Origin of the sequence: Allobrachymonas sp., assembly GCF_041912815.1 — a bacterium.
In the GTDB taxonomy this organism is placed as follows: domain Bacteria; phylum Pseudomonadota; class Gammaproteobacteria; order Burkholderiales; family Burkholderiaceae_C; genus Brachymonas.
Genome location: NZ_JAYRLV010000001.1, coordinates 341,225 through 453,991, shown reverse-complemented (window position 1 = coordinate 453,991; position 112,767 = coordinate 341,225). Strand labels below are relative to the sequence as shown.

Annotated in this window: 101 protein-coding genes, 10 tRNA genes, 1 pseudogene and 1 riboswitch (1 of these 113 running past the window's edge); of the genes and pseudogenes, 72 read left to right on the top strand and 40 right to left on the bottom strand. The window is 62.4% G+C overall.

Annotation, left to right across the window (positions count from 1 at the left end):
• Positions 1-113: 113 nt before the first annotated feature.
• From petA to ACE3P9_RS02030, 16 genes are all read left to right on the top strand, one after another.
• Positions 114-710 (top strand): ubiquinol-cytochrome c reductase iron-sulfur subunit, encoded by a 597-nt coding sequence (gene petA, locus ACE3P9_RS02105; protein WP_374491458.1) that lies wholly within the window; start codon positions 114-116, stop codon positions 708-710.
• A gap of 11 nt (positions 711-721) precedes the next feature.
• The gene (locus tag ACE3P9_RS02100; protein WP_374491455.1) at positions 722-2,137 is read left to right on the top strand and encodes a cytochrome bc complex cytochrome b subunit; all 1,416 of its coding nucleotides are present in this window, start codon (positions 722-724) and stop codon (positions 2,135-2,137) included.
• A gap of 32 nt (positions 2,138-2,169) precedes the next feature.
• Positions 2,170-2,937: a cytochrome c1 gene (locus tag ACE3P9_RS02095; protein ID WP_374491657.1), complete on the top strand. Its 768-nt coding sequence runs from the start codon at positions 2,170-2,172 to the stop codon at positions 2,935-2,937.
• A gap of 130 nt (positions 2,938-3,067) precedes the next feature.
• On the top strand, positions 3,068-3,679 hold the full coding sequence (locus ACE3P9_RS02090; RefSeq protein WP_374491453.1) for a glutathione S-transferase N-terminal domain-containing protein: 612 nt from the start codon (positions 3,068-3,070) through the stop codon (positions 3,677-3,679).
• Positions 3,680-3,720: 41 nt separating this feature from the next.
• The gene (locus ACE3P9_RS02085; RefSeq protein ID WP_374491451.1) at positions 3,721-4,224 is read left to right on the top strand and encodes a ClpXP protease specificity-enhancing factor; all 504 of its coding nucleotides are present in this window, start codon (positions 3,721-3,723) and stop codon (positions 4,222-4,224) included.
• Between the two features lie 88 nt (positions 4,225-4,312).
• Positions 4,313-4,388: transfer RNA gene (locus ACE3P9_RS02080), tRNA-Thr, on the top strand.
• A 168-nt stretch (positions 4,389-4,556) separates the two neighbouring features.
• Positions 4,557-5,144 carry a hypothetical protein gene (locus ACE3P9_RS02075; RefSeq protein ID WP_374491449.1) on the top strand — a complete coding sequence of 196 codons (588 nt, stop codon included), beginning with the start codon at positions 4,557-4,559 and terminating at the stop codon, positions 5,142-5,144.
• 90 nt (positions 5,145-5,234) lie between these two features.
• Positions 5,235-6,623: a phosphomannomutase/phosphoglucomutase gene (locus tag ACE3P9_RS02070; RefSeq protein WP_374491447.1), complete on the top strand. Its 1,389-nt coding sequence runs from the start codon at positions 5,235-5,237 to the stop codon at positions 6,621-6,623.
• 147 nt (positions 6,624-6,770) lie between these two features.
• Positions 6,771-8,153, top strand: a complete 1,383-nt coding sequence (locus ACE3P9_RS02065; protein ID WP_374491444.1) for a 3-deoxy-D-manno-octulosonic acid transferase — start codon at positions 6,771-6,773, stop codon at positions 8,151-8,153.
• A 243-nt stretch (positions 8,154-8,396) separates the two neighbouring features.
• Positions 8,397-11,483, top strand: coding sequence for a formate dehydrogenase-N subunit alpha (fdnG, locus tag ACE3P9_RS02060; protein WP_374491442.1), 3,087 nt, complete (start codon positions 8,397-8,399; stop codon positions 11,481-11,483).
• A 19-nt stretch (positions 11,484-11,502) separates the two neighbouring features.
• On the top strand, positions 11,503-12,453 hold the full coding sequence (fdxH, locus tag ACE3P9_RS02055) for a formate dehydrogenase subunit beta (RefSeq protein ID WP_374491440.1): 951 nt from the start codon (positions 11,503-11,505) through the stop codon (positions 12,451-12,453).
• Positions 12,450-13,088 carry a formate dehydrogenase subunit gamma gene (locus ACE3P9_RS02050; protein WP_374491438.1) on the top strand — a complete coding sequence of 213 codons (639 nt, stop codon included), beginning with the start codon at positions 12,450-12,452 and terminating at the stop codon, positions 13,086-13,088. Before fdxH ends, ACE3P9_RS02050 begins: the two co-directional genes overlap by 4 nt.
• A gap of 315 nt (positions 13,089-13,403) precedes the next feature.
• On the top strand, positions 13,404-14,510 hold the full coding sequence (gene fdhE / locus ACE3P9_RS02045) for a formate dehydrogenase accessory protein FdhE (protein WP_374491436.1): 1,107 nt from the start codon (positions 13,404-13,406) through the stop codon (positions 14,508-14,510).
• Positions 14,507-15,958, top strand: a complete 1,452-nt coding sequence (selA, locus tag ACE3P9_RS02040) for an L-seryl-tRNA(Sec) selenium transferase (protein ID WP_374491435.1) — start codon at positions 14,507-14,509, stop codon at positions 15,956-15,958. The genes fdhE and selA overlap by 4 nt, the downstream gene beginning before the upstream one ends.
• Entirely contained in the window at positions 15,955-17,907 is a 1,953-nt protein-coding gene (gene selB / locus ACE3P9_RS02035) for a selenocysteine-specific translation elongation factor (protein WP_374491433.1), read from the top strand. Before selA ends, selB begins: the two co-directional genes overlap by 4 nt.
• A gap of 39 nt (positions 17,908-17,946) precedes the next feature.
• A tRNA-Sec gene (locus ACE3P9_RS02030) sits at positions 17,947-18,042 on the top strand.
• A gap of 30 nt (positions 18,043-18,072) precedes the next feature.
• Here the strand turns inward: ACE3P9_RS02030 and ACE3P9_RS02025 are convergent.
• Positions 18,073-18,876, bottom strand: a complete 804-nt coding sequence (locus tag ACE3P9_RS02025; RefSeq protein WP_374491431.1) for a TerC family protein — start codon at positions 18,874-18,876, stop codon at positions 18,073-18,075.
• Between the two features lie 185 nt (positions 18,877-19,061).
• Here ACE3P9_RS02025 and ACE3P9_RS02020 point away from each other — a divergent pair, with 185 nt between their 5' ends.
• The 3 genes from ACE3P9_RS02020 (at position 19,062) to ACE3P9_RS02010 (ending at position 20,974) form a co-directional block, all read left to right on the top strand.
• The gene (locus tag ACE3P9_RS02020) at positions 19,062-19,973 is read left to right on the top strand and encodes a LysR family transcriptional regulator (RefSeq protein ID WP_374491429.1); all 912 of its coding nucleotides are present in this window, start codon (positions 19,062-19,064) and stop codon (positions 19,971-19,973) included.
• Positions 19,974-20,125: 152 nt separating this feature from the next.
• Positions 20,126-20,560, top strand: a complete 435-nt coding sequence (locus ACE3P9_RS02015; RefSeq protein ID WP_374491427.1) for a glycine cleavage system protein H — start codon at positions 20,126-20,128, stop codon at positions 20,558-20,560.
• Positions 20,561-20,572: 12 nt separating this feature from the next.
• Positions 20,573-20,974, top strand: a complete 402-nt coding sequence (locus tag ACE3P9_RS02010; RefSeq protein ID WP_374491425.1) for a DsrE family protein — start codon at positions 20,573-20,575, stop codon at positions 20,972-20,974.
• 146 nt (positions 20,975-21,120) lie between these two features.
• Here the strand turns inward: ACE3P9_RS02010 and glyA are convergent, their stop codons facing one another.
• The 4 genes from glyA to ACE3P9_RS01990 all read right to left on the bottom strand — a co-directional run bounded on the left by glyA (position 21,121) and on the right by ACE3P9_RS01990 (position 28,424).
• Positions 21,121-22,365, bottom strand: a complete 1,245-nt coding sequence (gene glyA / locus ACE3P9_RS02005; RefSeq protein ID WP_374491423.1) for a serine hydroxymethyltransferase — start codon at positions 22,363-22,365, stop codon at positions 21,121-21,123.
• Positions 22,366-22,403: 38 nt separating this feature from the next.
• Positions 22,404-22,578: riboswitch (ZMP/ZTP riboswitch) on the bottom strand.
• 130 nt (positions 22,579-22,708) lie between these two features.
• The gene (locus ACE3P9_RS02000; protein WP_374491421.1) at positions 22,709-23,821 is read right to left on the bottom strand and encodes a transglycosylase SLT domain-containing protein; all 1,113 of its coding nucleotides are present in this window, start codon (positions 23,819-23,821) and stop codon (positions 22,709-22,711) included.
• A gap of 955 nt (positions 23,822-24,776) precedes the next feature.
• Positions 24,777-25,943: an alpha/beta fold hydrolase gene (locus ACE3P9_RS01995; protein ID WP_374491419.1), complete on the bottom strand. Its 1,167-nt coding sequence runs from the start codon at positions 25,941-25,943 to the stop codon at positions 24,777-24,779.
• A gap of 78 nt (positions 25,944-26,021) precedes the next feature.
• Positions 26,022-28,424, bottom strand: a complete 2,403-nt coding sequence (locus ACE3P9_RS01990; RefSeq protein ID WP_374491417.1) for a plasma-membrane proton-efflux P-type ATPase — start codon at positions 28,422-28,424, stop codon at positions 26,022-26,024.
• Positions 28,425-28,848: 424 nt separating this feature from the next.
• On the opposite strand from ACE3P9_RS01990, the gene ACE3P9_RS01985 reads away from it, so the two are divergent.
• The 6 genes from ACE3P9_RS01985 (at position 28,849) to ACE3P9_RS01960 (ending at position 36,318) form a co-directional block, all read left to right on the top strand.
• Entirely contained in the window at positions 28,849-31,929 is a 3,081-nt protein-coding gene (locus tag ACE3P9_RS01985) for a DUF349 domain-containing protein (RefSeq protein ID WP_374491415.1), read from the top strand.
• Positions 31,930-32,288: 359 nt separating this feature from the next.
• Positions 32,289-32,699 carry a DUF1924 domain-containing protein gene (locus tag ACE3P9_RS01980; protein WP_374491412.1) on the top strand — a complete coding sequence of 137 codons (411 nt, stop codon included), beginning with the start codon at positions 32,289-32,291 and terminating at the stop codon, positions 32,697-32,699.
• 47 nt (positions 32,700-32,746) lie between these two features.
• The gene (locus ACE3P9_RS01975; RefSeq protein ID WP_374491410.1) at positions 32,747-33,349 is read left to right on the top strand and encodes a diheme cytochrome c; all 603 of its coding nucleotides are present in this window, start codon (positions 32,747-32,749) and stop codon (positions 33,347-33,349) included.
• A 51-nt stretch (positions 33,350-33,400) separates the two neighbouring features.
• A complete protein-coding gene (locus ACE3P9_RS01970; RefSeq protein ID WP_374491408.1) occupies positions 33,401-34,135 on the top strand; it encodes a cytochrome b/b6 domain-containing protein in 735 nt (244 codons plus the stop codon).
• 45 nt (positions 34,136-34,180) lie between these two features.
• Entirely contained in the window at positions 34,181-34,846 is a 666-nt protein-coding gene (locus tag ACE3P9_RS01965) for a response regulator (RefSeq protein ID WP_374491406.1), read from the top strand.
• Positions 34,843-36,318, top strand: a complete 1,476-nt coding sequence (locus ACE3P9_RS01960; protein WP_374491404.1) for an ATP-binding protein — start codon at positions 34,843-34,845, stop codon at positions 36,316-36,318. The genes ACE3P9_RS01965 and ACE3P9_RS01960 overlap by 4 nt, the downstream gene beginning before the upstream one ends.
• Before the next feature lie 125 nt (positions 36,319-36,443).
• Here ACE3P9_RS01960 and ACE3P9_RS01955 read toward each other — a convergent pair.
• Both ACE3P9_RS01955 and ACE3P9_RS01950 read right to left on the bottom strand, forming a co-directional pair.
• A tRNA-Leu gene (locus ACE3P9_RS01955) sits at positions 36,444-36,528 on the bottom strand.
• A gap of 138 nt (positions 36,529-36,666) precedes the next feature.
• Positions 36,667-36,751 (bottom strand) — tRNA-Leu (locus tag ACE3P9_RS01950).
• A gap of 51 nt (positions 36,752-36,802) precedes the next feature.
• On the opposite strand from ACE3P9_RS01950, the gene rnr reads away from it, so the two are divergent.
• Positions 36,803-39,199, top strand: coding sequence for a ribonuclease R (rnr, locus tag ACE3P9_RS01945; protein WP_374491402.1), 2,397 nt, complete (start codon positions 36,803-36,805; stop codon positions 39,197-39,199).
• Between the two features lie 14 nt (positions 39,200-39,213).
• Here the strand turns inward: rnr and ACE3P9_RS01940 are convergent, their stop codons facing one another.
• On the bottom strand, positions 39,214-40,920 hold the full coding sequence (locus ACE3P9_RS01940; RefSeq protein WP_374491400.1) for an NAD(P)H-hydrate epimerase: 1,707 nt from the start codon (positions 40,918-40,920) through the stop codon (positions 39,214-39,216).
• Positions 40,921-41,101: 181 nt separating this feature from the next.
• On the opposite strand from ACE3P9_RS01940, the gene rpsB reads away from it, so the two are divergent.
• The 23 genes from rpsB to ACE3P9_RS01825 all read left to right on the top strand — a co-directional run bounded on the left by rpsB (position 41,102) and on the right by ACE3P9_RS01825 (position 64,373).
• On the top strand, positions 41,102-41,851 hold the full coding sequence (gene rpsB / locus ACE3P9_RS01935; RefSeq protein ID WP_374491398.1) for a 30S ribosomal protein S2: 750 nt from the start codon (positions 41,102-41,104) through the stop codon (positions 41,849-41,851).
• A gap of 97 nt (positions 41,852-41,948) precedes the next feature.
• A complete protein-coding gene (gene tsf, locus ACE3P9_RS01930; protein ID WP_374491396.1) occupies positions 41,949-42,839 on the top strand; it encodes a translation elongation factor Ts in 891 nt (296 codons plus the stop codon).
• 106 nt (positions 42,840-42,945) lie between these two features.
• Entirely contained in the window at positions 42,946-43,668 is a 723-nt protein-coding gene (gene pyrH, locus ACE3P9_RS01925; protein WP_374491393.1) for a UMP kinase, read from the top strand.
• Positions 43,669-43,713: 45 nt separating this feature from the next.
• Entirely contained in the window at positions 43,714-44,274 is a 561-nt protein-coding gene (gene frr, locus ACE3P9_RS01920; protein WP_374491391.1) for a ribosome recycling factor, read from the top strand.
• An 88-nt stretch (positions 44,275-44,362) separates the two neighbouring features.
• The gene (uppS, locus tag ACE3P9_RS01915; RefSeq protein ID WP_374491389.1) at positions 44,363-45,094 is read left to right on the top strand and encodes a polyprenyl diphosphate synthase; all 732 of its coding nucleotides are present in this window, start codon (positions 44,363-44,365) and stop codon (positions 45,092-45,094) included.
• Positions 45,094-45,936 (top strand): phosphatidate cytidylyltransferase, encoded by an 843-nt coding sequence (locus ACE3P9_RS01910; protein WP_374491387.1) that lies wholly within the window; start codon positions 45,094-45,096, stop codon positions 45,934-45,936. Before uppS ends, ACE3P9_RS01910 begins: the two co-directional genes overlap by 1 nt.
• Positions 45,937-45,954: 18 nt before the next feature.
• Entirely contained in the window at positions 45,955-47,169 is a 1,215-nt protein-coding gene (gene ispC, locus ACE3P9_RS01905) for a 1-deoxy-D-xylulose-5-phosphate reductoisomerase (protein ID WP_374491385.1), read from the top strand.
• Positions 47,160-48,524: an RIP metalloprotease RseP gene (gene rseP / locus ACE3P9_RS01900; RefSeq protein WP_374491383.1), complete on the top strand. Its 1,365-nt coding sequence runs from the start codon at positions 47,160-47,162 to the stop codon at positions 48,522-48,524. Before ispC ends, rseP begins: the two co-directional genes overlap by 10 nt.
• A 39-nt stretch (positions 48,525-48,563) precedes the next feature.
• Positions 48,564-50,906, top strand: coding sequence for an outer membrane protein assembly factor BamA (gene bamA, locus ACE3P9_RS01895; RefSeq protein WP_374491381.1), 2,343 nt, complete (start codon positions 48,564-48,566; stop codon positions 50,904-50,906).
• Complete coding sequence (locus ACE3P9_RS01890; RefSeq protein ID WP_374491379.1) at positions 50,906-51,463, top strand: OmpH family outer membrane protein; 558 nt, start codon at positions 50,906-50,908, stop codon at positions 51,461-51,463. Before bamA ends, ACE3P9_RS01890 begins: the two co-directional genes overlap by 1 nt.
• A 208-nt stretch (positions 51,464-51,671) precedes the next feature.
• Complete coding sequence (lpxD, locus tag ACE3P9_RS01885; protein ID WP_374491377.1) at positions 51,672-52,673, top strand: UDP-3-O-(3-hydroxymyristoyl)glucosamine N-acyltransferase; 1,002 nt, start codon at positions 51,672-51,674, stop codon at positions 52,671-52,673.
• Positions 52,670-53,125, top strand: coding sequence for a 3-hydroxyacyl-ACP dehydratase FabZ (gene fabZ / locus ACE3P9_RS01880; protein WP_374491375.1), 456 nt, complete (start codon positions 52,670-52,672; stop codon positions 53,123-53,125). The genes lpxD and fabZ overlap by 4 nt, the downstream gene beginning before the upstream one ends.
• Before the next feature lie 16 nt (positions 53,126-53,141).
• Positions 53,142-53,930 (top strand): acyl-ACP--UDP-N-acetylglucosamine O-acyltransferase, encoded by a 789-nt coding sequence (lpxA, locus tag ACE3P9_RS01875; RefSeq protein ID WP_374491373.1) that lies wholly within the window; start codon positions 53,142-53,144, stop codon positions 53,928-53,930.
• Positions 53,931-53,941: 11 nt separating this feature from the next.
• Entirely contained in the window at positions 53,942-54,775 is an 834-nt protein-coding gene (locus ACE3P9_RS01870) for a glycosyltransferase family 2 protein (protein WP_374491371.1), read from the top strand.
• Positions 54,772-55,932, top strand: a complete 1,161-nt coding sequence (lpxB, locus tag ACE3P9_RS01865; RefSeq protein WP_374491369.1) for a lipid-A-disaccharide synthase — start codon at positions 54,772-54,774, stop codon at positions 55,930-55,932. The genes ACE3P9_RS01870 and lpxB overlap by 4 nt, the downstream gene beginning before the upstream one ends.
• Positions 55,904-56,554: a ribonuclease HII gene (gene rnhB, locus ACE3P9_RS01860; RefSeq protein ID WP_374491367.1), complete on the top strand. Its 651-nt coding sequence runs from the start codon at positions 55,904-55,906 to the stop codon at positions 56,552-56,554. The genes lpxB and rnhB overlap by 29 nt, the downstream gene beginning before the upstream one ends.
• On the top strand, positions 56,551-57,339 hold the full coding sequence (locus ACE3P9_RS01855) for a TrmH family RNA methyltransferase (protein ID WP_374491365.1): 789 nt from the start codon (positions 56,551-56,553) through the stop codon (positions 57,337-57,339). The genes rnhB and ACE3P9_RS01855 overlap by 4 nt, the downstream gene beginning before the upstream one ends.
• 202 nt (positions 57,340-57,541) lie before the next feature.
• Positions 57,542-58,720: a glutamine-hydrolyzing carbamoyl-phosphate synthase small subunit gene (gene carA / locus ACE3P9_RS01850; RefSeq protein WP_374491363.1), complete on the top strand. Its 1,179-nt coding sequence runs from the start codon at positions 57,542-57,544 to the stop codon at positions 58,718-58,720.
• A gap of 10 nt (positions 58,721-58,730) precedes the next feature.
• Entirely contained in the window at positions 58,731-59,108 is a 378-nt protein-coding gene (locus ACE3P9_RS01845) for a hypothetical protein (protein ID WP_374491361.1), read from the top strand.
• A 22-nt stretch (positions 59,109-59,130) separates the two neighbouring features.
• The gene (carB, locus tag ACE3P9_RS01840; RefSeq protein ID WP_374491359.1) at positions 59,131-62,388 is read left to right on the top strand and encodes a carbamoyl-phosphate synthase large subunit; all 3,258 of its coding nucleotides are present in this window, start codon (positions 59,131-59,133) and stop codon (positions 62,386-62,388) included.
• 163 nt (positions 62,389-62,551) lie between these two features.
• Positions 62,552-63,031: a transcription elongation factor GreA gene (gene greA, locus ACE3P9_RS01835; protein ID WP_374491357.1), complete on the top strand. Its 480-nt coding sequence runs from the start codon at positions 62,552-62,554 to the stop codon at positions 63,029-63,031.
• Positions 63,032-63,033: 2 nt separating this feature from the next.
• Entirely contained in the window at positions 63,034-63,462 is a 429-nt protein-coding gene (locus ACE3P9_RS01830) for a DUF4149 domain-containing protein (protein WP_374491355.1), read from the top strand.
• A 5-nt stretch (positions 63,463-63,467) separates the two neighbouring features.
• On the top strand, positions 63,468-64,373 hold the full coding sequence (locus ACE3P9_RS01825) for a Kdo hydroxylase family protein (protein WP_374491353.1): 906 nt from the start codon (positions 63,468-63,470) through the stop codon (positions 64,371-64,373).
• An 89-nt stretch (positions 64,374-64,462) separates the two neighbouring features.
• Here the strand turns inward: ACE3P9_RS01825 and ACE3P9_RS01820 are convergent, their stop codons facing one another.
• Both ACE3P9_RS01820 and ACE3P9_RS01815 read right to left on the bottom strand, forming a co-directional pair.
• Positions 64,463-65,218, bottom strand: coding sequence for a glycosyltransferase (locus ACE3P9_RS01820; protein ID WP_374491352.1), 756 nt, complete (start codon positions 65,216-65,218; stop codon positions 64,463-64,465).
• A gap of 2 nt (positions 65,219-65,220) precedes the next feature.
• Positions 65,221-65,694, bottom strand: a complete 474-nt coding sequence (locus ACE3P9_RS01815; protein WP_374491350.1) for a YhbY family RNA-binding protein — start codon at positions 65,692-65,694, stop codon at positions 65,221-65,223.
• Positions 65,695-65,745: 51 nt separating this feature from the next.
• Here ACE3P9_RS01815 and ACE3P9_RS01810 point away from each other — a divergent pair, with 51 nt between their 5' ends.
• The 4 genes from ACE3P9_RS01810 (at position 65,746) to glmM (ending at position 71,127) form a co-directional block, all read left to right on the top strand.
• Positions 65,746-66,402 carry an RlmE family RNA methyltransferase gene (locus ACE3P9_RS01810; RefSeq protein WP_374491348.1) on the top strand — a complete coding sequence of 219 codons (657 nt, stop codon included), beginning with the start codon at positions 65,746-65,748 and terminating at the stop codon, positions 66,400-66,402.
• Between the two features lie 181 nt (positions 66,403-66,583).
• A complete protein-coding gene (gene ftsH / locus ACE3P9_RS01805; protein ID WP_374491346.1) occupies positions 66,584-68,545 on the top strand; it encodes an ATP-dependent zinc metalloprotease FtsH in 1,962 nt (653 codons plus the stop codon).
• Between the two features lie 201 nt (positions 68,546-68,746).
• The gene (gene folP, locus ACE3P9_RS01800; protein ID WP_374491344.1) at positions 68,747-69,670 is read left to right on the top strand and encodes a dihydropteroate synthase; all 924 of its coding nucleotides are present in this window, start codon (positions 68,747-68,749) and stop codon (positions 69,668-69,670) included.
• A gap of 98 nt (positions 69,671-69,768) precedes the next feature.
• Positions 69,769-71,127 (top strand): phosphoglucosamine mutase, encoded by a 1,359-nt coding sequence (gene glmM / locus ACE3P9_RS01795; protein WP_374491342.1) that lies wholly within the window; start codon positions 69,769-69,771, stop codon positions 71,125-71,127.
• Positions 71,128-71,139: 12 nt separating this feature from the next.
• Here the strand turns inward: glmM and ACE3P9_RS01790 are convergent, their stop codons facing one another.
• Together ACE3P9_RS01790 and ACE3P9_RS01785 are read right to left on the bottom strand one after the other, a co-directional pair.
• Positions 71,140-71,721, bottom strand: coding sequence for an NUDIX hydrolase (locus ACE3P9_RS01790; protein WP_374491340.1), 582 nt, complete (start codon positions 71,719-71,721; stop codon positions 71,140-71,142).
• Positions 71,722-71,723: 2 nt separating this feature from the next.
• Positions 71,724-72,431 (bottom strand): fumarylacetoacetate hydrolase family protein, encoded by a 708-nt coding sequence (locus ACE3P9_RS01785; protein ID WP_374491338.1) that lies wholly within the window; start codon positions 72,429-72,431, stop codon positions 71,724-71,726.
• Positions 72,432-72,534: 103 nt separating this feature from the next.
• On the opposite strand from ACE3P9_RS01785, the gene ACE3P9_RS01780 reads away from it, so the two are divergent.
• The 8 genes from ACE3P9_RS01780 (at position 72,535) to thiD (ending at position 79,370) form a co-directional block, all read left to right on the top strand.
• Positions 72,535-73,374: a polyphenol oxidase family protein gene (locus tag ACE3P9_RS01780; protein WP_374491336.1), complete on the top strand. Its 840-nt coding sequence runs from the start codon at positions 72,535-72,537 to the stop codon at positions 73,372-73,374.
• A gap of 391 nt (positions 73,375-73,765) precedes the next feature.
• On the top strand, positions 73,766-75,478 hold the full coding sequence (gene phaC / locus ACE3P9_RS01775) for a class I poly(R)-hydroxyalkanoic acid synthase (protein ID WP_374491656.1): 1,713 nt from the start codon (positions 73,766-73,768) through the stop codon (positions 75,476-75,478).
• Positions 75,479-75,644: 166 nt separating this feature from the next.
• Entirely contained in the window at positions 75,645-76,382 is a 738-nt protein-coding gene (phbB, locus tag ACE3P9_RS01770) for an acetoacetyl-CoA reductase (protein ID WP_374491334.1), read from the top strand.
• A 137-nt stretch (positions 76,383-76,519) separates the two neighbouring features.
• The gene (locus tag ACE3P9_RS01765) at positions 76,520-76,705 is read left to right on the top strand and encodes a hypothetical protein (protein ID WP_374491332.1); all 186 of its coding nucleotides are present in this window, start codon (positions 76,520-76,522) and stop codon (positions 76,703-76,705) included.
• 16 nt (positions 76,706-76,721) lie between these two features.
• The gene (locus ACE3P9_RS01760) at positions 76,722-78,062 is read left to right on the top strand and encodes a dicarboxylate/amino acid:cation symporter (RefSeq protein WP_374491329.1); all 1,341 of its coding nucleotides are present in this window, start codon (positions 76,722-76,724) and stop codon (positions 78,060-78,062) included.
• 123 nt (positions 78,063-78,185) lie between these two features.
• Positions 78,186-78,261, top strand: a tRNA-Asn gene (locus ACE3P9_RS01755).
• Between the two features lie 75 nt (positions 78,262-78,336).
• A tRNA-Asn gene (locus ACE3P9_RS01750) sits at positions 78,337-78,412 on the top strand.
• A gap of 112 nt (positions 78,413-78,524) precedes the next feature.
• Entirely contained in the window at positions 78,525-79,370 is an 846-nt protein-coding gene (thiD, locus tag ACE3P9_RS01745) for a bifunctional hydroxymethylpyrimidine kinase/phosphomethylpyrimidine kinase (protein ID WP_374491327.1), read from the top strand.
• An 89-nt stretch (positions 79,371-79,459) separates the two neighbouring features.
• Here the strand turns inward: thiD and ACE3P9_RS01740 are convergent, their stop codons facing one another.
• The 8 genes from ACE3P9_RS01740 to pilB form a co-directional block, all read right to left on the bottom strand.
• Positions 79,460-80,095 (bottom strand): LysE family translocator, encoded by a 636-nt coding sequence (locus ACE3P9_RS01740; RefSeq protein ID WP_374491326.1) that lies wholly within the window; start codon positions 80,093-80,095, stop codon positions 79,460-79,462.
• A 136-nt stretch (positions 80,096-80,231) separates the two neighbouring features.
• Entirely contained in the window at positions 80,232-81,929 is a 1,698-nt protein-coding gene (gene nadB, locus ACE3P9_RS01735; protein WP_374491324.1) for an L-aspartate oxidase, read from the bottom strand.
• A 108-nt stretch (positions 81,930-82,037) separates the two neighbouring features.
• Positions 82,038-82,265 carry a DNA gyrase inhibitor YacG gene (locus tag ACE3P9_RS01730; protein ID WP_374491322.1) on the bottom strand — a complete coding sequence of 76 codons (228 nt, stop codon included), beginning with the start codon at positions 82,263-82,265 and terminating at the stop codon, positions 82,038-82,040.
• A 27-nt stretch (positions 82,266-82,292) separates the two neighbouring features.
• The gene (gene zapD, locus ACE3P9_RS01725; protein ID WP_374491320.1) at positions 82,293-83,048 is read right to left on the bottom strand and encodes a cell division protein ZapD; all 756 of its coding nucleotides are present in this window, start codon (positions 83,046-83,048) and stop codon (positions 82,293-82,295) included.
• A gap of 19 nt (positions 83,049-83,067) precedes the next feature.
• Entirely contained in the window at positions 83,068-83,733 is a 666-nt protein-coding gene (coaE, locus tag ACE3P9_RS01720; RefSeq protein WP_374491318.1) for a dephospho-CoA kinase, read from the bottom strand.
• Positions 83,734-83,767: 34 nt separating this feature from the next.
• Positions 83,768-84,637, bottom strand: coding sequence for an A24 family peptidase (locus ACE3P9_RS01715; RefSeq protein ID WP_374491316.1), 870 nt, complete (start codon positions 84,635-84,637; stop codon positions 83,768-83,770).
• Positions 84,638-84,639: 2 nt separating this feature from the next.
• Entirely contained in the window at positions 84,640-85,920 is a 1,281-nt protein-coding gene (locus tag ACE3P9_RS01710; protein ID WP_374491314.1) for a type II secretion system F family protein, read from the bottom strand.
• Positions 85,921-85,968: 48 nt separating this feature from the next.
• A complete protein-coding gene (gene pilB / locus ACE3P9_RS01705; protein WP_374491312.1) occupies positions 85,969-87,714 on the bottom strand; it encodes a type IV-A pilus assembly ATPase PilB in 1,746 nt (581 codons plus the stop codon).
• A 170-nt stretch (positions 87,715-87,884) separates the two neighbouring features.
• Here pilB and ACE3P9_RS01700 point away from each other — a divergent pair, with 170 nt between their 5' ends.
• Entirely contained in the window at positions 87,885-88,631 is a 747-nt protein-coding gene (locus tag ACE3P9_RS01700) for a histidine phosphatase family protein (protein ID WP_374491310.1), read from the top strand.
• 129 nt (positions 88,632-88,760) lie between these two features.
• On the top strand, positions 88,761-89,030 hold the full coding sequence (locus ACE3P9_RS01695) for a YfhL family 4Fe-4S dicluster ferredoxin (protein WP_374491655.1): 270 nt from the start codon (positions 88,761-88,763) through the stop codon (positions 89,028-89,030).
• Between the two features lie 54 nt (positions 89,031-89,084).
• Here the strand turns inward: ACE3P9_RS01695 and pth are convergent, their stop codons facing one another.
• The 7 genes from pth to ACE3P9_RS01660 all read right to left on the bottom strand — a co-directional run bounded on the left by pth (position 89,085) and on the right by ACE3P9_RS01660 (position 95,063).
• The gene (gene pth, locus ACE3P9_RS01690) at positions 89,085-89,657 is read right to left on the bottom strand and encodes an aminoacyl-tRNA hydrolase (protein ID WP_374491308.1); all 573 of its coding nucleotides are present in this window, start codon (positions 89,655-89,657) and stop codon (positions 89,085-89,087) included.
• Positions 89,658-89,780: 123 nt separating this feature from the next.
• Positions 89,781-90,413 (bottom strand): 50S ribosomal protein L25/general stress protein Ctc, encoded by a 633-nt coding sequence (locus tag ACE3P9_RS01685; protein WP_374491306.1) that lies wholly within the window; start codon positions 90,411-90,413, stop codon positions 89,781-89,783.
• Positions 90,414-90,501: 88 nt separating this feature from the next.
• Entirely contained in the window at positions 90,502-91,476 is a 975-nt protein-coding gene (locus ACE3P9_RS01680; protein ID WP_374491304.1) for a ribose-phosphate pyrophosphokinase, read from the bottom strand.
• Positions 91,477-91,569: 93 nt separating this feature from the next.
• Positions 91,570-91,646: transfer RNA gene (locus tag ACE3P9_RS01675), tRNA-Gln, on the bottom strand.
• Between the two features lie 43 nt (positions 91,647-91,689).
• The gene (ispE, locus tag ACE3P9_RS01670) at positions 91,690-92,559 is read right to left on the bottom strand and encodes a 4-(cytidine 5'-diphospho)-2-C-methyl-D-erythritol kinase (protein ID WP_374491301.1); all 870 of its coding nucleotides are present in this window, start codon (positions 92,557-92,559) and stop codon (positions 91,690-91,692) included.
• Positions 92,556-93,107 carry a lipoprotein insertase outer membrane protein LolB gene (locus ACE3P9_RS01665; RefSeq protein WP_374491299.1) on the bottom strand — a complete coding sequence of 184 codons (552 nt, stop codon included), beginning with the start codon at positions 93,105-93,107 and terminating at the stop codon, positions 92,556-92,558. The genes ispE and ACE3P9_RS01665 overlap by 4 nt, the downstream gene beginning before the upstream one ends.
• A 45-nt stretch (positions 93,108-93,152) precedes the next feature.
• The gene (locus ACE3P9_RS01660; RefSeq protein WP_374491297.1) at positions 93,153-95,063 is read right to left on the bottom strand and encodes a tetratricopeptide repeat protein; all 1,911 of its coding nucleotides are present in this window, start codon (positions 95,061-95,063) and stop codon (positions 93,153-93,155) included.
• 293 nt (positions 95,064-95,356) lie between these two features.
• On the opposite strand from ACE3P9_RS01660, the gene mutM reads away from it, so the two are divergent.
• From mutM to mutY, 3 genes are all read left to right on the top strand, one after another.
• Complete coding sequence (gene mutM, locus ACE3P9_RS01655) at positions 95,357-96,181, top strand: bifunctional DNA-formamidopyrimidine glycosylase/DNA-(apurinic or apyrimidinic site) lyase (protein ID WP_374491295.1); 825 nt, start codon at positions 95,357-95,359, stop codon at positions 96,179-96,181.
• Between the two features lie 65 nt (positions 96,182-96,246).
• Positions 96,247-98,172, top strand: a complete 1,926-nt coding sequence (locus tag ACE3P9_RS01650; protein WP_374491293.1) for a dynamin family protein — start codon at positions 96,247-96,249, stop codon at positions 98,170-98,172.
• A 13-nt stretch (positions 98,173-98,185) separates the two neighbouring features.
• A complete protein-coding gene (gene mutY, locus ACE3P9_RS01645) occupies positions 98,186-99,319 on the top strand; it encodes an A/G-specific adenine glycosylase (protein WP_374491291.1) in 1,134 nt (377 codons plus the stop codon).
• Here mutY and rapZ read toward each other — a convergent pair whose 3' ends face one another.
• The 3 genes from rapZ to ACE3P9_RS01630 form a co-directional block, all read right to left on the bottom strand.
• Entirely contained in the window at positions 99,320-100,174 is an 855-nt protein-coding gene (gene rapZ, locus ACE3P9_RS01640; protein WP_374491654.1) for an RNase adapter RapZ, read from the bottom strand. It lies immediately after the preceding gene.
• A 76-nt stretch (positions 100,175-100,250) separates the two neighbouring features.
• Positions 100,251-101,987: a DNA repair protein RecN gene (recN, locus tag ACE3P9_RS01635; protein WP_374491289.1), complete on the bottom strand. Its 1,737-nt coding sequence runs from the start codon at positions 101,985-101,987 to the stop codon at positions 100,251-100,253.
• A gap of 2 nt (positions 101,988-101,989) precedes the next feature.
• Positions 101,990-102,901, bottom strand: coding sequence for an NAD kinase (locus tag ACE3P9_RS01630; RefSeq protein ID WP_374491287.1), 912 nt, complete (start codon positions 102,899-102,901; stop codon positions 101,990-101,992).
• Positions 102,902-102,931: 30 nt separating this feature from the next.
• On the opposite strand from ACE3P9_RS01630, the gene hrcA reads away from it, so the two are divergent.
• On the top strand, positions 102,932-103,948 hold the full coding sequence (gene hrcA, locus ACE3P9_RS01625; RefSeq protein WP_374491284.1) for a heat-inducible transcriptional repressor HrcA: 1,017 nt from the start codon (positions 102,932-102,934) through the stop codon (positions 103,946-103,948).
• A 112-nt stretch (positions 103,949-104,060) separates the two neighbouring features.
• Here hrcA and ACE3P9_RS01620 read toward each other — a convergent pair.
• Together ACE3P9_RS01620 and ACE3P9_RS01615 are read right to left on the bottom strand one after the other, a co-directional pair.
• Positions 104,061-104,138: transfer RNA gene (locus ACE3P9_RS01620), tRNA-Arg, on the bottom strand.
• A gap of 124 nt (positions 104,139-104,262) precedes the next feature.
• A tRNA-Arg gene (locus ACE3P9_RS01615) sits at positions 104,263-104,340 on the bottom strand.
• Between the two features lie 260 nt (positions 104,341-104,600).
• On the opposite strand from ACE3P9_RS01615, the gene ACE3P9_RS01610 reads away from it, so the two are divergent.
• Positions 104,601-105,341 (top strand): sulfite exporter TauE/SafE family protein, encoded by a 741-nt coding sequence (locus tag ACE3P9_RS01610; RefSeq protein WP_374491652.1) that lies wholly within the window; start codon positions 104,601-104,603, stop codon positions 105,339-105,341.
• A 67-nt stretch (positions 105,342-105,408) separates the two neighbouring features.
• On the opposite strand, the gene ACE3P9_RS01605 is transcribed toward ACE3P9_RS01610, so the two are convergent.
• The 3 genes from ACE3P9_RS01605 to ACE3P9_RS01595 form a co-directional block, all read right to left on the bottom strand.
• A complete protein-coding gene (locus tag ACE3P9_RS01605; RefSeq protein ID WP_374491282.1) occupies positions 105,409-106,446 on the bottom strand; it encodes a P1 family peptidase in 1,038 nt (345 codons plus the stop codon).
• Positions 106,427-107,068, bottom strand: coding sequence for an energy-coupling factor ABC transporter permease (locus tag ACE3P9_RS01600; protein ID WP_374491280.1), 642 nt, complete (start codon positions 107,066-107,068; stop codon positions 106,427-106,429). Before ACE3P9_RS01600 ends, ACE3P9_RS01605 begins: the two co-directional genes overlap by 20 nt.
• An 82-nt stretch (positions 107,069-107,150) precedes the next feature.
• On the bottom strand, positions 107,151-107,663 hold the full coding sequence (locus ACE3P9_RS01595) for a hemerythrin domain-containing protein (RefSeq protein ID WP_374491278.1): 513 nt from the start codon (positions 107,661-107,663) through the stop codon (positions 107,151-107,153).
• Between the two features lie 336 nt (positions 107,664-107,999).
• On the opposite strand from ACE3P9_RS01595, the gene ACE3P9_RS01590 reads away from it, so the two are divergent.
• Together ACE3P9_RS01590 and ACE3P9_RS01585 are read left to right on the top strand one after the other, a co-directional pair.
• A complete protein-coding gene (locus ACE3P9_RS01590) occupies positions 108,000-108,473 on the top strand; it encodes a universal stress protein (RefSeq protein WP_374491276.1) in 474 nt (157 codons plus the stop codon).
• A gap of 78 nt (positions 108,474-108,551) precedes the next feature.
• Positions 108,552-108,627 (top strand) — tRNA-Gly (locus tag ACE3P9_RS01585).
• Between the two features lie 299 nt (positions 108,628-108,926).
• Here ACE3P9_RS01585 and ACE3P9_RS01580 read toward each other — a convergent pair.
• Together ACE3P9_RS01580 and ACE3P9_RS01575 are read right to left on the bottom strand one after the other, a co-directional pair.
• Entirely contained in the window at positions 108,927-109,247 is a 321-nt protein-coding gene (locus ACE3P9_RS01580; RefSeq protein ID WP_374491661.1) for a hypothetical protein, read from the bottom strand.
• A 178-nt stretch (positions 109,248-109,425) separates the two neighbouring features.
• A pseudogene (locus ACE3P9_RS01575) lies at positions 109,426-109,470 on the bottom strand (hypothetical protein); the annotation flags it as partial.
• Positions 109,471-109,484: 14 nt separating this feature from the next.
• On the opposite strand from ACE3P9_RS01575, the gene ACE3P9_RS01570 reads away from it, so the two are divergent.
• Positions 109,485-109,955 carry a hypothetical protein gene (locus ACE3P9_RS01570; protein ID WP_374491274.1) on the top strand — a complete coding sequence of 157 codons (471 nt, stop codon included), beginning with the start codon at positions 109,485-109,487 and terminating at the stop codon, positions 109,953-109,955.
• A 107-nt stretch (positions 109,956-110,062) separates the two neighbouring features.
• On the opposite strand, the gene queC is transcribed toward ACE3P9_RS01570, so the two are convergent.
• Together queC and ACE3P9_RS01560 are read right to left on the bottom strand one after the other, a co-directional pair.
• The gene (queC, locus tag ACE3P9_RS01565) at positions 110,063-110,815 is read right to left on the bottom strand and encodes a 7-cyano-7-deazaguanine synthase QueC (RefSeq protein ID WP_374491272.1); all 753 of its coding nucleotides are present in this window, start codon (positions 110,813-110,815) and stop codon (positions 110,063-110,065) included.
• A 9-nt stretch (positions 110,816-110,824) separates the two neighbouring features.
• Positions 110,825-111,742: a 5'-nucleotidase gene (locus ACE3P9_RS01560; RefSeq protein WP_374491270.1), complete on the bottom strand. Its 918-nt coding sequence runs from the start codon at positions 111,740-111,742 to the stop codon at positions 110,825-110,827.
• Positions 111,743-112,099: 357 nt separating this feature from the next.
• On the opposite strand from ACE3P9_RS01560, the gene ACE3P9_RS01555 reads away from it, so the two are divergent.
• Entirely contained in the window at positions 112,100-112,663 is a 564-nt protein-coding gene (locus ACE3P9_RS01555) for a hypothetical protein (protein ID WP_374491268.1), read from the top strand.
• A 42-nt stretch (positions 112,664-112,705) separates the two neighbouring features.
• On the opposite strand, the gene ACE3P9_RS01550 is transcribed toward ACE3P9_RS01555, so the two are convergent.
• A protein-coding gene (locus ACE3P9_RS01550; protein WP_374491266.1) for a histidine phosphatase family protein crosses the window boundary here: on the bottom strand, positions 112,706-112,767 show its final stretch. Its footprint extends 616 nt past the window's final position; 62 of the gene's 678 nt are visible here — the last part of the coding sequence; its start codon lies beyond the right edge, outside the window; its stop codon occupies positions 112,706-112,708.

The window sequence follows — 112,767 nt, the reverse complement described above, 5'->3', positions numbered from 1 at the left end:
GGAGGTTGGGCCCTCCTTCCCGGGCTACATTGAATTACAGACTGTCACTGAGCTACAATAACAAGGTTAACCCTGCTGTGAACATGCGTAACAGTACATCTTGAGGATTCCCTATGAGTGATACACCAGTGGACGCCAGTAAACGCACCTGGCTGATTGCATCGGGCTGTGCCGGTGCAGTAGGAGCGGCCGGCGTTGCCGTGCCCCTGATCAGCAGCTTTGAGCCGTCGGAGCTGGCAAAGGCTGCTGGTGCGCCCGTGGAGGCCGACATCTCCGACATCAAGCCCGGCGAAATGAAGACCGTGGAATGGCGCGGCAAGCCCGTGTGGATCCTGCGTCGCACGCCCGAGATGCTGGCATCGCTCAAGAAAGACGAAGCCCAGCTGGTCGATCCCCAGTCCGATCGCACCAACATTCCCACGCCCGAATACGCCAAGAACCAGTGGCGTTCGCGCAATCCCGAATTCATGGTGATGATCGGGATCTGCACGCATCTGGGCTGCTCCCCGAATTCCAAGTTCGCGCCAGGTGCGCAGCCGTCGCTGCCCACCGACTGGCCGGGTGGCTTCCTTTGCCCCTGCCACGGCTCCACGTTCGACCTCGCAGGTCGCGTGTTCAAGAACAAGCCCGCACCGGACAACCTGGAGGTTCCTCCCTACATGTTCCTGTCCGAGACCAAACTGCTCATCGGCGAAGACAAGAAGGCTTGAGGTGACACAACATGGCTGAATTCAAAGAAATTTCTCCCAATGCACCGGCCGGCGCCAAGCTGACGAACTGGTTCGAGAACCGTTTCCCGACCATGTTCTCTGCCTATCGCGTGCACATGTCCGAGTACTATGCGCCGAAGAACTTCAACTTCTGGTACATCTTCGGCTCCCTGGCACTGCTGGTTCTGGTGATCCAGATCGTGACGGGGATCTTCCTCGTCATGCACTACAAGCCCGACGCACGCCTGGCGTTCGCCTCGGTCGAGTACATCATGCGCGACGTGCCCGCAGGCTGGTGGATCCGCTATACCCATTCCACGGGGGCTTCGGCCTTCTTCGTGGTGGTGTATCTCCACATGTTCCGCGGTCTTCTGTACGGCAGCTACCGCAAGCCCCGCGAGCTGGTGTGGCTGTTCGGCTGCGGCATCTTCTTGGCGCTGATGGCCGAAGCCTTCATGGGCTATCTGCTTCCCTGGGGGCAGATGTCCTACTGGGGTGCACAGGTGATCGTGAACCTGTTCTCCGCCATTCCGTTCATTGGTCCGGATCTCTCCCTGCTCATTCGCGGTGACTATGTGGTGAGCGACGCCACGCTGAACCGCTTCTTCAGCTTCCACGTCATTGCCGTTCCGCTGGTGCTGCTGGGCCTGGTGGTGGCTCACTTGCTGGCCCTGCACGATGTGGGTTCCAACAACCCCGACGGGGTCGAGATCAAGCAGGGTCCCAAGGGCAACCGCTGGTCCGCCACTGCGCCTGCAGATGGCATTCCCTTCCATCCCTACTACACCGTCCATGACATCCTGGGCGTGGCCGTGTTCCTGTTCGTGTTCTGCGCGGTGGTGTTCTTCGCTCCCGAAATGGGCGGTTACTTCCTCGAGTACAACAACTTCATCCCGGCTGATCCCATGACCACCCCGCTGCATATTGCGCCGGTCTGGTATTTCACCCCGTTCTATTCCATGCTGCGTGCCATGACGACCCAGATGGTGTATGTGGTGATGGGCATTACCGTGGTGGCAGCCCTGTTTGCGGTCACCAAGTGCAAGCTCTCCGCCATTGCCAAGATGGTGACGGTGGGCGGCGCTGCGGTGCTGTGTGTGCTGTTCCTTGCCATCGACGCCAAGTTCTGGGGTGTGGTGGCCATGGGTGGTGCCGTGATCATCCTCTTCTTCCTGCCGTGGCTCGACAACAGCCCCGTCAAGTCGATCCGCTACCGTCCGGACTGGCACAAGGTGGTCTATGGCGTGTTCGTCGTCGACTTCATCGCGCTGGCCTACCTGGGTGTTCAGCCGCCCTCTCCGGTCTACCAGTTCATCTCCCAGGTCGGTACCCTGATCTACTTTGGTTTCTTCCTGCTCATGCCCTGGTGGAGCCAGCTGGGTGATCCCAAGCCCGTTCCGGCTCGTGTCACCTTCAAGCCCCACTGAGAATGAGCACAGGAGAAAGCATCATGAAACAAATCAAGAATGTGATCGCTGGCCTGCTGTGCGCAGCCGGCATGCTGGGCAGTGTGGCGTATGCCAACGAAGGGGGCGACATCAAGTGGGACAAGGCTCCGGTCGACAGTTCCAACCTGCCCTCGCTGCAGAACGGTGTCAAGCTGTTCGTCAACTACTGCCTGAACTGCCACTCCGCGAACTTCATGCGTTACAACCGTCTGAAGGACATCGGTCTGAGCGACCAGCAGATCAAGGACAACCTGATCTTTACCGACCAGAAGGTGGGTGAGACCATGTCCGTGGCCATGACGCCCAAGCAGGGCAAGGCATGGTTCGGTACCACTCCTCCCGATCTGACCGTGATTGCCCGTTCCCGTGCAGGGGCTGGCCGTACCGGTGCGGATTACCTCTACACCTATCTGCGCAGCTTCTACCGCGATCCCAACAGCCAGACCGGCTGGAACAACACGGTGTTCCACAACGTGGCCATGCCCAACGTGCTGTGGGAACTGCAGGGCGAGCGCAAGCCGGTATTCCACACCGTCAAGGAAGGTTCCGGTCCGGCAACCGAGGTGTTCACCGGCAAGTGGGAACAGGTCAGCCCGGGAACCATGGATCCTGCCGTGTTCGATCAGAACGTCGGTGACCTGGTGAACTACATGCAGTGGATGGCCGAGCCGGCTCAGAAGACCCGCAAGACCATCGGGATTTTCGTGTTGGCTTACCTTGCGATCTTCGGGCTCATCGCCTGGAAGCTCAATCGTGCCTACTGGAAGGACGTGAAGTAAGCACGTGAGGTCAATCCCTCGCAGTCTGCGGGGGACAGGAGAGTGGGCGCACCGGCACTGACGGTGCCCACTCTTTTTTGGTTTATAGGCTGTCATGCCCCATGGCAGCGCAGAAAGGGACTTTCCCATCATGATGGTTCTGTATTCCGGCACTACCTGCCCCTTCTCTCACCGTTGCCGATTCGTGCTGTTCGAGAAGGGCATGGACTTCGAGATCCGCGATGTCGATCTGTACAACAAGCCCGAGGACATCAATGTGATGAACCCCTACGGGCAGGTGCCGATTCTCGTCGAGCGTGATCTGATCCTGTATGAATCGAACATCATCAATGAATACATCGACGAGCGTTTTCCGCATCCCCAGCTCATGCCTGGAGATCCGGTGGACCGCGCGCGCGTGCGTCTGTTTCTGCTGAACTTCGAGAAGGAACTCTTTACGCACGTCTCGGTGCTGGAGGATCGCAGCATCAAGGGCAACGATAAGGCACTCGACAAGGCACGCAACCAGATCCGCGATCGCCTGACGCAGCTGGCGCCTGTGTTCCTCAAGAACAAGTACATGCTGGGAGACAATTTTTCCATGCTGGATGTAGCCATTGCACCGCTGCTGTGGCGCCTCGACTACTATGGCATCGAGCTCAGCAAGAATGCCTCTCCGCTGCTGAAGTATGCGGAGCGGATTTTCTCGCGTCCTGCCTACATCGAAGCGCTCACGCCTTCCGAAAAGGTCATGCGCCGCTGATTTTTCGTGGCTTTCCACTTCCCTGACTGAAGGATCCTCCCATGTCCCAACCTGCCTTGACATCCACGCGTCCCTACATGATTCGGGCATGGCACGAGTGGTGTTCGGACAATGGGCTGACTCCCTATCTGCTCGTGAAGGTGGACCATACGGTCTCGGTCCCCCGTGAGTTCGTGCATGATGGCGAGATCGTGCTCAATGTCGGCATGGATGCGACTGGAGGCTTGAGCCTCGGCAACGAGGAGGTGCGTTTCAAGGCACGCTTCTCTGGCAAGGTGCGCGAAATCATCGTTCCTGTGGAGCGGGTGCAGGCCATCTATGCCCGGGAAACCGGGCAGGGCATGGGTTTCGAGGTGGAGGATGCGCCGGATGACGGTCAGTCCTCCTCTGAGCAGCCCTCGCAGCCATCCACGCTGGAAGTGCATGGGCATGATCCGATGGGGGGTGATGAGCCGCAGGCTGACGCTTCGTCTCCTGCCGCTGGAGAGGGGGGTACGCAATCGACGCCTGCCCGCAAGGTCAGCTCCCTGCGTGTGGTGAAGTGAGCACCTGCATCATTTCTTCGAATGAAGTGCCATCTGGCATCAGGCAGGGTGCAGGACGTTGTCCTTTCTTCCCTATAATGCACGCGTTGCCGGTTTAGCTCAGTTGGTAGAGCACCCGCCTTGTAAGCGGTAGGTCGTCAGTTCGAATCCGACAACCGGCACCAGCGATTGCCTCGATCAAGCCCTGCAGACCTCGGTCTTCGCGGGGCTTTTTCATGTCTGGTTCCGAAGTGTGGGAGTCACTGTCTTGACCAGCGAGGAAATTCCATCTTCCCTGTGAGGCTCTGGTATGTCTATGATGCCTGTCACGGACATTTCAGGATGGAGACACCATGAAGCGTTTTCTGGCTTTGGGAATGATGTGGATGGGGCTGTTGCCGGGGGTGCAGCCGGGATATGCACAACCCATCTATCGTTGCGGAAACTCCTATTCGACCGAGCCGCGGTGTGCAGCGCCCAAGGCGATGGATGCGGCGCCGGTTTCCACCTACAGCAACGAGCCTCCTGCCGGGACCGTGTTTCTGTATCGCTGCAGTGCCTACAGCGGAGGGGGCCTGTTCTGGTCGTTGCGCCGATGTGCCGATCAGGCGGGGCTGACGACCGACATCTTCAGCGTTCCTGCGGCAATGTCCTTCCAGGATCAGGTAGGCTATGCACAGCAGCAGTGGCAGGCGCGACAGCCGGCTCCCGAACCTGTCACCGCGGTTGCAAGAGGATCTTCTGCATCGCAGACAGGCCGGGGCGCGGTGGTGGTGCAGGGAGCACAGGCTTCCTGGCATGACCGGCAATGCCGTGCACTGGACGCGCAGATCCGCAATCTGGACGCCATGGCGCGTCAGGGCGGAGGGCCGCAGAAAATGGATCACATCGCACGCCAGCGCAGGGAGGTGCGTGACCGCATGTTCCGTTTGCACTGCTGAGAAATGGGGAGGGGAATGTGTGCCTGTGGGTGCAGAAACAGGATTTTTGGCTGATTACAATGGAGAAGTTATTCCTTCCGTAATCGAATCATGCAAATACCTGCTTCCATCTTCAAGGCGTATGACATTCGTGGTGTGGTGCCTTCCACACTGGATTCCGACATGGCCCGCGCTCTGGGACGGGCTTTCGGGACCCGGGCCATGGCATTGGGCAGCCGCAGCGTGGCCGTGGGCCGCGATGGACGGCTGAGTGGCCCGATGCTGGTGGAGGCGCTCAAGCAGGGGCTGCAGGAGACGGGTGTCGAGGTGATCGACATCGGCATGGTGACGACTCCCATGCTGTATTTCGCAGCCCATACCGAGTGCGACAGCGGCATTCAGGTGACAGGCAGTCACAATCCCAAGGACCACAACGGCTTCAAGATGGTGCTGCAGGGACGTGCCATTCATGGAGAGGAAATTCAGCAGCTGCGCACCCTCATCGAGGAGGAAAGCTGGAACCTCCAGCCCGGAGGCAGTGTGCGGACGGTGGATGTGTTTCCGGCTTATCGCGACCGCATCGTGAAGACCATCTCGCTGGCGCGTCCCATGAAGATCGTGGTGGATTGCGGCAATGGTGTGGCAGGTGCCTCGGCACCGGAGATTTTCCGTGGGCTGGGCTGCGAGGTGCAGGAGCTCTACAGCGAAGTGGACGGGAATTTCCCCAACCACCATCCCGATCCCAGCAAGCTGGAGAATCTGGAGGATGTCAAGCGGGCGCTGCGCAACTCGGACGCTGAACTGGGGCTGGCCTTCGATGGCGATGGGGATCGTCTGGGCATCGTCACCAAGGACGGACACGTCATCTATCCGGATCGTCAGCTCATGCTGTTTGCACGCGATGTGCTGTCGCGCGTTCCAGGGGGCACCATCGTGTTCGATGTGAAATGCACGCAGCAGCTTGCGCCTGCCATCGAAGCAGCAGGTGGGCGTCCACTCATGTACAAGACAGGGCATTCGCTGGTGAAGGCCAAGATGAAGGAGCTCGATGCCCCGCTGGGTGGCGAAATGAGTGGCCACATCTTCTTCAAGGAGCGTTGGTACGGCTTTGACGATGGCACCTATGCCGGGGCGCGCCTGCTCGAAATCCTGAGCCGTTCTGATGATCCTTCGGCGGTGCTCAATGCGCTGCCCACCAGCTGCTCCACCCCGGAAATCAATGTGTCCTGCGCCGAGGGTGAGCCCCACCGTGTGGCCGCCGAGCTGCTCCCGCTGGCCGAGGAAGCATTTGCAGGGCAGGCGACCATCACGGGAGTGGATGGTGTGCGCGTGGACTGGGAGGATGGTTTTGGGCTGATTCGGGCCTCCAACACCACACCGGTGCTGGTTCTGCGGTTCGAGGGGCAGACGCCCGAAGCACTGGCACGGATCGAAGCAGCCATGATGGCGCTGCTGCGCCGGGTCAAACCCGATGCGCAGCCGGGAGCTGCAGCGCACTGAGCGCGGCAGACGATGCATGTCCCCGCATGATGAGAGCACCGCAGCCACAGCGACGCCAGGGGCGTGCTCCGCATGGGAGCCCCTGCCCCTGACTCTGTCAGGCGGGTGGAGAGCCGAGTCCTTTCCTCGGCTGAGGAGTGAGCAGGCATGCTGATGTCCATCTACCGGGGGCTGACCACACTGGCCACGCCCCTGCTGCTGCGCAAATTGCACAGGCGGGGACGCAGCGAGCCGCTGTACCTGCATGCCATTCCCCAGCGCTTCGGGCGCTACACCGTCGAGGAACAGCAGCTTGCACGGGCGCATGCGGGGCAGTGGGTGTGGATCCACGCCGTGTCGCTGGGCGAGACGCGTGCGGCCGGGCTGCTGCTCGCGGCGATCCGGGCAGCGCAGCCGGACGTGCATGTCCTGCTGACGCACGGCACGGCTACGGGCAGGCAGGAGGGAATGCGTCTGCTGCAGCCGGGCGACATGCAGGTGTGGTTGCCTTGGGATGCTCCGGGGCCGGTGCGGCGCTTTCTGGAGCTGTTTCGGCCTCGGGTGGGATTGCTCATGGAAACCGAGATGTGGCCCGAGCTTCTCGCGCAGAGTCGTCGCCACGGGGTTCCCATGGCACTGGTCAATGCCAGAGTGAACGATCGAACCTTCCGCAGATCCTTGCGCCTGCGCGGACTGGCCTTTGCAGGATATGGGGGCTTGGCGGTGGCCTATGCCCAGACCGCGCAGGATGCCCGGCGTCTGCGTGCGCTGCATGCACCCGAAGTGCAGGTCACAGGCAATCTGAAGTTCGATGTGCGGCCGGACGAGGCACTGTCCGCTGCCGGCCATGCCTGGCGTGAGCAGCTCGAAATGCAAGGGCCGGTATGCATGCTGGCGAGCAGCAGGGAAGGAGAGGAAAAGCTTTTTCTGGATGCGCTTGCAGCCCTGCCGTCGGATGCGCAGCACGGCGTGCACTGGATGCTGGTGCCGCGTCACCCGCAGCGGTTTGATGCGGTGGCGGCCGAGGCACGGGCAGCTGGCTGGGAGGTGCGGCGACGCAGCCAGTGGGGGCAGGTGGTGCATTCTGTGCCCTCGGAGGCGCCCCGGCCGGTGCTGTGGCTGGGGGACAGCATGGGCGAGATGCAGATGTATTACGCCATGGCCGATCTGGTGCTCATGGGGGGCAGTTTTGCGCCGCTGGGAGGACAGAACCTGATCGAGGCCTGTGCCTGTGGCTGCGCCGTGCTGGTGGGGCCCCACACCTTCAATTTTGCGGAGGCCAGCGAACAGGCTGTGGCGGCGGGAGCGGCGCGGCGCTGTGCGGACATGTCCGTCGCGGTGCATGGCGCAATGAAATTGCTGCAGCCGGGCGGATCGGCCCCTCTTGCCCCGGAGCTGCTGGCCATGCGGGAAGCGGCTCGGGTGTTCGGAGCGGAGCATGGCGGGGCGGGTCAGGCTGTGGTGGCAGATATGCTGCACAGGGGATGGCTGGTGTCAGGGGGAGATGCGCCGCGCGGTGCTTCAGGGAATGTTCAGTCGGAATTGGTCTGAAAACCTGACCAATTTACCAGAGAACCTGGATGTGGATATGCATGTTTCGGAGCGCTGCATATCATCGCGCCTGCAACGTCGAGAAAGCGCGTCCGATGTGGCGCGCACTGCATGCAGCCGGGTAGGGAACAGGTCTTGTCCAGACTCACCGGGAAAACCCGGCAGAAAGAAAGACACGTTCGCCTTAGGATGCGGCTGTATGCAGGTTCGGACATCACTCTGACAGACAAGGAGAAAATCCCCATGGACATGGACCGGAGGCAGTTCTTCCGGGTCAGCGCGGCGGGGCTGGTGGGATCGAGTCTGGCGGCTCTGGGCTTTTCGCCCACGGCTGCCATGGCTGAGACCCGCGGCTTCAAGCTGGCCCGTTCGACCGAGACCCGCAATACCTGCACGTACTGTTCCGTGGGGTGCGGGCTCATCATGTACACGCAGGGTGATGGCGCCAGAAATGTGCGCGGCAGCATCATCCACATCGAGGGAGATCCCGATCATCCGGTGAGCAGGGGATCGCTGTGCCCCAAGGGAGCGGGGTTGCTGGACTTTGTGCACAGTCCCAGCCGCCTGGAGTATCCCGCCGTGCGGGAGCCGGGCAGCACCGAATGGAAGCGCATTGGATGGGATGAGGCGCTCGACCGCATTGCCCGCCTGATGAAGGAAGACCGGGATGCGCACTTCCAGGCCACCAACGAAGCAGGGCAGACGGTGAACCGCTGGCTCTCCACGGGGTTCCTGGCAGCCTCTGCTTCCTCGAACGAGGCCGGCTATCTCACCCACAAGGTGATGCGCAGTCTGGGACTGCTGGTATTCGACAACCAGGCACGTGTCTGACACGGCCCGACGGTAGCCAGTCTGGCTCCGACGTTTGGCCGCGGCGCGATGACCAACCACTGGGAGGACATCAAGAACGCCGATATCGTGCTGGTCATGGGAGGCAACGCCGCCGAGGCGCATCCCGTGGGATTCAAGTGGGTGATCGAAGCCAAGCAGCGCAACAAGGCGAAGCTGGTGGTGGTCGATCCGCGCTTTACGCGCTCGGCTGCGATGGCCGATTACTACGCCCCTATCCGGGCGGGCAGCGACATTGCCTTTCTGGGCGGCGTGATCAACTATCTGCTCACGCACGACAGGATCCAGAAGGAATACGTGCGCAACTACACCAACGCCGCGTTCATCGTGGGCGAGGGGTATGGCTTCGAGGACGGTATCTTCTCGGGATACGATGCGGCCACGCGCAAGTACGACAACAGCAGCTGGACCTACGAGAAGGATGGCGAGTACGCCAAGGTCGATCCGACCCTGCAGCATCCGCGTTGCGTGCTCCAGCTCATGAAGCGCCACTATGCGCGCTATACGCCCGAAAAGGTCGAGCAGATCACTGGCACGCCCAAGGACAAGTTCCTGCATGTGTGCGAGACGATCGCCAGCACCAGCACCACCGATCGGGTGATGACCATCCTGTACGCCCTGGGCTGGACACAGCACAGCATGGGCACGCAGATCATCCGCACGGCGGCGATGATGCAGTTGCTTCTGGGCAATATCGGCCTGCTGGGTGGAGGCGTCAATGCCCTGCGTGGGCACAGCAATATCCAGGGTCTGACCGACCTGGGCCTGCTGTCGACGAACCTGCCTGGCTACATGACGATTGCCAAGGAAGCCGAGCAGGATTTGCAGGGCTATCTGGCGGCGCGCGCGCTCAAGCCCCTGCGGCCCAACCAGATGAGTTACTGGCAGAACTATCCCAAGTTCTTCGTGAGTCTGCAGAAGGCGTGGTACGGCGATGCGGCACGGGCCGACAACGACTGGGCTTTCCAGTATCTGCCGAAGTCCAACGAGCTCTACGACGTGCTCAAGGCCTTCGAGATGATGAACCAGGGGCGGCTGACGGGCTACTTCTGTCAGGGCTTCAACCCGGTGGCTTCCTTCCCGAACAAGAAGAAGATCATCGCCGGGCTCTCGAAGCTCAAGTTCCTGGTCACGATGGATCCGCTCAACACCGAAACGGCGGAGTTCTGGAAGAACTACGGCGAGCACAACGACGTCAGGAGCGAGAGCATCCAGACGACCGTCTTCCGGCTGCCGACCACCTGCTTTGCCGAGGAGGAGGGTTCCATCACCAATTCCAGCCGCTGGCTGCAGTGGCACTGGGCCGGAGCACGTCCGCCGGGTGAGGCGCGTCCCGACATCGAGATCATTGCCGAGCTCTTTGTGCGCCTGCGTGCGGCCTACCAGAAGTCGGGAGGGGCTTTCCCTGACCCGATTCTCAATCTGGACTGGAAATACCGGTTGCCGAAGTCACCCAGTCCGTCCGAGCTGGCCATGGAGTACAACGGCAGGGCTTTGACCGATCTGGTGGCGCCAGCCGATCCCAAGCAGCCCGGTGCACAGCCGCAGCTGCTGGCCAAGGCGGGGGAACAGCTCGGGAGCTTTGCGTGGCTGCGCGATGACGGCAGCACGGCAGCGGGGTGCTGGGTCTACACAGGGGCCTGGACCCAGGCCGGCAACCAGATGGCACGCCGCGACAACAGCGATCCCTGGAACAACGGTCAGACGCCGAACTGGGCCTGGGCCTGGCCGGTGAATCGCCGCATCCTGTACAACGCGGCATCCGCTGCGCCCGACGGCAAGCCCTGGGATGCACGGCGCAAGCTGGTGTTCTGGAACGGGACCAAGTGGGCCGGCTCCGATGTGCCGGACTTCAAGGTGGATGCCGATCCGGCAGAGGCCGAACGCATGATGCCGTTCATCATGACGGCCGAGGGTGTGGGGCGGCTCTTCGCGCCGACCGGCCTTGTGGACGGACCACTGCCCGAGCACTACGAACCGTTCGAGACGCCGCTGGAACGCAACCCCATGCACCCTCAAAATGCCCGTGCCAAGTCGAATCCGGCTGCGCGGGTGTTCAAGGGCGACATGGAGGCCTTCGGCAAGCCGTCCGAATTCCCCTACGTGGCCACGAGCTACCGGCTCACCGAGCATTTCCACTACTGGACCAAGCATGCACGCATCAACGCGGTGCTGCAGCCGCAGCAGTTTGTGGAGATTGGCGAGGAGCTGGCTCGCGAAAAGGGCATTGCCCACGGCGACATGGTGAAGGTGTCGAGCAATCGGGGCTACATCAAGGCCGTGGCCGTGGTGACCAAGCGCATTCCGCAACTCTCGTGTGACGGCAGGAAGGTGCATACCGTGGGGCTTCCCAACCATTGGGGCTTCCTCGGACAGACCAAGCCCGGCTATCTGGTCAACACGCTGACGCCCTTCGTGGGGGATGCGAACACCCAGACGCCCGAGTACAAGAGCTTCACCGTCAACATCGAGAAGGCCTGAGCGGCAGGAGAGTTGTGACATGTCATCTTTGCAATCCCTCGACATTGCCAAGCGCTCGGCCACGACCACGCCGACGCCGCAGGTGCGCAATGCCATCCCTGAAGTCGCCAAGCTCATCGACGTCTCCAGCTGCATCGGCTGCAAGGCCTGCCAGTCGGCGTGCATGGAGTGGAACGACCTGCGTCCGCCCGTGGGGGTGAACGTGGGGGTGTACGACAATCCGGCCGATCTGGGGCCGGAGGCCTGGACCGTGATGCGCTTCTCCGAAGTGGAAGTGGAGAAGGGCCGGCTCGAATGGCTGATCCGCAAGGACGGCTGCATGCACTGCGAGGACCCGGGCTGCCTGAAGGCCTGCCCTTCGCCCGGGGCCATCGTGAAGTACAGCAACGGCATCGTGGACTTCATCAGCGAGAACTGCATCGGTTGCGGCTACTGCATCAAGGGATGCCCCTTCGATGTGCCCCGCATCAGCGAGAAGGACCACCGCGCCTACAAGTGTTCGCTGTGCGCAGACCGCGTGACCGTGGGGCTGGAGCCTGCGTGCGTGAAGACCTGTCCGACCGGGGCCATCCGCTTCGGTGCCAAGACCGACATGCTGGCCTTCGGCGAGACGCGTGTGCAGGATCTGAAGGAGCGCGGCTTTGGCCAGGCCGGGGTCTACAACCCCGAAGGCGTGGGCGGCACCCACGTCATGTACGTGCTGCAGCATGCGGATCAGCCAGAGCTGTACAGCGGCCTTCCCAGTGAGCCGCGCATCAGCCCGCTGGTGGCGCTGTGGAAGGGGCTGGCCAAGCCGATTGCCCTGGCCGCGATGATCGGCGCGGCCGTGACGGGATTCTTCCACTATGTCAAGGTAGGCCCCGAGGAGGCCCCCGAGGATGAGGACGATGTGCCCGATCCGATTCGACGCGCCGATGGCGAGCTGGTCCAGGTCATCCCTGCCCATCCCAAGGAAGGAGGCAACGAATGAAACGCTACTTTCTCCGTCACAACGGCCTGACGCGCTTCAACCACTGGATCATGGTGATCCTGTTCGGCATGGCCGGGTTCTCGGGGCTGGCCCTGTTCCATCCCAATCTGTTCCCGCTCACCAACCTGTTCGGTGGGCCGCAGTGGACGCGCATCGTGCATCCGTATTTCGGCATCTGCGTGTTTGTGGCCTTTCTGTTCATGTTCGTCCGTTTCTGGCGCGACAACGTGCCGGTGCGCAGCGATTGGGAATGGGTAAAGCATTCCTCGGACATGCTGGCCGGCAACCAGGCCGCCATGCCTCCCGTGGGCAAGTACAACGCGGGGCAGAAGGGGGTGTTCTGGGGCACATTCGTGTGTCTGCTGCTGCTGTTCGTGACGGGCGTGCTGTTCTGGCAGGCCTGGTTCGCCCATGCGGTTCCGATCCCTGTGCAGCGGCTCGCCGTGCTGGTGCATGCGGTGGCTGCCTTTCTGATCTCCCTGACGGTGGTGATCCACATCTATGCTGCGCTGTGGGTGAAGGGCACTGTCCGTGCCATGACGCAGGGGACGGTGTCGTCGGGGTGGGCCAAGCAGAACCATTACCTCTGGTACCGCAAGGTGGCCAACGACCCGGCCGCACAGGCCGACAAGTGATGCCGATGCACGGAGGGGCGGCGTCTGGCCGGTCTCCTTCGTGCACGGTCTGCGCCGTGCATGCGCCATGCATGGGTGCAGGTGCCGGCAGGATCCGCATGGTTGAAGGCATCCTCCTGCTTCGCGATCGACCGTGGTCGGGCTGGGTGCCTGCATGCCCCCCCCCTGAAAGACCCGAGGCACCGGAGTGGGGCTGAGTGACAGCTGCCCCTGCGGGTGTGCAGAGCGGTCCTTTTCTTTGTGTGTCTTTTTCCTTGCCGTTTTCCTTATCCCCGGGTTCCGGGGCGGAAGACTGTCTGTAGTATTCTGCCGTTCATGAGTTCCCCGCTTTCTTCGTCCCATCCTGCCGCAGAGGATATTGCTGCGCGCGAGCCTCGTGAACCCGGCTTTCTGATCCTGCCTGAAGCCTCGACCTGCTTTGCCGAGCGGGAGATGCGCCTGCGCCAGCTTGCTGCCGGTCACCCCATGGGGGACTTCCTGCGGTTCGTGGCGGACATCGCCCACCTTCAGCAGGAGGCACTGGACCGCTTTCCGGCAGTGCCCCTGCCGGATGCCGAGGCTCTCCGGCAGGCAGCCCTGTTCGGGCAGCCCCCTCTGCCTGCGGCGCACTGGCCGCGTGATCCAGCCTGGCAGGCCTGTGTGCGCGACATGGCGCATGCTCTGTCGCACAAGGCGCCCGAGGCGGCACTTTCGGCCCTGAAGACGCTGGAGCAGGCCTCTGGTGAGTGGCTTGAGACACAGGCAGACCGTCTGCTCAACGGAATTTCCACCGGGCTGGATGTGGCGGCAGCCCCGCTCATCGGAGCTGCCCTGCAGGTGTACTGGACGCACCTCGTGCGGGCCGTTCAGGCCGTGGAACTGCCCCCGGGGCAGCCGACCGCCTTTGGCCGCATCGACGATGCCAGTGTCTGTCCTTGCTGTGGCAGTCGGCCGACCGACAGCATCGTCAAGGCCGGGGGCGACCATGCGGGGCAGCGCTATCTGCACTGCAGCCTGTGTGGCACCGAGTGGCACATGGTGCGCATCACCTGCACGCACTGCCATACCACCAAGGGGCTGGTCTACCAGTCTCTGTCGCGGGTGCTCCCCGGGCAGAGCGAGGACGATGCTGAAGACGATGCGCGAGAAGCCGCGACCCATGCCGTCATCCAGGCAGAAACCTGCGAGTCCTGCGGGCACTATCTCAAGCTGCTGCATGCCGATCGCGATCCGATGGTGGAACCAGTGGCCGATGACCTGGCCTCGGTCACGCTCGATCTGCTCATCGGCGAGACTGGCGTGGAACGGCAGGGGGTGAATTTCATGCTGATGTTCGGGGATGCTGAACCGGATGCGGAATCTGCGGCCGCTGCAGCCTCCCAAGCGGCAGAAGACGGTCCTGAGGCTCCCGTGACAAACGGAACTGCCGGGACTGCCCCATGAGCCTGGCTTCGTCGACCGAGCCCATGCAGGGCGCAGCGGAGCTGGCACAGGCCCGCGATCTGCCGTCGGTGGACCGCCTGCTCCATCTGCCCGAAGTGGCGGCGCTCGTGACCGAACACGGGCACACCCTGGTGGCGGCGGAGACCCGCAGCTGGCTCGACGCACTGCGGGCCCGTGTGCTGCAGGGGCAGGTGCTGCGCAGCGACATGACGCCATCCCGCTGGACGGTCGGCGTGCGAGGACAGGTGGTGGCTGCATTGGCTCCCCGCATGCGGGGGGTGCTCAATCTCACAGGGACTGTCATTCACACCAATCTGGGTCGGGCCCTGCTCCCCGAGGCGGCACTCGCGCATCTGCAGACCCTGATGGCGAGCCCGAACAATCTGGAATACGACCTTGCTGCCGGTGGACGGGGGGATCGCGACAGCCTGATCGAATCCCTGCTGTGCCGCCTCACCGGGGCAGAGGCCGCCACCGTGGTCAACAACAATGCCGCCGCCGTGCTGCTGACGCTCGCGGCGCTGGCACGCGGGCGCGAGGTGGTGCTGTCGCGCGGAGAGCTGGTCGAGATCGGGGGCGCCTTTCGCATGCCCGACGTGATGGAGAGCGCCGGCGCCCAGCTGGTCGAGGTAGGAACGACCAACCGCACCCATCTGCGTGATTACGAGGCGGCCATCGGAGCGGAAACGGCCCTGCTCATGAAGGTCCACACCAGCAACTACGCGATTCAGGGGTTTACCAAGGCGGTGCCCGAGGCAGAACTGGCGGTTCTGGCCCGTGCCCGGGGGGTGCCGCTGGTGAGCGATCTCGGCAGTGGTTCGCTCATCGACCTGGCCGATCATGGCCTGCCTCGGGAACCGCTGGTGCAGGAAATGCTCGCTGCAGGCTGCGACGTGGTGACCTTCAGTGGCGACAAGCTGCTGGGGGGACCACAGGCGGGGCTCATCGTGGGACGGCGCGATCTGGTCGAACGCATTCGCAGGCACCCCATGAAGCGCGCCCTGCGCATGAGCAAGCTGCCTCTGGCCGCGCTGGAAGCGACTCTGCAGCTGTATCTGCGTCCCGAGCGGCTAACGCGTGATCTGCCCACGCTTCGTCTGCTCACGCGTTCTGTGGACGATATCCGTGCCATGGCACAGGTGCTGCAGCCTCTGGTGGCGCAGGCGGTGCAGGGGCGGTATGTGGTGGAGGTGGCAGAGCTGAAGGGACAGATCGGCTCCGGTTCGCTGCCGGTGGAATCGCTGCCTTCGGCGGGGCTGACGCTGGCTCCGCTGTCACGGCAGGGCGGCGGGCGTGCGCTGGAGCTCCTGGCATCGGCCCTGAGACGTCTGCCCCTGCCGGTGATCGGGCGCATTGCCGAGGATCGGCTGGTGCTCGACCTGCGTTGCCTCGAAGTGCCGGATCTGCTGGTGTCGCAGCTCGCACAGCTGCGGGAGGCGCTCGCATGATCGTGGGCACCGCAGGCCATATCGACCACGGCAAGACCACGCTGGTGCGTGCGCTCACCGGCGTCGATACCGACCGCCTGCCAGAGGAACGTCGGCGCGGCATCAGCATCGAGCTGGGCTATGCATTCATGGAGGTTCCGGGCCTGGCCGAGCGCATCGGATTCATCGACGTGCCAGGCCACGAGCGTCTGGTGCACACCATGCTGGCAGGAGCGACCGGCATCGACCATGCCCTGCTGCTGGTAGCGGCCGATGACGGCGTCATGCCCCAGACGCGGGAGCATCTGGCAGTGCTGTCGCTGCTGGGCTTGACTTCGGGAGCCGTCGTCATCACCAAGGCCGATCGTGTCGATGCGGCACGGATCGAGGCCGTGCGGCAGGAGGTGCAGGCACTGATGGCACAGACTCCCCTGCAGGACGCCCCCATCCATGTCGTCTCTGCCGCCACCGGGGCAGGGGTGGCTGCGTTGCGCGAGTCGCTGGCTGCGCTTGCACGGGACCGTGCCACGCGGCAGACCGGCGGTGCGGCGGCACCGTGTGCGGAGCCGGAGCCTGAACAGGGCTTTCGGCTCGCCATCGATCGCGCATTCACGCTCACCGGTGCCGGCACCGTGGTGACAGGCACTGTGCATCGAGGGCGGGTCCGCGTGGGCGACACGCTCACGCTGGTTCCCGCACAGAAGACCGTGCGGGTGCGCAGCCTGCATGCGCAGAACCAGCCCGTGGACGAAGCCCATGCCGGACAGCGCTGTGCCGTGGCCGTGGTGGGGGTGGACCGCGATGCGATTGCACGCGGAGACTGGCTCGTGTCGCCCATGCTCGCCCATGCCTCCCAGCGTGTCGATGCACGGCTGACCCTGTGGCACGAGGAATCCAACCCCCTGCGTTCCGGAAGCCCGGTCACCCTGCACCTGGGGGCCTGCGCGGTACCTGCCACGGTGGCGATTCTGGATCGGGACGTGCTGGCGCCCGGACAGTCTGCCTGCGTGCAGATCGTCACACGTCGCCCCATCGGGGCCTGGCATGGAGACCGAGTGGTACTGCGGGACGGTTCCGCCACACGCACTCTCGCGGGAGGCACGGTGCTCGATCCCTTTGCACCGGTACGCTATCGGCGTACCCCCCAGCGGCTGGCCGAACTGGAGGCCGCCCAGGCTCCCCAGGCGGACCAGATGCTCGCTCTTTTGCTGACGCTCGCTCCCCATGGCGTCGATCTGGAGCGATTCCGTCGGGCGCATGGGCTCCTGAACACGCCCAGGGTGCCCGCCGATGCGCTCGTGTACCGGGACGCGCAGGGCACCTGGGCCATGGGTGCTTCCGCCATGGAGCAGGCACGGGCTACCGTGGTGAAGGTGCTGGCTGAATTTCACCATCAGCAGCCCGATGAACTGGGGCCAGCCTCCTCGCGCCTGCGGCGACTGGCCCTGCCGCGTCTGCCCGATCCCTTGTGGCAGGCCCTGCTGGCGCGCTGGATGCAGACGGGCGTGCTGGTAGGGCAGGGCGCCTTCGTGCACCTGCCGGAGCATGGGGTGCGTCTGTCCGCTGCCGAGCAGCGCCTGTCGCAGAAGGTGACCCCCTGGCTCGAACAGGCCGCGTTCGACGGCATCTGGGTGCGCGATCTGGCGGCCCGCATCGGCGAACCCGAGCCCCTGCTGCGCTCGACCCTGATTCGCATGGCGCGGCGTGGGGAATTGCACCAGGTGGTCAAGGATCTTTGCTTCGCACCCGCTACCATACGGTCCCTGGCACGCAGGGCCCAGGAGGTGGCCACGCGTCACCAGGGGGAGATTCTGGCTGCGGATTTTCGCGATGCCACAGGGCTGGGCCGCAAGCGTGCCATCCAGATTCTCGAATACTTCGACCGCATCGGCATCCTGCGCCGGGTGGGCGATGTGCACAGGCTGCGCACCGATAGCCCCGTGCTGGAGGAGAGCGAAGCACCGGTCTGAGCTGCACAGGAAGCAGTCCGATCGTGGCAGTTTCATGAAGGAAGGGAAACGACCCCGGTGGGTCGGCCGGGCTTCAAACCCGGTGGGTGGCGCCATGCGCTGCCGGGCAGGTCCGACTCCTGTTCCCTTCCGCCACCCAGGGCAGCTGAACGTGCATGCAGCAGCTCAATGATCGGAGGCAGGGCTGGCCGGCCGATCGCCAGGCATCGGCAGGAGGGCCAGTGCGGCGGGACGGCGCTTGCCGCGGGCACGGATGTTGAGCATTTCCACCGTCAGCGAGAATGCCATGGCGGCGTAGAGGTAACCCTTGGGCATGTGGACATCGAAGGCTTCGGCCGTAAGGGCCATGCCCACCATGACCAGAAACGCCAGCGCCAGCACTTTCACCGAAGGATGCCGGTCCACGAACTCCCCGATGGGGGCTGCGGCGAACATCATCACCCCGACCGAGCACACGACGGCAGCCACCATGACGCCGATGTGGTTGACCATGCCCACAGCCGTGATGACCGAATCAAGCGAGAACACGATGTCGATCACCGCAATCTGTGCAATCACGGTCCAGAACACGCGTCCGCCGGTTTCGCGCAGGATGCGCCCGTCGCCCTGCACCTCGGCCGGAATGGCCTCCTCGCGCGCCTCCACCTCCACGAAGATCTCGTGGGCTGCCTTGTAGAGCAGGAAGAGTCCGCCGCCGAGCAGCACCAGGTCGCGCCCGCTGATGCCATGTCCCGCCAGCGTGAACAGATCCCGGGTAAGCCCCATGACCCAGCTCAGCGAGAACAGCAGCAGGATGCGCGTGACCATGGCAAAGGCCAGTCCGAGTCGCCGGGCCCGATTGCGCACGGCAACCGGCAGCCGGCCGACCAGCACCGACAGAAAAATGATGTTGTCCACACCAAGCACGATTTCGAGTGCGGTGAGCATGGCAAAAGCCATCCAGAGCTGGGGGTCGAGCAGAAATTCCATGGCAGAGAGCATCAATGGGCAACAGAAGGAGACGGAACGCCGGCAAAAGCAGGTTTGCGCTTTTCCGTACAGAGGGAGCAGGGCCTGACTGGGCAAGACATGCTGGAAGCCATTCTAGGAATCGACATTCATCAAGTAAATTCTAAAATTTACGATGTTTATTCAATATAAATTGACGATTACCCATGATCAACTTCAAGCATCTCCACTACTTCCAGCAGGTGGCCGAGCTGGGCGGCGTGACGCGCGCGAGCCGGGTGCTGCATGTCAGCCCGCAGGCGATCAGCATGCAGCTCGCCGAACTGGAGGAGCGGCTCGGGGTTGAGCTCTTCGCGCGGGTGGGCCGCTCCCTGCAGCTCACGGATACGGGCCGCATGGTGCTGCGGTATGCGCAGGACATCTTCACCACCGGGGCCGAGCTGGAGGCCGTGCTGCGCGACCAGCGAGAGCAGGGGCGCACTCCGGAGCTGCGTGTGGGGGTGTCGGACAGTCTGGCCAAGACCGTGGCCTTCCGGCTGCTGGAGCCGGCACTGACGCTGTCCGACCCGGTCCGGCTCATCTGCCGCGAAGGCCCCCTGGAGCGGCTGCTGTCGGCGCTGGCCCTGCATGAGCTCGATCTGGTGCTGGCCGACCAGCCGGTGCCTGCTGCAGTGAGCGTGCGGGCCTATGCACACCGCCTGGGGCGCTCGCATCTGGCATTCTTTGCCAGTCCCCGGGTGAGGGCGGCTCATCCGGGAGCGTTTCCGGACTGTCTCGACGGGGCTCCGCTCCTGGTGCCCGGTGCTGCGGCAGCCACCCGTCCCCTGCTGCGTGCATGGCTGGCCCGGACGGGGGTGCAGCCGCAGGTGGTGGGCGAATTCGATGATGCCGCACTGGCACAGGCTTTTGCCGAGCGTGACCAGGGCTTCTGCCTTGCGCCGGCGGTGGTGGGGCAGGTGCTCGAACGGCAGTCCGGTTTGTGCTGTGTAGGGATCGCCACCGGGGTGCAGGAGGACTACTACGCCTTGTCCATCGAACGCCGCATCACCCATCGTGGAGTGGTGGCCATTACCGAGGCTGCCCGGACGCTGCTGGACGAGGGGGGCGCCGACCGATAAGGGCCCGGGTTCCGACATCGGAAGCGTGCAGTGACGGGCATGGCAGGGGACTTGCCGGGCAGGCGCATGCCCGGTGGAGCCGGCCGCGCTACACTGGCGCCCGGCCCATGCGCGCGGCCCCTGTTTCATCCCCGATTCCTGGAGTGACCTTCATGCAAGCCTGCGGCCTGGAGTTTCCCGATGCACTGCATTACTTCGTGCCCCATCAGACCTGGGCGTCTCCCGAGGACGATGGACATGTGCGCATCGGCATCACGGCGCTGGGCATCCGCCTGGCGGGCGATATCTACATGTGCCGGCCCAAGCGGGCGGGCAGCGGCATCGTGCAGGGGGGCTCGGTGGCTGTGGTGGAACTGGCCAAGTCCATCGTGTCGGTCAAGTCGCCCGTGAGTGGCGTGATCACGGAAGTCAATCCGCTGCTCGAAGACGCCCCAGAGCTCGTGCACCGCGACCCCTATGGCAAGGGCTGGCTCGTGCGCCTGCGCCCCACCGACTGGGCGGCAGACACAGCACAGCTGGTGCATGGGCACGCGGTGATGGCAGCCATGGAGCACCATGCCTGGCTCGAACGCGCCCAGACGCGCTGAAGGAGTGCAGCGATGACGGGATTCGTGGACGAAGGACAGGCGGTGGAGGGCGTGGCCATCCTGCTCTGGGCGGCAGACGCCAGCCGGCCAGAGCTGCTGCATACCCCCTTCTTCTTCGCGGCAGCGGCTGCCGCCATGGAGGTGCCGGTGGAAATGTACTTCACGGCCGCCAGTGTGCGTCTTCTGGTGCCCGGGGTGGCCGAGGGGCTGCGGGCGGCATACCACGCCAAGGACGTGGCCACGGCCATGCACGAGGCGGTGGAGCAGGGGGTGCGGTTTATGGCATGCAGCGATGCCTTGCGTGCGCAGGGGCTCACGCTCGAAGCGCTGATACCGGAGTGCCGGGGCCATGGCGGAGCCGTGCAGTACATGGTCCGGGCTGCCGATCGCCGCTGGCGGACTCTGGTGTTCTGACGGAAGCTTCTCCCCCACACCAAAAAACCGCTGCCGGTCGTCTGGACCAGGCAGCGGTTCTTGTATGTGGCGATAGGTTCCAGCTTCGGGGGTAACCGGACATCTTTCAGCAGGGAAAGACGTCCGCCCCCGTTGCCGGCCGGGGGTCAGCGGTAGACCGGGAAGCGGCTCGTCAGGGCCTGCACCTTCTCGCGCACAGCCGCAATATGGGCCGGATCGCGCGGGTTGTCGAGCACATCGGCAATCAGGTTGGCCGTGGCGCGGGCTTCTTCTTCCTTGAAGCCACGGGTGGTCATGGCCGGAGTGCCGATGCGGATGCCGCTGGTCACGAACGGCTTTTCAGGATCGTTCGGGATGGCGTTCTTGTTGATGGTCATGTGGGCTTCGCCCAGCACGGCTTCGGCTTCCTTGCCGGTAATGCCCTTGCTGCGCAGATCGACCAGCATCACGTGGCTCTGCGTGCCGCCGCTGACGATGCGCAGACCGCGTGCGGTCAGGGTTTCTGCGATGACCTGGGCGTTCTTCTTGACCTGAACGGCATAGTCCTTGAACTCGGGAGCCAGGGCCTCCTTGAAGGCCACGGCCTTGGCTGCGATGACGTGCATGAGCGGGCCGCCCTGCAGGCCGGGGAACACGGCGCTGTTGATGGCCTTTTCGTGCTCGGCCTTCATCAGGATGAAGCCGCCACGCGGGCCGCGCAGGCTCTTGTGGGTGGTGGAGGTCACCACGTCGGCATGGGGAACCGGGTTGGGATACTGGCCAGCGGCGATCAGGCCGGCGTAGTGGGCCATGTCGACCATGAAGATGGCGCCGACGTCCTTGGCGACCTTGGCGAAGCGGGCAAAGTCGATTTCGAGCGAGTAGGCGCTGGCGCCGGCAATGATGAGCCTGGGCTTGGTCTCGTGGGCCTTGCGCTCCATTTCGTCGTAGTCGATGGCTTCCTGGGCGTTGAGGCCATAGCTCACCGCGTTGAACCACTTGCCGCTCATGTTGAGCGCCATGCCGTGGGTCAGGTGGCCGCCTTCTGCCAGGCTCATGCCCAGAATGGTGTCACCGGGCTTGAGGAATGCGAGGAACACGGCCTCGTTGGCGCTGGCGCCGCAGTGCGGCTGCACGTTGGCAGCTTCTGCACCGAAGAGCTGCTTGAGGCGCTCGATGGCCAGGCGCTCGGCCACGTCGACGAATTCACAGCCGCCGTAGTAGCGCTTGCCGGGATAGCCCTCGGCGTACTTGTTGGTGAGCTGGGTGCCCTGGGCGGCCATGACGGCCGGGGAGGCATAGTTCTCGCTTGCGATGAGCTCGATATGGTCTTCCTGGCGCTGGTTTTCGGCGCAGATGGCAGACCACAGTTCGGGATCGGTTTGTTCGATGAGGATATTGCGCTGGTACATGGCAGGCTTTCGTCAAAGGATGTTGACGCCTCCAGTGTGGAGGCTGCCCAGGCGAACGGCGGGTAAACGCAACGTGGCACGATGGCGCAGGGCCATGGCATGACAACGACATGCGGCGCACTTCCCCGTGGTGAATGAGGCGGAACACGGTTCCGCTGGAGGCTCCACGTCAGCTGCCGGCAAGGCAGCCTATCGCCAGTTGTGCGCGGGTGTTAGTGTAGCGGAAGATGGCACCAAGCCCAACAACAGCCAGCGATGGACGGGCTCCGCTGGCGGGCCGGCGTGGCGAGTCGGGTGCGCGGCGGGAGGATTTTTTCTATGGCAGGCATGACCTGCCGATCCGTCACTCGGTCATCGTGGAGGCATCGGCTGCGCCGGTTTCCACACCATGGGAGGGAGTGGCAGCAGCGAGCTGCTGCCCAGCGGAGGCAGCCCGCGAGCGCAGCACGGCCACTTCGACCGGATGCGAAGAGCCTGGAGTGCGGGCTGCGGCATGGGGCGGGGTATGCCGGGCCGAGGCCACGACGGCAGGCGCCGCATGGACAGGTGCGGTGCCTGCATGTGCGACCTGTGTCTGTGCGGGACGGAGGGAGCGTCCTTCTTCCGGAATCGGGAGGAGGGCATCGTGGGCCACGGTGCGTCCCCGGGCCACGGCGCGGATGCGGGCATATTCGCGCAGCACCTTCTCGCCATATCCCTGGTCGTCAGGCAGTTTGGCTGCCCCCACGTAGTATTTGAGTCCGCCGCGCAGGGTGCCTCCCGAGCGGGAAATGGTTTCCTTGAGCACCTTGGCCCCCACACGCAGATTGGTCAGGGGATTGAAGGCAGCCTGCTCGCCCCCGTAGCTGCCGTATTTGTCGGAGTGGATGTGGGTCATCACCTGCATCAGGCCCTGGGCGCCGACATGGCTCTGTGCAAAGGGATTGAAGCTCGACTCGATGGCCATGACGGCCAGCAGCAGGGCCGGATCGATGGCTTCCTGCTTGCCGACGGCATAGGCTTCATGCACCAGCAGCCCCACAGGCTCGGGCGCGACATGGTATTTGCTGGCCAGCCAGTGCGTGACGGCTGCCTGGCGGGCTGTGAGCACCGCGGCAGGCGCATCATCCTGCAGCTGCTCGCTGGTGGCCGCAAGAGCCTGGGCGAGCTGGATCGTGGGGGGCGTTTCCATCTGTGCATCCGAGGGGGATGGGCTGTCTGTGGGGGTGGCCAGCGGTTCGAGCAGGGCCATTGCGTGGGTGGCGGCCGTGGCACGCCAGCCCGGCTGTGTGGCGAGCAGCGCAGCAGCGGACACGACACCGATGCCGACCATGGCCATGCCGTTGTGGGTGATGAGCCAGCCCACGCGTGCCAGCCGGCGGGCCAGCGAGGTGTCCTTGCGGGACGGGGTGGATGGCGCATCCATTCCGGGAGCGGAAAGCGGCATTGTCAGAACGGCAGAAGAGGCAGTGGTCATGGTTGTTGTTCTCGTCGGACATGGACCTCAGGGCCCATGGGCTTGCGGGAGCCGTGGCTCCTGGGGAAACGCATGCCGGATCGGGACATGCCCGGAGCCTCTGCGCTGTGAGCGGACAGGGCTTCCGGTGGCGCCTGCGCAGACACCTGCGAGGTCTGCGGGACCGGGGCATCGGGCTGGTGGAGAGCTGCGCGCCTGCGGTCGATACCGCGTGCCAGGCGTGTCCTCCAGACCAGTCGATGCACGGACTGGCGGGATGCCGATCCCCGGAGGGAGCGGCGCCTTCCTGCTTGTGGAAGGGATTTCGGCGCGATTGTAGAAGGCGTCAAAATTACCAGTCAAGCATAAGGGTTGTTTTTATATTATTTATTAAAATATCAAAGCGCCGTGTAGGCCCTGATCGGGGAAGGCTGCAAGAGCTGTTACAGAATCCAAATGCGTGACGCTGCGCGCACTTGCGCGCATTCTGCAAGCCGCCCGAAGTCGGAAACGGAAGCCCATGGACGAAAGTGGGGCGAAGCACCAGAAGATGTATCAGGCGCGCAACATATTGCTTTTGGGTATATGCGAAAGCGCTTCTGCTATGGGCTGCAAGTGGTGGCCCGCAAAGCCTTTCGCAGGCGTCCTGCCATGCAGTGTCTGAGCGAGCGCCTGTGGACTGGAGCGCGTGGCCCTGCACGGGAGGTCAGGAGACATGCAGCCCGAGCGCAGGGCGGCCTGTCCTGCGGGTGCACGGCCTGCGCGGGGATCGGCAGCGCGGTGATCCGCTGATCTCCTGAGGGCAGGTCTGCAACCGTGTGCAACGGGATGTGAAATCGGCAAAAAAGAAGTACAGCGTGCTGCACCAGGCATCCTGCTGCACCTGCCCGGAGCACTGGGGACGATTGCAAGCAGGAAACAGACTGTCGGCGCGGGTCTCGGACAGTCTGGATGCTGCTGGAGCTGGATCAGGGCCTCAGGCCGATACCCGGGCGATCCATTGGGCAATGCCTGGCCAGGTGTCGCGCAGGGTGTGGCTGCCCATGAACAGGCCGATGTGGCCACCGGGGACGAGCAGCTTGACGATGTCCGAGGCAGGGGTGCCGAGATACTTGTCAGCGTCGAAGACCTGTTCCTTGGTGGTGATGTCGTCGGACTCGCCGGCCAGCAGCGTGACGGGGCAGTGGATGTCTCCGAGCGAGAGACGCTTGCCGAGTCCGACGAAGGTGCCCTTGGCCAGGCGGTTCTCCTTGAAGAGCTGTTCCACGGCTTGTAGATACCACCGTCCCGGGAGGTTGATGGGATTTTCGTACCAGGCCTCGAAGGCTTCTTCCTTGTGCACGTAGGCAGGGTCGTTGATGTTCTCGAACAGATCCACGTACTTGCGGAAGTAATGCTGTTCGGGATGCATGTTTTTCCAGGCGGCAAGCATGAAGCGTCCCAGCATGAGTCCCCCTCCGAGCCGCACCAGACGCTGAAAATCGGACATTTTCATCTTGTGGGCCATTTCGCGGATCGGGCCATGGCCGGCATTGGTGTCGATGGGCGAGCCTGCGAGCACGAGGCTGCGCACCTTGGCGGGGTAGCGTGCCGCGTACATGGCAACCATCCAGCCCCCCTGGCACAGGCCCACGAGGTTGACCTGTCCGCCGAGCTCGTCGACCACCACATTCAGTTCGGCAAGGTAGTGGTCGATGTTGTAGTCCTTCATGTCCAGAGTGGCGCTGCGCCAGTCGGTGACGTAGACGCGGCGCAGCCCGTTGGCCATCATGGTCTCGACAAGACTTTGGCCCTTGGTGTAGTCGGCGATGGTGGAGGGGTGGCCTGCAAAGGGGGCATCGATGAGAGTGGGGATCTCGGTGCTGGTTTCGCCCTCGACCGAGAAGTCGCGCAGCCGCATGGTGTTGAGTTCCAGCAGAATGCGGTTGGGGGTGGCGAACTTGGCTTCGAGGCCCACGTTGAGCTTCAGGGCTTCGGTGGCGGTATCGAAGCCGCGCATGACGGTCTTGAAGCCTTCCTGTCCCAGGGCCGTCATCAGTTCCAGCGGCCAGAACACCGGAAGGGAATAGTGCGCCTGGGCGGGGGAGTGCGTCCTGGTGTGAGGGGTGCCGTGCTCAGCAGTGGTGGCAGAGGCTGTGGTCATGAGGAAATCTCCTGTGGATGAAGGAAATGAAGAGAGCCCGTGGCAGAACGCAGGCGCAGGAATAAGGGAAAACCCGTATCACAGTACCACGGGACGGGAAGAATGCCGATCCCAGAACCGCAGCACGGCCCGCTTGACCATGTTGTTGAACAGGAACCATGCAAAGGCATAGATCCAGACGATGAGGGCCAGCCGCCATCCGATGGGATGCACGAACCAGCCGTAGACGGCAGCCAGGGTGCCTGCCACCTGCGTGGCTTCGGTGGTCAGGAAGAGACGCAGGCTGGGCCAGGGCTTGTCCCAGAAATGGCCGTCGTTGCGTGCGAGGTACAGCGTCATGTGGCCCGCAACGAGCAGCTTGAGAAAGATGAGTGTCTGAGTGACTGGCCGAGGCAGCTGCCAGACGTTTTCGGCAAGCCAGAACATGCCGAAACTTGAAATCAGGCCGAGGCCTCCGAGGATGCCGGCGAGCATCAGGATGCGGTGCATGTCCCAGCGGACCGGATCGGGAGCGGGCACGGCATTGTCGTAGGCGATCATCATGATCGGGAAATCGTTGAGCAGCGCGAGCAGCACGATCATGATGGCAGTGACCGGATAGAACTGGAACACGATGATCGAAAGGCTCATGAAAAGCATGACCCGTACCGTTTCGCTGATGCGGTAGACCGCATAGGCGGTCATGCGCTGAAAAATGCGTCGCGATTCTTCTACCGCACTGCGGATGACGCCGAGCCCTGGTTCGGTGAGCACGAGGTCGGCTGCCGCACGGGCTGCGTCGGTTGCACCACTCACGGCAATGCCTACATCGGCCTGACGCAGGGCGGGTGCATCGTTGACGCCATCGCCGGTCATGCCGACCAGATGGCCGCCGGATTGCAAAGTCTTCACGATGCGGAACTTGTGTTCCGGGAAGACTTCGGCATAGCCGTCATGGGACAGCAGAGCGTGTGCATCCGGCCCGTGCTGGTCCGGGAAGGCTTGGCTTGCCGTCACGAAATCATCGCCCATGCCGAGCTTTCGTCCGATCTGGCGTGCAATGGCGATGTGGTCTCCGGTCACCATGCGCACCTGGATGCCCAGTTTGCGCAGGGCAGAGAGTGTGTCGGCACTGTCGGGGCGAGGGGGGTCGAACAAAGGCAGGAGGCCCAGCAGGATGCGCTGTCCCTGCGAGTCGGCCATGCCTACTGCCAGAGCGCGGTAGCCGCCTTCTGCCAGCTGTTCCACAAGGGCACTGACCCGGGCATGCACCGCATCGTCCGCACCACACCAGGCCACGATGGCCTGAGGGGCTCCCTTGGCCACGGTGAGGGGATGCCCGTCGAGGGTGACACGTGCTTCGGTGAGCTTGCGCACCGGATCGAAGGGGTGGAAGTCGATGGGGGTGACTGTATGGTTCTGCAGCGTGTGGGCTGCAGCTGTGAGGATGGCCGAATCTATGGCGTCGGTACTGGCAGGAGCACTGGCCAGTCCGGCCACCAGCAGCACCTGATCTGCCGAAGCGCCCGATACGAGCTGAGGAGTGGCCACCGTGAGCCTGTTCTGGGTCAGGGTGCCGGTCTTGTCCGAGCACAGTATATCCATGCCGGCGAGTTCCTCGATCGCTGCGAGCCGCGATACGATGGCTCCCAGCCGACTCAGGACGGAGGCGCCCACGGCCATCGTCACCGACAGCACCGCAGGCAACGCGACCGGAATGGCTGCTACGGTCAGGATGAGTGCGAATTTGAGCGAGTCGAGCATGGGTTCATGACGCCACCATGCCACGGCCAGCACAATGGCCACGAGCACCAGCGTGCCGACAATGAGGGCATTGCCGATTTTCAGCACAGCCTGCTGGAAATGCGAGGGAGCACCGGCGGTTTCGACCAGTGCGGCCGTCCTGCCGAAATAGGTACTCATGCCGGTGGCCGTGACCCGCGCTGTCATCTGCCCCATGCGGACGATGGAGCCGGAGTAAGCCGTTTCGCCCACGCCTTTGTCGACCGGCAGCGATTCCCCCGTGAGGGTCGATTGATCGATCGACAGGGTATTGCCCGAGAGCAGAACGAGATCTGCCGGCACGATGTCGCCCAGCTCCACATGCACGATGTCGCCAGGAACCAGCTCGCTTGCCGGCACATCGAGCCAGTGGCCGTCTCGCAGCACGCGGGCCTGCGCTGCCAGTTTCTTTCTGAGCAGGGCAATGGCGTCATCGGCTTTGTGCTCCTGCCAGAAGGCCACGCCGGCATTGACTACCAGCATCAGCGCAATGATGGCAAAGTCGGACCAGTCCCCCGCAATGGCCGACAGGATCGCAGCCGCCTCGATCATCCAGGGAATGGGGCCCCAGACATACGAAAACAGCTTGACCCACACACTCTGGCGCTTTTCGGCCAGTGCATTGGGACCGTGTTCGGAGAGCAGGCGGGCCGCCTCGACCGAACTCAGGCCGCCGGGCGGTGTGGATGAGGGGGATGCAGGATCAGAAGTGGACGGCATGGCGTGGGGTGCTCCGGGCGACTGGACATGGCATGCAGACAAGAAGATGCCGGTTCTGTGGGAGGCCTCTCTTTTCTTTGCGCGGAGCCGGCAAAAGGCCTGTGACTGCCTTCACCTTACTATGGCGCAGCACCGGGTGGACTCCCTGATACAAGCGGATACCGACATGTCATTCAGACGACAGCAGGCGTTCTGTTTCGGGTGTGACACTCCTCCCCAGCGGGGCTGTCGGGCATGGCGGAGCGCTCGCATCACGCGGAGGCTGCCGCCGCCGCTGGCGGTGTCTGCAGGGCCTTGCTCGGCCCCAGTTGGGCGGCGTGTGCCAAAAAGCGGGCAAAATACTCTTTTGTCCGCCAGTCGAGTGCTCCTGTTTTGCAGTTCGCGCCCACGGTGGACATGTACTGATTTCTGGAATGCAACCGTCATGATCCGTTTCCCCCTCTTTGGTGATTCCGACAAGGCCGAATCCCGCGAGCCTTCCGCAGTGCCGGCTGCCGATCAGGCCGCTGGCAAGCCCGTGTCTGCCACGCATCCCCTCGACGCCCTGACCGGGGGAGTGTTTTCTGCCCCCACGTCCGGTGATCGTGCAGCGCGCGTGCGCGCCTGGATGGCCACCGATCCCGATCCCGCCGACATGCAGCAGGTCTACAAGGAGCTGAGCGCGCGCGACAAGGGTGCTGCCAAGGCCTTGCGCGAAAAGCTCGATGAGATCAAGCGCAGCAAGGGTCAGGAGCAGCTCGGAGTCGAGTGGGCAGCCAAGGCCGAGGCGCTGCTCGATGCACGTCGACTCAACATTGCAGACGCCATGGCCTGGCAGCGCGATGCGGCCAAGGCCGGTGCTCCTCTCAGCAAGGAGCCGCTCGCATCCCTCAAGCAGCGTCTGGCCGAGCGCGTCAAGGGCATCGAGGATCTGCAGACCCGTACCCAGATCCAGCGCGAAGCCGCCGTGCTGCTCGCCCAGCGCGTGGAAGTGCTCTCCACCAAGAGCTGGCAGGATGCCGATGCCGCCCAGGCCGCCCTGCAGGCCGACGTGGCCCATTGGCAGACCCAGGTGCAGGAACTGCAGCAGGATGCCAACTGGTCGAGCGTCGATCCGCGTTTTGCCACCCAGCTCGACAGCTCCACGCAGCAGCTCCAGCTGGTCGTGCAGGCTTTCGACGAGGCACTGGCACAGACCCGTGCTGCGGTGGCCGACGCCGCACAGCCCCTTCCGGCCGTGCCCGTCTGGGCCGACGAGCTGCGCGCGCTGCGCGGAGAAAGCGTGGAGCCTGCTGCGGAAACGCTCAGTGCCGAAGACCAGGCCGCTGCCGCCGAAAAGACGGCAGCGCAGGCCAAGCGCCGTGAAGAGGCACAGGCTGCCGTGCTGGCAGCCATCGCTCGCCTCGAACAGGAACTCAAGGGCGGACACAGCAAGGCTGGCGTGACTGCTGCACAGACCCTGCGCCAGGCCCTCAAGGAGCATCGCAAGCTGCTGGGCGCCGAGGTCGAAGGCAAGGCCCATGCGGCACTCGCTTCGGCTGGCGAGCTCGAAGGCTGGCAGCGCTGGCGTGCCGACCAGATCCGGCAGGAGCTGGTGCAGAAGGCCGAAGCGCTCATCGAACGCGCATCCCCCCCTGCACCGCGAGAGGCCCCGGAAAGTGCGGCCCCCGCCCCTGTGGCCGAGGCCGATTCTGCTGCCGCAGTGCAGGCACAGGCTCCGACGGGCGAGGCTGCTCCTGAGGCGCCGGTGGCTGAATCCATGCCCGACGCGGCAGCAGCGGCTCCGGGGGAGGCAGTCGCCGCTGCCGCGGAATCTGCTCCTGCGCAGGAGCCTCCTGCAAGTGCCGGCACTGCAGAGCCAGCCGAAGCCCCTGCCGCAGGGCCCGCACAACCACCTGTGGCGCCGTCCGGCGACGCTTCCGCAGTGGCACAGACTGCCACTCCGGCGGAAGGCTCGCAGGCCGAGGCTCCGCGTGCCCTGCCCGTGAGCAAGCTCACTCCCCGCAAGCTGCAGGAAACCCTGCGCCAGCTGCGTGAACAGTGGAAACAGACCGATCAGGGTGGCACACCCAATCACGCCCTCTGGAAGCGGTTTGATACGGCATGCAACGACGCCTACCGCATCGTCGAGGCCTGGCTGTCCACCATGAAGGAACACGCTGCCGAGCACAAGGCTGCCCGCGTGCGTCTGATCGATGAGCTGCGCCAGTGGGGCGACAGGCTCACCGCGCAGGCAGAACAGGGTGCTGCCGACTGGAAGACCGCCCACCGCGAACTGCTGGCTTTTTCCCGCCGTTGGCGCGAGGCTGGGCATCTGAGCGAAAAGGTGTTTGCCGACCTGCAGCCTCGCTGGAAAGCCGCAGTGGCCCAGGCCAGTGCGCCGCTCGAAGCTGCCCAGAAGGCCAGCATTGCACTGCGCCAGGCCATGATCGAGGAAGCCGGCAAGCTCGGCGAGGCCGCGAGTCTGCGCATCGATGCCGTCAAGGCGCTGCAGCAGCGCTGGCAGCAGGAAGCGCAGAACGTGCCGCTCGATCGCAAGCACGAGCAGAAGCTCTGGGATGCCTTCCGCAAGCCCATCGACGAGGCTTTCCAGCGCAAGAGCCAGCAGCGCGAACAGGTGCAGGCTGCCCTGAGTGCCCACGACCAGCAGGTGCTGGACGCATCGCGTGCCCTCGAAGCCGCCAACGCATCTGGCGATGCCCAGGCCATTCTGCAAGCCGTGCAGGCACTGGAAGACGCCATGCGCCAGTCGGCAACCTCGCCACAGACGGCCGAGGGAGCTGCTGCGGCTGCCCCGCATGCAGAGGCAGCCACTGAGGCTGCTGCACCCGAAGCAGCTGCTGCCGAAGAAGGTGCACCCCGCGCTCCTGCGGCCAGTGCCGTTCAGCACCGTCCGGCCATTGCCGTGCGGGGAGATGATCGGCCTCAGGCTCGCGGTGCAGCGGGAGCGGGCAGCTCTGCCGCTGCTGCAGGGCAGGAGCGCCGGGGTCCAGCAGGCCGGGGAGCCCGTCCTGGGGATCGAGGTGGCCGTTTCGGAGATCGCCCCGAACGCGCCCCGCGTGGCCCGCGCCTTGGAGATACCGCCTTCCGAGCCCAGCGTGATGCCATGGATCATGCGCAGGCAGCCCTGCGCAAGCTCAGCGAGCAGGCGCATGGCGCCACGCTCACCCATCTGCTCGGTGCCTGGGAACAGCGCCAGGCGGATGCGCTTCCTCCGGCCAGCGAGTTGGGCAAGCGCGTCACCGGCGCTCTGCGCAACCAGTGGGTCGCTGCGCTGTCTGCCGCTCCTCACGGCGAGGCTGCCACAGCCCTGTTGCGTCTGGAAATGGCAGCCGAAGTGCCTACGCCGGCCGATCAGCTCGACGCACGCCGTGCCCTGCAGCTGCAGCTGCTCACGCGGCGCAACGATCCGAGCCCCCGGGAAACCTGGGGAGCCGATGTGGCCACAGTGCTGGGCAGTGGCTACGACGCTGCCCAGGCGCGGCGTCTGCAGCAGGCGCTCAAGGTGTTGATGCGCAAATCCTGACGCGGGCAAAGGCGCAGCCCACCCTCCACGCCGGTTCTTTGCAGCTGCCGCAAGGTGGCTGCAGCCGGAGGGGGGCGAGCCGCGTCCTTCCTGTTTCCACTACCTCGCGGGCCGATGACATCGGTCCGTTTTTTTTGCGTGTGGCACACGGTACTGCAGCCCATATCCGGCCTGTCGATTTAAGAGCCGCTTCAGATGCAAAGACCATGATCGCGTCATGCCCTTTGAGGCGTGACGACATGTGCAGGACAGTTCCCAGCGGCCCACCCGTCTTGGCTGAATCGGTCTGGATCTTCCTGATCTCTGCAGTGCGCGCATGCCCCCGGGGCCTCATGTCTTTATCGATCAGGAGGTTTTCCATGCATGCGCGTTCATTTTCGTGGTCGCTGGTTCTGGCGGGGCTGGCGGCACTTTCCGGCGTCTCCCCGGCCTTTGCGGCAGACACCAGTCCCGCACAGCAGCTGCAGCGCTGGCAGCAGGCCGCCGGTGGGGTGGGAGTCGCCGCGCGCGGGCAACAGTTCTATGCCAGCCGCCACGGTGCGGAATGGAGCTGTGCCTCGTGCCATGGCACGACTCCCCGGGGCATGGGCAAGCATGCTTCCACCGGCAAGAGCATCGAGCCCCTGGCTCCTGCGGCCAACCCGCGTCGCTTCACCGAAACCGCCAAGGTGGACAAATGGTTCCGCCGCAATTGCAACGATGTGCTGCATCGCGAATGCACGCCTCGCGAGAAGGCCGACTTTCTGGCTTACGTCACCACGATCCGCTGAAGCGGGCTGATGTCCCTTCTTTCTGAATTTTCCTACGGAGCATCGCCATGCGTTTGATCGCACGAATTCGTTCATGGACTCCCGGCCGCTGGGCCCTTCTGGCCATTCCCATGCTGGTGGCTGTCGCTTCGGGACTGATCGTACTGGCCACCAGCGCCCATGCGGACGACGACGAGCATGCAGAGGGAAGTCACTTCTCCTCGCGCCACGAAGGCCGGGAGGAACACCATGGACACGAAGGCCGTCCGGCTGCCGCGTCCCGCGTGGCCGCCATGCCCCCCGCCTACCGGCAGGAATGTGCCGCCTGCCACATGGCCTACGATCCCCGCATGCTGCCGGCCAGTTCCTGGAATGCCATCATGGGCTCCCTGTCCCGCCACTACGGCACCGATGCTTCCGTGGATGCGGCCACTGCACGCACCATCAGCCAGTACCTGCAGAAGGAAGCCGGCCAGGGACGCCGCACGGACACGGAGCGTCCTCCGCAGGACCGCATCACGCGCAGCCGCTGGTTTGTCCACAAGCACCACGAAATCGCTGCCAGCACATTCAAGCGGGCTTCCATCCGCAGTCCAGCCAACTGCATGGCCTGCCACCGCGGTGCCGACAAGGGCGACTACGACGAGGACCGCGTGCGCATTCCACGCTGAGGCCGCGCGGTATTGCATCCCGCATCCCGTCGCATCTTCCGGAGTTTTTTCATGTCCCTGTTGCATTTCCCGCCCGGCCCCCATTCTGCCGGGCAAAGGGAGCGCACCCCTGCTGCTGCCCTTCATCCCGGCCCGGGACGTCTCGTCAAGGACGCCCCGACCCGCGTGGCCCATGCCGGCATGGCCCTGTCCTTTCTCGTGGCCTATCTGACGGCCGAAGGGGAGGCCTGGCGCCTTTGGCATGTGATCGCGGGCTACGTGCTGCTGCTGGCGCTTGCCTTCAGACTGGCATGGGCCGTGGTCGGGCCGCCATCGGCCCGCTTCACGGCTTGGTGGCTGCGCCTTCGGGCGGGCTGGCAATGGCTGGCAGCCCATCGCCATCGGGTGGTATGGCAGGAATGGCGTCGCCAGCCCGCCGCACGACTCCGCCAGGCACTGGCCCAGCTGTCCCAGATGGTCATCCCCACCTTGCTCGTGCTCAGTCTGGCAGCAGGGCTCAGCGGCTGGTTCGTCGAGTTCGATTGGGCGAGCGAATCCATGGCCGAGTGGCATGATGCGCTGGGCAACGCCTTGCTCGTGGTCGTGCTGCTGCATCTGGCCCTGCTGCTGACCCGAAGCTTCTGGCAGCGCCAGAATCTGATGATAGTCATGTGGTCGGGCCGCCTGCCCGGCAGAGGCCCTGATCTCGTCCCCTCCCATCGCAGTGGACTGGCCTGGGCACTCGCCCTGAGCCTGATCGCCTTTGCCGCATGGTACTGGTGGCAGGCACAGGCGAGCCTGCTGTGAATCCCGGCAGAATGATGTCCCCAACGCACCTCAAGGAGAACACAGATGCGTATCCTGCTCGCAGAAGACGATGACCTGCTCGGCGCCGCCATCCGAGCTGGCCTGCAGCAGCAGGGCTTCCAGGTGGACTGGGTCCGCGACGGACAGGCTGCATTGCGCGAGGCTTTGGCCTCGGACTACGAAGCCCTGGTGCTCGACCTGGGCCTGCCGCGGCTCGACGGCATGGAGGTGCTGCATGCGCTGCGGGAGCGGCGCCAGACCCTGCCCATCCTCGTGCTCACTGCCCGCGATGCCGTCCGGTCCCGCATCGACGGGCTCGACGGCGGTGCCGATGACTACGTCGTCAAGCCCGTGGATCTGCACGAGCTTGCCGCCCGTCTCCGCGCACTGGTGCGCCGTGCCCATGGATTGCCCCATACCGTGCTTCGGGTCGGCGACCTCATGCTCGACCCCGTGGCGCACCAGGTCACCCAGCAGGGGCAAATCATCGATCTTTCCCAGCGCGAATTCGATCTGCTCCATGCCCTCATGCGCAACCGTGGACGGGTCATGAGTCGCACCCAGCTCGAACAGCAGATCTATCCCTGGGGCAGTGAAGTTGCCAGCAATGCGGTCGAGGTCCACATCTACCATCTGCGTCGCAAATGCGGCAGCGATCTCATCGACACCGTGCGTGGCGTGGGCTATCTCATTCCCGCCGAGGCGGCATGAGCGCTCCCGCCGTCTCTCCTCCGTCCGATGGGGCGTCTGCCCAGGCACCGGGGCACCAGCCCCGGCTCTACAGCATGCAGGGGCGCCTGCTGGCCCTCCTGCTGGGCATCCTGTCCGTCATCTGGATCCTGGTCAGCCTCGGCACCTACCAGCACAACAAGCAGGAAGTCGGCCATCTGCTCGACATGCACCTCGCACAGACGGCCAATCTGCTGGCGGCACAGCCCGTGGATGACATCCGCGACGAGGAAATCGAATGGCGCCCCCTTGGGGACGAGGAGACAGCCGACCACCATCGCTACCGGGTGCCCGTGATCTTTCAGGTCTGGCAGGGGGAACAGTTGCTCGTGCGTTCGGCACAGGCTCCCGATACCCCCCTCGTGCCGCCCGCCCAGACCACCGGTTTTTCCACGGTAGGGGAGGGGCATCATGGCTGGCGTGCATATGCCCTTCCGGGGCGGGAGCACGATGTGCGCATCATCGTGGCCGAACGCATCGAGGCGCGCCAGCAGATCGTCCGTGCCAGCGTCGAAACCCTCATGGTCTCCCTGATAGTGGCCTATCCGCTGCTGGCCCTCGTGCTCTGGTGGGGCTTGCGCCGCGCCATGCGCCCCCTGACGCAGATCGGGCGCCAGATTGCCGGCCGCACCCCGCAGGACCACAGCCCGCTGGCCATCGACCGCATGCCGCGCGAGGTCGCTCCTCTGGTGCAGGCCCTCAATGAACTGTTCGGCCGCATCGGCGAGATGCTGCAGCAGGAGCGCCGCTTCACCGCCGATGCCGCACACGAGCTGCGCACGCCCATTGCGGCCATTCGCATGATGGCCCAAGTGGCAGAAGGGGCCCGCACCGAACCCGAACGTGCCACGGCTCTCGCAGGCGTGCTGCAGGGCTGCGACCGTGCTACCCGCCTCGTGGAGCAGCTGCTTCAGCTTGCCAGGCTCGAATCGGACCGGCGTGCCGAAGCCGCCGTGGAAAAAGGGAGCTGCGGTGCACACCCTGACGTTCCCCAGACGGTCGACGTGCTGCCTGCCATGCGACAGGTCGTGGCGGATCTGACCGCCACCTGGGCCGTGCCCCATCATCAGACCATTGCATGGGAGGCGCCTCCCGCGCTCTACGCCACCCTGACACCGGCGCTGGCCGCCGTCCTGCTGCGCAACCTGCTCGACAACGCCCTGCGCTACAGCCCGGACGGTGCCCAGGTGCAGGTCACGCTCTGCCAGCAGGGGGCCGACGCCCTGAGCTGCACCGTCGAGGACAGCGGTCCCGGCATGCGCGATGAAGACATGCAGCAGCTCGGCAAGCGGTTTTTCCGTGTGCTCGGCAACCAGGCCACCGGCAGTGGGCTGGGCTGGTCCATCGTCCAGCGCATCGCTGCCCTGTACGGCTACATGCCTTGTGTGTCGCGCAGCGAGCGGCTGGGGGGGCTGAAAGTGACCTTCGCTCCGCGCGACCGCCGTGCACCCTGATGTCTCGTGCCGGGGGAAGGCTCCGGCACGCATGCACGGAAAATCCAGCAGGCAACAAAAAACCGCCTTGCGGCGGTTTGTTTGCAGGTGCATGCCGATCATCGACCGGATGCTGTCTTGTGTGCTGGTGCCCAGGAGAGGACTCGAACCTCCACGATGTTACTCGCTAGTACCTGAAACTAGTGCGTCTACCAATTCCGCCACCTGGGCCAGCTGTGGATGCGCGATTGTAGCAGGGCCTGTGCCGTTTTCAATGACCTGCAAGCGGATCATCGATACTTTTCTGCTTTTATGGCATCACCACAAAAAAGCCACCTTTCGGCGGCTATGATGATTCTTTGCAGTCGCTGGTGCCCAGGAGAGGACTCGAACCTCCACGATGTTACTCGCTAGTACCTGAAACTAGTGCGTCTACCAATTCCGCCACCTGGGCAGCAACTGAAAGAAGCTGCTATTCTAGCAGTCAAATATGAAAAAAACAAACATGGAACGAAAAATCGAACAGGAAATCATCGGTGTGGTGCAGGGGCATCGCGACGGACATGGTTTCCTCATCCCTGACGACGGGGGCGTGGATATCTATCTGCCGCCGAATGAAATGCGGGCTGTGCTTCACAAGGATCGCATCAAGGCGCGCGTGGCGCGCTACGACCGCAAGGGGCGCCCCGAAGGCAAGGTGCTCGAAATTCTCGAACGCAGCACCCAGCCACTCATCGGTCGCCTGCTCCAGGAAAACGGAGTCTGGCTCGTCGCCCCCGAGGACAAGCGCTATGGCCAGGATGTGCTCATCCCCCGTGACGCCATCGGCGCGGCCAGTGCCGGGCAGGTGGTGGTGGTCGAACTCACCGAGCCTCCGGCGCTCTATGGCCAGCCCGTCGGACGGGTGGCCGAAGTGCTGGGCGAGGTGGACGACCCTGGCATGGAAATCGAGATCGCCGTGCGCAAGTACGGTGTGCCCCACGTGTTCTCCGATGCCTGTCTGCAGGTTGCCAAGGCGCTGCCGGCCACCGTGCAGCTCCGCGACTGTCAGGGCCGCGTCGATCTCACCGATGTGCCGCTCGTCACCATCGACGGCGAGGACGCACGCGATTTTGTGGATGCGGTCTACTTTGAGCCCGCCACACTGGGGGGGCGCGGCAAGTCTGCCCGCAAGGGCTGGCGCCTGCTGGTGGCCATTGCCGACGTGAGCCATTACGTGCACACCGGCAATGCCATCGACATCGATGCCTACGAACGTGCCACCAGTGTTTATTTCCCGCGCCGCGTCATTCCCATGCTGCCCGAGAAGCTCTCCAACGGCCTGTGTTCCCTGAACCCCGAGGTGGATCGCCTGTGCATGGTCTGTGACATGCTGATCACCTCCGAGGGCGAACTGCACGCCTACCAGTTCTATCCGGCCGTCATGCACAGCCATGCCCGTTTCACCTACACGCAGGTGGCGGCCATTCTCTCCAACACCCGCGGCATCGAGGCGCGTCGGTTCGCCGAGCGCGTCGACGACCTGCTCAACCTGCACGGTGCATACCAGTCTCTGCTGCACGCACGCGAGGCCCGCGGAGCCATCGATCTCGAGACTGTCGAAACCCAGATCGTCTGCGACGAGAACGGTCGCATCGAGAAGATCGTCCCCCGGGTGCGCAACGAGGCCCACAAGCTCATCGAAGAGGCCATGCTGGCGGCCAACGTCTGTGCATCCGATTTCATCGCTCGCAGCAAGCGCCCCTGTCTGTACCGTGTGCACGAGGGGCCCACCCCCGAAAAAGTCGAGGTGCTGCGCAACTACCTGCGCACCATGGGCGTGGCCATGAGCGTGAGCGATGAACCAGAAACCCATGAGTTCGCGGCCATTGCCGAGGCGACGAAGGATCGTCCCGACGCCGAGCAGATTCACACCATGCTGCTGCGGAGCATGCAGCAGGCGATCTACACCCCCATCAACAGTGGGCACTTCGGGCTGGCCTACGATGCCTACACCCACTTCACCAGCCCGATTCGACGTTACCCCGATCTGCTGGTGCACCGTGTCATCAAGTCCATCCTGCGCAACGAGCGCTATGAGCTTCCCGCGCTGCCCACTCCTGGCGAAGCACAGGAAAAACTCGCCCGCCGGCTCGAAAAGACTGCAGCAGCACGTGTCAAGGCTCCCGGCATCAAGCCGCGCAAGAAAACGGCCGAAGTGCAGGCCTGGGAGGCTGCGGGTCTGCATTGCAGTGCCAATGAACGCCGCGCCGACGAGGCAAGCCGTGATGTCGAGGCGTGGCTCAAGTGCAAGTACATGCGCCAGTTCCTGGGCGAGGAATTCAGCGGCACGGTCAGCGCGGTGACGGGATTCGGTCTGTTCGTCACGCTCGATTCCATGTATGTCGAGGGCTTGGTGCACATCACCGAACTCGGAAGCGACTATTTCAGATTCGACGAGGCACGTCAGGAGCTGCGCGGCGAGCGCACCGGCGTGCGGTTCTCGCTCGGTGCACGAGTCCAGGTTCAGGTCATCCGGGTCGATCTCGATGGGCGTCGCATCGACTTCCGGCTCGTGCATGCCGGGGAAGCGCTCGACGATGCCGATGCACCTGCGCGCAAGTCGGCACGGCGAGGCACAGGCAGGGCAGGCACACGTCCCGCGAAGCAGGTGCAGCCAGCAGAGACGGCAGCCGATGTCTTGCCGGATGTGCCCCATGGCGTCGAGGAGGAAGTCTGGAACCCCGCTTCGAGCCGCCGGCGCAAGGCGACCGATGCAGGTTCGGCGCGGGACGACACCGCAGCAGGCAAGCGTGCGAAGCCCGGAGCCAAGTCCGCCGTAGCCCAGCGCAAGTCCGCAGCGCGCAAGAAGTCTTCCGCAGGCAAGCCGGCACGCGGCGCCCAGAGCTCCCGCAGGGGCTGAACGCTGTCTGCGCTTCACGCCCCGACGTGCAATCGGGGAATGTGACGGGCTACCGCACCTGCCGTCAGAGTCTCGGACAAGGCCCAGCCATCGGCCACGCTGCCATGGGCCTGTACCCCCAGGCTGCTGGCACGGCATGCGGCGGACAGTGCGCACGCCGGTGTCGAATGCGTATCGACCGATGAGGTCAGCTGTGCCCAATATCCGGCAATGCACCCTGCCAGAACATCCCCTGTGCCTGCAGTCGACAGGCGGGCATTGCCAGCCAGGTGCACCAGAGGCAGATGGCGGTGCAGGAGGGGCATGCACAGATGGGCATTGCTGCGCATCGGAACACTGGTGGGCTCTGGCGAGACCGCAGGGGCCCACACCACGGTCCCGGACCCCTTGAGCACCACCACGGCCTGCAGCCGTTCGCCGAGCTGCTGCGCGGCTCCCAGTCGATCCGCCTGGACGGCGGCCGTATTCGATTTCAGCAGGCGAGCTGCTTCCGTAGGGTGGGGGGTCAGGATCGTGACCTGATCGCGTTCCAGGCGACTGCGCACTGCCTCCTGCAGGACATCCGAACCAGCCACGGCATTGAGTCCATCGGCATCCAGCACGAGGCGGGGAGCTGTCAGGCACACCGTCTCTGTCCAGGCGGCCACGGCTTCTCCGCCGCCGCATCCCAGCACCACTGTGGACGTGGTCCAGGGACATGCTGATGCGACACCTGCACCCGGGGTCTCGCCTATCGAACGGATCATCAATTCCGGTTGCAGCGACAGGGCTGCATCCGTGGCCCGGCGGTCAGAGGTCAGAAGTCCGACATACACCCTGCCGGCTCCCGCATGAAGGGCGGCGCTGCCCGCCAGCAGGGCTGCTCCCGTCATGCCACGGGCTCCTCCTGCCACGCATACATCCCCAAAACTGCCCTTGTGGCTGGCATAGGGGGGCAGCAGGGCGGCGGACGCGCTGGATGAATGACTCTTTCCATTCAGGCAGGCTCCCTGCAGATAGGCCACGGCGTGCGCATCGGCAGGGCCTTGCCGGCAGATGCCCAGTCCGTCCCACCACACCTGTCCGCAGGCATCGCGCCCATGCCCCGTGAAGAATCCCGGCTTGAGCGTCAGCATCGTCAGGGTATGCTGGGCATGCACTGCATGGGTGCCCTGTGCCGCATCGTCGAGCCATGTGCCCGTATCCGGGTGCAGACCTGTGGGAACATCGATGGCCAGGACCGGGCAAGGAGCATGCTGCAAACCGAGGATGCTGTCGAGCATCCGTCCCGCAGGTGGGCGCTGTGCGCCTATTCCCAGCAGGGCGTCGATGCAGAGATCCCCGGGCGTCAGCGCAGGGGCGGCATCCACAAAGGCAACGCCTGCAGCACGGGCATCCTCCCATGCGCCACGTGCGTCGCTGGGCAGCCGGTCGGGTTCTGCCAGCAGGGTGATCTGGACATTCTTGCCAGCCTGACGCAGGCAGGCAGCAGCCTGCAGACCATCGCCGCCGTTATTGCCGGGGCCGCACGCGATCCATATCCTCTGGGCATGAGGGGCAATCGCCAACGCCACGCGTGCCACGGCCATGCCGGCGCGGCGCATCAGCGTGCGCGGGGGGACCGTGGCCAGTCCCTGGGCCTCGATCGTGCGGGTGCCGGCCACATCATGCAGAGGCAGCTGCTGCAGGGCATCACCGGCTGTCACGCGCAGGGGAGGGGGGAAACAGGGCTCGCTGGACATGGGTTTCCTTGTCTGTGGTGCATGCTATAATTCACAGGCTTTGCTGCAGCTTTGAATGCACTTTAGTGGTGCAGTGCTTGGCAAAGTCAATCGCAAATCCGCTGATCCGGGTGCTGGCCGATCCCATGGACATGGGGGCCAGACGCAGCGGAATTTTAGACCTAACCTCTGGAGTCAAATCATGTCCATTACCATGCGCGAAATGCTGGAAGCCGGTGTCCACTTCGGCCACCAAACCCGTTTCTGGAACCCCAAGATGGCCCCCTTCATCTTCGGTTCCCGCAACAAGATTCATATCGTCAACCTCGAAAAGACCCTGCCGATGTTCGAGGAAGCGATGAAGTTCGCTCGTCAGCTGTCTGCCAACGGCGGCACCATTCTGATGGTCGGTACCAAGCGCGCAGCCCGCGAGATCGTGGCCGAGGAAGCCACCCGTGCTGGCATGCCCTATGTGAACCAGCGTTGGCTCGGCGGCATGCTGACCAACTTCAAGACCGTCAAGACCTCCATCAAGCGCCTGAAGGACATGAAGGCGCAGCAGGAAGCCGGGCTGGAAAGCATGAGCAAGAAGGAACAGCTCATGTTCGCCCGCGAGCTCGAAAAGCTCGAAAAGGACATCGGTGGCATTCAGGACATGAACAGCCTGCCTGACGCCATTTTCGTGATCGACGTCGGCTACCACAAGATCGCCGTGGCCGAAGCGCAGAAGCTTGGCATTCCCCTCATCGGTGTGGTCGATACCAACCACAACCCCGTGGGCATCGACTATGTCATCCCCGGCAACGATGACTCCGCCAAGGCCGTGGCTCTGTATGCGCGCGGCATGGCAGACGCCGTGCTCGAAGGGCGCGAAAATGCCGTGAATGAGGTGGTTCAGGCCGTCTCCGAAGGCGAAGACGAATTCGTGGAAGTGGATGCCACCCAGGCCTGATCGTACAGACCCTGGTCATTCACGGAAAAGGGGCATGCATGCCCCTTTTTCACAAGTGTCACATGATTGAATAACCCAACGAACAACGGAGAAACACATGGCAGCAATTACCGCAAGCATGGTCGCCGAACTGCGTGGCAAGACCGATGCCCCGATGATGGAATGCAAGAAGGCGCTGACCGAAGCAGAAGGCGACATGGCCAAGGCCGAGGAAATCCTGCGCATCAAGCTGGGTACCAAGGCAGGCAAGGCCGCTTCCCGCATCACGGCCGAAGGCGTGGTCGCCGCCTATCGCGATGACCAGTGCGGCGCCATCGTCGAAGTCAACTGCGAAACCGACTTCGTCACCAAGAACGACAGCTTCCTGGCACTGGCCCAGGCAGCGGCCGAGCTGGTGGCCAAGCACAATCCCCAGTCCATCGAGGAACTGGGTGCCCTGGCCTACGAACAGGACGGCTTCGGTCCCACGCTCGAAGACGTGCGCAAGGGCCTGATCGGCAAGATCGGCGAGAACATGTCCTTCCGCCGCTTCAAGCGCTTCACCGGCGATGCCAAGCTGGCTTCCTACCTGCACGGTACGCGCATCGGCGTCGTGGTCGAATACGAAGGGGATGACCAGGCTGCCAAGGACGTTGCCATGCACGTAGCCGCCATGAAGCCTGTTGCCCTGTCCAGCAGCGAGGTGCCCGCCGACCTCATCGAGAAGGAACGCACCGTGGCTGCTGCCAAGGCTGCCGAATCCGGCAAGCCGGCCGAGATCGTGACCAAGATGGTCGAAGGCTCCGTCCAGAAGTACCTCAAGGAAGTCGCGCTGTTCAGCCAGCCGTTCGTCAAGAACGACAAGCAGAGCGTCGAACAGATGCTCAAGGAAAAGCAGACGACCGTGAAGGGCTTCACCCTCTATGTGGTGGGCGAAGGCATCGAGAAGAAGGTGGACGACTTCGCAGCCGAAGTGGCTGCCCAGGTCGCTGCTGCCAAGCAGGGTTGATCCTGCCCAAGGGCCTCGGTGACAGAGCGATGACGCATCGTTCTGCACCGTGGCTTTTTTTTCGCTCCCTCACCCGTCATCTCTCATCTCCCAAGGAGAATCTTCCATGAGTACTGCCCAACCTGCCGTTCAACGAGTCCTGCTCAAACTCTCTGGGGAGGCTCTGATGGGAGACGATGCCTACGGCATCAACCGCGAGACGATCGTGCGCATGGCGCGCGAAATCGCGGAAGTGACCGAGCTGGGGGTGCAGGTGGCCGTCGTGATCGGCGGGGGCAACATCTTCCGTGGCATGGCAGGCGGTGCCGTCGGCATGGATCGTGCCACGGCGGACTACATGGGCATGCTCGCCACCGTGATGAACGCGCTGGCTCTGGCCGACACCATGAACCATGTGGGGCTGACGGCGCGGGTCATGTCCGCCATCTCCATCGATCAGGTCGTGGAGCCCTATGTGCGTCCCAAGGCGCTGCAATATCTGGAGGAAGGCAAGGTCGTGGTGTTCGGTGCCGGTACCGGCAACCCCTTCTTCACCACCGATACGGCGGCTGCCCTGCGAGGGGCCGAGATCGGGGCCCAGGTGGTGCTCAAGGCCACCAAGGTCGACGGTGTCTACACCGCAGATCCCAAGAAGGATCCCTCCGCCACGCGCTATGACCGCCTGACCTTCGATGAAGCCATGGCGCGCAATCTCGGCATCATGGATGCCACGGCATTTGCCCTGTGCCGCGACCAGAAGCTGCCCATCCGCGTCTTTTCCATCTTCAAGGAAGGCGCGCTCAAGCGGGTGGTCACTGGCGAGGACGAGGGCACTCTCGTTTATATTTGACCCTTTCATTCCTCATTCGCTGATCTTTCGATTCTGGAGAGCACCATGTCGCTTGCCGACGTCAAGAAGAACATGCAGGCCAAGATGGAACAATCCATCAACGCCTTCAAGCACAACCTCACCAAGATCCGCACGGGACGTGCCAATCCGGCCATTCTCGATACCGTGCAGGTCGAGTACTATGGATCCATGGTGCCGCTCAGTCAGGTGGCCAACGTGGCTTCCATTGACGCACGCACCCTGAGCGTCCAGCCGTGGGAAAAGAACATGGGCCCCAAGATCGAGAAGGCGATCCGCGAGAGCGATCTGGGACTCAATCCTTCCAGTCTGGGCGATTTGATTCGTGTTCCCATGCCGCCGATGAGCGAGGAACGCCGCAAGGAGATGACCAAGCTCGTGCGCCATGAAGGCGAGCAGGCCAAGATTGCCATCCGCAATCTGCGCCGCGATGCCAACGAGGCGGTCAAGAAGCTGGTCAAGGACAAGGAAATTTCCGAGGATGACCAGAAGCGTTCCGAAGCGGACGTGCAGAAGGCCACCGACAAGGAAATCGCCACCATCGATCAGCTCGTGGCCTCCAAGGAACAGGACATCATGGCCGTGTGATGCCGTGGGTCCGAGGAAGGCGTGCCTCGTGGAGGCTTCCGACATGGACCCCATGAGGCGTTTCCCTTCCTTGTGACTCTATGTGCAGATGAAAGCAAAATCTCAGAACACCTCTCCCATCGTGCCCCACCATGTGGCCATTGTCATGGACGGCAATGGCCGCTGGGCGTCCAAGCGGTTCATGCCCCGGCTCATCGGCCATCGGCAGGGGGTGGAGTCGCTCAAGCGATGCGTGCGCGCCTGCGACAAGCGGGGCGTCAAGGTGCTGACGGTATTTGCCTTCTCTTCCGAGAACTGGAATCGTCCGGATGACGAGGTTTCCGGACTCATGGAGCTGCTGGCCAAGGCACTGGCGCGTGAGCTTCCTGCCATGCATGACGAAGGCGTGCGTCTGCATTTCATAGGAGCCCGTCAGGCTCTTTCGCCGAAAGTGCAGCAGATCCTGACGGACGCCGAGACCAAGACGGCTGCCAACCCGGGCGTCATTCTCAATGTCTGCTTCAATTATGGTGGGCGCTGGGACATTGCACAGGCGGCCGCTGCGCTCGCAAGCCGTGGGGAGCCGATCACCGAGCTTTCCCTGCACGAATCTTTGGCACTGAGCCATGTGCCCGATCCTGATCTGTTGATCCGCACTGGCGGCGAGTATCGGATCAGCAATTTCCTGCTCTGGCAGTCCGCCTACACCGAACTCTATTTCACCGATTGTCTGTGGCCTGACTTCGATGAGGCGGCCCTGGATCGTGCTCTGGAGGATTACGCCCAGCGGGAGCGCAGGTTCGGCAAGACCTCTGCACAGGTCAAGCAGGGACATTCCTGATGCTCGGTCCCCGCATTCTGACTGCGATCGTTCTGGTTGCCGTGCTGCTAGGGGCTCTGTTGGCCCCGGTGACATGGCCCTTCACTGCCCTGATGGGGCTGATCATCCTGCTCGCAGCTTGGGAATGGTCCCGTCTGTCGGGCTATTCCACTCCCCTGACGTATGCCTGGGCTGCTGTGGCATGCGCAGGCTGCGTGGCCATGTCATGGGGGGGATGGCCTGTTGCGCACTCTGGAGTCGCACCGATATTTCTTTTCGTGATGGGGGGAGTCTGGATCGTGGCTGGAGCAGGGCTTCTGCGTGCGGGGGTGCCTTCCTGGAGCCGAATTCCCAGAGGGTTGCGCATGCTGGGGGGGCTGTGTGCACTGTGGGCCGCCTGGCTGGCGGCCGTGGCGCTGTTCGCACGCTTTGGGGCGTGGTATCTGGTGTCCGTGCTGGCGCTGGCGTGGATGGCCGACATTGCAGCCTATTTTGCAGGGCGGGCCTTCGGACGCCGCAAGCTGGCTCCGACCATCAGCCCGGGCAAGAGCTGGGCCGGTGTGGTGGGGGGGCAGCTGGGGGTGTTGGCCATGGTGGCTCTCGTCGTGGGGTATTTTCCCCGCGGCAATTTTTATTCCGACCTGATGCACCATGCCGGGTGGCTGGGCGGCGCGCTCCTTGTGATGGCGCTGGCTGCCATGAGCGTAGTGGGTGATCTGGTCGAATCGCTGATGAAACGCAGCATGGGGATGAAGGACAGCAGCCACTTGCTGCCGGGGCACGGTGGCGTGCTCGACCGCATCGATGCGCTTTTGCCCATACTGCCCCTGTCCATGGCGTTGGTTCAGGGGCTGCAGTTCTGACACTGGAAGGAAATTGACATGGTGGCGACACAAGCTCCCCGTCAGCGTGTGACGGTATTGGGGGCCACCGGGTCCATCGGGACCAGTACCCTCGACGTATTGGCACGACACCCGGATCGCTTCGAGGTGCTGGCGCTGACTGCATCCACACAGGTCGATCGCATGGTCGAGCTGTGTCGTGTGCACCGGCCCCGCTATGCGGTCATGGCTTCGGTCGAGCATGCCGTGCAGCTGCGCGAGGCATGTCGCCATGGCAACCTCTCCACAGAGGTGCTGGAGGGACCGGCAGGCCTCGTGGCCATGGCCGAGCATCCCGATGCCGATGCAGTCATGGCCGCCATTGTGGGAGCGGCCGGGCTGGCTCCCTGTCTGGCGGCAGCGCGCGCAGGCAAGCGGCTGCTGCTGGCCAACAAGGAGGCGCTCGTGGTGGGAGGCCGGGTCTTTCTGCAGGCTGTCCAGGATGGCGGGGCCACCCTGCTGCCGATCGACAGCGAGCACTCGGCCATTTTTCAGTCGTTGCCGGAAGACCGGGCGACCTGGCAGGCCAGAGTCGACAAGATCATCCTTACTGCTTCGGGGGGGCCGTTCCGTACCGCCGATCCGTCTATCCTGCATGAGGTCACGCCCGATCAGGCCTGCGCGCATCCCAACTGGCAGATGGGGCGCAAGATCTCGGTCGATTCCGCCACCATGATGAACAAGGCGCTCGAAGTCATCGAAGCGCACTATCTTTTCGGCATGTCCCCGGAACAGATGGACGTGGTGATCCATCCGCAGAGCATCGTGCACTCCATGGTGCAATACCGCGACCATTCCATCGTGGCACAGCTCGGTACACCGGACATGCGCGTGCCCATTGCCTATGGTCTGGGGTGGCCGGAACGCATCGAGAGCGGGGCAGCGGCCCTGGACTTTGCCCATCTGCCTGCCATGACCTTCGAGTCTGTGCGCTCGCATGGGCATCCCGAGCGTTTTCCGGGGCTGGCGCTCGTCTGGGATGTGCTGCGTGCCCCGACCGGCAGCACGGCAGTGCTCAATGCGGCCAATGAAGTGGCAGTGGCCGCCTTCCTTGAAGGTCATATCCGTTTCACGGACATCGTGGCCGTCAATGCGGCTACCTTGGATGCGGTGCATTTCGCTCCCCCCCAGGGGCTGGACGACCTGATGGCCATCGACGCGCAGGCCCGTGCCCATGCCCGTGAGGAGGTCAAGCGGAGAGGTGCATGCTGCTGACGGTGGCTGCCTTTCTGGTGGCTCTGGGGCTCCTCATTGCCATCCATGAATTCGGCCACTATCAGGTCGCCCGGTGGTGCGGCGTCAAGATTCTCCGCTTCTCCATCGGTTTCGGAAAACCGCTGCTGCGCTGGACTTCCCACAGCACTGGCACGGAGTTCGTGCTGAGCATTCTGCCCCTGGGTGGCTATGTCCGCATGCTCGATGAGCGGGAGGGAGAAGTCCCGGCGGCCGAACGCCATCTGGCCTTCAATACCCAGCCGGTCTACAAACGCTTTCTGATCGTGGCAGCGGGGCCGGTTGCCAATCTGCTGCTGGCCATCGTGCTCTATGCTGCGGCTGCATGGCAGGGAATGCCACAGCTGCAGCCTGTCATCGCGGCACCGCCACAGGGCAGTGTGGCAGCTCGGGCAGGACTGCACGGGGGCGACGTGGTCGTGGCACTGCAGCGGGCGTCCGGAACCGGGGAGTCCATGACAGTGGCATCCCTGGATGCCCTGCGCTGGCATCTGGTGCGTGCTGCACTCGCCCATGAGGATGTGGTGCTGACCGTTCATCCTTCGGGAAGCGGAAGGACCGAGCAGATTCCCCTTCGGCTGCGGGATGCCGCACTGGAAGATGCCGGCGGAGCCATTGAGCAGCGCCTGGGCATTGGCGCCCCCTGGATTCCTGCAGTGGTGGGTGAGGTGCTGCCAGATTCGCCTGCGCAGAGGGGCGGCCTGCGCATGGGCGATCGGGTGGAAGCCGTGGATGGTGTGCCGGTGCCGGATGCCATTCAGCTGCGTCAGCGCATCCGTGCGCATGTCAGCCCACAGGCGCAGCATTGGCGTGTCCTGCGAGGGGGCAGCGCACTGGATCTGAATGTGCTGCCTGAGGTGCAGACCCAGGGAGGCGTGTCCTTCGGACGCATCGGTGCCGTGCTGGGCAGCCTTCCAGCCACTACCATCGTGCGCCTCGGATTTCTCGATGGGCTGGAGGAGGGCGTGCAGCGCACATGGGAAATCGCCTCCATGAGCCTGCAGACCATGGGGCGCATGGTGCTGGGACAGGCCTCGCTCAAGAACCTCAGTGGTCCGCTCTCGATTGCCGACTATGCAGGGCGTTCGGCACAGGCTGGATGGACCAGTTACCTGCTCTTCGTGGCCCTCATCAGCGTCAGTCTGGGGGTATTGAATTTGTTGCCAATTCCCGTTTTGGACGGTGGGCACCTGATGTATTATCTCTGGGAATTCCTGACCGGCAAGCCCGTCTCAGCCCCCTGGATGGAGCGGTTCCAACGGGTGGGAATGGCGTTTCTTGGTGGTCTGATGCTGATCGCCCTGTTCAACGACGTCGCGCGCATGCTGGGATCCTGATTCCGGCGTGCTGTGCAGACGTCCATTTCTTTGTGATTTATGAAACGTAGTTTCCAAACCCCATTCCGCCGCACGGCGATTGCCGGTGTCGTCGGTATGGCCTTCTGGATGAATGCAGCCTGGGCAGTCACCCCCTTTGTGGTCAAGGACATCAAGGTGCAGGGCCTGCAGAAGGTGGACGCCGGAACCGTGTTTGCCACGCTTCCGGTCAAGGTCGGCGAACAGTACGATGACGACAAGGGGGCTGCAGCCATCCGTGCCCTCTACGGCCTGGGCCTGTTCAACGATGTACGCATCGACACGCAGGGAGACAATCTGGTCGTGGTGGTGCAGGAGCGTCCGACCATCGATCAGGTGGACATCACCGGTGCGCACCAGTTCGAGAAGAAGCAGATCCTCTCCGGCCTTGGCAACACGGGCATCTCGTCGGGGCGCCCCTATGACAAGTCCCTGGAAGATGCCGCCGTCCAGGAGCTCAAGCGCCAGTATCAGGCCAAGGGGTATTACGACACCGACATCGTGGTGACGACCACCCCGGTCGGACGCAATCGCGTCAATGTCAACTACACCATCAGCGAAGGAGTGCCCGCCCGCATCCGCAGCATCCATATTGTCGGCAATCATGCCTTTGGCGAGTCCACTCTGCTGGGCCAGATGTCGCAGGATACCGGCGGGTGGATGTCCTGGTACACCAAGTCCAATCGCTACACGGACACCAAGCTCAACGCCGATCTGGATGCCCTGCGCCAGTACTACCTCAACCGTGGATACATGGAGTTCCAGGTCAACTCCTCCCAGGCGGCTCTGTCGGCCGACAAGAAGGGCATCGACATCACGGTCAACGTCACCGAAGGGCCGCGCTATGTGGTTTCAGGGGTGTCGCTGTCTGGCAATTACCTCGAGAAGGAAGACGAGTTCAAGTCCCTGGTGAAGATCAAGCCGGGTGCGCCCTACAAGCAAAGCGACGTCGATGACACAGTCAAGGCCATGACCGAGCATTTTGGCACCTATGGGTACGCCTTTGCCAAAATCACGCCCCAGCCCGTGATCAACCGCGACAAGCAGGAAGTGGCGCTGGTGCTTGCCTCCAATCCGGACCAGCGCGCGTATGTGCGCCGCATCAACATCAGCGGCAACACCAAGACGCGCGACGAAGTCATCCGCCGCGAATTCCGTCAATACGAGTCTTCCTGGTACAACGCCGACAAGCTGCGTCTGTCCAAGGAGCGCATCGACCGCCTCGGTTACTTTACCGACGTGGCCATCGATACACAGCCCGTTCCAGGTACGCCTGACCAGGCCGACCTCAATGTGGCCGTCAAGGAGCGCCCCACCGGCTCCATCCAGCTGGGGGCAGGATATTCGACGAGCGACAAGGTGTCGGTCACTTTCGGCATCAGCCAGGAAAACATCTTCGGCTCCGGGCAGTCGCTCTCGCTGGATGTCAATACCAGCAAGTACAACCGTACGCTGTCCATCAGTTCGACCGACCCCTATTTCACCAACGATGGGGTGTCCCGCACTTTCAACCTCACCTACAGCCGCACCACGCCCTACAGCTCTCAGGGTTCGAATGTGTTCGACTACTACCTGCAGCGCATCTCGGGCAGTGTCAACTTCGGTATCCCGGTGACCGAGAACGACACCATCTATGTGGGCGGCGGACTGGAACACTACAAGATCGACCAGAAAAGTCTGGCCCTTCCGGCGGAATACCAGGACTTCATCGATTCCAACAAGGGCAAGTCGAGCGCCTATGGGGTGCCGCTGACCATTGGATGGTCCAAGGACAAGCGTGACAGTGCCCTGGCTCCTACCAGCGGAACCTATCAGCGTTTGTGGGGCGCCATCAGCCCTGCGGGTGATCTGCGCTATGCCCTGGCTACCTACAACTTCCAGTATTTCTATCCGTTGAGCAAGCAGTACACCTTTGCCTTCAATACGGATCTGGGATACGGCAAGGGGATCGGAGGCAAGGCCTTCCCGGTATTCAAGAATTTCTATGAAGGGGGCCTGGGCTCGGTGCGAGGCTTCGAGCAAAGCGCCATCGGTCCCTATGCCACGGCCAGCGACGGTACCACCTATGCTGTGGGCGGCAATCGCAAGTTCAACGTCAACCTCGAGCTGGTGACTCCCTTCCCGGGCGCTGGCAACGACAAGACCTTGCGCCTGTTCGGCTTCCTCGATGCAGGCAATGTCTATTCCGAAGTGGCCCAGTTCAACACCGACCCCAATGTCAAGAAGGTACGCGTCTCTGCAGGCATCGGTATCCGCTGGATCTCCCCGATGGGGCCGCTGAGTATCGCGTTCGGACGCCCTCTCAAGAAGTATTCGGGTGACAAGACCCAGCCAGTGCAATTCCAGATCGGGACCTCGTTCTAATGAAAGCTCGCACATCTCTCCTCTCTTCGATTCTTTCGGCAGCTCTCGTGGCCGGCGGCATGCTGTCGGGGACCAGCGTACAGGCGCAGGAAGCGGCCCCCGCTTCGGCTGTGGCAGGCGCCAGAATTGGCTTTGTCAACACCGATCGGCTGTTCAGCGAATCCAAGGCAGCCCAGGATGCCCAGAGTCGCTTGAAGCAGGAATTTGCTTCGCGCGAAAAGACCTTGGCCAATCTGGGGCAGCACGTCAAGCAGGCGTTTGATCAGTTCGAGAAGCAGGCGCCCAAGCTCAGTGATGCCGAGCGCATCGACCGGCAGAAGCAGCTGGTGGAGATGGATTCCGATTTCCAGCAGAAACGACGTGAATTCCAGGAAGATCTGAACAACCGCAAGAACGAGGAACTGCAGAAGCTTCTCGACAGGGCCAATCGGGTGGTCATCCAGATTGCCAAGGCGGAGCATTACGACGTGATCCTGCAGGAAGCGGTGTATGTGGATCGCCGTCTGGATATCACCGATAAGGTCATTGCCGGTCTGAACGCCACTTCCGGCAATTGAGTCCGGAAACGGGCAGGGCAGGCCACCTCTGCGCCTGCCCGGGGTTTCCATTTCCTTGTTTCTCGCCATCAAGCAGACAGGAGCAGGAGGCGATGCCCACCCAGGGGCATGTTTCCACTGGACTGCTCCCCCCCAGCGGCCCCGGCCTGCATCCATGTCGCAAGGCGCATGGCAGGCAGGGCCTTTGTTTTTTCAGGAGAAGGCAGACATGTCGGTACGTCTTGGGCAGATTGTCGAGGCCATGCGCGAGCACGGTGGGGTATTGCATGGCGACGCCGCACGGATGATCGCGCGTCTTGCGCCGATCGACTCCGCTACGCCGGACAGCATCACTTTCCTTTCCGATCCGAAGCTGTCCGCTGCGCTGGAAACCACGGAGGCAGGATGCGTGATCGTGGCGCCTGCCATGGAGGCGCATGCCCTTGAGAAAGGGCTTTGCTGTCTCGTGGTTCCTCAGCCTTATGTGTGGTGGGCCTATCTGAGCCAGTGGTGGCGTGCCACACACCATCCTGTTCCCGAGTATCACATCCATCCTTCTGCCGTTGTGGAAGAGGGGGCGGAGGTGGATCCGACCGCTATCATCGGGCCTTTGTGCGTGGTCGAGCGGGGGGCGCGCATCGGGGCATACACCTGGCTCAAGTCGCGGGTCACCGTGAGCGCAGGTTGCCGGATCGGAGTGCACTGCATTCTTCATCCTGGTGTGGTGATCGGTGCCGATGGGTTCGGATTTGCCCACGAGAAGGGCGACTGGATCAAGATCGAGCAGCTCGGAGCCGTGCGCATCGGGGATCATGTGGAGATCGGTGCCAATACCTGCATCGACCGGGGAGCCATCGAAGATACCGTCATTGGCGATGGCGTCAAGCTCGACAACCTGATCATGATTGCCCACAACGTCCAGGTGGGGGAGCGCACGGCCATGGCGGCCTGCACGGGCATTGCCGGCAGTGCCCATATCGGTGCGCACTGCACCATCGGCGGTGCGGTGAACATTGCTGGACACCTGACCATAGCCGATGGGGTGCATGTGTCCGCCACTTCCATGGTGACCCATTCGCTTCTCAAGCCGGGAGCCTATACCGGCTTCTTCCCCATCGACGATAATGCGACATGGGAAAAGAATGCGGCCACTGTGCGCCAGCTCTACAAGCTGCGCGAGCGCATCCGCTCCCTCGAACGACAACTCTCTACTCTGACTGCCTCAAAATGACTGCCCCCGTGATCGACATCCACCAGATTCTCAAGCGCCTGCCTCACCGTTATCCGTTCCTTCTGGTGGATCGCGTGGTGGAGGTCGATGCCGGCAAGCGGATCAAGGCCCTCAAGAATGTCACGATCAACGAGCCGTTCTTCGTGGGTCATTTCCCGCACCGGCCTGTCATGCCGGGAGTGCTGATTCTGGAAGCGCTCGCGCAGACCTCCGCACTGCTGCTGCTGCCCCCGGACAGTAACCGCATCGATCCGGATGTGGTGTACTACTTCGTCGGTATCGACAATGCGCGATTCAAGCGCCCGGTCGAGCCCGGGGATCAGCTCGTGATGGAAACCACGTCGGAGCGCGCGCGCGGCGGTATCTACAAGTTTCATGCAGTCGGCTCTGTCGATGGCGAGGTGGTGTGCGAGGCCGATCTGATGTGCACCGTGCGCCGCGTCGAGATCTGACGGGAGGGGGCGCTGCATGGCCATCGTTCATCCTACCGCGCTGGTGGATTCCGGGGCCGAGCTGGCTTCGGATGTCGAGATTGGGCCCTATGTCGTCGTGGGAGCCCAGGTCCGCATCGGCCGGGGCACCCGGGTGGGAGCCCATTGCGTTCTGTCCGGACATACGACCATCGGGGAGGACAATGTCTTCCACCCCTTCAGTTCCATAGGCGGCGTACCGCAGGACAAGAAGTATGCGGGGGAACCGACCCGCCTGGAGATCGGTGACCGCAACATGGTGCGTGAATACTGCACCTTCAACACCGGTACAGCCCAGGACAGCGGCTGTACGCGCATCGGCAACGACAACTGGATCATGGCCTATGTGCATGTCGCGCATGACGTGCAGCTGGGCAACCATGCCACGCTGGCCAACAATGCCACGCTGGCAGGGCATGTGCGTCTGGGTGACTGGGTGACCGTGGGGGGATTGAGCGGTGTGCACCAATTCGTCAAGATCGGTGCATATGCCTTCATCGGGTTTTCGTCGGCCATCAGCCAGGATGTGCCGCCGTTCATCATGGCGGACGGCAATCCCTCTTCGGCGCGTGGCTTCAATATCGAGGGCCTGCGTCGCCGGGGATTCGGGCCAGCGCGCATGGCTGCAGTCAAGCGCATGTATCGCCTGCTGTATCGCGAGGGACTGACCCTCGATGATGCCAAGATCCGCATGGCGAATCTGCTGGAGGAGTATCCCGAGGCGCAGGAGGACGTGCAGCTCATGCTGGGGTTCCTGGCGGAATCCACGCGCGGCATCGTGCGCTGAGAGTCAACGCAGTGAGCGTACCGCCGGTACTGGATGTCGTCATCCCCTGCTTCAATGCGGAGTCCACTCTGGATCGTGCCGTCGAGAGCGCCCTCGGGCAGCCCGGCGTGCGCAGCGTCTGGCTGGTGGACGATGCTTCCACCGATGGCACTGCTGATCGCATGGCGGATTGGGCCCGCTGCGAGCCTGCGCGCGTTCGACTCTGGAAGCAGCCCTGCAATCGCGGGGTGGCTGCAGCCCGCAATGTGGGGGCATGGCAGTCCGATGCAGACTGTCTGGCATTTCTGGATGCAGATGATGCGTATGAGGCCCATGCCCTGGATGCTGCCTTGATGGCGCTGCACCTGCATGCACACATTGGCATGGTCCGTCTCCGGCTCACCCCTGTGGATTTTCCTGAGGTGTATGTACAGCATGCACAATTCGCCCATGCCTGGCAGGTGCTGTCCATGACGGTCGGGGGCAATATCGTCTGTCGGCGTTCCCTGTTTCTGGCGGCTGGGGGATTCCCGGAGCATGCCCTGTTCCGCCGACTGGGCGGTGAGGATGCAGCGCTCGGCATTGCGTTCACGCGGTCTTCCGTGGTCGGTACCCTGTGGGAGGGACCCGGTGTACGGCATTATTTCCATGCCGGCATCCATGCGGAGCGGCTGTTGCGCCAGCACCTGTGGGGGGATTCGGATGATCGCATCCAGCCCGCCGACAGGGAGCAAGCGGAACAGGTGACTCTGGACATCTGTGCACGCCTGTCCTCTCTTCAGGCTGTGCTCGATGCGCCTCGCAAGGGCATCTGTCCCTTGACGGTCGAATATGCTCCTTCTGGCGGGCAGGGGCTGCAGCCATGACTACTTTCAGCATCCCGCAGGCCCTGCGCATGGCGCTGGTGGCTGGAGAGGCCTCGGGCGATCTTCTGGCCAGCCTGTTGCTGCAGGGGGCAAAGGCGCAATGGCCCGCGCTGACCAGCTTTGGCATCGGCGGCGCCAGAATGCGGACCGAGGGATTCGAGGTCTGGTGGCCGAGCGATGCGCTGGCCGTGCACGGCTACAGCTTCGAAGTGCTGCGCCGCGTGGCAGGCATCTGGCGCATCCGCAACCGGCTTCGGGAGCGGCTGTTGGCAGATCGGCCCGATGTGTTCGTCGGGGTCGATGCCCCGGACTTCAATCTCGGGCTCGAGAAGTCGCTGCGTGCACGTGGAGTGCGCACGGTGCATTTCGTCTGTCCGTCCATCTGGGCCTGGCGCCCGGAGCGGGTGCATAGCCTGCGCGAGGCAGCCGACCACGTTCTGTGCATTTTCCCGTTCGAGCCTGCGCTTCTGGCGCAGGAGGGCATCCCGGCGACCTATGTGGGGCATCCGCTGGCCGGAGTCCTGCCGCTGGAGCCTGATCGTGCGGCGGCACGGACCCTGCTGGGGTTGCCTCAGGATGCGGAGGTGCTGGCCCTGTTGCCGGGCAGTCGCAATTCCGAGGTGCATTATCTGGGGGATCGCTTCGTGCAGGCCGCACAGCGGCTGCGAGCCATGCGCCCAGCTCTGAGGGCCGTGTTGCCGGCCGTGCCTGCACAACGGGAACGGCTGCAGGATCTGGTGCGCGCAGCAGACGCAGAGGACTGGCTGCAGGTGCTGGATGGACAGTCGCACGAGGCGCTGACCGCCTGTGACGTCACCCTGATTGCCAGTGGTACGGCCACGCTGGAAGCCGCCCTGCTCAAGCGCCCCATGGTCATTGCCTACGCCATGCATCCCCTATCGGCGCGTCTGATGCGGCGCAAGCAGCTGCAGCCCTGGGTTGGATTGCCCAACATTCTGTGCCGCGACTTCGTGGTTCCAGAACTGCTGCAGGATGCGGCCACCCCCGATGCCCTGGCCGATGCGCTGGGGCGATGGCTCGATGATCCGGGCCGGGTAGCAGCCCTTCAGCATCGATTCCTTGACCTCCATCTTCTCCTGCGGCGCGATACGTCCGCACTTGCCACCCATGCGATCGCCGAACTTGTTGCACGCTGAACAGGCCACCCTGCCATGGGATGTGCCAGGCCTCATGGCCGGAGTCGACGAAGCCGGACGCGGCCCTCTCGCAGGGCCCGTCGTGGCGGCTGCGGTCATTCTGAATGCGCATGCGCCGATCGAGGGGCTTGCCGACTCCAAGAAGCTCAGTGCCGCACGGCGCGAGTTGCTCTATGACGAGATTCTCCACAAGGCGTTGTGCTGCAGCATTGCCCAGGCCAGCGTCGAGGAGATCGATACCCTCAACATCCTGCAGGCCACCATGCTGGCCATGCGCCGTGCTGTGGAGGGGCTGCGTCTGCTGCCTGCCAAGGTGCTGGTGGATGGCAACCGTCTGCCAGTGCTCAAGGTGCGGGCGGAAGCCATTGTCAAGGGCGATGCGAAGGTGCCAGCCATTTCGGCTGCTTCCATCCTCGCCAAGGTCACTCGCGACCGCATGTGCCAGGAGCTGGAAGCGGCCTATCCCGGATATGGATTCGCTCGGCACAAGGGCTACGGCACGGCTGTGCATCTCCGTGCCCTGCAGACGCTCGGGGCCACGCCCGCTCACAGGCGCAGCTTTGCCCCTGTGGCTCAGGTGCTGGTCGTTCCTCCTTTGCTCGAAGTCAGGAAGGCCTCATGACCACCGACAGTCGCCTTGTGCACATCAGTTCTGCCCACAATCCCCTGTTGGCCGAATTGCGCCGTCTGTCCCAGGACAATGGCGCCTATCGGCGTTCCGGAAAAGTCTGGATCGAGGGGGATCATCTCTGCCGTGCTGCCCTGGAACGGGGCGTGCGACCGGAATGGGCTGTGTTTTCCGCATCGGGGCATGCACGGGCTCCCGCTTCCTGGTCGGCAGCCGCAGAGCGGGTCGCCATTCTGGACGATGCCCTGTTTGCGCGGATCAGCGGGCTGGAATCTCCGGCATGGATGGGGTTCGTGGTGCGGCTCGGGGATCTGCGCCATCCCCTGCGGCTGCAGCAGAACACGGTGGTGCTCGACCGCATTCAGGATGCCGGCAATGTCGGCTCCATTCTGCGGACTGCGGGGGCCATGGGCTTCCGCCAGGTGCTGGCGCTCAAGGGTACGGCGGCCCTGTGGTCTGCCAAGGTGCTGCGCGCCGGCATGGGCGCGCATTTCGGCCTGCAGCTGCACGAGGGACTGGATGCGGCGGATGTGCTGGCGCTCGAAGTGCCCCTGCTCGTCACCCATCTGCAGGGTGACCGCTGGGTGCACGACACCCTGTTGCCTTCGCCCTGCGCGTGGGTGATGGGGCATGAAGGGCAGGGCGTGCAACCCGCCTTGGTCGAGCGGGCCGACCTGCTGCTGCGCATTGTGCAGCCTGGGGGAGAGGAGTCTCTCAATGTGGCCGCTGCCGCTGCCATATGCCTGCATGCCAGCGTGGCCGGCACCGGGAGGCCCTGATCCCGAAAGGGGTAGGGTGAAAGTGCCTCGGCTATAATGGGGCGCTTCACAGCACACCCGGCGCTTGCCGCGATTTCCGAGTTCACATGCTTTTTTGGTGCTGAGACCATGCACCCCGCAAGGGCATGGTGGTTCTTGGGTGACGCAGGCAGCCCGTTGTCTTCATTCAACGATTCCTTCCTCCCCCCATACGGAGAACCACGTGCTCTTGTCCCAACAGGCGCCTTTCCCCACTGCCATCCTGGCTCTGGCTGATGGCACTACATTTGTCGGTCAATCCATTGGTGCCCCCGGCAGCACCATCGGCGAAGTCGTTTTCAACACCTCCCTCACCGGCTATCAGGAAATCCTGACCGATCCCAGCTACAGCGGCCAGATCGTTACCCTGACCTATCCGCACATCGGCAACTACGGCACCAATTCCGAGGACATCGAGTCCGCACAGGTCGCTGCCGCCGGGCTCATCATCAAGAACCTGCCCCTGCTCGCCTCCAACTTCCGCAGCACTGCCACTTTGCAGCAATACCTGCAGCAGGCGGGCACCGTGGCCATTGCCGGCATCGATACCCGACGCCTCACGCGGCATCTGCGCACCCATGGGGCACAGAATGGCTGCATTCTGGCACTGAACCACAGTCAGGCGCCGTCACAGACCGAGCGCGAACAGGCCATTGCAGCAGCCCAGGCGGCGCCCCACATGGCAGGGCTCGATCTTGCCAAGGTCGTGACCTGCAAGGCTGTCTACGAATGGACGCAGACCGAGTGGCATCTGGGCAAGGGGCACGGCACCCAGCAGGCTCCTGAGTTCCACGTCGTGGCCTACGATTTCGGCGTCAAGTACAACATCCTGCGCATGCTCGCCGAGCGTGGCTGCCGCATCACCGTGGTGCCGGCCCAGACACCCGCTGCCGACGTGCTGGCGCTGCATCCGGACGGAGTGTTCCTGAGCAACGGCCCCGGCGATCCCGAGCCCTGCACCTATGCCATCGAGGCCATCACGCGCATCATCGACAGCGGCGTACCCACCTTCGGCATCTGTCTGGGGCATCAGCTCATGGCGCTCGCCAGCGGCGCGAAGACCTTCAAGATGAAGTTTGGCCACCATGGGGCCAACCATCCCGTCAAGAACCTGGACAACGGGCGCGTCAGCATCACCAGCCAGAACCACGGTTTCGCCGTGGACGAAAAGACCCTGCCTGCTACCCTGCGCCCGACCCACGTCAGCCTGTTCGACAATACCCTGCAGGGCCTTGAGCGCACCGATCGGCCGGCCTTCTGCTTCCAGGGCCACCCCGAGGCCTCTCCGGGCCCGCACGACATTGCCTACCTGTTCGACAAGTTCACCGGTCTGATGCGCGAGCACAAGACCGTGGCGGCCTGAGGCGCGGGCCATGAAGCTCTTCAGCTTTCCTCTGGCAGCGCTCGAAAGGGCGGTCAACAAGCGGATCCTGACCCTGGACGGTGCAGATCGCGACTGGTTCTCCGCGCGCTGGCAGCAGAAGCCGTACAAGAAACACTTTCTCGAAAAGAAGGCCATGCCTCTGGTGATCTTCATCGCCAAGGGCAAGAACTGGACCGACGAGGAATTCCAGGCCGAGCTGGCCGACTGGAACGAGACCTTCCATCCTGCCGAGGTGCAGGTGCTGCGCCCCATGATCGAAGGCGATGGTCTCATCCAGCTCATGCAGAAAAAGGTCCCGCCGGATCGCATCCAGGCGCTGCATGCCAAGCTCGACCAGTTCCTGGCAGCACCTCCCCAGGCCGATTAACCGCATTCCATTTCACCGCATCATGCCCAAGCGTTCAGACATCAAAAGCATTCTCATCATCGGCGCCGGCCCGATCATCATCGGGCAGGCGTGCGAGTTCGACTATTCCGGCGTTCAGGCCTGCAAGGCCCTGCGCGAGGAAGGCTACAAGGTCATCCTGATCAACAGCAACCCTGCCACGATCATGACCGATCCGGACACGGCCGACGTCACCTACATCGAGCCCATCACCTGGAAGACTGTCGAGAAGATCATCGCGCGCGAGCGGCCCGACGCCATCCTTCCCACCATGGGAGGGCAGACCGCCCTGAACTGTGCCCTTGATCTGTGGCGCAACGGCGTGCTCAACAAGTACAAGGTCGAGCTCATAGGCGCTACCCCCGAAGCCATCGACAAGGCCGAAGACCGTCTCAAGTTCAAGGAAGCCATGACCCGCATCGGGCTCGGCTCCGCGCGTTCCGGCATTGCCTACAACCTGCAGCAGGCCTGGGAGGTGCAGCAGAAGGTCGGTTTCCCGGTCGTGATTCGTCCCAGCTTCACTCTGGGCGGCACCGGTGGCGGCATCGCCTACAACGCCGAGGAGTTCGAGACCATCTGCAAGCGCGGTCTGGAAGCCTCTCCCACCAGCGAGCTGCTGATCGAGGAATCGCTCGTGGGCTGGAAAGAGTTCGAGATGGAAGTCGTCCGCGACAAGAAGGACAACTGCATTATCGTCTGCTCGATCGAGAACCTCGACCCCATGGGCGTGCACACCGGTGACAGCATCACCGTGGCACCCGCACAGACCCTCACCGACAAGGAATACCAGATCATGCGCGACGCATCGCTGGCCGTCCTGCGCGAGATCGGTGTGGACACGGGCGGCTCCAACGTGCAGTTCTCGATCAATCCCCAGGATGGGCGCATGATCGTGATCGAGATGAATCCGCGTGTATCGCGTTCGTCTGCACTCGCCTCCAAGGCCACTGGCTTCCCGATCGCCAAGATCGCTGCCAAGCTGGCCGTAGGCTACACGCTCGACGAGCTGCGCAACGAGATCACAGGCGGCGCCACCCCCGCGAGTTTCGAGCCCTCCATCGACTACGTCGTCACCAAGATTCCCCGGTTCGCCTTCGAGAAATTCCCTGCAGCCGACCGGCACCTCACCACCCAGATGAAGTCCGTGGGTGAGGTGATGGCCATCGGACGCACCTTCCAGGAATCCTTCCAGAAGGCCCTGCGCGGCCTGGAAGTCGGTGTCGACGGCATGAACGAAAAGACCAAGGACCGGGAAACGCTGGAGCGCGAGCTCGGCGAGCCCGGCCCCGAACGGATCTGGTACGTGGGCGATGCCTTTGCCGCCGGCTGGAGCCTCGATGAAGTGCACCAGTTCACCCGCATCGACAAGTGGTTCCTGGTGCAGATCGAGGAAATCGTCAAGATCGAGCTGGCCATCGACCGGCTGTGCGACGAAAAGGGGCGTGACGCCCTGGCGAGCGTTGATGCAGCCACCATGCGCATGCTCAAGCAGAAGGGCTTCTCCGATCGCCGTCTTGCCAAGCTCTTCCACACGACGGAGCAGGAGCTGCGCGGCTATCGCCAGGGGCTGGATGTGCATCCCGTGTACAAGCGCGTGGATACCTGTGCGGCCGAATTCGCCACCACCACCGCCTACATGTATTCCACCTATGACGAGGAATGCGAGGCAGCCCCCAGCGACAAGAAGAAAATCATGGTGCTCGGCGGTGGTCCCAACCGCATCGGGCAGGGCATCGAGTTCGACTACTGCTGCGTGCACGCCGCACTGGCCATGCGCGAAGATGGCTTCGAAACCATCATGGTCAACTGCAACCCCGAAACCGTCTCCACCGACTTCGACACCTCCGACCGTCTGTACTTCGAACCCCTCACGCTGGAGGATGTGCTGGAGATCGTGGCGGTCGAGAAGCCCACGGGCGTGATCGTGCAGTACGGCGGCCAGACACCGCTCAAGCTGGCGCTCGGGCTGGAAAAGGCTGGAGTGCCCATCATCGGTACCAGTCCCGACAGCATTGATGCCGCCGAGGATCGCGAGCGCTTCCAGCACCTGCTGCAGAAGCTCGACCTGCGCCAGCCGCCCAACGCCACGGCACGGACCGAGGCAGAAGCCCTCGACAAGGCCATCGAGCTGGGATATCCCCTCGTGGTGCGCCCCAGCTATGTGCTCGGTGGTCGTGCCATGGAGATCGTGCACGAGCAGCGCGACCTCGAACGCTACATGCGCGAGGCCGTCAAGGTCAGCAACGATTCGCCCGTGCTCCTCGACCGCTTCCTGTCCGACGCCATCGAGTGCGACGTGGACTGCATCCGCGACACCGTGGGGCGCACCTTCATCGGTGGCGTGATGGAGCACATCGAGCAGGCCGGGGTGCACAGCGGCGATTCCGCCTGCTCGCTGCCTCCCTACTACCTGAGCAAGGACACCGTGGCCGAGATCAAGCGCCAGACGCGCGAGATGGCCCATGCCCTCAACGTGGTCGGCCTCATGAACGTCCAGTTCGCCATTCAGGAGAAGGTGATCGACGGCGTCAAGAAAGACGTGATCTATGTGCTGGAAGTCAACCCTCGTGCCAGCCGTACCGTGCCCTTCGTCAGCAAGGCCACCGGCGTGCAGATGGCCAAGGTGGCAGCGCGCTGCATGGCTGGAGACACCCTGGATCAGCAGGGCATCGGTGCCGAGGTCGATCCGCCGTACTTCAGTGTCAAGGAAGCCGTCTTCCCCTTTGTCAAGTTCCCGGGCGTGGACACCATTCTCGGTCCCGAGATGAAGTCCACCGGCGAGGTCATGGGCGTCGGCAAGACCTTTGGCGAGGCCTATCTCAAGGCCCAGCTGGGCGCAGGCGAGCATCTGCCGACGTCCGGCAAGGTGTTCCTCACCGTGAAGAACAGCGACAAGCCCACGGCCATCGCCATCGCCCGCAAGCTGGCAGCCATGGGCTTCGAGCTCATCGCCACCCGAGGGACGGCCCAGGCCATCCGCGATGCCGGCATCACATGCGCCACCGTCAACAAGGTGACCGAAGGGCGTCCGCATATCGTCGACATGATCAAGAACAACGAGATCGCCATGGTCATCAATACCGTGGAGGAACGTCGCAATGCGATTGCCGACAGCCGTACCATCCGCACCAGCTCCCTGCAGGCGCGGGTCACGACCTTCACCACCATTGCGGGTGCCGAGGCCGTGGTGGAAGGCATGCAGTACATCGACCACCTCGGTGTGATCTCGGTTCAGGAAATGCACCGCATGCTGCACGCTTGACGCAAGCGGCAGATGGTTCATAATTCCTGAACATGCCGCCGGGCTCAGTGCCCGGCGGTTTCGCTTTTTTGGACAGCTTCCCATCCGGTTGGAGACCACGGGATCAGGGAGGCTTTTTTCTCGCTTCATCTTTTCTTGGACGTCGCACGTCCCTCTTTTCCCCATGAGCACGACCATTCCCCTCACCATCAAGGGCGCTGAAAAACTCAAGGCCGAGCTGCATCGCCTCAAGACCAAGGACCGCCCGGATGTCATCGCCGCGATCGCCGAAGCGCGTTCGCACGGAGACCTGAGCGAAAACGCCGAATACGATGCCGCCAAGGACCGTCAGGGTTTCATCGAGGGGCGCATCAAGGAAATCGAGGGCAAGCTTGCAGCCGCCAAGGTCATTGATCCCTCCACGCTCGATGCCGGTGGCAAGGTGGTGTTCGGCGCCACCATCGAACTGGAAGAAGAAGAGACGGGCGACAAGGTGCGCTATCAGATCGTGGGCGAGGACGAGGCTGACATCAAACAGGGCCTGCTCAACGTCGGCAGCCCCATCGCCCGTGCCCTGATCGGCAAGGAAGAGGGCGACAGTGTGGAGGTGCAGGCTCCCGGTGGCGTGCGCTATTACGAAATCGTCTCGGTCATGTACCTGTGAGCATGCGCGGCACGTCCCTGGTGGAGCGCTTCTCCTGGTTCGTTGCGGGCTTCTGGTGGAGCAGCCTGGCGGTAACGGGGTTCATCGTCGTGCCCCAGCTGTTCGCCCATCTGCCCACCTCTCTCATGGCAGGCAACATGGCGGCGCGCCTGTTCGCCATCCAGACAGGGATTTCCGTACTCTGCGCGCTCTGGCTGCTGATGCTGACCAGGGCGCACACCTCCGGCCGGGCTGCTGCGGTGGCCTGTCAGTCGCTGGTGTGGATACTGGGTGGCATGCTGCTGTCTCTCGTGTCCCAGTTTGTGGTGTCGCCCCATATCGTCGCACGGGACCATCTGGCCCTGTGGCACAGTATCGGCAGCACCATGTATCTCGTGCAATGGCTGTGTGCCGGCATCGTCTGCTGGCGTCTCAGTGCACCTCAGGAGTGACCCACATGCCCGACAATTCCGCTTCTTCCATCGTTGAACTGCCGCTCGATGACTGGTCGGCTGCGCACAGCGATTCTCAATGGACGGCGGCACTCGAAGCCGGCAAGGTTCTGTTCTTCCCCCATCTGGCCTTCCATGTCGACGCATCCGAACAGGCCCTGTTTCGGCCTGATATTCTCTCTCCCAAGTCGCGCAACATCAGCCTGGATGCCGAGGGGCACCTCAAGGGAGCCCAGGGGCCTGAGGCCGACCAGCAGGCTCTGGCGGCCATGGTAGGGCGTTTTCGCCATCAGGCCAGGCAGCTGGTGGATACCCTGCTCCCCGAATATGCACAGTTTCTTCGCATCGCTCCCACCAGTTTCCGGCCAAGGCAGGTCGAGACCCGTGCGCAGTCCTGGAGGGCCGACGACCAGCGCATGCATGTCGATGCCTTCCCCTCCCGCCCCAACTATGGCGAACGCATTCTGCGCATCTTTGCCAATGTCAATCCCGCCGGGGTGCCGCGCGTATGGCGCGTCGGAGAATCGTTCGAGACGGTGGCGCGCCAATTCTGGCCACGGCTCGCTCCCTATCGCCTCTGGCAGGCACGCGTGCTGAATGCCCTGCACGTCACCAAGTCGCTGCGCAGCGAGTACGACCACCTGATGCTGCAGATGCACGATGCCATGAAGCGCGATCTGGACTACCAGAAATCCGGAACCCAGGTCACCATTCCTTTTCCTGCAGGCAGCGTATGGGTGTGCTTTTCAGACCAGGCCACGCATGCGGTGATGTCCGGGCAGTACATGATGGAACAGACCATGTATCTGCCGCCGGGCCGGGAATGTGATCCTGCCAGCAGTCCTCTGGCCATCCTCACTCGCATGATGGGGCGCCCTCTGCAGGGCGTGGGAGCTGGCGTGGCCCGCTGAGGCAGGGGCAGTAGCGAGCGCTGTGCACGCCGCTGTCTTTTGCCCTCTTTCCGGCTCTGGTGGAGAGCCGGAACCACGAGGGGCCTGTGCTACTCGGTCCAGTTCTCCTGAATCCAGGGGGCGGGTTCAATGTGCCTGAAACGGCGGTTGCGCTTGCCCGCAGCAGCATCGGGAGGATTGCATTCGCCGTGGAAGATGATGATCCGTGCATGCGCAGGCACGATCGGTGCCTTCCAGTAGTTGGCAGGCCAGGTGGGAATGCAGCTGTACTTGAAGCTCGGACACCATTCCCTGGGCCAGTAGTGCAGCTTGCCCTGACGATGCAGAAACTTGGACAGGAAGCTTTGCTCGTTGCGGTAGTGCTTCTGCACCTCGTCCATGTGCGTGCGGAAATACTCCAGCACATCGGCATGTGCGCCGATCCGGAAGCGGTACACCGAGGAGTTGCCGGTGATGCGATAGGACGGCAGGGCCTTGGGATAGTCCCGGATGATATAGAAATCGCCGGGCAACTCGAAAAAGGCATCCAGACTGCCGACGATCACCACATCCAGATCGAGGAACAGCCCCGTTCCCTGCAGATCATGCAGATCGGCGCTGAAGGTGGTGAGCTTTTTCCAGGCACCATCCCGCTGTCCGGGTTTGAGATGCAGGTTGAGGGGAGGAATCGGGAGGCAGCGCACCTCGGGGCGGATGCCTTCCCCGTTGTCCGTCAGGCACACGAACGAGAAGTCTCCGCTCAGGTGGCGCCGCACCATGGCATAGAGCCGATTGACATATTCGGGGCCATACTTGGTGCCCCATTTCATGCACAGGATGACGCGCTGATCCATTGCCGCAGCCATGGTCAGTCTGCCTGGCGCTTCTTGGGAGACACCTGGCGGGATTTTGCCCGCTTGATCTTGCCGCCGGATGTGAGGCGTTCGTTGCCCAGCACGCGCAGAGTACGTACCTCGGGACGCTGACCGCCACGCTTGCTGTACTTCAGCACCTTGACATTCTTGGGGCCGGGTTTGCGGTTGTCATCGTGCACATGCTCCTTGGCGGGCATGGGGCGCCACAGGACGAGCAGCTTGCCGATGTGCTGGATCGGCGCCGCGTTCAGCGTGTCTGCCAGTTCCTGGAACATCTGCTCGCGCGCGGCACGGTCGTCGCCGAGCACGCGCACCTTGATCAGGCCATGGGCGTTGAGTGCGGCATCCGTTTCCTTGATGACGGCCTCGGTCAGGCCATCATTGCCGATCATGACAACGGGTGAAAGGTGGTGAGCTTCAGCGCGATGCGCCTTGCGCTCCAGGGGAGTCAATACAATCTGAGGCATGGCGGTATTATCCCCAAAAGCACACGATCGCGCGGAGCCGGTTCTCTATTTATGAAAGTCAAAACCAAAAGCAAGAAGGTCAACAAGGCATGGCTCAACGACCACGTCAATGATCCCTACGTCAAGCTCGCCCAGCGGGAAGGCTATCGCGCACGCGCAGCCTACAAGCTCAAGGAGATCGACGAGGCCCTGCATCTGATCCATCCGGGAGATCTCGTGGTGGATCTGGGCTCGGCTCCGGGCGCATGGAGCCAGTACGTGCGGCGCAGGCTTTCGCCCGAAGGAGCGGCTGTGGGAGCCCTGAACGGTCGCATCGTCGCGCTCGACATGCTTCCCATGCAGCCCATCGAGGGAGTCGAGTTCCTGCAGGGTGATTTCCGGGAAGAGGAAGTGCTCACTGCACTGGAGCGCACCCTGCAAGGGCGCAGAGCGGATGTGGTGGTGTCCGACATGGCGCCCAATCTCTCTGGCGTGGAGTCGGCCGATGCGGCACGGGTGGCCCATCTCATCGAACTGGCCATCGAGTTTTCCCAGGCCCATCTCAAGCCGGAAGGCGCCCTCGTGACCAAGGTGTTCCATGGCAGTGGATACAGCCAGCTGGTCAAGCTCTTCAAGCAGCATTTCGAGGTGGTCAAGCCCATCAAGCCCAAGGCCTCGCGCGACCGGTCGAGCGAGACCTTTCTGGTGGGGTTGCGCCTCAAGTCCTAGCCGCTGCAGGGGCAATGGGCATCCCTCCTGAGACAGGGTTGTCGGTTTTCTGTTCTTTTCCGTTCCGCTGCAGGGGAATACGGGATACGTCTGCGCCTTGAAAGTCCTAAAATGACGCGCATATGGCATGAATAATGCTCTGCGCTGATGGTGTGGACGGTTTTGCGAACTGGAGTGTGGTTTGAACAAACAATGGTTTTCCAAGATAGCTGTGTGGATGGTGGTGGCCCTCGTGCTCTTCACCGTCTTCAAGCAGTTCGACGTGCGCGGTCCCGCTGGGGCGAGCACGGTGGGCTACTCCGACTTCATCTCGGACGTTCACAATCGCAAGATCAAGAGCGCCACCATCCAGGAAGGATCGGGCGGCTCGACCGACATCGTGGCTGTCACCACCGATGACCGCCGGGTGCGCACCACGGCCACGTATCTCGATCGTGGGCTGGTGGGAGACTTGCTCAATTACGGCGTCAAGTTCGACGTGAAGCAGAAAGAGGAAGGCTCCCTCCTGGGCAGCCTGCTCATCAGCTGGGGCCCCATGCTGCTCCTCATCGGTGTCTGGATCTATTTCATGCGTCAGATGCAGGGTGGAGGCAAGGGAGGCGCGTTCAGCTTCGGCAAGTCCAAGGCACGCATGCTGGACGAGAACAACAACACCGTGACCTTTGCCGACGTGGCCGGGTGCGACGAGGCCAAGGAAGAAGTCAAGGAAGTCGTGGACTTCCTCAAGGATCCCCAGAAATTCCAGAAGCTTGGTGGACGCATTCCGCGCGGGCTGCTCCTGGTCGGACCTCCGGGAACAGGCAAGACGCTGCTGGCCAAGTCGATCGCGGGCGAGGCCAAGGTGCCCTTCTTCAGCATCTCCGGTTCGGACTTCGTGGAAATGTTCGTGGGCGTAGGTGCGGCCCGGGTGCGTGACATGTTCGAGAACGCCAAGAAGAACGCTCCCTGCATCATCTTCATCGATGAGATCGATGCTGTGGGCCGCCAGCGTGGTGCAGGTCTGGGCGGTGGCAACGATGAGCGCGAACAGACCCTCAACCAGATGCTGGTCGAGATGGATGGCTTCGAAACCAATCTCGGCGTCATTGTCGTGGCAGCCACCAACCGACCGGACATCCTGGATGCAGCCCTGCTGCGTCCCGGGCGCTTCGACCGGCAGGTCTATGTCACGTTGCCTGATATCCGGGGCCGTGAGCAGATTCTGAGCGTGCACATGCGCAAGATTCCCGTGGGGCAGGATGTCGATCCCGCCATCATTGCACGAGGCACGCCGGGCATGAGTGGTGCCGATCTGGCCAATCTGTGCAACGAGGCTGCCCTGATGGCGGCACGTCGCAATGCGCGCGTGGTCGAGATGCAGGATTTCGAAAAGGCCAAGGACAAGATCATCATGGGCCCCGAGCGCAAGACCATGGTCATGCCCGAGGAAGAACGTCGCAACACGGCCTATCACGAATCTGGCCATGCGCTCATCGGGCGCCTGCTGCCCAAGTGTGATCCTGTGCACAAGGTCACCATCATTCCGCGGGGTCGTGCCCTCGGGGTGACCATGAGCCTGCCGGAGCAGGACCGCTACAGCTATGACCGCGAATACATGCTCAACCAGATCAGCATGCTGTTCGGTGGACGCATTGCCGAAGAGGTCTTCATGCACCAGATGACCACGGGAGCCAGCAATGATTTCGAGCGCGCCACCCAGCTGGCACGCGACATGGTCATGCGGTATGGCATGAGCGAGAAACTGGGCCCCATGGTGTATGCGGAAAACGAAGGCGAAGTTTTCCTGGGACGCAGCGTCACCAAGACCACGCACATGAGCGAAGAGACCATGCGGCTGGTGGACGAGGAGGTCCGGCGCATCATCGACGAGCAGTACGATCTCGCACGCAGGTTGATCGAGGAGCACAGCGACAAGATGCATGCCATGGCCAAGGCCTTGCTGGAATGGGAAACCATCGACAGCGAGCAGCTCGATGCCATCATGGAAGGACGTGAGCCGAAACCTGCCAAGGACTGGGCCCCTCGGGTGCCGCCACGTGATGGAGGCTCCAGCAGCAGCGGTGGTTCTGCTCCTGCATTGCCGTCCACTCCTGCGGCCGAGGCCAAGCCCACGCCGACACCTCATCCCACCCTGCGGCAATGAGATCGGGGGCTTGTGCCCCCTGAGTGAAAAAGGAGCCTGTCATGGCTCCTTTTTCATATGTGTGCCCGACTGCCGCTGATGGTTGCCATCCGCGCCATGTGCGTGAACAGCCATGCGGTTCCCTGCGAGGCAGCCTATTTACAATAGGCAGATTGCGCTCGTGTCATCGGGTTTTCTTTTTTCTCTTTCCCTGGCTTCAACATGGCTTCCCTCAGCATCTGGCAGGCCGGTGCCTTCCGCCTGGATCTGCGCGTTCCGCGCATCATGGGCATCGTCAATGTCACGCCCGACTCCTTTTCGGATGGGGGGCATCATGCCGATACCGTCAGTGCGCTCCGCCACGCCGAAAGGCTGGTGCATGAGGGTGCTGCCATTCTCGATATCGGTGGGGAGTCCACGCGCCCCGGTGCAGAACCTGTGCCTCTGGAGCTGGAGCTGGAGCGGGTGCTGCCCGTGGTGCGTCATGCCGTGGAGCTCAAGGTCCCGATTTCGGTCGATACCTATAAGCCCGAAGTCATGCAGGCAGCGCTTGATCTCGGCGCCAGCATCATCAACGACATCTGGGCTCTGCGCTGGCGCATGGGGCCGGATGGGCTGGATGGAGAGCAGGTAGTGGCCCGACACGGGAGCTGTGGCGTATGCCTCATGCACATGCATCGCGATCCCCTGACGATGCAGATGGAACCCATGCAGGGCTCGGCTGCGGAGGTGGTGCACGAAGTGGGGCGCTTTTTGCAGCAGCGCACCCATGTGCTGCAGAGTCTCGGCGTTGCACGGGAGCGCATTGCGCTGGATCCTGGCATAGGATTCGGCAAGACGGTGCCACAGAATTTTTCTCTGCTGGCCTACCAGCCGCTGCTGGAGATCACCGGACAGCCGCTGCTGGCGGGATGGTCGCGCAAATCCAGCCTGGGGGCTGTGCTGGAAGCACTTCCTCCGGGGATCACGGATGTGGACTATCGCAGCGACCTGCTGTCGCATGAACGCAGTCTGGCCAGCGTGACTGCCGCCGTGCTGGCAGTCGATCGGGGGGCGCGCGTGGTGCGTGTGCACGACGTGGCAGCAACCCAGCAGGCCCTGGCCGTATGGCAGGCGATGCACGCCGTGGCGGCACCGCTTTCCTGATTTTCTGTGCTTTCTGGAGCTGCGGAAGGCAGAGGCGTATTCCGCGACTTCGGGCAGGACAGCATCGTTTTTTCATCACTGGCAATTACGGCATACACATGGCAGGCACACGCACATATTTCGGTACGGATGGCATTCGAGGCACGGTGGGACAGGCGCCGCTGACGCCTGATTTTGTGTTGCGTCTGGCCAATGCGGTAGGGCGCGTCTTGCGGCAGGAGGCCGGGACTTCTGCCACGCCTCCCAAGGTCCTGATAGGCAAGGACACGCGCATTTCCGGTTACATGCTCGAAAGTGCGCTGGAGTCCGGCTTCAATTCGGCCGGAGTGGATGTGATGCTGCTGGGACCTGTTCCCACGCCCGCCGTGGCCTATCTGACCCGCGCACAGCGTGCTTCGCTCGGGGTAGTGATCAGCGCAAGCCACAATCCCTATGAAGACAATGGCATCAAGTTCTTCAGCAAGCAAGGAGCCAAGCTGCCCGATGCGTGGGAGGAAGCTGTCGAACGAGAGCTGGAGCAGCCTCTGGTCTGCGTGCCTTCGGGACGGCTGGGCAAGGCGATGCGCCTCGACGATGCAGCGGGGCGCTACATTGAATTCTGCAAGAGCACCTTTGCCCATGACCTCACTCTGTCCGGGCTGAAGATCGTGGTGGATGCCGCCAATGGGGCTGCGTATCAGATCGCACCCAAGGTCTTTCACGAGCTTGGGGCTGATGTGGTGCCCATCGGTTGTCATCCGGATGGGCTCAACATCAATGCGGGAGTCGGTGCCACCCATCCTGAGACCCTCATGGCCGCCGTGCGGGAGCATGGGGCCGATTACGGCATTGCCCTCGACGGGGATGCCGACCGGCTGCAGATGGTGGATGCCCAGGGCAGGCTCTTCAACGGAGATGAGCTGGTCTATCTGCTGGCCATCGACCGTCTGGCCCAATCGCATGCCGTATCCGGTGTGGTGGGGACGCTCATGACCAACATGGCCATCGAGAAAGCCCTGCAGCACAAGGGTATCGAACTGGTGCGGGCCAAGGTGGGAGACCGCTATGTGCTTGAGGAGCTGCTCCAGAAGGGCTGGCTGATCGGCGGAGAGAGTTCAGGACACATCCTCGTGCTGGACCGCCATTCCACGGGGGACGGCATCATCAGCGCCCTGCAGGTGCTGCAGGCGGTGGCACGCAGCGGCAGAACACTGGCCGATCTTCTGGAAGGGGTGACGCTCTATCCCCAGACCATGATCAATGTCCGCATGGCGCCTGGGACACCCTGGCAGGAAGACACTGGTCTGCAGAAGGCGATTGCCGATGCCCGCGAGGAGCTCGGTTCCGAAGGGCGCGTACTCATCCGAGCCAGCGGCACCGAACCCGTGCTGCGCGTCATGGTCGAAGCCAGAAGCGCCGAGCAGGCCCACGCCTGTGCCCAGGCCATTGCAGCACGTGTGCCGGTGCAGGCCACGTAAGCCTATTTCTGCTCAGGTGGGTGTGTCCTCGGTCATGAAATCGTGCACGTGGACACCGAAATGTCCCTTGGCGCGGTCGGCGAGGAAGGTCCTGAGCATGTGCTCGACCGTACGGAACGACAGTTCCTCCCACGGAATTTCTTCTTCGGAAAACAGCCGTGCTTCCATGGTCTCGTGTCCGGGATCGAAGCGGTCATGGCGCAGGGTGCACAGGTAGAACATGTGCACTTGTCCCACTTCAGGGACATTCATGACGCCGAACAAAGGCCCCATATCGAATTCGGCCCCGGATTCTTCCATGGTTTCCCGGGCTGCGCCCTGCGAAGTGGTTTCATGGAGCTCCATGAATCCCGCAGGCAGCGTCCATTTGCCCCGGCGAGGCTCGATGTTGCGTTTGCACAGCAGGATGCGGTCCTGCCATACCGGCAGGGTTCCCACCACGACCAAGGGATTGATGTAATGAATGGTGCCGCAGGAGGGACATACTGCACGCTTGCGGTTGTCGCCCTCGGGCTCCCTCAGTTCGGTGGCGTGGCCGCAGTAGCGGCAGAAGTGCACGGCGGTGCGGGGTGGCTGGTGAATGGGGGTGAACACGATCAGAAAACCTCGACCTGCAGCGGTGGAAGTCCATCCACATGCCCTTCGAGCCTGTCGCCAGGCACTACTGCACCGACGCCCTTGGGAGTCCCGGTGAAGATCAGGTCGCCAGGCTGCAGGGTCCATGCCTTGCTCAGGTGCTCGATGGTTTCTGCGATGTTCCAGATGAGTTGACCGATATGGCCTTGCTGCCGCAGCTCGCCGTTGACCTTGAGCCAGATATCGGCGGATTCGATGGGGATGCTCATCTCTGCGGCGGGGACGATGGCAGACAGGGGAGCAGAGGCGTCGAACCCCTTGCCGATGGACCATGGACGGCCCTGTTTTTTCATATCGTTCTGCAGATCCCGACGTGTCATGTCGAGCCCTACGGCGTACCCGAAGATATGGCGATGCGCCTCGGCGGCCGGAATGTCTCGGCCTCCGATTCCGATGGCCACCACCAGTTCGATTTCATGGTGAAAGTCATGGGTCAGGCTGGGATAGGGCAGACGGATGGATTGTTCTGGTGCAGCTGCCACGACCGCATCGGCAGGCTTCATGAAGAAAAAGGGAGCCTCGCGGCCGGTGAAACCCATCTCCTTCGCGTGATCTTCGTAGTTCCGCCCTACGCAGTAGATGCGGTGCACGGGGTAGACCTGAGAGGAGCCCACTATGGGAATCACGGGCACAGGCAGCGCCGGAAACACGGTCGATACGGAAGACATGGCAAAACCTTCACACAAGGATGCAAACGATGGGAATTTAACACGTCGCACAGAGGTGAGTGGCTTGCCACGAGACAAGGGTTTCTGCATTACAGTGCCATGCATGAATTCCGATTCCTCTCCCTTTCTGTTGCCGGACTGGCCTGCTCCGCCCTGGGTACGGGCGCTGTGCACTACGCGTGCAGGAGGATGTTCGCACCCCCCCTATGAGGGCCTCAATCTGGGGCTGCACGTAGGGGACGAGCCTGCCGATGTGCGTGCCAATCGACGGGCCTTGGCACGGGCCATGGGGGCGGAACCGGTTTTTGTCGAGCAGGTTCACGGCACTGGAGTTCAGGAACTGCATGCGGCCGATGCAGGAGCAGAGTGTGCCTATCGAGTCGATGCCACCTATACCTATGCCATGGGAGTGGGATGCGCGATGATGGTTGCAGACTGTCTGCCCGTCCTGCTGGCACACCGCAGTCTGCCCCTCGTGGGGGCTGCGCATGCGGGGTGGCGAGGGCTGGCCGGAGGGGTGGTGGAGCACTTGCTCGATGCCATGCGCAGTCAGGCGCGCACCCACTGGCCCGAATGCGCAACAGAGGCCTTGGATGCAGGCTGGATGGCCTGGCTGGGGCCCTGCATCGGTCCGGAATCGTTCGAGGTGGGCGATGAGGTGCGTCAGGCCTTCCTGGAAACCAGTCCCGGAGCTGTGGAGCATTTCCGTCCCGGTGCCGTGGAAGGGAAATGGTGGGGCGATCTGGCGGGGCTGGCGCGGCAGCGGCTGCGGCGGCAGGGGATCAATGCGGTGCATGGCAACGACAGCTCCGAATGCTGGTCCACGACCGCACACCCAGAGCGCTGGTATTCCTACCGCCGGCAGAATCCCACCGGACGGTTCGCAGCCCTCGTCTGGCTTGATGCACAGGCCTGGGATGCAGCGCACCCGCAGGCGGTCTGACATTCGCAAGATCCTTGTCGATCGTGCGTGGCGGGGGTGTGTACGCTCACTCACGAGCAGGCTGGACTCGGTACAAATGCGCATGTCTGGCCTGTCGTCAAAATGGCATCATGGTGTGGCATAGTGGAACAGATCCGGTTTCCAGAAAGTGTGCAGCAGCCATTCCTGTGAGATTTCTGCCTTGATCGCCTCCCGACGGTTCTCCCGAACCGTTGAGTGTTTTGCCGGTGAGTTGCACATTCTCCAGAGCGCAGTTGCACACAAGTCTTCTGTAAGCCTCCTGTGTTGTGATGACACAGACCCATGATTCGCCTGTCATAACGGAGAAACGAGGAGCATCGCAGTGACGACAACACCCAACGGCAACCCCTGGCAAGCCTTTGTCCAGCCCATGCAGGACATGTGGCAGCAGACCCTGAACCAGTTCACCCAGGCCATGCCTTCCCAGCAGGGTGCTCCCATGCTGGATCAGGCCATGCGGCAGTTTGCAGAATTCATCCCCTCCATGCCCGATGCCAAGCCCGTCACTTTCGATGCCGAGCGTCTGCAGGGGCTTCAGCAGCAATATCTGCAGGAGATCTATGCCCTGTGGCTGCAGGGCATGGTGCCTCCCGTGATCACGGGGGACCGCCGATTTTCCAGCGCCGAATGGCAGAAACAGCCTTCGGCAGGATTCGCTGCAGCCCTGCACCTGACCAACACCCGGCTGCTGATGGGGCTGGTCGATGCCATGCAGTGCGACGCCAAGACCAGAGGGCGTGTCGAGTTTGCTGTGGAGCAGTGGGCGGCAGCCACGGCACCCAGCAATTTCCTGGCCTTCAACCCCGATGCGCAGAAAAAAGCCATCGAGACAGGAGGCGAGAGCATTGCCAAGGGGATGCAGAACATTCTGCACGACCTGCGTCAGGGCTATGTGTCCATGACGGATGAGAGCAAGTTCCACGTGGGAGTCAATCTCTGCACCTCCGAGGGAGCCGTGGTGTTCGAAAACGAGTTTTTTCAGCTCATCGAATACAAGCCCTCCACAGAGAAAGTGCATGAACGCCCCTTCCTCTTCGTGCCGCCCTGCATCAACAAGTTCTACATCCTGGACCTGCAGCCGGACAATTCCATGGTGCGCTATGTAGTGGATCAGGGACACCACACCTTCATGGTGAGCTGGCGCAATCCCGACATGAGCATGGCTCAGGCCACCTGGGATGACTATGTGGAAAAGGGCGTGCTCAAGGCCATTGACACGGTGCTGGCTCTCACCGGAACCAGCAACCTGAACGTGCTTGGTTTCTGTGTCGGCGGAACCCTGCTCACCACGGCACTGGCTGTGCTTGCGGCACGGCAGCAGGGCAACCGGGTGCACAGTGTGACGTTGCTGACTACGTTGATCGACTTCACGCACACAGGGGTACTCGATATTTTCATCGACGAGGGATTCGTGCGCATGCGCGAACTCCAGTTCCAGAATGGGGGACTGATGCCCGCCAACGAGCTGGCCACTACGTTCAGTTTTCTCCGCCCCAACGATCTGGTCTGGAATTACGTAGTGGGCAATTACCTCAAGGGCGAAACACCTCCGCCCTTTGACCTGCTTTACTGGAATTGCGATTCCACCAGTCTGCCGGGACCCATGTACGCCTGGTACCTGCGCAACACCTACCTGGAAAACCGGCTCATCCAGCCCGGTGCTGCCACAGTGTGCGGTGAGAAGGTGGATCTGCGCAAGATCAAGCAGCCTGTCTACATCTATGGTTCGCGCGAAGACCACATCGTCCCCATTGAAGGAGCTTATGCATCGACGCAGGTGCTTCCCGGCAAGAAGCGCTTCGTCATGGGGGCCTCGGGCCATATCGCCGGGGTCATCAATCCACCCCACAAGAAGAAGCGCAGCTACTGGACCCTGGATTCCACCACCTTCCCTGCCGACAGTGCACAGTGGATCGCCGAGGCCGAAGAACATCCGGGAAGCTGGTGGCCGGACTGGTCCGAATGGCTGGCCGGTCATGGCGGACGCATGAAGGCAGCTCCCGAGAGCTATGGCTCCGAGACCTATCCCGTGATCGAACCTGCGCCGGGGCGCTATGTCAAGACCCGGGTCCCCATGATTTGATGCGGGGGCATTTTCATTCGATCCCTAAAAACAGGAGAACGCCAAGGAGTTGTTTTTCGACCGGGGCAGGGCGGGCAAAGCTCATAGATGGTGATCCGTCTGCCTGTCGCCTGCCCCACCACACCGGCGCTGCCGGTGCATGACTATATCCAATGAGGAGACAAACATGAGCAAGAAAGTGGCATACGTAACTGGAGGCATGGGGGGCATAGGCACCGCCATTTGCCAGCGCCTGAACCGGGACGGCTTTACCGTCGTTGTGGGATGCGGCCCTACCCGTGACTATCAATCCTGGCTGGATCAGCAGAAGGAGCAGGGATATACCTTCCATGCCTCGGTGGGCAATGTGGCTGACTGGGATTCCACCGTTCATGCCTTTGCCAAGGCCAAGGATGAGCATGGCCCGATCGATGTGCTGGTCAACAATGCGGGCATCACCCGTGACCGCATGTTCATGAAGATGTCTCCCGAAGACTGGCGTGCGGTGATCGAGACCAATCTCAACTCCATGTTCAATGTGACCAAGCAGGTCGTTGGCGACATGGCTGAAAGAGGCTGGGGACGCATCATCAACATTTCTTCCGTCAATGGAGCCAAGGGCCAGGCTGGGCAGACCAACTATTCTGCTGCCAAGGCTGGCATGCACGGCTTCAGCATGGCTCTGGCACAGGAACTGGCCGGCAAGGGCGTGACCGTCAATACCGTCAGTCCCGGTTACATCGCCACCGACATGGTCAAGGCCATCCGGGAAGAAGTGTTGGCCAAGATCGTGGCCACGATTCCCGTCAAGCGCCTCGGCGAACCCACCGAGATTGCTTCCATCGTGGCATGGCTTGCGGGAGAGGAGTCTGGCTTCACCACAGGCGCTGAATTTTCCTGCAATGGGGGATTGCACATGAGCTGACACCCCGCAGGGGCAAGCTCCCGATCCTGCTTCGGCAGGATTTTTTGTTTCAGCGGTGCATTTACTGCATTGCAACAACGGTCACAGCTTGTTGTCGACGTGCATAATGGCGCCGACAACCGTGCCTGTGCCGCACGATGAAGCAATCGGACCTCGACGACTCGTTCCTGAGCCTGTTGACGATGCCAGAAAAAGGCTGTCTGGGTGGAAACACATTCCGCTCCGACGCCTGTTCAGGGGATCGTGAGCAGGCTCTCGCGCATCTGTCGCACAGACAAGAGGTGCAGGTCGGCACAGCACTGCATGCATTGAAACTTCCATGAAAAAGGACAGAAAGTCATGTTGACCGCAGAAGAACTGGAGCAGAGGACGCATGCCGTCCGAAAGGTGAAGTGGTACAAGATCCTGTACGTGCAGGTGATCATCGCCATCCTGATCGGTATTGCGCTGGGGTATTTCTACCCGCAGGCGGGCGAGGCCATGAAGCCGTTCGGGGATGCCTTCATCAAGCTCGTCAAGATGATCATTGCACCCGTCATCTTCCTGACGGTCGTCACCGGCATCTCCGGCATGAGCAACATGCGCACCGTGGGGCGCGTGGCTGGCAAGGCCATGATCTATTTCCTGACCTTCTCTACCCTGGCGCTGGTCATCGGTCTGGTGGTGGCCAATACCCTGCAGCCGGGAGCGGGGCTCAACATCGATCCCAAGACACTGGATGCATCCAAGGTCGCCACCTACGTGGCCAAGGCACATCAGTCCAGCATCGTGGGCTTCCTGATGAACATCATTCCCAACACCGTGGTCAGCCCGCTGGTGGAAGGGGATATCCTGCAGGTGCTGTTCATTGCCATCCTGTTCGGCATTTCGCTGGCACTGGTCGGAGAGCGTGGCAAACCGATCTACCACCTCTTCAATGACCTGTCGGTTCCGGTGTTTAAGCTGGTGGCCATTCTGATGAAGGCAGCTCCCGTGGGGGCCTTTGGCGCCATGGCCTTCACGATCGGCAAATATGGCATTGGTTCGGTCAAGAACCTGGCCTTCCTGGTCGTGACCTTCTATTTCACGTCCATTCTGTTCGTGGTGATCGTGCTTGGCCTGGTGGGCCGCTACAACGGGTTCTCGATCTTCAAGCTGGTGCGCTACATCAAGGATGAACTGCTGCTCGTGCTCGGAACCAGTTCCTCGGAAGCGGCGCTGCCGAACCTCATGCACAAGATGGAAAAGGCTGGCTGCTCCAAGCCCGTGGTCGGGCTGGTCGTGCCCACCGGATATTCCTTCAACCTGGATGGCACGAACATTTACATGACGTTGGCGGCCCTGTTCATCGCACAGGCCCTCAATATCCATCTCACGCTCGAACATCAGCTCCTGCTCCTCGTGGTGGCGATGATCAGCTCCAAGGGGGCGGCAGGGGTGACCGGGGCTGGCTTCATCACCCTGGCGGCAACGCTTGCCGTAGTGCCGGAACTGCCGGTAGCCGGCATGGTGCTCATTCTGGGGGTCGACCGCTTCATGTCGGAATGCCGGGCACTGACCAATTTCGTCGGCAATGCCTGCGCCACCATCGTGGTGGCGCGCTGGGAAAAACAGCTCGATGCCGATCAGCTGCATCGCATGCTCGACAATCCCCAGCTGGTCGAAGAACCGATGCTGACCGGACCGCGTGCAGACGACTGAGGGCGCTGCCTTGGCGGCTCCCTGCATCTCTACAGAGAAAATGCATGGGAGCTGCGACGAGGTGAAAAAAACGGCTTTGCCTTGATAAGAGGGCAAGATTGCCGCTATAATTTCTAGCTCGATTCCTCAATAGCTCAGTTGGTAGAGCGCCGGACTGTTAATCCGTAGGTCCCTGGTTCGAGCCCAGGTTGAGGAGCCAAGTTTGCTTGGCTTCGTGATCATATGAAGCCATGATGCAGAATCAAGCCTGTCTCCAAGACAAGGCACATGTTATTCCTCAATAGCTCAGTTGGTAGAGCGCCGGACTGTTAATCCGTAGGTCCCTGGTTCGAGCCCAGGTTGAGGAGCCATTTCAAGCCCCCAGGTCCTTCCGGCCCGGGGGCTTTTGTTTTGTGCCGTGCCCACAAAAGTTTCGGAAATGTGGCGCATGGCTTCGGCTGTATCAGGTCAGGGGAGGTGGTTATGCAGGTGTCGGAACGTGCCTTTCGCTATGTCCGTGTGTTGAGTATTGCGGGGTCTGACAGCGGAGGGGGGGCAGGTATTCAGGCGGATCTCAAGACACTTTCTGCGCTGGGAGTGTTCGGCATGACGGCGATCACGGCGGTGACGGCTCAGAATACCCGCGGTGTGACGGCGATCGAAGGAATCTCTCCCGAGGTGGTTCGAGCGCAGGTGGAAGCTGTGGTGACGGACATCGGGGTGAATGCGGTCAAGATCGGGATGCTGCATGACCGTGCCATCATGCGCATTGTGGCGGAGGAGCTTCATCGGTTCAGGCTCGTGCCTGTGGTGCTCGATCCCGTCATGGTGGCCAGCAGTGGCGCTGCGCTGATGGCGCCCGAGGCGCGTTCGTATATGGTGCGTGAGCTTTTTCCGCTGGTCACACTGGTCACCCCCAATCTGGATGAAGCAGGATTGCTCGTGGGGCGCTCTCTGCAGTCGGTGGAGGATATGTGTATGGCCGCCCGGGAGCTGCAAGCCATGGGAGCCCGTGCCGTGCTGCTCAAGGGGGGGCATCTGCAGGGCGATCACGTGGTGGATGTGTGGTGCGATGAAAGCGGCCGCTGCATCCAGATGTCGGATCCCCGCATCGATACCGCCAATACCCACGGAACGGGATGTACGCTGTCTTCTGCCATTGCGGGCTATCTGGCGCTCGGGCTGGAGATGGGGGATGCCCTGCACGAAGCCAGACTCTATGTCCGGCGCGCACTGCAGGCCGGGGCTCTTGTGCAGACGGGGTCAGCAGACAATGGCCCACTCAATCATGGCTTTGCTCCGACGGCCACACGTCTGCAGCGGCGGTAGGATGGAGGCAGGGCTGTCATGCGAGAACGTGGGGCAGGATTTCTTGCCTTGCCACATCGATGCATGGATGCGTTGCGGCGCTGTTGATTTCAGCGAGTAGTCAGCGCGAGTTTGAGCGCCAGTCCAGCCAGAACGGCGCCGGCTCCACGCTGGAGCCAAGAATGCAGGCGGGGGGATGTCTGCAGCTTCCTTCCCAGAGAGCCGGCAAGCAGGGCCAGAGAGGAGAAGGTGATTCCAGCCGCCACGATGAACAGTCCGCCGAGGGCCAGGGTCTGCAGAGCCAGATGCCCTTGGGCTGGCGAGCAGAACTGGGGCAGAAAGGCCAGAAAGAACAGTACCACCTTGGGATTGGTGAGATTCATCACCAATCCCCGTCGCCACGCCTGCAAGGGCGTGAGTCCTGGTGTGCTGTCGAGAGCGGTGCCATTTCCGGAAAGGGCAGGGGTATTCCAGGCGCCCCAGGCCAGGTAGAGCAGGTAGGCAGCACCCACGAACTTGAGGGCCGTGAACGCCAGAGGAGATGCCGCAAAGAGAGCTGCAACTCCCAGGGCCACGGCTGCGGTATGCACGACCAATCCAGAGCACAGCCCCAGTACCACCCAGAGTCCGGCACGGGGCCCTCGCAGTGCCGACAGTGTCAGTACAAAGAGGTTGTCGGGACCTGGAGCGAGCGCAAGCAGCACTGACAGCCCAAAAAAGCTGAAAACGACCTGTTGGCTGAGCATGAGAGGGCTGAGGTGGGACCGGTGAAGGAATATGGCGCAGAAAGGAGCGCAGGTGGCGGTTCCTGTTCGGCATCCGGCGTGCAAACGGTGAGGTGCACCGCTGCGGTTGCTGCTGATACAGGCAAAGGGCTCAGCATCAGGCCTTTTTGTTCTTTCTGGCGCTCTTGCGGTGCAGATTCTTGAAGAGGATGGTCGGGAAACTGGCAGGCAGCAGTTCCGGATAGTCGCGGATGTAGTGCAGCCCTCGGCTTTCATGGCGGTTCAGTGCGCTCTTGACGATGAGATCGGCACAGTCGACCAGATTGCGCAGCTCCAGCAGGTCTCGGCTGACCTTGAAGTTGGCGTAGTAGTCGTCAATCTCATCCTTGAGCAGCTTGATGCGATGCTGTGCGCGTTCGAGCCGACGTGTGGTGCGGACAATGCCCACGTAGTTCCACATCATGAGGCGGAGCTCATCCCAGTTGTGGGCAATGACAACCTGTTCATCGGCATCCTCGACCTGGCTTTCATCCCACTGGGGCAGGGGCAGGGGGCTGGAGGCAGGCATCTGCATGATGGCCTCGGCGCAGCTCTTGCCCAGCACTACGCATTCGAGAAGCGAGTTGCTTGCCAGGCGATTGGCGCCATGCAGGCCTGTGTAGGTGGTTTCGCCGACAGCGTAGAGATGGTGCAGGTCCGTGTGCCCCTGCAGGTCGGTCACCACCCCGCCGCAGGTGTAGTGGGCTGCCGGCACGACGGGGATCGGGTCCTTGGTGATGTCGATGCCGAGTTCCAGGCAGCGATGGTAGATGGTAGGGAAGTGTTCCTTGAGAAACTCGGCTCCCAGGTGTGTGGCATCGAGCCAGACATAGTCAAGGCCATGCTTTTTCAGTTCGAAATCGATGGCACGTGCCACGATGTCACGAGGAGCCAGTTCCGCGCGCGGATCATGCTCGGGCATGAATCGTTGTGCATGGATGTTGCCGTCGGCATCCTTGAGGGGAAGCTTGAGCAGCCCCCCCTCGCCGCGCAGGGCCTCGGTGATCAGGAAGCTGCGTTCCTGTGGGTGGTACAGGCAGGTGGGGTGAAACTGGATGAACTCCATGTTGCCGATGCGACAGCCTGCCCGCCAGGCCATGGCGATGCCATCTCCGGTCGAGGTTTCCGGATTGGTGGTGTAGCGATAGACCTTGCCCACGCCGCCGCTGGCCAGCACGACTGCGCGTGCGGGCATGGTCAGTACCTTGCCTGCGTCGATGTCGAGGACATAGACACCATGGCAGCTCTTGATCGGCGATGCGCCCGCTTCACCGAGGTGCTTGTCGGTGATGAGATCGATGGCCATCCAGCGTTCGTGGAGCGTGATGTTGGGGTGCTGGCGTACCTTGGCCAGCAAGGCCTGGTGGATGGCGCGTCCCGTGGCATCGGCTGCATGGGCAATGCGGCGAACGGCATGGCCGCCTTCCCGGGTGAGATGGAGTCCCAGCGGCCCCTGCTCGTCGTGCGTGAAGGGCACCCCCTGCTCGACCAGCCAAGCGAGTGCATCAGCGCTGTTTTCGGCGATGAAGCGCGCGGTATCCTCATCCACGATCCCGGCACCCGCTTCCTGGGTGTCATGGATGTGACTCTCCACACTGTCGTCAGGACCGACGACGCCCACGATACCTCCCTGCGCCCAAGCGGTGGCGGCTTCCTCGACCTTGCGTTTGGCCAGCATGACGACAGGAACAGAGCGCGCCAGATGCAGGGCAACGGCCAGGCCTCCCAGACCTGCGCCCACAATGACGACAGGAAGGCCTTGCGAGGAGGCAGAAGGCGAGATGGAGGCGGAAGAAGGGAAGGAAGTATCGGACATGATGGGCAACGATGGAGAGGAGGCGACAGGAGCCTCGTCAGAAAAGAAAAAGCTGCCGGATGAGGTGGTCAGGGGCAGTCAGACAGGAGAATCGGCGCAAAAGGCACATCAGGGTGCCATTCCGGGATCGTCCGTGGCTTCCGACGACGTGGGGTGGACACGGTAATCCTCATTGGCCCAGGCGCCCAGGTCGATCTGCTTGCAGCGCTTGCTGCAGAAGGGACGATAGGGATTGGAGGGTGCATAGAGGCTGGGGCCTCCGCACTGTGGGCAGGTGACGGTGCGTCCTGTGGGTGCATCATGTGCTGCAGCACAGGGAGATTCAGACGAAGACATGATCGGCTATGACTGGCGAGAAACTGCTCACGCGCACAACGTGAGCTGGAAATCGGTATCCTCCGGACTGGCCAGAGGTTCAGCCGTGCCATTGTGCGCCATGATGCGCACGGAAAGCACCAGCCGGTTGGCACTGATTTCGGGAAAGAGGTGCGCATCTGCGTGCAGGCGCACGCGCAGGAACTGGAAGGGTTTGCCTTGAGGCAGGTTCTGCTGGAATATGCCCTTGATCGCAGTGACTCTCTGGCTGTAGCCGGTTCCGCGCATCAGCGACAGCAGTAGCTTGACGCTTTCGGCAAGCGGCAGAAGCTGTGCAATCCATTCCTGCAGATTCTGCTGGCGTTCCAGCGGAGGAAAATGCTGCCAGGCAAAATAGTCGGGGAGATCGAATTCACAGGTACCTCCCGGTATGCTCAGACGGCTCCGGATGGCGGTGAGCCAATCGTTTTCGGACAGGGCCTGTCCCAGTTTGCCATTGAGACGCTGCAGGTCGGCATAGCAGTTCTCGACGCTCTGCACGGTCTGTTCGAGCATGCTCTCCGCCACTGCGGGGTTGCCCCTGTAGGCATTGAGCTGCTGCTTTTGACGATCGAGGTCACGCAGCGTATCGGACTTCAGGTCAGACCGTGTCGCCACGTCGAGCAGTTCGAAAAGGGTGGTCAATGCCAAGTGATGGTCGAGCGCCGATTCCCGTTCAGAGAGTTCCCTGAATCGATCGAACAGACGCTCCAATCGCAGGTAAGTGCGAATGCGCTCATGGAGGGGGTATTCGTACACAATCACGCGGCGATTCCTTTGCCGCTCATGATAAGGCCGAATGCAGTCCGAAATGGCGTGCGAGGAGATGGGCTTGTGCCTTGAGTTCCCTGAGACCGATGCCCTGCCCGTTGCGCACCAGGGTGTCGGCTACACGTCGTCGTTGTGTTCTGCTGGCCTGCTGACGGATGATCGCCTCGACGGTGTCGCGTGGAAGGCCATTACGGGCCATGACGCGCGCAATCTGGGTGGGTTCGTCACAGTCAACCACCACGACATGGTCGAAGCGTCTGCGCCAGTGTCCATGCTCGGCAAGCAGGGGAATGTCATAGAGGACCACACGGGCACCGCCGCGCATGGCCGTCTGGGCCTGTCTGCCCATTTCCTGTTGCACCAGGGGGTGGATGATGGCTTCAAGACGCAGGCGGGCCTGAGGTTCTCGGAATACCAGATCGCGCATGGCATTCCGGTTCAAGGCCTGCTCGGGAGTCACGAATGAAGGTCCGAATTCTGCGCGGATGGCTGGGATGGCACTTCCACCGGGAGCAGTGGCTGCGCGTGAGATCCCATCGGCATCGATCACAACCGCTCCTGCTTCCTTCAGGAGCTGGCCGACCGTGCTCTTGCCACTGCCGATGCCTCCGGTGAGGCCCACATGCCACACAGGAGGTGCGGCATGGATAGGGGGGACGGGGAGGTGGGGGTCGGACATGGCTGCCGGAGGTGAAGGATGAGCGAGCAGCTGCTCAGGGAGCGAGTCCGATCAGCTGCAGGATGCGTGGGGCTCCCCACAGCCACACGGCATAGCCTCCGAGAGCGAGAAAGGGGCCGAACGGCACATAGCCTCCTTCCCGCAGCCGACTGTTGATCTTGAGCGCAATGCCTATGACAGCCCCCACGACCGATGCCAGCAGAATGATGGGAATCAAGGCCTGTGCGCCCAGCCAGGCCCCCAGTGCCGCAAAGAGCTTGAAATCGCCGAACCCCATGCCTTCCTTGCCTGTGGCCAGCTTGAAGCCCCAATACACGAGCCACAGGGAGACATAGCCCAGTGCTGCACCCCATACGGCAGCCTGCAGGGAGATGCCAGTCCAGCCCATGGCACTTGCGAGCAATCCTCCCCACAGCAAAGGCAGGGTGATGTCGTCTGGCAGATAGGTGGTGTCCCAGTCGATCAAGGTCAGGCACAGCAGGGCCGCCGCAAAAGCGAACCACACCAGAGTCGATATCTGAAGGCCATAGCGCGCGAAACACAGCCATGCCAATACCGCTGTGGCAATCTCGACCAATGGATAGCGCACGCTGATGAGCGCGTGGCAGGACGAGCATTTGCCGCGCAGGACGATCCAGCTCAGCACCGGGATGTTCTCGTACCAGCGGATCACGTGCCCACAGCTCTGGCAGCGGGACGCTGGAACCATGAGGTTGAATCGTTCGGGGGCAGAAAGCTCCTCAGGGGAACGGCCCTCTTGCTGGGCTGCATATTCCGCATGCTCCTGTGCCCATCCCGCTTCCATCATCTTGGGAAGGCGATAGATCACCACGTTGAGGAAGCTGCCGATCAACAGTCCGAAGAGGGCGGCAAGGCTTCCATAAAGCCAGGATTCATCGGGCATCATCACACCACCTGTCCCAGCTTGAAGATCGGCAGATACATGGCCACGACGATCCCGCCGATCACGGTTCCCAGCACCACAATGATGATGGGCTCCATGAGGCTGGAGATGCCGGCCACCATGTCATCGACCTCGGCTTCGTAGAAGTCGGCAGCCTTGCCCAGCATCTGGTCGATGGAGCCGGACTCTTCGCCAATGGTGGTCATCTGCAACACCATCACGGGAAAGAGCTTCTGCGAAGTCATGGCAAAGGACAGGCTGGTGCCCTGTGCCACATCCTGCTGGATGCGCTTGGTGGCATCGGCGAATACGCTGTTGCCGGCTGAGCCAGCCACCGAATCGAGCGACTCGACCAGGGGAACGCCTGCAGCAAACATGGTGGACATGGTGCGGGTCCAGCGGGCAATGATGGATTTCTCGATCAGAGGCCCGAAGATGGGCATGCGCAGCAGCAGACGGTCCATGAACTTCTGCATTTTCTCGTTGCGTCTCCATGCCTGCATGAAGAAATAGATTCCTCCGCCCAGTACGCCGAAGATCAGCCACCAGAACTTGACGAAGAACTCGCTCATGGAGATCACCATGAGTGTCGGTGCCGGGAGATCCGCGCCAAAAGAGGTGAAGACCTGCTTGAATGACGGAATGACGAAGATCATGATGATGGTTACCACCACGAAGGCCACCACCAGCACCGCGATGGGATACATGAGAGCGGATTTGATCTTGGACTTGATCCCTTCCGTCTTCTCCATGTAGGTGGCCAGACGATCCAGCAGGCCTTCGAGAATACCCGCCTGTTCGCCAGCCTCGACCAGGTTGCAGTAAAGCGCGTCGAAATACATCGGGTATTTGCGGAAGGCCTGGTTCAGCGCTGTCCCGGTTTCGACATCTGCCCGGATGGCGTTGAGCAGCTTGGTCATGTTGGGGTTTTCGCTGCCCCGGCTCACAATGTCGAAGGACTGCAGCAGGGGAACGCCTGCCTTCATCATCGTGGCCAGCTGCCGCGTGAACAGGGCAATGTCCTTGGGCTTGATCTTCTTGCCGGAACGCGCCTTGCGCTTTTTCATCTTCAGGATGCGCATGCCCTGACGTTGCAGGGTACTGCGCACCACTGCCTCGCTGGCGGCACGCATTTCTCCGCGTACGGGTTTGCCCTGGCGGTCGAGTCCTTCCCAGTCGAAAACGAAAGTCTTTACTTCTGCCGGTTTCTTGCCGGGGCGTGCACCCGAGCTGCCTGCCCTGCGTGATGCTCGACCATCGGATTTGGGTGCTGCTGTTGCCATGGGGCTCCCTGAATGTCGTGTTGTTTATGTCTGGATTGGAAATGAAAATCAGTCGTTGGTGACGGCCATCACCTCGTCGAGCGACGTGATGCCTTGCATGACTTTTTGCAGGGCTGATTGTCGCAGGGAGCGCACGCCTTCCTTTTCGGCTTGCTTGGCAATTTCGAGGGCACTGCCGTCCGCGAGGATGATTTTCTCGATCTCTTCGCTGATCGGCATCACCTGATAGATGCCTACCCGTCCCTTATAGCCGTTGTTGCAGGCATCACAGCCTACCGCCTGATAGGGCTTCCAGTCGCCTTCGAGCTGGTCCTCGGTGAAGCCAGCTTCCAGCAGGTTCTTGCGTGGAAGCTCGATCGGCTGCTTGCACTTCATGCACAGCCGCCGTGCCAGACGCTGTGCGGTGATCAGAATCACACTGGAGGCGATGTTGAATGGCGCAACACCCATGTTGCGCAGCCGGGTCAGGGTGGTGGGGGCGTCATTGGTGTGCAGGGTGGACAGAACCAAGTGGCCAGTCTGAGCCGCCTTGATGGCAATGTCGGCCGTTTCGAGGTCACGGATTTCACCCACCATGATGATGTCCGGATCCTGGCGCAGGAAGGATTTAAGAGCCACCGAAAAAGTCAGGCCAGCCTTTTCGTTGACGTTGACCTGATTGACCCCCGGCATGTTGATTTCGGAAGGGTCTTCCGCCGTAGCGATGTTCACGCCCGGTTGATTGAGCAGGTTGAGGCAGGTATAGAGGGACACGGTCTTGCCTGAACCAGTGGGGCCTGTCACCAGAATCATGCCGTAGGGGCGCTTGATGGCATGCAGCAGACGCCCCTTTTCGGTGGCGTCGTATCCCAGTGCATCAATGCCCATCTTGGCACTGTTGGGGTCCAGAATACGGATCACTACCTTTTCGCCGAACAGGGTGGGCAGGGTGCTCACCCGGAAATCGATCACTTTCTGGGGGCCGAAGCGGATCTTCATCCGGCCGTCCTGGGGAATGCGCTTCTCGGAGATGTCGAGCTTGGCCATCACCTTGATCCGGGAAGACAGTCGATCCTTGATCGCCGGCGGCGGAGAAGACACTTCCTGCAGTTCCCCGTCGATGCGGAAACGTACACGGTAGGTGTGTTCGTAGGGCTCAAAGTGCAGGTCGGATGCACGCATGTTCACGGCATCGAGCAGCATCTTGTGGAAGAACTTGACCACCGGCGCGTCATCGACGTCCACCGTACTGATTTCGTCCTTGTTGCCATCGGCGGCTTCTTCTTCGCTGATGTCATCGAAGTTGAAGTCGGTGCCCTGTACCAGCTGATTGAGATTGTCCGATACCGACTGCATCATCTCCGTCAGCATGGCGACGAGGGCGGGGTATTCCACCACGATCCAGTCCACGGGGAATTCGCTGGCGAACTTGGTTTTCTTGATGGTGACCAGATCGGTGGGATCGGGTGTGGCGACCAGAATCCTGCCGTTTCTCTTGGCAAGAGGCAGAATCTTGCATTCCGCACACAGCTTGTTGTCGAGCAGATCCATGCGCAGCTTGGATTTGTCGACGGAACGAATGTCGAGCAGGGGAAGCGCAAAGGTCTGCGCCAGAATGTAGGCCGTATCTGCCGCCGAAATGTGGTTGGCGGCAATCAGCTCTGCCAGAAAGGGGGTCTTGTTCTGTCGTGCGCGCTCTGCCAGTTCCTCTGCCGTGGATTCCTCCAGTCTGCCCCGCTGGATCAGGACGCGGGCAATACCCGGCAGGGCACTGGCCGGCATCGACTCCTTGAGGGTGGATTCTGAAACGGACATAGGGTCTCGGAAGAGGGAACGAGGGGGAGTGGGTTGCAGTCATGCGAAGAAGGAGGCCGCCATGGCCCCCTGGTTCTTGCATGAAAGGATCGGTCCCTAGTCTAGCGGGTTCACAGGCGAGATGCCCTCATGATGTAGGATTTCTGTGTTAACAATCTGACAAATGTGCCATGACCACCGATTGCCATTCTTCCTTGCAGCTGGAAATTCTGTTGATCCGTCATGGAGAAACGGATGCCAATCGCGCATTGCGATTTCAGGGGCATTCCGACGTGCCGCTCAATGTGAACGGCAAGGAGCAGGCACGGCTGCTGGGGCGCGCGTTGGATGCACAGGGAGCCTGGGCGCGGACGGTAGCGGTCTACAGCAGTGACCTGCAGCGTGCCAGGGAGACAGCCAGACTGGCTGTACAAGGACATGGCTCGTGGCGTGTGCAGCCTTGTGCAGAGCTTCGGGAGCAATGCTTCGGAGTCTTCGAGGGATTGACTTTCGCAGAAGCAGTCGAGCAGCATGCAGCAGAGGCCAGGCAGTGGAGGAAATTCGATCCTGACTATGTGCCCCCCGGAGGGGAGAGTACACGGCAATTCCATGGACGGATCATGCAAGAGCTGATGCGCATTGTCCGCTTGCATGCCGGGATGCGACCCCAGTCCTTGTCATCGGGGAATGACATTCCCATACAGGTGCCGGCCATCATGCTCATTGTCCATGGGGGCGTCGTCGACATCGTATGGCGAGAACTGCAGGGACTTGCGCTGTCAGGGCCCCGTGTATCGCTGATTCCCAATGTGGGCATCAATCATGTCGGCTGGGATGGCCGGAAATTGTGCGCCGGAGAATGGGCTGATGCACGCCATGTGGAGACACTTGCGACACAAGCCCTCTATGATCCGCAGAAATGGGCCCTGAACGAATAGGGGCAGCCATGACAGCAACTGCAGAGCTTGCGATAATTCAGTCCTGTTCTGAATACTGCAGTGCACATGAATAGGCAGGAGCATGATCCTGGCATGCGCCTTGCACACCACGTGGGGATGGATCTGTCGATGGCATTGATGATTACGGATGAATGCATCAATTGTGATGTCTGTGAGCCGGAGTGTCCGAATTCCGCAATTCATCTCGGTGAAGAAATCTATGAGATAGATCCGGATCGCTGTACCGAATGCGTGGGGCATTTCGATGAGCCCCAATGCGTGCAGGTCTGCCCTGTTGCCTGCATTCCCCTGAACCCTGCCCGCATGGAAACCCACGAACAGCTGCTCCTGAAATACCAGCGGCTGCAGGCCGAGGCAGAGGTTTCTCCCCATCCCTGAGCTGAGCGCAAGGCAATTCGGGGAAATGCCTGCAGGAACTGCTCAGGACGGAACTCAGTCCCGGGTGTGGATGATCTTTGTCGCCTTGTCGTTTTCGCCGGCAATCAGATTGGGAATGCCCTTGAAACTATGCGAAATGGCCTGATCCACCGCGATGCGGTCATCGAGAGGAGGTTTCCTGAGTACCCAGTGCACCACTTCCGACTTCACGCCGGGGTGTCCAATGCCTATGCGCAGGCGCCAGTAGTCAGGCGTACCCAGCTGTGCATGGATGTCTCGAAGACCATTGTGTCCGGCATGTCCGCCGCCATGCTTGAGCTTGATCTGTCCTGGCGAGAGGTCCAGCTCGTCATGCACGACCAGAACATGGTCAGCAGGAATCTTGTAGAAACGGCACAGTGCTCCCACGGCTTGGCCTGAGCGGTTCATGAAGGTCTGTGGCTTCATCAACCAGATCTGGTGCCCCTGCACAGTGCCACGTCCAACATGCGCGAAGAAGCCCTTCTCGGGTTGCAGGCGGATATTCCAGGCGTCGCACGCCTCGTCAATCCACCAGAAGCCGGCATTGTGACGGGTTTCTTCATATTCGGGGCCTGGGTTGCCGAGACCTACGATGAGCTGAATCATGTGACTATCCAGAAAAATGCGGAATGTCTGCGAAAGCACGGTGTGCCCGCAGGACATGCAGATACATGGCCACGAAAAAGAGCCACCCGGAGGTGGCTCTCACATCTTGGCAGCGGCCGGGGATTATTCGGCAGCAGGAGCAGCAGGTGCTGCATCGGCGGCGGGAGCGGCTGCTTCTGCTTCGTCTTCTGCGTTGGCCTTGGGGGCGGTGGCAGTCACGAGCACCAGGTCTTCATCGCCATGGAGGACGGCGGTCACGCCGTTCGGCAGGGTGATGGAGCTGAGGTGGATGGATTCACCCACGGCCAGCTTGCTCAGATCCACGGCGATGAACTCGGGCAGGTCGGCGGGCAGGCAGCTGATTTCCAGCTCAGTGGTGACGTGGTTGATCAGGCACTGTGCTTCCTTGATGGCGGGCGATTCCTCGACACCGGTGAAGTGCAGCGGCACCTTGATGTGCAGCTTCTGCGTGGCGGACACGCGCTGGAAATCCACATGCAGCACGAGCTGCTTGTAGGGGTGATACTGCACATCGCGCAGCAGCACGCGGCTGGTCTGGTCTCCGACCTGAAGCTCCAGCAGGGAAGCGTGGAAGGCTTCCTTCTTGAGAGCGTGCCACAGGGCATTGTGATCCAGCTCGATCATCTGGGGGGCAGCTTCGCCACCATAGACGATACCGGGGGTTTTGCCAGCATTGCGCAGGCGGCGGCTCGCACCCGTACCTTGCTTGGCGCGCTCAAAAGCGACGACTTTCATGGATTTTCTCCGAGAGTGGGTATGGCCGCGACCAGCGCATACCCGGTTTTATGAAGGCCCTGCACCGTCAGAGGACAGGGCCGATGGTTCAGAAAGAGCGCAGCTCTTCCTGGAACATGCTCATGACCGATTCGCCGGTGGCGATGCGGTGAATGGCTTCTGCGATGAGGGGCGCCACGGAAAGCTGACGAATCTTGGTGCAGCTCTGTGCAATGGGCGACAGCGGAATGGTGTTGGTGACAACCACTTCATCGAGTGCAGCGCCCTTGGAGATGCGCTCGATGGCAGGACCGCTGAAGACCGGATGCGTACAGTACGCATAGACGTGGTTGGCACCGCGTTCCTTGAGGACTTCGGCTGCCTTGACCAGGGTGCCAGCGGTGTCGATCATGTCGTCCATGACGATGCAATTGCGGCCTTCGATGTCACCGATGATGTTCATGACTTCGCTGACATTGGCCTTGGGACGACGCTTGTCGATGATGGCAAGGTCGCATCCCAGCTGCTTGGCCAGGGCACGCGCCCGCACCACGCCGCCCACATCGGGCGAAACCACGATCAGGTTGTCGTAGTTCTTCTGTTTCAGATCGCCGAGCAGGACCGGCGAGGCATAGATATTGTCCACCGGGATGTCGAAGAAGCCCTGGATCTGGTCTGCATGCAGATCCATGGTGAGTACCCGATGCACCCCTACGGTCTGCAGCAGGTTGGCAACCACCTTGGCAGAGATCGGCACGCGGGTCGATCGTGGACGACGATCCTGACGGGCATAGCCGAAATAGGGGATGACAGCCTGAATGCGCTCGGCCGAGGCACGCTTGAGTGCATCGACCATGATGAGCAGCTCCATCAGGTTTTCGTTGGTGGGCGCGCAGGTGGGCTGGACGAGATAGACGTCGCGGCCGCGGACGTTCTGCTTGACTTCGACGGTCACTTCGCCGTCGGAGAAACGTCCTACCTGAATGTCGCCGAGAGTGGAGCCCAGGGATTTGGCAATTTCTTCGGCAAGGCTGGGGTTGGCGTTGCCGGTGAAGACCAGAAAATCGGAATCAGAATTGTGCATGACAGTCCCGGCTGTGCATGAGATCACCGCGATCTGAGAATGAGATGGGTGACAGCAGGAATGCGAAAAGGAATGAATGACGAAACGGCAGGATGGCAGGGGAGGAAGGATTCGAACCCTCGCATGCCGGAATCAAAATCCGGTGCCTTAACCAACTTGGCTACTCCCCTACACGGGCCAGCTGCTAGAAGCAACCAGCCGTATCGCGTTTCGTTAAGCCGTGCATTGTAGCAGAGGATGGACGGCTAGATTGCTGCAGATTCTGATTTTCCAGTTTTTTTGAGGAACCCGCTGTAGGGCGGCAGGCGCATCAAAATCTTGCGGCAACCATGCAAACACTGCGCTCCCTGAACCTGTCATGCGCGGCTGCAGACCGAGGTCTGCGAGACAATCCAGTGCAGCTTGAATCTCGGGACACAGTGCGCTGGCTACAGGTTGCAGGTCGTTGTGTCCGTAAGTATACGGAGAAGTGCTTGCAACGAAGTCCTGCAGTGTAGCAGGAATTGTGTTGCGTACAAGGTCGGGGGCAGAAAAAATTTTGCCCGTGGGGGCGCCGCTTTCTGGTTTGATGATCAGGAAGCGTGCAGGAGGGAGTGCAATGGGGGTGAGACGCTCGCCTATGCCTTCCACCCATGCGTCATGTCCCAGAATGAAAAAAGGGACATCCGCTCCCAGTTGCAGCGCAAGAGTGAGTAGCTGCTGCGTATCCAGTTTCAGGTTCCAGAGGGTGTTGAGTGCGATGAGGGTGGTGGCGGCGTCAGAGGAACCGCCTCCCATGCCTGCTTCCGATGGAATGGATTTATGCAGGACGATGTCGGCTCCCATGGAGCAGCCGGTGGCCTGCTGGAGCGTATGTGCAGCCCGCACGCAGAGGTCATCGGCCGGGAGTGGAGAGGTGGTGCCGGTATCACGGCGCGTGATGGTGGCATCCTTGCGCAGGGTGAAATCGAGGGTGTCCTGCCAGTCGATGCGCATGAAGACGGACTGCAGGGTGTGATAGCCGTCTGGTCTGCGCCCGGTGACATGCAGGAACAGGTTGAGCTTGGCAGGAGCGGAAAGGCCGACGAGGGAACGGGAGCTCATGGGGTGGGTTGTGCCTGGTCGAGGATGACATGCAGGTGGGCGGTGGGCAGGGGCTGCTGGCGAAGAGCGGACAGGCGCCCCTCTCGTGCACGGCTGAGATCGGGGATCCAGCCCTGCACGGGGGTGGATTGGCCATGGAGCCAGTCGAACAGGGCAGCAATGGGGATGTTTGTTCCTGTCATGTCTGTCACGAGCGTGTCGAGGCTGGCATAGGAGCGGGTGTGACCGCCCTGTTCGAGCAGGGCCTGCTGGGCTGTCCAGCTGATGCGCCCGACGGTGTTGCCGAGCGGGGAGGTCAGGCTGAGGGAACCCTGCTCGGGTGTGCCCTGGAGCTCGAAGCCTGCAATGAAGGATTGGGGGGGATCCTGGTCGACTTTCAGTGCGATGCGTCCATGCCAGTGATTGGCCGCGGACAGGACCTCAGATGCGTTTCCGGCATGGGGCAAGGAGGGGCGTGAAACTGCACAGCCGCTCAGGGCGAGTGCAACCAGACTGACGGCGCAGAGCAGTCGTCCGGCTCGATGGTGAGGCGAAAGCATGGTGGACATGGCGAGAGAAATCGACTGTGCTGCCGGGAGCAGGAAACCCTGCATTCAGGGGATTCTGTGTCCGGTCAGGCGCTCGATGGTTTCAAGGAGGATGGCATTGTGTGCATCCATCTTGAGGCCTTCGCTCCAGATGGCGCGTGCAGCATCGGGTTTGCCAAGACGCCAGAGCACTTCTCCGAGGTGGGCCGCGATTTCAGGCTGGGGTTCGGCCAGAAAAGCCTTGTCGAGCCATTGACGTGCTTCTTCCAGATGGCCCAGTCGATACTGGGCCCAGCCCATGCTGTCGAGAATGGCGCCGTTTTCGGGATCGAGCCTGAGGGCCTTGGCGATGAGATCATGGCCTTCCTGCACGCGCAGATTGCGCTGTACCAGAGAGTAGCCGAGGGCGTTGTAGGCGGCAGCCGATTCGGGTTTGAGTGCGATGACGCGGCGCAGGTCTGCTTCTGCGGTCGGGAGCCGATTTTGAGCCTCGCGAATCATGCCACGGGCATAGAGCAGCTCGGGATTGTCGGGGTCACTCGACAAGGCTTGGTCGAGTGTCTGCTCGGCCTGGGCATACTGCTTGGTTTTTTCCTGGATCTGGGAGATGAACAGGGCACGCAGGGCGCTGTCTGCTGCCGTCTTGTGGGGCAGTTCCTGAGCAAGCTGCAGAGCGGGTCCGTATTTCTGCTGTCTCGACAGGGCTTCGGCGCGCTGGATCATGGCCGCTGTGCGTGCACGCGGAGAGGGAATGCGTGCGATCCATTGGGCTGCAGCGGTGGAGTCGTTGCGCATGTCGGCAATCTCGGCAAGCAGCAGGTAGGCCTGGATGTCGCTTTCGGCCAGGGTGAGGCTTTGGGACAGGCGTGTGGGAGCAGGGCCCTCGGATTCGATGAGCGCAGATTCCATTGGCTTGCGGACTTGCAGGTATTTCTGCAGCGCCGCATCTGCGGCATTCCAGTGCTGGAGCTGGAACTGCAGGGCTCCCTGCAGCAGCCATACGGTGGGGTCATCAGGGTGCTGGGAGATCAGACGGTCCAGTTGGGTGACGGCGTCGTTGTAGCGACGCTGTTCCACCAGGACCTTGGCGTAGCTGATGCGCAGATCGGGGCTGGCATCGGGGCGTGCCACTTCATGCCGGATCATGTTTTCCGCTGCAGTGGCCACCTTTGGCATAGAAATGCGGCTGTTGCGCATCAGATCCAGCGCGACGAGGGAGGGGAGTTCGCGGTTGGGAACGGCGGCTCCGAGAGAGCCGCCATATACCGGGGCGGTCACCGCCTGCTGCAGGGTGGACAGGCATTCTGGATACTGACGCGCGGCCAGCTGCATGCGTGCCAGTGCGAGATTGCTTACAAAGGCAGTCTGCGCAACGCGCTGGTGCGGCTGGAGAATGGGGGCCACGATGTCCAGCGCACGCGCGGGATTCCTGGCCTGGGAGTAGAGCAGGGGCAGGGCATGAATCAGCTCCTGCCGCTTGTCTTCTGGGGCAAGCGTGAGGGCAGTCTGGAGAGGGGCTGCCGTGTCTTCCAGTCGGCCCATGAGCAGATAGATCTGCATGCGGTAGCTTTCGGCCTCGAAGTCGCTGGGGGCGGCAGCCTTCCATTCGGCTACGGTCCGGAGTGCGATATCGGGCGCACGGGCCTGCAGGGCCATGTCTGTGGCACGCGCATACAGACGGGGGTCGCCGGTACGCCGGGCGGCATCCATCAGGTAGGCGTAGGCATGCGCCGGCTGACGGTGCTGCGCATTGAGTTCCCCCACCAGTACGTCATAGGCGGCCGTGGAATTGGCGATGATGGCCTGGGTGGTGGCATCCAGCACCAGGGGGGGGCGTTCTGCTGCGGGCTTGGCTGTGCGGGCGTGTCGGTGTGGGGCAGAAGGAGCGTGTATCGGTGTGGCGTGCAGGGAAGGGGATGCGCACAGCAAGGCGGCTGTGAGGGACAGCCCAAGGGGGAGGGAGGAACGAAGAGACATGGGCAAAAAGACAAGAGTGCGCGGAGGTCAAAAGCGGCGCGCTGGCTGTGTCCCATAATAAGGGAAGTTGATTGCGCTGACGGGGCCCTGGGCATGTGGGGTGTAAGAAGCTGTTCCTTTCCTCTTGAGGGAGGGCTGCACGGCACCAGTTGGGAGGGCAACGCGGCAGAAAGCATCCAGGCATGTACTCGTCTGGGGACATGGGCCTGCAGCGGAAGTGCGGAAATGGCGACTGGGGGCTGCATTCCCGGTATCCCGTTTCCTGTCATGCACGTTCAGAAAGGGATCGCCGTATGCCGGAATTGCCGGAAGTCGAGGTGACGCGTCGCAGTTTGCTGGGGCATCTGCCGGGGAGCAGGATATTGGCTGTGCGCATGGGCAAGCCGCTGCGCTGGCCGCTGGGCGTGGCTCCCGAGGGGCTGGTGGGGCGCCAGGTGCAGGATGTGCGCCGGCGGGGAAAGTACCTGCTGCTCGATCTGGACCAGGGCGTGCTGGTGGTGCATCTGGGCATGTCGGGGCGACTGCGCATGGATGATCGCGCAGACATGCCTCCATGGGGACCTCATGATCATTTTGAACTCGATACTACGCAGGGAGTGCTGAGGCTCAATGATCCCCGCCGTTTTGGCGCCGTGGTATATGCCGAAAGCGCGCAAGCCCCTGTGGTGCAGAAGCTGCTGGGGCATCTGGGCATGGAGCCGCTGGGTGATGCGTGTACACCCGAAAGCCTGGGGAATGCCCTGGGACAGCGACGGACCGCCATCAAGCAGGTGCTGCTCTCGGGAGATGTGGTGGTCGGGGTGGGCAACATCTATGCCTCGGAGGCTTTGTTCAGAGCCCGTATTCATCCAGAGCAGCATGCGGATCGGCTGACAAGGCCCCAGGTCCGACGTCTATGGGAAGCCATACGTGACGTGCTGCAGCATGCCATTGAGGCAGGGGGGTCTACGCTGCGGGATTTTGCGAGTCCGGAGGGCAGGAATGGGCACTTCCAGCTGGAGGCCATGGTGTATGGACGGGAGGGTGAGCCCTGTCGTGTGTGCGGTACACCCATTCGCATGGTGAGGCAGGGGCAGCGCTCCACCTACTTCTGTGCGCTATGTCAGCGCCGAAGATGAAGAAAAATTATGTTACGTTTTCTGTATGATTCCACGAAATCCCCCTATTTCTATGGATTGACTTCATGCTAAGCGACAAGATCGAAGGACATACCGAGTGGCGCAAGGAAATCGATCGACGGCTCGATCAGCTGCTGCGCTGGCTGGAGGCACACGAACTGTCGACGGCTGAGGCCCAGGCCCAGCTCATGCGCCTGCAGCAGCAGAACCGCAGCGACAAGCTGATGGTGGCTTTCGTGGCGGAATTCTCGCGCGGCAAGTCGGAGTTGATCAACGCCATCTTTTTTGCTGGATACGGCAAGCGCATCATGCCGGCTCGTGCCGGGCGCACGACCATGTGCCCGACGGAGCTGGGATATGACGGAACGGACAGGGCCTGCTTGCGGCTGCTTCCCATCCACACCCGGCTCGAAGCCAAGCCCCTCCTGGAGTGGCGGCTGATTCCCGAAGAGTGGACGCAGGTTGATCTGGATGTGCATGATCCAGACCAGCTCATCGAGTCTCTGCACAAGGTGGCAGACACCATTCAGGTGACTGTGGAGGATGCGCGTGCGCTGGGTTTCTGGAGCGATGGGGCCAAGGACAATCCCATGCAGGCGGCAGATGGCAGCGTGGAGGTGCCCAAGTGGCGCCATGCACTCATCAATTTCGATCATCCGCTGCTTCGGCAGGGTCTGGTGATTCTGGATACGCCAGGGCTCAATGCAATCGGGGCGGAACCCGAACTCACGATGAGCCTGATTCCCCAGGCGCAGACAGTGGTGTTCATCCTGGGGGCGGACACGGGCGTCACGGCGTCCGATCTGGATATCTGGCGCGAGTATCTGGCGGGAGAAGGGGGCGATGATGCCTCGCGCTTTGTGGTGCTCAACAAAATCGACACGCTGTGGGATGACACGCTCAGTTCGGATTCGCAGGTGGACGAGCAGATCGAGGCACAGCGCCGGCAGTCTGCGCAGATTCTCGGAGTCTGGGAAGACCGCGTGATGACCGTCTCCGCCAAGAAGGGGCTGCAGGCCAAGGTGTCGGGGGATGCAGACATGCTGGCCCGCAGCCGCCTGCCGGAGCTGGAACAGGTGCTCGGCGAGCGCATCGTGCATCAGCGCCAGGCCATTCTGCAGGCCCGCATGGCGGCGGGAATGAGGGCCATCGAGCGTCAGCAGGAGCAGGCCTTTGCCATGCAGCGTCAGGAGCTCGATGACCAGGTGGCAGAGCTCCATGGCCTGATGGGCAAGACCGAGGCTGCCATTGACCATCAGCGCAAGCGCATTGCGGGCGAGCAGGAAGGCTTTGACATGTCGGTGGGCAGGGCCCACGCGCTGCGCGCCGTGCACCGCAAGATTCTTCAGGAAATCTTCGATCTGCTGGGCAGCAACCAGCTGCTCAAGGACATGGGGGGACTGAGGAGCGCTCTGCAGGAGTCGGGGTTCATCAAGCTCGGGGTACGCAAGGCCTACGCCACGACTTTCGAGCAGCTGAAGGCACGGGTGATGGAGGCCGATGCCAAGGCCCATGACATGCACGGGCTGTTCCAGAACATGTTCAAGCAGCTGAATGCAGAATTTGCCTTCACGCTGCAGGCCGATCCGCCGCCCCGCATGGACGATTATCTGCGCCAGCTCGCAGAGATCGAGACTGGGCATGCGCACTACCTGGGAATGGGCAATCTCCTGAAGCTGTCACAGCCCGAATTCGTGGATCGGCTGCTGAGGGCACTGGTGTCGCGTCTGCGGATCGTGTTCGAGAAGGCCATGAACGACATTGAGCAGTGGAGCCGATCGGTGGCCAGTCAGATCGATACGCAGCTGCGCGAGCGCCGCCGGAGCTTCAAGCGTCGCATGAAGACGCTGGAGCGGGCAGAGTCTGCGTCCAGCGATCTCGATGGACGGATTCAGGAAATTCAGGATGCGCTGGCGGCCAATCACGCCGCAGAAGCGGAACTGCGCCGGATGATCGAAGAGCTGGCGACATTTCCAGTCCCCACAGCCTGACGACGCACTGCACATGGAGATATCCGACAGCCAGGGAGCGAACGAGCACGCGGAGGTGGAAGTTCTCTTTGCGCGCAGGCTCATCGAGTGGCAGCGGCGCTGCGGGCGGCATGGGCTGCCCTGGCAGGGGGGGCGTGATCCGTATCGGATATGGCTCTCCGAGATCATGCTGCAGCAGACGCAGGTCACGACGGTTCTGGGGTACTACGGGCGGTTTCTTCAGGCATTTCCGGATGTGCAGGCGTTGGCACGTGCCCATGAGGATGAGGTCATGGCGCTCTGGAGCGGGTTGGGCTACTACAGCCGCGCCCGCAATCTGCATCGCTGCGCCCAGGACATCGTGGCGCACCATGGCGGATGCTTTCCCCGTTCGGCGGCTGAGTTGCAGCAGCTGCCGGGCATAGGCCCCTCGACGGCAGCAGCCATTGCGGCTTTTGCGTTCGGGGAGCGGGTATCGATTCTGGATGCCAATGTCCAGCGGGTGCTCTGCAGGGTGCTGGGGATGGCAGATGATCTCTCGCAGGTGGCCGCGCTGCGTCGCCTGGTTGGGCGGGCAGCGGCACTGCTTCCGGCAGCTCCTGTCTGTCCAGCCGACATGCAGGCCTATACCCAGGGGCTGATGGATCTGGGGGCGATGATCTGCACTCCCAGGAATCCTGTATGCACCCAGTGTCCCATGGAGTCTTGCTGTGTGGCCCATGCATTGCACTGCGAAACCGCATATCCGGTGCGTTCGCGTCGCCTGCGCCGTACAGCGGAGACGTGGTGGCTGCTGGTGGCAGAATCGGCAGCCGGCATATGGCTGGAAAAACGCCCGTCCACAGGCATCTGGGCGGGACTGTACTGTCTGCCGGTATTTGCTGCGGAGCAGGACGCCCGCGAGTACGCCAGGGCCCAATGGGGAGTGGCAGCCGAAGGAGCGCTGGAGGCATTTCCTTCTTTCAGGCATGTGCTGACCCACAAGGATTTGTATCTGCAGCCGTTGTGTCTGCAGGTGGATGCTTCTGCCGCGTCAGGGCCATCGGATGCGGAAAGACAGGCCGGCTGGCGCTCGGATTGGCAGTCCCTGGGGCTGCCAGCGCCGGTGCGCAAATGGCTGCAGGAAAGAGAACATCCGGTTCTCTGGACAGAGAGCCGCAAGGATTGATCAGAAATCCTGATCCCTGTGGCGGCGCAGGCAGGTCCACTCGCTGCAGAAATCCTGATAAAGCCGTTCGACGAGATAGACCGAACGGTGCTGTCCTCCGGTGCAGCCTATGGCCACGGTGACGTAGCTGCGGTGGTTTTCCGCCAGTGCAGGCAGCCAGCGCTGCATGAAGTCCCGGATGTTGGCGTGCATGATGCCGACTTCAGGCTGTGCTTCCAGGTAGTCGATGACTGGGGCATCACGGCCCGTCAGCGGGCGCAGCGCCGGCTCGTAATACGGGTTGGGCAGCATGCGCACATCGAACACGAAATCCGCGTCGGTCGGAGTGCCACGCTTGAATCCGAAGGATTCGAACACGAGCGTGATGTGGCTTTGCGGCAGCGCCATGAGGGCACGGATGTGGCTGCGCAGCTGGGCTGCGTGGGTCATCGTGGTGTCGATCACATGGGCGTGGCTGCGGAAATCTGCCAGCAGCTCGCGCTCCAGTGCAACGGCATCGCGCAGATCCTGATCCTGGTTCTTGCCTGCGATGCGTGTGAGGGGGTGCTTGCGACGCGTCTCCGAAAAACGGCGCATGAGCGTGGCGTCACTGGCGTCCAGAAAAAGCACCGATACCTCGACCCCACTGCGCCTCAGGGTGTTGATCTGCAGCGGAATGAGGGGCAGGGAATTGGCGCTGCGGGCATCCACGGCAATGGCCACGAGGCGGCTCTGGTGCTGGCGCTCCACTTCAATGAACGGCAGCAGCAGCTCGGGCGGCAGGTTGTCGACGCAGTAAAAACCGGAATCCTCCATGGCATGCAGTGCCACCGACTTGCCGGAGCCCGACATGCCGCTGATGATCACCAGCCGCATGGGGAGGGCCTCTGGAGAGGGAGAGGGGCTGGCCGGAAGCGAGGAGGGGAGGGGAGAAAGGGGGGGCATGATCGGCTCAGGAAGGGCGTGTCCGGAAAGACGCGCTGCGGCCACGGGAGGTGAAAAGTTCGGTCTGTACCGATTCGTCCCCAGTGGCCTGTCCGGTTTTCAGCATTTCTCGGGCATGGGCCAATGGGGTGGCTGCACCGGGCTCGCCGCCCAGCATGCGGGCCAGTTCGGCAGCACGGCCGGCATCGTCGAGCGGTTCGGTATGACTGACTGTGGCGTGGTCCTGGGGATCGATGGCCTTGGATACACGCAGGTGATGATGGGCAGAAGCTGCTACCTGTGGCAGGTGAGTGACGGCCAGTACCTGGCGATCCTGTCCCAGCTGGCGCATCATGCGGCCCACGGTGTGGGCCACGATGCCACCCACGCCCGCGTCGACCTCGTCAAAGATCAGGGTGGGAGCCTGTCCCAGCTTGCTGGTAGTGACGGCAATGGCCAGCGAGATGCGCGAGAGTTCGCCGCCAGAGGCCACCTTGGCAATGGGGCGAGGACTGCTGCCGCTGTGTCCTGATACCAGAAAATCGATGGTGTCCGTGCCAGTGGCAGAGGGAGGAGCTGGGAGGAAAGAGACTTCGAATCTCCCCCCCTCCATGCCGAGTTCCTGCATGGCGGCCGTGATGGCGACAGCGAGCTGGGCGCCGGCCTTGCGGCGGAGCTGGCTGATGTGCTCGGCTTCCAGGAGATAGGCTTCCCGCGCCTGCGTCACCCGGGTTTCGAGGGCCGCCACATCGATGTCGTCTTCGAGAGCTTGCAGCGCCTGTTTCCAGTCTTGCCAGGTTGAAGGCAGCGATTCCGGTGCGAGACGCAGCCTGCGTGCCAGGCTCAGCCAGCTTCCGAGGCGCTGATCGAGCTGGGCCAGCTGCTCCGGATCCCATTCGACGCGATCGAGATAGCCGCCCAAGCCACGCAGCGTTTCCTGCAACTGGGTCTGGCTGGATTCGAGCAGCTCGATCCATTCCTGGAAACGGGGTTCGATCGAGGCATGGTCGGCCAGAGTCTGGGCCGCGCGGCGCAGGCCATGCTGTACGCCGACTTCCTCGGCGTCGAGGAGGTCGATGGCCTGCCGTGCACTTTCAAGGAGCTGCTGGGCATGCGACAGGCGCTGGTGTTCTGCATTGAGCGTGTCCCATTCGCCTGGCTGGGGGGCAAGCCTGTCGAGCTCGGCCACCTGCCACTGCAGTCGCTCGCGTTCTTCCTCGCGGCGTGCCAGACCTGATTGGGCTGCTTCGAGCTGTGCCTGGAGTGCATGCCACTGTGCCCAGGGAACCTGCAGGGCCTCTGCCGGAATGCGGCCATAGGCGTCGAGCAGCAGGCGGATCGAGGCCGGATGCATCAGGGACTGCCAGGCATGCTGGCCATGAATATCGACCAGCAGACTGCCCAGCTCGCGCAGCTGGGTCGCCGTGGCAGGGGTGCCGTTGATCCAGGCGCGGCTCTTGCCCTGGCTGTCGATGCTGCGCCTGAGCAGCAGGCCCGACTCGGAATCAGGCTCGATGCCATAGGCATCGAGGAGTGGGAGCACAGGTGCGATGGTGTCGAACTGGGCAGTGATGTCTGCGCGGGTACAGCCTTCGCGCACGGCATGTGCATCGGCGCGTGCTCCCATGACGAGCTGCAGAGCGTCGATCAGAATGGACTTGCCTGCCCCGGTCTCGCCTGTGAGCACGGTAAACCCGTCGGCAAGATCCAGGTCCAGCGTCTGCACAATCACAAAATCGCGAAGTGTGATGCGCCGCAGGGCCATGGTCAGTTGCCTCCTTTGTTCCAGTGCAGTTTTTCCCGCAGGGTGTCGAAATAATTCCAGCCGATGGGGTGCAGAAACCGGGCCTGCAGCTCTGAGCGCTGCACCACCACCCGATCTCCGGGCTGCAGGGCAGAAAGCGACTGGGTATCGAAGGTGGCACTGGCCTTGCGTCCAGCCACCAGTTCCAGCGTCACCTTGCAGGAATCCGAGAGCACGATGGGGCGGTTCGACAGGGTATGCGGGGCTATCGGCACCAGCACCCAGCCCGGAATGGAGGGATGCATCAGCGGCCCTCCGGCCGACAGTGCGTAGGCCGTGGAGCCTGTGGAGGTGGCGATGATGAGACCATCCGCACGCTGGTTGCAGACGAAATTGCCATCCACTTCGATGCGAAGTTCCACCATGCCCGAGGTGCTTCCCCGGTTGATGACCACGTCGTTGAAGGCGAGGGCGTCATACACGCAGCTGTTGCCCCGCATCACGTGGCTGTGGATCATGGCGCGGGGATCCTCGGTATAGGCCCCCTGCAGCATGGGCGGCAGCGTGTCGCTCACCCGGTCGATCGGAATGTCGGTGATGAAGCCCAGACGTCCCTGGTTGATGCCGATGAGCGGTACCTGGGCAGGGGCCAGTTCACGGGCAGCACTCAGCATGGTGCCGTCTCCACCCACCACTACAGCCAGATCGCACTGCTGGCCGATCTCCACCATCTCCAGGGTGGGAAACAGCCGATCCAGTCCGGTGATCTCGGCGGAGCGCGATTCGATGGCTACCTGGCATCCCTGCTCCTTCAGGCAGGTAGCGACGCTCATCAGGATGTTGGCGGGTGTCCCCTCGGTCTGTGAAGCCTGCGGCGCCGGGTAGTTGCGCAGGTACTTTCCTATCAGCCCCACATGTTGAAATCTTGGTTTCATGTGTGCATTAGATCATTAAAATGTGACGCCATGCTTGATGACCGCGCCAAGTTGCTGCTCCGGACCCTGGTGGACCGTTACATTGCCGACGGGCAGCCCGTAGGGTCGCGTGCGCTTTCGCAGATGCCCGGACTGGAGCTGTCTTCAGCAACCATCCGCAACATCATGGCGGACCTGGAAGATCTGGGGCTTCTGGCGAGTCCTCATACCTCGGCAGGCCGCATTCCCACTGCGCGTGGCTACCGCATGGTGGTCGATGCCATGCTCACCGCCGAACCGGCTGGTCTGTTCAGGCAGATTCCCACCAGCCTCACGCTCGAACCAGAGCAACCCAAGCAGGTCGTTGCCAAGGCAGCCCATATGCTTTCGGATCTGTCGCAGTTCGTGGGGGTCGTGGTCAGTCCTCGCCGTGGATCGGCCTTTCGGCACATTGATTTTTTGCGCCTGTCCGAGCGGCGTGTGCTGGTCATTCTGGTGTCGCCAGGCGGAGACGTGCAGAACCGTGTCCTTTTCACCGAGACCGATTTCGACCAGCCCCGACTGACTGAAGCCGCCAGCCATCTCAACCAGCACTACAGCGGCATGGACATGGAACAGGTGCGGGCCAGTCTGCGCGGAGAGGTCGAGCACCTTCAGGGTGAAATAGCTGCACTCATGGAGGCGGCCATTCAGGCCAGCGCCGAAGAGCTGCAGGATCACGGACAGGACGTGGTGATTGTGGGAGAGCGCAACCTGCTTTCCGTCACGGATTTTTCCTCCGACATGACCCAGCTGCGTCGTGCCTTCGAGCTGTTCGAGCAGAAGACACAGCTCATGCGGCTGCTCGACGAGTCGATCCAGGCGGCAGGGGTGCATATCTATATCGGGGGCGAAAGTGGCTCGCTGCCAGTGGAGGAGCTGTCCGTGGTCAGCGCGCCCTACCATGTGGGAGGGCAGGTGGTCGGCACTCTGGGGGTGATTGGCCCCGTGCGCATGCCCTATCGCCGCATGGTCGATATCGTCGACATCACTTCCAAGCTGGTGAGTGGTGCCCTCAGCCCGCGCTGATTTTTTCCGCTGAGGACGAAAACGGAGGCGAGGCTGCCTCTGTGCGGCGCAGAAACAGGGATAAAGAAGATAAAGAAAAAGGCCTGCACAGAAAGTGCAGGCCTTTTCAATATGGTGCGGCTGGCAGGATTCGAACCCACGACCCCTTGGTTCGTAGCCAAGTACTCTAATCCAACTGAGCTACAGCCGCTGAAGTCATGCATTGTAGCATGACTTTTTGATGGTTATGAGGAGTTTGCAGGAGAGATGTGTCGATGCAGACGATTCCATGCCAAAGAAAAAGGCCTGCACAGAAAGTGCAGGCCTTTTCAAGATGGTGCGGCTGGCAGGATTCGAACCCACGACCCCTTGGTTCGTAGCCAAGTACTCTAATCCAACTGAGCTACAGCCGCTGAAGCATTGAATTGTAGCAGCATTTTGAGGCATGTGGCCTGCAGATGATTCTGTGCTTCAAGAAAGTTGCGTCATGGGAGGCAACAGGACTCCTTTTATGCCGCCTTTTCTCACCTCTCATGAAAGAGGCGGTGAGAAGTCTGTGGAGGCCCTGCGTGTGCGCAGTCGTTCCGGTATCCCTAGAATGGCGTGCAATTCGCAGAGGGAGTGCGTCCTTGAGGGGCGTGATGGGCCTGGCGCGGGAGAGGAATGACGAATGATCTATGCATTGATTTTCATGGCCGGCATGTGGGCGGGCCTCCAGAACGCATTGGCTGGAGGGGGGTCGTTCATTACCCTGCCTACCCTGATCCTGTCTGGCATGTCGCCGCTCGCTGCCAACATCACCTCCACGGTGGCCCTGTTTCCCGGGCAGGTGACTTCGGGCTGGGCAGGGCGGCGCCACGTGACGGGGGCTGGAAAGCTGGGGTTCAGGGCGCTGTTCGTCATCAGTCTGCTGGGAGGGGCCCTCGGGGGGCTGCTGCTGCTCAAGACCCCTTCCTCGATCTTTGCACGTCTCGTGCCATGGCTGGTGCTGTTTGCCACCGTGATGTTTGCCTGGGGCAGCTTTCGTCGCAGGCCGATCGAGGCTTCTGCCTCTCTGGGGCCGGTGGCGGCAGGGATGGTGCAGTTTCTCATCGCCATCTATGGGGGGTATTTTGGTGGCGGCATAGGCTTTCTCATGATGGCGGCGCTCACCATGGCCGGCTTGCCGACGCGCAATGCCGGGGCAACCAAGAATGCTCTTGCCGGAGTGATGAACGCATCGGCTGTGGCTCTGTTTGTCTTCTCCCCGGATCTGCACTGGCGTGAGGCCGTGTGTCTGGGAAGTGGAGCCATTCTCGGAGGCTTGCTCGGAGCCTGGGCATTGCACCGTGTCAACGAGCGTCTTCTGCGCATGGCCATTGTCACCATCGGACTGGGTCTGACGGTGGGGCTCTTTCTGAGGCCCATCCATTGACCCTTGACGGAACCGATTGGGGAAAGGATCCAGTGTGCTGCGCTTGGGATCCGATCAGGTCCGAGGGCTATTTCTGCGGGCGGGGGCGGGCAGCCAACGCTGCTTCGGCTGCGCTGGGCCAAAATGAATCGTCTGTCCGCAGGGACTGTGCGCTGCAGATGGCGGAATGTACGGCCATGGACACCACTGTGCTGGTCATGGCTGCCAGTGTCAGTCCATCCGGCGGTGGCGTGTCCGCGACATCGGCCTGCCCTGTAGCCAGGGCGAAGAGGGTATCGCCATCCAGCAGGGTATGCACCGGTGTGATGCAGCGGGCCAGACCATCGTGCCCGGCCACGGTCAGGCGCTGGAGCTGTTCGCGGCTGAGCCGGGCATCGGTGGCGATGACGCCGATGGTGGTGTTGGTGCCAGGCAGCACTGTGGCCGGTGACTGGCCCTGCACCAGACTGGCCATCGAATCTCGCAGTTCAAGGCTGTCCGGCGTTTTGCGGCTGCCGGCCAGGAGATGGCCATTTGCAGCATCACGCACATCGCCGACGGCGTTGCAGGCCACGAGTGCCCCGACCGTGATGCCGTGCAAGGTGAGGCTGGCGGAGCCTATGCCCCCTTTCATGGCACAGTCGTTTCCGAAAAGCTTGCCCACTGTGGCACCGGCTCCCGCACCGACATTGCCCTGTGCAAGGGGCTTCTGGGATGCCGCAGTGCAGGCGGCATGGCCATCCTGCGCGGTGGGGCGGATACGGGCATTCCCTGTCGGAAGGTCGAACAGCACGGCAGCCGACACCAGGGGCAGGTGGCCGAAGCCGGTTTCCATGCCCAGCCCGTGCTCTTCCATCCAGGCCATGACTCCCGTGGCGGTGTCCAGTCCCCATGCACTGCCACCGCTCAGCACTACGGCGTGGATGCGTTGTACGAGATTGCCGGATCTGAGCAGATCGGTTTCGCGCGTGCCTGGTGCAGCGCCGCGCACGTCCACTGCGGCCACCGCTCCTTGCGGAACCATCACGACGCTGCAGCCGGTGGGCCGATCGGAGCGGGTGTGATGTCCGGCGATCACGCCCCGCACATCCGTGATGCAGCCGGATTCATGCGGAAGGGGGATCATGGGGATGATGAAAATACAGCCCATCCGACCAGGTGGCCAGCCATTCCGGGCGGAAGGCCACAAAAATGGCGGTCAGCATGCCTGTCATGAAACCATCCCCCCAGGCAATGAGCCAGTGGGCAATGGTGGTGAGACTTGGATCGACGTGGGGCAAGGACATGCCGGCCCATTCATGCAGCACGCTGGAAGCGAACACGCAGGCTACTGTGCCAAAGAAGCCGCGACCGAGGATGTACACGAACAGGTGCGTGCCGATGAATCTGCGGATGAGGGCCCCCAGCAGCATGGCCAAGGTGGCAGGGAGGATGCCCAGCCAGAAAGCGTTTTCCATGATCAGCTGGGGTGGGGCATGACCTATCCATGCCGAAAGCACGGCGATCAGGCAGAAGGCAGGCACTGCCAAGGGCCAGCCAAGCATGAGAAGCACCATGCACGAGCCGGTCAGCTGCAGCTGAAGCGGCATGGTGTGCAGCCGGGGGAGTGCCCACAGCCATGGGGTAATGACCAGGCTCCCTAGAAAGGGGTTCAGCAGCTCTGTATCACGCAGCAGACGCCACGGCTGCATCGACAGTGCGATGCCAAGGGCGAGCAGAACCGGCAACCATTCCCAGGAAGTATCCATGGCGCGGATCATACCCTTCTCGTGCCAGAGGAATAGAGAAGAAACTCCGCGAAAGAATGTTTTCCTGGCTCCGGATGCGTGCTCAGGCAGTGACAGGGGGCTGGGTGGCCTGATCCTGGGAGTCTTCGGAGCAGGTGTCTCCGCCACAGCCGTGGATCACGTCGTGGGGAAGCATTTCGGGATGTGTCATGGCACCCGTGACAGGGTCGTAGCCCACCCGCCGCAGATGCAGGGCCAGGGCTGCATCCATGGTGTCTGCATGCTGGGGAAACCAGTTTGCCAGTTCGGTTGCCATCTGTCGTACCACCTTGAGATGGCCCTTGCGGCCATATTCGAGGCCTTCGCGCATCACGCCCAGCACAGCGCCATGGTGGGTGGTGTGGCAGTTGCTGGCAGCAAACCGGGTGGCCAGCATCCACCGGTTTTCGTTGTCGAAATGCACATCCGTGTGATCGATGAGGTGCTGCCATTCCTCCAGCAGGTGGGCATCGTCGGCAGCCTCGACGCGTGCAAGCAGGTCGACAAATTCGACATGGGTCTGATCCATGGCGTCCACGCCGAGCACGAAATCCTCATTCCACTCCAGTTTGCTCATGATTGCCTCTGCCTTGATGACTCGATGATCCCTGTGCGCGTGTCGGCGCACAGGCGCATGCAGTGTATAGCCACATGCGCTGCATACCTTGACCTGAATCAGGCACTGTCTGCGTGGCTTATCAATCCGCATGGCGCAGAGTACACTTTCCCTGCATTGCATTCGGTGTCCCTCGGAGTGGCGGGCGTGGTCATCCAGACCCGCAGCAGCTTCGGGGCAGGGTTGACATCCGGCCTTCATTGAGCTGATGAAGACGGAGCGTCGCAGGGAGGCGGACGGGTAGCAGCCTCCAGGGATGACCGGCACCATTCACCATTCTTTTGAGGAAGACGAATCATGTTCAAACATATCCTTCTGCCGGTTGACGGTTCACGTACCTCCACGCTTGCCGTGGAAAAGACTTCCGATCTGGCCAAGGCGCTGGGCTCCAAGGTCACTGCAGTGTATGTGCTCGATCCCTATCCCTTTGCCAGCGCCGGCCCGGATTTCGCCTTTGGGCAGGCACAGTACATGAGCGCCATCACCAAGGAAGCAACCGAAGTGCTCGATCAGGTGAAAGCCATGTTCGCCGCCAAGGGGCTGGCCGTGGATGTCATGACGGTAGATGCCTATGCGGTGTGGAAGGGCATCATCGACCAGGCCCAGAAGCTGGGTGCCGATCTGATCGTGATGGGGTCTCATGGCCGTCATGGCGTCGAGAAGCTCATGCTTGGCAGCGTGGCACAGCGTGTGGTGTCGCATGCGCCCATGTCGGTGCTGGTGGTGCACCAGGATGCAGCCCAGGCAGGCGCGACCCAGACAGCGGGCTAAACGGCGCTGTTCTGCAAAAAATGCAGATCTTTTGACGAGCGTGCTGAAACTGCGCTATACTTCATGCTTCAGCACAACGCGGGAATAGCTCAGTTGGTAGAGCGCAACCTTGCCAAGGTTGAGGTCGCGAGTTCGAGTCTCGTTTCCCGCTCCATATGTGAATGTGCAGACTGCAGTACACAATCTGCACATTGTTGAAAAAAGGGCTTCGGCCCTTTTTTTCGTTTTAACGGTGGCTTTTCAAAGCACATGCATGTTGTGGCATGCAACATGTGATGCAGCCCTCCCCAGGGCTCTATCTTGGTGCCGATGGGGATGGGCACTGAAGACGCGCCGTGAGCCTGTGGCGCATGACATGCGCATCCGGCCGAATCCTGTACAGGAATCAAACGTCCAAGCGTGCTGGAGCTTCTGCCTTTTCTTTGTGCCGGAGAAAGGGCTCACCGCCGCCCCTCAGGAATGCACGGAACTTACGGTGACGGACGAAGACTCGCATGGTGGACGGAACAGCATGCGCAGCTGCGATTCGCACAGCGTGCCGCCATCGATCGGATGCTCGGGGTCAAGGATGCCATGGTGGATCATGCCGATCCACAGCGGTCCAGCGAGCAGATGGGGATGCTGTGCCAGGGTGTCATCACCGACTTCGCCGCGCTGGAAGACCCTTTGCGCATGGTGACGGATGTGCGCCAGGAAGGGGGCATGGACTTCCCTTCGATAGGCTTCGATCAGGAAGGGAAACTTGACCCCTTCCGCCAGAATCAGATGGGCCACCGAAGCGCGTCCACGTCATTTCCATGGTGCGCATGGCAGGCAGCAGGGTGCGCCGGAAATGGTCGACCACGAGTTCTTTCTCGCGAATCGGCTGCTTCTCGACTTCGCTGAGCGGGCCCTTGACCACCTGCTCGATCAGGCCGAGAAACAGCGCTTCCTTGTTTTCGAAACAGGTGTAGAGCGTCCCTTTGGCCAAGCCCGCGCGTTGGGCAATATGGCCCATGGGGTGGCCGCTGCATGACCCTGCTGCATGAATTCGGCCAATGCCGCCTCGATGATCTGTGCGCGGGTTTTGGCCGTCTTGGCGGGGCTGAGGCTCCGGATAGGTGGTTTCTGTGTGCGGGCATGCCACGGGGATCGATCTGGCAATCGGTGCCGTGGGATGGTTTGAGCCGTTGCTCGGGGCTGTTCGGGATGTTCGCAGGGACTCTGCTCATTGGTGCCTGTCTGGGAATCGGCCACATTGCGAGTCTGATGGTCATTGCGCGCGATTTTCGGCATTGCATGAGCGCGGTGACTGGCATATATACCGCTGCGCTCCATGTGGGCATGCTGCTCACCGGCGCGCTGGAGGCACCGCTTGCGCCGCTGGTGGGGTGGCGATTTGCCCTGGCCAGCAGGGCATGGCTGGCCTTGCTGCTGGCAGCGTTGTCGCTGGTGCTGGTCGTGACTGGAGGCGTGCTCACACGCTCGAGGCATCGGCTGTGAGCGTGCAATGAGTCAGGTTTTCACCGTCATGCGCGGGCCGTGCCTGGTGCTCCTGCGGGGCTCTCCAAGGGCGCTGCAGCATGGCGGCTTCACGAGGAACTTGTGTGTCAGTGGGACTGCTGGGCTGCGAGATAGGCTTCGTAGCCCCGGGCGCGCAGCTGGCAGGCAGGACAGCTGCCGCAGCCGTATCCCCAGGCGTGACGATGGGAGCGGTCACCCATGTAGCAGGTATGCGAGTGTTCGATGATGAGGTCGACCAGCCGGGAGCCCCCCTCGGGGATGCCGCTGGCGTCGCCGAGGCGATGTGCGAGTTCCCAGGTTTCTGCCTTGTCGATCCACATCAGCGGGGTGTCGATGAGCAGGCGGCGATCCATGCCCAGTGACAGGGCGATCTGCATGGCCTTGATGGTGTCGTCCCGGCAGTCCGGGTATCCCGAAAAATCCGTTTCACACACGCCTGTGATCAGCACGTCGATGCCTCGACGGTAGGCCAGAGCGGCGGCCAGGGTGAGAAACACGAGATTGCGTCCAGGCACGAAAGTATTCGGCAGCCCGTTGGCTTCCATGGCAAATGCCATGTCGCGAGTGAGCGAAGTGTCACTGATCTGGCCGAGGATGTTCACGTCGAGCATGTGATCCTCCCCCAGTCGGCCTGACCAGGAAGGAAACTGTGCGCGCAGGGCATCGAGGACGTGGAGCCGGGCATCGAGTTCGACACGGTGCCGCTGGCCGTAGTCGAATCCTACGGTTTCCACGTGGGCATGGCGCTGCAGGGCCCAGGCCAGGCAGGTGGTGGAATCCTGCCCTCCGGAGAACAGCACCAGGGCGCGGCGGGATGTGAGATGGGAATGGAGGTTCATGCGGAGAGATCAGGAAAGATGTTCGTGGCTGACGCCGAACGTGACCAGGCCCGAAGGGACATGCTCGGACGCGTTGCGGACGTGGCCGGTCTGGTCGTCGAAGAAGAAATCCGGTTCGAATTCGCGCAGGAAGGGCCCCTTGGCCAGTCCGCCGAGGAACATGGCCTCGTCGATGGAGATGTGCCAGTTCATCAGGGTGCGGATGGCGCGTTCGTGTGCGGGAGCGCTGCGTGCCGTGACCAGAGCGGTGCGCAGACGCATCGGTGTGTCGCCCTGTTCGGAGGCAGTCTGCAGACTGTGCAGCGCTTCCAGAAACGGCTTGAAGGGGCCGGGCGGGAGGGGGCTGGATGCATGGGCGACCTCGTGGGCCTGGAAGGCGGGCAGCCCATTTTGCTGATAGATGCGTTCGGCCTCATCGCCGAACAGCACGGCATCACCGTCGAAGGCGATCCGGACCGTATCGGGATGCTGGTCGCTGGCCTGTGGCGCCGAGGTGGCGACGCGGGCGGCAGGAAATCCCAGGGCCAGCGCTTCCCGCACGTCGGCATCATTGGCCGAGAGAAAGAGATGGGCGCCCAGCGGACGCAGATAGCGGAAGGGATCGTCCCCCTGCGTGAATACGCCTCGCTGGATGGAGTGGAGTCCGTGCGCAGTGGCGGAGCGGAAGACTCTCATGCCGCTGACAGGATCGTTGCGCGAGAGCAGGACGACCTCGACTCGCTGGTGGTCGGAGGTGTTGAAACCGAGCAGCTTGCGCACCAGGGAGAATGCGACTCCGGGGGCTGCAGGATCATCGATGTGCGCGAGCTGGGCATGCATGTAGGCGCGGGTGTCACCGGCTTCGAACAGTCGGTTTTCGGCCTCGAAATCGAACAGGGCACGCGAGGAAATGGCGACGACAAGCTTGCCGTCCAGGGATGCGGGCATGCGACAGGAGTGGTGAGGTGAATCGGGACGATGATAGCCCAATCGTTCACGGGCTGATGCAACGGTGACAGGAAAGGACGCGGGGCAGAAAACCGGACGGATGGCGAGGCTGAGACTCACATGCGGGCCCTAAACGCCGCATAATCGCAGGCAGTGTCGCGCAGGAGGCGTGGGAATGCTGCCTTCTGGAGGCTCCCAGAAGGTTGATTTTCCAGCCGTGCCGCGACTGGAGGGGCAGCCCTGTTGCGCAGGGGAATCCGGAACAGGATTCCGCGCGAGATGCCGAGCCTTCGGGAAAATTCCCGGACCGGTGGGCGAAGTGGCGGCCCTGCATGCATTTTCTGGAATTCACCCTCTATGCCCAACAGCCTGAACGTGGAAAAACTGCTCAAGAAATGGACTGTCCCTCTGGTGGCAGGGCTGGCGGCCGTCGCTCTGATCGGCGGCATCTACTTCGGCTGGCGGATGAAGTCCACGCAGCCTGCGTCGGACATGGAAGCGGCGGGGGATGCCTCGGCCGCTTCGGTCAGCAATCTGGACATTCAGGAGCAGACACAGCTGCTCACCCGCAAACCTGCCCTCCAGGGCTCTCCCGTGCAGCCGACCCAGCTGGCCGGCAGCGGTGCCGTGGCCGGAGGTGGTGGCGGGCACAGTGGCCATCCGGGCGAGATCATGGCGCCGGGGGGAGTCCAGCTGGGCCATGATGTGTCACCCGTTGCTCCCCGAGCAGACAGCGGTACGGGACGTCAGCCGGACGCCTCGCTTTCCAAGACAGCGCCAGCGGATGCGGTGCCCGTGGATTCGGCAGCAGATCTCACTGCGCCTGCCCAGGCAGCCAATCCGGCCAAGACGCGCAGAGCCGGGGCGGGTACTACCGGCAATGGAGCGCAGGCGGGAGGGGACGCCTTCAACGGGCAGTGACGGCACGCACACACTGGTCGCCGCAGGCGGACAGGTTCCGCTCTACTCCCTGGCGTTCATGAGGGGATTCGGCGGAACACTGGGAGCCATGAGCCGGTAGCCTC

Excerpts from the sequence above, each read along its gene's own strand:
- ACE3P9_RS01995 (WP_374491419.1), bottom strand. The coding sequence starts at position 25,943 with ATGACCACAGCCTCTGCCACCACTGCTGAGCACGGCACCCCTCACACC.
- ACE3P9_RS02090 (WP_374491453.1), top strand. The coding sequence starts at position 3,068 with ATGATGGTTCTGTATTCCGGCACTACCTGCCCCTTCTCTCACCGTTGC.
- nadB (WP_374491324.1), bottom strand. The coding sequence starts at position 81,929 with ATGTCCGATACTTCCTTCCCTTCTTCCGCCTCCATCTCGCCTTCTGCC.
- mutY (WP_374491291.1), top strand. The coding sequence starts at position 98,186 with ATGGAGATATCCGACAGCCAGGGAGCGAACGAGCACGCGGAGGTGGAA.
- ACE3P9_RS01715 (WP_374491316.1), bottom strand. The coding sequence starts at position 84,637 with ATGCCCGATGAATCCTGGCTTTATGGAAGCCTTGCCGCCCTCTTCGGA.
- ACE3P9_RS01830 (WP_374491355.1), top strand. The coding sequence starts at position 63,034 with ATGCGCGGCACGTCCCTGGTGGAGCGCTTCTCCTGGTTCGTTGCGGGC.
- rseP (WP_374491383.1), top strand. The coding sequence starts at position 47,160 with ATGCTGCTGACGGTGGCTGCCTTTCTGGTGGCTCTGGGGCTCCTCATT.
- rnr (WP_374491402.1), top strand. The coding sequence starts at position 36,803 with ATGGAACGAAAAATCGAACAGGAAATCATCGGTGTGGTGCAGGGGCAT.
- ACE3P9_RS01680 (WP_374491304.1), bottom strand. The coding sequence starts at position 91,476 with ATGCACAATTCTGATTCCGATTTTCTGGTCTTCACCGGCAACGCCAAC.
- ACE3P9_RS01560 (WP_374491270.1), bottom strand. The coding sequence starts at position 111,742 with ATGCCCGCATCCCTGGACGGCAAGCTTGTCGTCGCCATTTCCTCGCGT.
- ACE3P9_RS02100 (WP_374491455.1), top strand. The coding sequence starts at position 722 with ATGGCTGAATTCAAAGAAATTTCTCCCAATGCACCGGCCGGCGCCAAG.
- ACE3P9_RS02065 (WP_374491444.1), top strand. The coding sequence starts at position 6,771 with ATGCTGATGTCCATCTACCGGGGGCTGACCACACTGGCCACGCCCCTG.
- ACE3P9_RS01845 (WP_374491361.1), top strand. The coding sequence starts at position 58,731 with ATGAAGCTCTTCAGCTTTCCTCTGGCAGCGCTCGAAAGGGCGGTCAAC.
- ACE3P9_RS01940 (WP_374491400.1), bottom strand. The coding sequence starts at position 40,920 with ATGTCCAGCGAGCCCTGTTTCCCCCCTCCCCTGCGCGTGACAGCCGGT.
- bamA (WP_374491381.1), top strand. The coding sequence starts at position 48,564 with ATGAAACGTAGTTTCCAAACCCCATTCCGCCGCACGGCGATTGCCGGT.
- ACE3P9_RS01780 (WP_374491336.1), top strand. The coding sequence starts at position 72,535 with ATGAATTCCGATTCCTCTCCCTTTCTGTTGCCGGACTGGCCTGCTCCG.
- mutM (WP_374491295.1), top strand. The coding sequence starts at position 95,357 with ATGCCGGAATTGCCGGAAGTCGAGGTGACGCGTCGCAGTTTGCTGGGG.
- ACE3P9_RS01855 (WP_374491365.1), top strand. The coding sequence starts at position 56,551 with ATGACCACCGACAGTCGCCTTGTGCACATCAGTTCTGCCCACAATCCC.
- ACE3P9_RS01970 (WP_374491408.1), top strand. The coding sequence starts at position 33,401 with ATGTCCCTGTTGCATTTCCCGCCCGGCCCCCATTCTGCCGGGCAAAGG.
- ACE3P9_RS01825 (WP_374491353.1), top strand. The coding sequence starts at position 63,468 with ATGCCCGACAATTCCGCTTCTTCCATCGTTGAACTGCCGCTCGATGAC.
- ACE3P9_RS01965 (WP_374491406.1), top strand. The coding sequence starts at position 34,181 with ATGCGTATCCTGCTCGCAGAAGACGATGACCTGCTCGGCGCCGCCATC.
- ACE3P9_RS01600 (WP_374491280.1), bottom strand. The coding sequence starts at position 107,068 with ATGGATACTTCCTGGGAATGGTTGCCGGTTCTGCTCGCCCTTGGCATC.
- ACE3P9_RS01595 (WP_374491278.1), bottom strand. The coding sequence starts at position 107,663 with ATGAGCAAACTGGAGTGGAATGAGGATTTCGTGCTCGGCGTGGACGCC.
- ACE3P9_RS01815 (WP_374491350.1), bottom strand. The coding sequence starts at position 65,694 with ATGCCTCAGATTGTATTGACTCCCCTGGAGCGCAAGGCGCATCGCGCT.
- ACE3P9_RS01710 (WP_374491314.1), bottom strand. The coding sequence starts at position 85,920 with ATGGCAACAGCAGCACCCAAATCCGATGGTCGAGCATCACGCAGGGCA.
- ACE3P9_RS02000 (WP_374491421.1), bottom strand. The coding sequence starts at position 23,821 with ATGACCACTGCCTCTTCTGCCGTTCTGACAATGCCGCTTTCCGCTCCC.
- fdxH (WP_374491440.1), top strand. The coding sequence starts at position 11,503 with ATGTCATCTTTGCAATCCCTCGACATTGCCAAGCGCTCGGCCACGACC.
- ACE3P9_RS01730 (WP_374491322.1), bottom strand. The coding sequence starts at position 82,265 with ATGTCTTCGTCTGAATCTCCCTGTGCTGCAGCACATGATGCACCCACA.
- recN (WP_374491289.1), bottom strand. The coding sequence starts at position 101,987 with ATGGCCCTGCGGCGCATCACACTTCGCGATTTTGTGATTGTGCAGACG.
- phaC (WP_374491656.1), top strand. The coding sequence starts at position 73,766 with ATGCAGGACATGTGGCAGCAGACCCTGAACCAGTTCACCCAGGCCATG.
- carB (WP_374491359.1), top strand. The coding sequence starts at position 59,131 with ATGCCCAAGCGTTCAGACATCAAAAGCATTCTCATCATCGGCGCCGGC.
- ACE3P9_RS01740 (WP_374491326.1), bottom strand. The coding sequence starts at position 80,095 with ATGCTCAGCCAACAGGTCGTTTTCAGCTTTTTTGGGCTGTCAGTGCTG.
- ACE3P9_RS01555 (WP_374491268.1), top strand. The coding sequence starts at position 112,100 with ATGCCCAACAGCCTGAACGTGGAAAAACTGCTCAAGAAATGGACTGTC.
- phbB (WP_374491334.1), top strand. The coding sequence starts at position 75,645 with ATGAGCAAGAAAGTGGCATACGTAACTGGAGGCATGGGGGGCATAGGC.
- ACE3P9_RS01685 (WP_374491306.1), bottom strand. The coding sequence starts at position 90,413 with ATGAAAGTCGTCGCTTTTGAGCGCGCCAAGCAAGGTACGGGTGCGAGC.
- ACE3P9_RS02015 (WP_374491427.1), top strand. The coding sequence starts at position 20,126 with ATGCAAGCCTGCGGCCTGGAGTTTCCCGATGCACTGCATTACTTCGTG.
- glyA (WP_374491423.1), bottom strand. The coding sequence starts at position 22,365 with ATGTACCAGCGCAATATCCTCATCGAACAAACCGATCCCGAACTGTGG.
- lpxA (WP_374491373.1), top strand. The coding sequence starts at position 53,142 with ATGGCCATCGTTCATCCTACCGCGCTGGTGGATTCCGGGGCCGAGCTG.
- ACE3P9_RS02025 (WP_374491431.1), bottom strand. The coding sequence starts at position 18,876 with ATGGAATTTCTGCTCGACCCCCAGCTCTGGATGGCTTTTGCCATGCTC.
- pth (WP_374491308.1), bottom strand. The coding sequence starts at position 89,657 with ATGATTCAGCTCATCGTAGGTCTCGGCAACCCAGGCCCCGAATATGAA.
- ispE (WP_374491301.1), bottom strand. The coding sequence starts at position 92,559 with ATGAGCTCCCGTTCCCTCGTCGGCCTTTCCGCTCCTGCCAAGCTCAAC.
- ACE3P9_RS01980 (WP_374491412.1), top strand. The coding sequence starts at position 32,289 with ATGCATGCGCGTTCATTTTCGTGGTCGCTGGTTCTGGCGGGGCTGGCG.
- ACE3P9_RS01695 (WP_374491655.1), top strand. The coding sequence starts at position 88,761 with ATGGCATTGATGATTACGGATGAATGCATCAATTGTGATGTCTGTGAG.
- ACE3P9_RS02085 (WP_374491451.1), top strand. The coding sequence starts at position 3,721 with ATGTCCCAACCTGCCTTGACATCCACGCGTCCCTACATGATTCGGGCA.
- queC (WP_374491272.1), bottom strand. The coding sequence starts at position 110,815 with ATGAACCTCCATTCCCATCTCACATCCCGCCGCGCCCTGGTGCTGTTC.
- ACE3P9_RS01910 (WP_374491387.1), top strand. The coding sequence starts at position 45,094 with ATGCTCGGTCCCCGCATTCTGACTGCGATCGTTCTGGTTGCCGTGCTG.
- petA (WP_374491458.1), top strand. The coding sequence starts at position 114 with ATGAGTGATACACCAGTGGACGCCAGTAAACGCACCTGGCTGATTGCA.
- ACE3P9_RS01765 (WP_374491332.1), top strand. The coding sequence starts at position 76,520 with ATGAAGCAATCGGACCTCGACGACTCGTTCCTGAGCCTGTTGACGATG.
- tsf (WP_374491396.1), top strand. The coding sequence starts at position 41,949 with ATGGCAGCAATTACCGCAAGCATGGTCGCCGAACTGCGTGGCAAGACC.
- pyrH (WP_374491393.1), top strand. The coding sequence starts at position 42,946 with ATGAGTACTGCCCAACCTGCCGTTCAACGAGTCCTGCTCAAACTCTCT.
- ACE3P9_RS01890 (WP_374491379.1), top strand. The coding sequence starts at position 50,906 with ATGAAAGCTCGCACATCTCTCCTCTCTTCGATTCTTTCGGCAGCTCTC.
- ACE3P9_RS01665 (WP_374491299.1), bottom strand. The coding sequence starts at position 93,107 with ATGTCCACCATGCTTTCGCCTCACCATCGAGCCGGACGACTGCTCTGC.
- selA (WP_374491435.1), top strand. The coding sequence starts at position 14,507 with ATGAGCCTGGCTTCGTCGACCGAGCCCATGCAGGGCGCAGCGGAGCTG.
- ACE3P9_RS02020 (WP_374491429.1), top strand. The coding sequence starts at position 19,062 with ATGATCAACTTCAAGCATCTCCACTACTTCCAGCAGGTGGCCGAGCTG.
- pilB (WP_374491312.1), bottom strand. The coding sequence starts at position 87,714 with ATGTCCGTTTCAGAATCCACCCTCAAGGAGTCGATGCCGGCCAGTGCC.
- rpsB (WP_374491398.1), top strand. The coding sequence starts at position 41,102 with ATGTCCATTACCATGCGCGAAATGCTGGAAGCCGGTGTCCACTTCGGC.
- ACE3P9_RS01975 (WP_374491410.1), top strand. The coding sequence starts at position 32,747 with ATGCGTTTGATCGCACGAATTCGTTCATGGACTCCCGGCCGCTGGGCC.
- folP (WP_374491344.1), top strand. The coding sequence starts at position 68,747 with ATGGCTTCCCTCAGCATCTGGCAGGCCGGTGCCTTCCGCCTGGATCTG.
- ACE3P9_RS01820 (WP_374491352.1), bottom strand. The coding sequence starts at position 65,218 with ATGGCTGCGGCAATGGATCAGCGCGTCATCCTGTGCATGAAATGGGGC.
- ACE3P9_RS02075 (WP_374491449.1), top strand. The coding sequence starts at position 4,557 with ATGAAGCGTTTTCTGGCTTTGGGAATGATGTGGATGGGGCTGTTGCCG.
- hrcA (WP_374491284.1), top strand. The coding sequence starts at position 102,932 with ATGCTTGATGACCGCGCCAAGTTGCTGCTCCGGACCCTGGTGGACCGT.
- ACE3P9_RS01985 (WP_374491415.1), top strand. The coding sequence starts at position 28,849 with ATGATCCGTTTCCCCCTCTTTGGTGATTCCGACAAGGCCGAATCCCGC.
- lpxD (WP_374491377.1), top strand. The coding sequence starts at position 51,672 with ATGTCGGTACGTCTTGGGCAGATTGTCGAGGCCATGCGCGAGCACGGT.
- ACE3P9_RS01760 (WP_374491329.1), top strand. The coding sequence starts at position 76,722 with ATGTTGACCGCAGAAGAACTGGAGCAGAGGACGCATGCCGTCCGAAAG.
- ACE3P9_RS01630 (WP_374491287.1), bottom strand. The coding sequence starts at position 102,901 with ATGAAACCAAGATTTCAACATGTGGGGCTGATAGGAAAGTACCTGCGC.
- coaE (WP_374491318.1), bottom strand. The coding sequence starts at position 83,733 with ATGTCCGACCCCCACCTCCCCGTCCCCCCTATCCATGCCGCACCTCCT.
- ACE3P9_RS02070 (WP_374491447.1), top strand. The coding sequence starts at position 5,235 with ATGCAAATACCTGCTTCCATCTTCAAGGCGTATGACATTCGTGGTGTG.
- ispC (WP_374491385.1), top strand. The coding sequence starts at position 45,955 with ATGGTGGCGACACAAGCTCCCCGTCAGCGTGTGACGGTATTGGGGGCC.
- rnhB (WP_374491367.1), top strand. The coding sequence starts at position 55,904 with ATGCGATCGCCGAACTTGTTGCACGCTGAACAGGCCACCCTGCCATGG.
- ACE3P9_RS02010 (WP_374491425.1), top strand. The coding sequence starts at position 20,573 with ATGACGGGATTCGTGGACGAAGGACAGGCGGTGGAGGGCGTGGCCATC.
- fdhE (WP_374491436.1), top strand. The coding sequence starts at position 13,404 with ATGAGTTCCCCGCTTTCTTCGTCCCATCCTGCCGCAGAGGATATTGCT.
- ACE3P9_RS01785 (WP_374491338.1), bottom strand. The coding sequence starts at position 72,431 with ATGTCTTCCGTATCGACCGTGTTTCCGGCGCTGCCTGTGCCCGTGATT.
- selB (WP_374491433.1), top strand. The coding sequence starts at position 15,955 with ATGATCGTGGGCACCGCAGGCCATATCGACCACGGCAAGACCACGCTG.
- ACE3P9_RS01605 (WP_374491282.1), bottom strand. The coding sequence starts at position 106,446 with ATGATCCCCCTTCCGCATGAATCCGGCTGCATCACGGATGTGCGGGGC.
- frr (WP_374491391.1), top strand. The coding sequence starts at position 43,714 with ATGTCGCTTGCCGACGTCAAGAAGAACATGCAGGCCAAGATGGAACAA.
- ACE3P9_RS01990 (WP_374491417.1), bottom strand. The coding sequence starts at position 28,424 with ATGCCGTCCACTTCTGATCCTGCATCCCCCTCATCCACACCGCCCGGC.
- fabZ (WP_374491375.1), top strand. The coding sequence starts at position 52,670 with ATGACTGCCCCCGTGATCGACATCCACCAGATTCTCAAGCGCCTGCCT.
- ACE3P9_RS01650 (WP_374491293.1), top strand. The coding sequence starts at position 96,247 with ATGCTAAGCGACAAGATCGAAGGACATACCGAGTGGCGCAAGGAAATC.
- greA (WP_374491357.1), top strand. The coding sequence starts at position 62,552 with ATGAGCACGACCATTCCCCTCACCATCAAGGGCGCTGAAAAACTCAAG.
- ACE3P9_RS01660 (WP_374491297.1), bottom strand. The coding sequence starts at position 95,063 with ATGTCTCTTCGTTCCTCCCTCCCCCTTGGGCTGTCCCTCACAGCCGCC.
- lpxB (WP_374491369.1), top strand. The coding sequence starts at position 54,772 with ATGACTACTTTCAGCATCCCGCAGGCCCTGCGCATGGCGCTGGTGGCT.
- thiD (WP_374491327.1), top strand. The coding sequence starts at position 78,525 with ATGCAGGTGTCGGAACGTGCCTTTCGCTATGTCCGTGTGTTGAGTATT.
- ACE3P9_RS02050 (WP_374491438.1), top strand. The coding sequence starts at position 12,450 with ATGAAACGCTACTTTCTCCGTCACAACGGCCTGACGCGCTTCAACCAC.
- ACE3P9_RS01570 (WP_374491274.1), top strand. The coding sequence starts at position 109,485 with ATGACCCTGCTGCATGAATTCGGCCAATGCCGCCTCGATGATCTGTGC.
- rapZ (WP_374491654.1), bottom strand. The coding sequence starts at position 100,174 with ATGCGGCTGGTGATCATCAGCGGCATGTCGGGCTCCGGCAAGTCGGTG.
- ACE3P9_RS01590 (WP_374491276.1), top strand. The coding sequence starts at position 108,000 with ATGTTCAAACATATCCTTCTGCCGGTTGACGGTTCACGTACCTCCACG.
- ACE3P9_RS01810 (WP_374491348.1), top strand. The coding sequence starts at position 65,746 with ATGAAAGTCAAAACCAAAAGCAAGAAGGTCAACAAGGCATGGCTCAAC.
- glmM (WP_374491342.1), top strand. The coding sequence starts at position 69,769 with ATGGCAGGCACACGCACATATTTCGGTACGGATGGCATTCGAGGCACG.
- ACE3P9_RS01700 (WP_374491310.1), top strand. The coding sequence starts at position 87,885 with ATGACCACCGATTGCCATTCTTCCTTGCAGCTGGAAATTCTGTTGATC.
- ACE3P9_RS01960 (WP_374491404.1), top strand. The coding sequence starts at position 34,843 with ATGAGCGCTCCCGCCGTCTCTCCTCCGTCCGATGGGGCGTCTGCCCAG.
- uppS (WP_374491389.1), top strand. The coding sequence starts at position 44,363 with ATGAAAGCAAAATCTCAGAACACCTCTCCCATCGTGCCCCACCATGTG.